The 115,343-nt window shown below is 38.3% G+C and carries 114 protein-coding genes, 1 pseudogene and 3 riboswitches (1 of these 118 running past the window's edge); of the genes and pseudogenes, 17 read left to right on the forward strand and 98 right to left on the reverse strand.

Annotated features, from left to right (window positions below; genetic code table 11):
* Window positions 1–298: 298 nt before the first annotated feature.
* Window positions 299–480, forward strand: a riboswitch (cobalamin riboswitch).
* A gap of 173 nt (window positions 481–653) precedes the next feature.
* The 5 genes from GJS40_RS09935 to GJS40_RS09955 are packed head-to-tail and all read left to right on the forward strand — an operon-like array spanning window position 654 to window position 3,858.
* Complete coding sequence (locus GJS40_RS09935; RefSeq protein WP_270897709.1) at window positions 654–1,211, forward strand: hypothetical protein; 558 nt, start codon at window positions 654–656, stop codon at window positions 1,209–1,211.
* Window positions 1,212–1,242: 31 nt separating this feature from the next.
* Complete coding sequence (gene cbiM, locus GJS40_RS09940) at window positions 1,243–1,857, forward strand: cobalt transporter CbiM (RefSeq protein WP_270897710.1); 615 nt, start codon at window positions 1,243–1,245, stop codon at window positions 1,855–1,857.
* 18 nt (window positions 1,858–1,875) lie between these two features.
* Window positions 1,876–2,631 carry an energy-coupling factor transporter transmembrane component T family protein gene (locus GJS40_RS09945; protein WP_270897711.1) on the forward strand — a complete coding sequence of 252 codons (756 nt, stop codon included), beginning with the start codon at window positions 1,876–1,878 and terminating at the stop codon, window positions 2,629–2,631.
* 1 nt (window position 2,632) lies between these two features.
* Window positions 2,633–3,445 (forward strand): energy-coupling factor ABC transporter ATP-binding protein, encoded by an 813-nt coding sequence (locus tag GJS40_RS09950; protein WP_270897712.1) that lies wholly within the window; start codon window positions 2,633–2,635, stop codon window positions 3,443–3,445.
* Window positions 3,442–3,858 (forward strand): Ig-like domain-containing protein, encoded by a 417-nt coding sequence (locus GJS40_RS09955; RefSeq protein ID WP_270897713.1) that lies wholly within the window; start codon window positions 3,442–3,444, stop codon window positions 3,856–3,858. The genes GJS40_RS09950 and GJS40_RS09955 overlap by 4 nt, the downstream gene beginning before the upstream one ends.
* Before the next feature lie 99 nt (window positions 3,859–3,957).
* Here the strand turns inward: GJS40_RS09955 and GJS40_RS09960 are convergent.
* Together GJS40_RS09960 and GJS40_RS09965 are read right to left on the reverse strand one after the other, a co-directional pair.
* Window positions 3,958–4,944: pseudogene (locus GJS40_RS09960) on the reverse strand (diaminopimelate dehydrogenase).
* Between the two features lie 65 nt (window positions 4,945–5,009).
* Window positions 5,010–5,561 carry a class I SAM-dependent methyltransferase gene (locus tag GJS40_RS09965; RefSeq protein WP_333723924.1) on the reverse strand — a complete coding sequence of 184 codons (552 nt, stop codon included), beginning with the start codon at window positions 5,559–5,561 and terminating at the stop codon, window positions 5,010–5,012.
* Between the two features lie 47 nt (window positions 5,562–5,608).
* On the opposite strand from GJS40_RS09965, the gene GJS40_RS09970 reads away from it, so the two are divergent.
* Window positions 5,609–6,731 (forward strand): IS3 family transposase gene (locus tag GJS40_RS09970; protein ID WP_456298387.1). Its coding sequence is split into 2 segments (ribosomal slippage): window positions 5,609–5,883 and window positions 5,882–6,731, totalling 1,125 coding nucleotides; the frame shifts between segments, so codons are not numbered across the junction.
* Between the two features lie 148 nt (window positions 6,732–6,879).
* Here GJS40_RS09970 and GJS40_RS09975 read toward each other — a convergent pair.
* Window positions 6,880–7,137, reverse strand: coding sequence for a hypothetical protein (locus tag GJS40_RS09975; protein ID WP_270897715.1), 258 nt, complete (start codon window positions 7,135–7,137; stop codon window positions 6,880–6,882).
* A gap of 683 nt (window positions 7,138–7,820) precedes the next feature.
* Here GJS40_RS09975 and GJS40_RS09980 point away from each other — a divergent pair.
* Entirely contained in the window at window positions 7,821–8,330 is a 510-nt protein-coding gene (locus GJS40_RS09980) for a type 1 glutamine amidotransferase domain-containing protein (protein WP_153834957.1), read from the forward strand.
* Between the two features lie 67 nt (window positions 8,331–8,397).
* Here GJS40_RS09980 and GJS40_RS09985 read toward each other — a convergent pair whose 3' ends face one another.
* The 15 genes from GJS40_RS09985 to GJS40_RS10055 all read right to left on the reverse strand — a co-directional run bounded on the left by GJS40_RS09985 (window position 8,398) and on the right by GJS40_RS10055 (window position 21,247).
* Window positions 8,398–8,778, reverse strand: coding sequence for a winged helix-turn-helix transcriptional regulator (locus GJS40_RS09985; protein ID WP_153729521.1), 381 nt, complete (start codon window positions 8,776–8,778; stop codon window positions 8,398–8,400).
* Between the two features lie 192 nt (window positions 8,779–8,970).
* Complete coding sequence (locus tag GJS40_RS09990; RefSeq protein WP_270897849.1) at window positions 8,971–10,014, reverse strand: putative bifunctional diguanylate cyclase/phosphodiesterase; 1,044 nt, start codon at window positions 10,012–10,014, stop codon at window positions 8,971–8,973.
* Window positions 10,015–10,976: 962 nt separating this feature from the next.
* Window positions 10,977–11,636, reverse strand: a complete 660-nt coding sequence (locus GJS40_RS09995; RefSeq protein WP_000802831.1) for a dihydrofolate reductase family protein — start codon at window positions 11,634–11,636, stop codon at window positions 10,977–10,979.
* Window positions 11,637–11,746: 110 nt separating this feature from the next.
* Window positions 11,747–12,103 carry a WYL domain-containing protein gene (locus GJS40_RS14605; RefSeq protein ID WP_000374054.1) on the reverse strand — a complete coding sequence of 119 codons (357 nt, stop codon included), beginning with the start codon at window positions 12,101–12,103 and terminating at the stop codon, window positions 11,747–11,749.
* Between the two features lie 23 nt (window positions 12,104–12,126).
* A complete protein-coding gene (locus tag GJS40_RS14610) occupies window positions 12,127–12,699 on the reverse strand; it encodes a helix-turn-helix transcriptional regulator (protein WP_001079938.1) in 573 nt (190 codons plus the stop codon).
* 275 nt (window positions 12,700–12,974) lie between these two features.
* On the reverse strand, window positions 12,975–13,769 hold the full coding sequence (aph(3')-IIIa, locus tag GJS40_RS10010) for an aminoglycoside O-phosphotransferase APH(3')-IIIa (protein ID WP_001096887.1): 795 nt from the start codon (window positions 13,767–13,769) through the stop codon (window positions 12,975–12,977).
* A 92-nt stretch (window positions 13,770–13,861) separates the two neighbouring features.
* The gene (gene sat4 / locus GJS40_RS10015) at window positions 13,862–14,404 is read right to left on the reverse strand and encodes a streptothricin N-acetyltransferase Sat4 (protein ID WP_000627290.1); all 543 of its coding nucleotides are present in this window, start codon (window positions 14,402–14,404) and stop codon (window positions 13,862–13,864) included.
* Window positions 14,401–15,309 (reverse strand): aminoglycoside nucleotidyltransferase ANT(6)-Ia, encoded by a 909-nt coding sequence (locus GJS40_RS10020; protein ID WP_001255864.1) that lies wholly within the window; start codon window positions 15,307–15,309, stop codon window positions 14,401–14,403. Before GJS40_RS10020 ends, sat4 begins: the two co-directional genes overlap by 4 nt.
* A gap of 32 nt (window positions 15,310–15,341) precedes the next feature.
* The gene (locus tag GJS40_RS10025) at window positions 15,342–16,076 is read right to left on the reverse strand and encodes a class I SAM-dependent methyltransferase (protein ID WP_000662263.1); all 735 of its coding nucleotides are present in this window, start codon (window positions 16,074–16,076) and stop codon (window positions 15,342–15,344) included.
* Entirely contained in the window at window positions 16,057–16,926 is an 870-nt protein-coding gene (locus GJS40_RS10030) for a nucleotidyltransferase domain-containing protein (RefSeq protein WP_000228166.1), read from the reverse strand. Before GJS40_RS10030 ends, GJS40_RS10025 begins: the two co-directional genes overlap by 20 nt.
* 102 nt (window positions 16,927–17,028) lie before the next feature.
* Complete coding sequence (locus GJS40_RS10035) at window positions 17,029–17,274, reverse strand: single-stranded DNA-binding protein (protein ID WP_000567889.1); 246 nt, start codon at window positions 17,272–17,274, stop codon at window positions 17,029–17,031.
* A 143-nt stretch (window positions 17,275–17,417) separates the two neighbouring features.
* A complete protein-coding gene (locus tag GJS40_RS10040) occupies window positions 17,418–18,986 on the reverse strand; it encodes a recombinase family protein (protein WP_270897747.1) in 1,569 nt (522 codons plus the stop codon).
* A 1-nt stretch (window position 18,987) separates the two neighbouring features.
* A complete protein-coding gene (locus tag GJS40_RS10045) occupies window positions 18,988–19,404 on the reverse strand; it encodes a serine integrase family protein (protein ID WP_270897748.1) in 417 nt (138 codons plus the stop codon).
* The gene (locus GJS40_RS10050; protein ID WP_270897749.1) at window positions 19,404–20,966 is read right to left on the reverse strand and encodes a recombinase family protein; all 1,563 of its coding nucleotides are present in this window, start codon (window positions 20,964–20,966) and stop codon (window positions 19,404–19,406) included. The genes GJS40_RS10045 and GJS40_RS10050 overlap by 1 nt, the downstream gene beginning before the upstream one ends.
* A 53-nt stretch (window positions 20,967–21,019) precedes the next feature.
* Entirely contained in the window at window positions 21,020–21,247 is a 228-nt protein-coding gene (locus GJS40_RS10055) for an SHOCT domain-containing protein (RefSeq protein ID WP_270897750.1), read from the reverse strand.
* A gap of 216 nt (window positions 21,248–21,463) precedes the next feature.
* On the opposite strand from GJS40_RS10055, the gene GJS40_RS10060 reads away from it, so the two are divergent.
* The gene (locus tag GJS40_RS10060) at window positions 21,464–21,898 is read left to right on the forward strand and encodes a Panacea domain-containing protein (protein WP_270897751.1); all 435 of its coding nucleotides are present in this window, start codon (window positions 21,464–21,466) and stop codon (window positions 21,896–21,898) included.
* The gene (locus GJS40_RS10065; RefSeq protein ID WP_270897752.1) at window positions 21,895–23,052 is read left to right on the forward strand and encodes a hypothetical protein; all 1,158 of its coding nucleotides are present in this window, start codon (window positions 21,895–21,897) and stop codon (window positions 23,050–23,052) included. Before GJS40_RS10060 ends, GJS40_RS10065 begins: the two co-directional genes overlap by 4 nt.
* A gap of 35 nt (window positions 23,053–23,087) precedes the next feature.
* Here GJS40_RS10065 and GJS40_RS10070 read toward each other — a convergent pair whose 3' ends face one another.
* The 20 genes from GJS40_RS10070 to GJS40_RS10165 all read right to left on the reverse strand — a co-directional run bounded on the left by GJS40_RS10070 (window position 23,088) and on the right by GJS40_RS10165 (window position 41,679).
* A complete protein-coding gene (locus GJS40_RS10070) occupies window positions 23,088–23,795 on the reverse strand; it encodes an N-acetylmuramoyl-L-alanine amidase (RefSeq protein ID WP_270897753.1) in 708 nt (235 codons plus the stop codon).
* Window positions 23,792–24,202, reverse strand: a complete 411-nt coding sequence (locus tag GJS40_RS10075) for a phage holin family protein (RefSeq protein WP_270897754.1) — start codon at window positions 24,200–24,202, stop codon at window positions 23,792–23,794. The genes GJS40_RS10070 and GJS40_RS10075 overlap by 4 nt, the downstream gene beginning before the upstream one ends.
* A gap of 76 nt (window positions 24,203–24,278) precedes the next feature.
* Window positions 24,279–26,750, reverse strand: coding sequence for a glycosyl hydrolase family 18 protein (locus GJS40_RS10080; RefSeq protein WP_270897755.1), 2,472 nt, complete (start codon window positions 26,748–26,750; stop codon window positions 24,279–24,281).
* The gene (locus GJS40_RS10085) at window positions 26,747–27,289 is read right to left on the reverse strand and encodes a hypothetical protein (RefSeq protein ID WP_270897756.1); all 543 of its coding nucleotides are present in this window, start codon (window positions 27,287–27,289) and stop codon (window positions 26,747–26,749) included. Before GJS40_RS10085 ends, GJS40_RS10080 begins: the two co-directional genes overlap by 4 nt.
* Before the next feature lie 48 nt (window positions 27,290–27,337).
* A complete protein-coding gene (locus tag GJS40_RS10090) occupies window positions 27,338–27,532 on the reverse strand; it encodes a hypothetical protein (RefSeq protein WP_270897757.1) in 195 nt (64 codons plus the stop codon).
* Between the two features lie 11 nt (window positions 27,533–27,543).
* A complete protein-coding gene (locus GJS40_RS10095; RefSeq protein WP_270897758.1) occupies window positions 27,544–30,063 on the reverse strand; it encodes a phage tail protein in 2,520 nt (839 codons plus the stop codon).
* Window positions 30,064–30,070: 7 nt separating this feature from the next.
* The gene (locus GJS40_RS10100) at window positions 30,071–30,844 is read right to left on the reverse strand and encodes a distal tail protein Dit (RefSeq protein ID WP_211651040.1); all 774 of its coding nucleotides are present in this window, start codon (window positions 30,842–30,844) and stop codon (window positions 30,071–30,073) included.
* Window positions 30,845–30,859: 15 nt separating this feature from the next.
* Entirely contained in the window at window positions 30,860–33,481 is a 2,622-nt protein-coding gene (locus GJS40_RS10105) for a phage tail tape measure protein (protein ID WP_270897759.1), read from the reverse strand.
* A 92-nt stretch (window positions 33,482–33,573) separates the two neighbouring features.
* The gene (locus tag GJS40_RS10110; RefSeq protein ID WP_270897760.1) at window positions 33,574–33,978 is read right to left on the reverse strand and encodes a hypothetical protein; all 405 of its coding nucleotides are present in this window, start codon (window positions 33,976–33,978) and stop codon (window positions 33,574–33,576) included.
* Between the two features lie 258 nt (window positions 33,979–34,236).
* The gene (locus GJS40_RS10115; RefSeq protein WP_205178010.1) at window positions 34,237–34,620 is read right to left on the reverse strand and encodes a hypothetical protein; all 384 of its coding nucleotides are present in this window, start codon (window positions 34,618–34,620) and stop codon (window positions 34,237–34,239) included.
* 15 nt (window positions 34,621–34,635) lie between these two features.
* Complete coding sequence (locus tag GJS40_RS10120) at window positions 34,636–35,232, reverse strand: major tail protein (RefSeq protein ID WP_205178012.1); 597 nt, start codon at window positions 35,230–35,232, stop codon at window positions 34,636–34,638.
* A 3-nt stretch (window positions 35,233–35,235) separates the two neighbouring features.
* A complete protein-coding gene (locus GJS40_RS10125; protein WP_078756227.1) occupies window positions 35,236–35,583 on the reverse strand; it encodes a hypothetical protein in 348 nt (115 codons plus the stop codon).
* On the reverse strand, window positions 35,580–36,011 hold the full coding sequence (locus tag GJS40_RS10130) for an HK97-gp10 family putative phage morphogenesis protein (protein ID WP_270897761.1): 432 nt from the start codon (window positions 36,009–36,011) through the stop codon (window positions 35,580–35,582). Before GJS40_RS10130 ends, GJS40_RS10125 begins: the two co-directional genes overlap by 4 nt.
* The gene (locus GJS40_RS10135; RefSeq protein ID WP_270897762.1) at window positions 36,004–36,339 is read right to left on the reverse strand and encodes a head-tail adaptor protein; all 336 of its coding nucleotides are present in this window, start codon (window positions 36,337–36,339) and stop codon (window positions 36,004–36,006) included. Before GJS40_RS10135 ends, GJS40_RS10130 begins: the two co-directional genes overlap by 8 nt.
* A 3-nt stretch (window positions 36,340–36,342) precedes the next feature.
* Window positions 36,343–36,651 (reverse strand): head-tail connector protein, encoded by a 309-nt coding sequence (locus GJS40_RS10140; protein WP_061114369.1) that lies wholly within the window; start codon window positions 36,649–36,651, stop codon window positions 36,343–36,345.
* Between the two features lie 14 nt (window positions 36,652–36,665).
* On the reverse strand, window positions 36,666–36,893 hold the full coding sequence (locus GJS40_RS10145; protein WP_270897763.1) for a Head fiber protein: 228 nt from the start codon (window positions 36,891–36,893) through the stop codon (window positions 36,666–36,668).
* Window positions 36,894–36,911: 18 nt separating this feature from the next.
* Window positions 36,912–38,108, reverse strand: a complete 1,197-nt coding sequence (locus GJS40_RS10150) for a phage major capsid protein (RefSeq protein WP_186088517.1) — start codon at window positions 38,106–38,108, stop codon at window positions 36,912–36,914.
* A gap of 12 nt (window positions 38,109–38,120) precedes the next feature.
* Window positions 38,121–38,807, reverse strand: coding sequence for a head maturation protease, ClpP-related (locus tag GJS40_RS10155; protein ID WP_211651034.1), 687 nt, complete (start codon window positions 38,805–38,807; stop codon window positions 38,121–38,123).
* Window positions 38,776–40,059 (reverse strand): phage portal protein, encoded by a 1,284-nt coding sequence (locus GJS40_RS10160; protein WP_270897764.1) that lies wholly within the window; start codon window positions 40,057–40,059, stop codon window positions 38,776–38,778. The genes GJS40_RS10155 and GJS40_RS10160 overlap by 32 nt, the downstream gene beginning before the upstream one ends.
* A gap of 21 nt (window positions 40,060–40,080) precedes the next feature.
* Window positions 40,081–41,679, reverse strand: coding sequence for a terminase large subunit (locus GJS40_RS10165; RefSeq protein WP_205178098.1), 1,599 nt, complete (start codon window positions 41,677–41,679; stop codon window positions 40,081–40,083).
* A gap of 281 nt (window positions 41,680–41,960) precedes the next feature.
* On the opposite strand from GJS40_RS10165, the gene ermCL reads away from it, so the two are divergent.
* Together ermCL and erm are read left to right on the forward strand one after the other, a co-directional pair.
* A complete protein-coding gene (gene ermCL, locus GJS40_RS10170; RefSeq protein ID WP_123317386.1) occupies window positions 41,961–42,020 on the forward strand; it encodes a 23S rRNA methylase leader peptide ErmCL in 60 nt (19 codons plus the stop codon).
* A gap of 94 nt (window positions 42,021–42,114) precedes the next feature.
* The gene (gene erm, locus GJS40_RS10175) at window positions 42,115–42,849 is read left to right on the forward strand and encodes a 23S ribosomal RNA methyltransferase Erm (RefSeq protein ID WP_070458552.1); all 735 of its coding nucleotides are present in this window, start codon (window positions 42,115–42,117) and stop codon (window positions 42,847–42,849) included.
* 115 nt (window positions 42,850–42,964) lie between these two features.
* On the opposite strand, the gene GJS40_RS10180 is transcribed toward erm, so the two are convergent.
* The 26 genes from GJS40_RS10180 to rlmD all read right to left on the reverse strand — a co-directional run bounded on the left by GJS40_RS10180 (window position 42,965) and on the right by rlmD (window position 69,868).
* On the reverse strand, window positions 42,965–43,447 hold the full coding sequence (locus GJS40_RS10180; protein WP_234982939.1) for a gamma-glutamylcyclotransferase family protein: 483 nt from the start codon (window positions 43,445–43,447) through the stop codon (window positions 42,965–42,967).
* 45 nt (window positions 43,448–43,492) lie between these two features.
* Window positions 43,493–44,392 carry an amidoligase family protein gene (locus tag GJS40_RS10185; RefSeq protein WP_205178025.1) on the reverse strand — a complete coding sequence of 300 codons (900 nt, stop codon included), beginning with the start codon at window positions 44,390–44,392 and terminating at the stop codon, window positions 43,493–43,495.
* A gap of 103 nt (window positions 44,393–44,495) precedes the next feature.
* Window positions 44,496–44,723, reverse strand: a complete 228-nt coding sequence (locus GJS40_RS10190; RefSeq protein WP_078756217.1) for a DUF4314 domain-containing protein — start codon at window positions 44,721–44,723, stop codon at window positions 44,496–44,498.
* Window positions 44,720–45,370, reverse strand: coding sequence for a virulence protein (locus GJS40_RS10195; protein WP_205178027.1), 651 nt, complete (start codon window positions 45,368–45,370; stop codon window positions 44,720–44,722). The genes GJS40_RS10190 and GJS40_RS10195 overlap by 4 nt, the downstream gene beginning before the upstream one ends.
* A 90-nt stretch (window positions 45,371–45,460) precedes the next feature.
* Window positions 45,461–46,960 carry a DNA cytosine methyltransferase gene (locus GJS40_RS10200; protein ID WP_205178029.1) on the reverse strand — a complete coding sequence of 500 codons (1,500 nt, stop codon included), beginning with the start codon at window positions 46,958–46,960 and terminating at the stop codon, window positions 45,461–45,463.
* Window positions 46,953–48,191: a site-specific DNA-methyltransferase gene (locus GJS40_RS10205; protein WP_270897765.1), complete on the reverse strand. Its 1,239-nt coding sequence runs from the start codon at window positions 48,189–48,191 to the stop codon at window positions 46,953–46,955. The genes GJS40_RS10200 and GJS40_RS10205 overlap by 8 nt, the downstream gene beginning before the upstream one ends.
* Window positions 48,172–49,347 carry a methionine adenosyltransferase gene (gene metK, locus GJS40_RS10210; RefSeq protein ID WP_270897766.1) on the reverse strand — a complete coding sequence of 392 codons (1,176 nt, stop codon included), beginning with the start codon at window positions 49,345–49,347 and terminating at the stop codon, window positions 48,172–48,174. The genes GJS40_RS10205 and metK overlap by 20 nt, the downstream gene beginning before the upstream one ends.
* Window positions 49,348–49,365: 18 nt before the next feature.
* The gene (locus tag GJS40_RS10215) at window positions 49,366–49,917 is read right to left on the reverse strand and encodes a P27 family phage terminase small subunit (protein WP_061114380.1); all 552 of its coding nucleotides are present in this window, start codon (window positions 49,915–49,917) and stop codon (window positions 49,366–49,368) included.
* Between the two features lie 105 nt (window positions 49,918–50,022).
* Entirely contained in the window at window positions 50,023–50,388 is a 366-nt protein-coding gene (locus GJS40_RS10220; protein ID WP_270897767.1) for an HNH endonuclease, read from the reverse strand.
* Window positions 50,389–50,601: 213 nt separating this feature from the next.
* The gene (locus tag GJS40_RS10225; RefSeq protein ID WP_270897768.1) at window positions 50,602–51,060 is read right to left on the reverse strand and encodes a hypothetical protein; all 459 of its coding nucleotides are present in this window, start codon (window positions 51,058–51,060) and stop codon (window positions 50,602–50,604) included.
* On the reverse strand, window positions 51,057–52,415 hold the full coding sequence (locus tag GJS40_RS10230; RefSeq protein WP_270897769.1) for a DEAD/DEAH box helicase: 1,359 nt from the start codon (window positions 52,413–52,415) through the stop codon (window positions 51,057–51,059). The genes GJS40_RS10225 and GJS40_RS10230 overlap by 4 nt, the downstream gene beginning before the upstream one ends.
* The gene (locus GJS40_RS10235) at window positions 52,396–52,677 is read right to left on the reverse strand and encodes a VRR-NUC domain-containing protein (protein WP_270897770.1); all 282 of its coding nucleotides are present in this window, start codon (window positions 52,675–52,677) and stop codon (window positions 52,396–52,398) included. Before GJS40_RS10235 ends, GJS40_RS10230 begins: the two co-directional genes overlap by 20 nt.
* Window positions 52,678–52,936: 259 nt before the next feature.
* Window positions 52,937–55,282, reverse strand: coding sequence for a virulence-associated E family protein (locus tag GJS40_RS10240; protein WP_270897771.1), 2,346 nt, complete (start codon window positions 55,280–55,282; stop codon window positions 52,937–52,939).
* Window positions 55,283–55,300: 18 nt separating this feature from the next.
* Window positions 55,301–56,077 (reverse strand): phage antirepressor, encoded by a 777-nt coding sequence (locus GJS40_RS10245; RefSeq protein WP_270897772.1) that lies wholly within the window; start codon window positions 56,075–56,077, stop codon window positions 55,301–55,303.
* A 92-nt stretch (window positions 56,078–56,169) separates the two neighbouring features.
* A complete protein-coding gene (locus GJS40_RS10250) occupies window positions 56,170–58,104 on the reverse strand; it encodes a DNA polymerase (RefSeq protein WP_270897773.1) in 1,935 nt (644 codons plus the stop codon).
* On the reverse strand, window positions 58,101–58,655 hold the full coding sequence (locus GJS40_RS10255) for a DUF2815 family protein (RefSeq protein WP_008357767.1): 555 nt from the start codon (window positions 58,653–58,655) through the stop codon (window positions 58,101–58,103). The genes GJS40_RS10250 and GJS40_RS10255 overlap by 4 nt, the downstream gene beginning before the upstream one ends.
* Before the next feature lie 2 nt (window positions 58,656–58,657).
* The gene (locus GJS40_RS10260; RefSeq protein ID WP_270897774.1) at window positions 58,658–59,788 is read right to left on the reverse strand and encodes a DUF2800 domain-containing protein; all 1,131 of its coding nucleotides are present in this window, start codon (window positions 59,786–59,788) and stop codon (window positions 58,658–58,660) included.
* Entirely contained in the window at window positions 59,785–60,102 is a 318-nt protein-coding gene (locus tag GJS40_RS10265) for a hypothetical protein (RefSeq protein ID WP_008357763.1), read from the reverse strand. The genes GJS40_RS10260 and GJS40_RS10265 overlap by 4 nt, the downstream gene beginning before the upstream one ends.
* 1 nt (window position 60,103) lies before the next feature.
* Window positions 60,104–60,307 (reverse strand): hypothetical protein, encoded by a 204-nt coding sequence (locus GJS40_RS10270; RefSeq protein WP_008357760.1) that lies wholly within the window; start codon window positions 60,305–60,307, stop codon window positions 60,104–60,106.
* Between the two features lie 103 nt (window positions 60,308–60,410).
* Complete coding sequence (locus GJS40_RS10275; protein WP_205178056.1) at window positions 60,411–60,914, reverse strand: sigma-70 family RNA polymerase sigma factor; 504 nt, start codon at window positions 60,912–60,914, stop codon at window positions 60,411–60,413.
* Window positions 60,915–61,282: 368 nt separating this feature from the next.
* On the reverse strand, window positions 61,283–63,166 hold the full coding sequence (locus GJS40_RS10280; protein WP_213088937.1) for a helix-turn-helix domain-containing protein: 1,884 nt from the start codon (window positions 63,164–63,166) through the stop codon (window positions 61,283–61,285).
* A 16-nt stretch (window positions 63,167–63,182) separates the two neighbouring features.
* Window positions 63,183–63,977, reverse strand: coding sequence for an abortive infection family protein (locus GJS40_RS10285; protein ID WP_205178058.1), 795 nt, complete (start codon window positions 63,975–63,977; stop codon window positions 63,183–63,185).
* A gap of 98 nt (window positions 63,978–64,075) precedes the next feature.
* Window positions 64,076–65,332: a 5-methylcytosine restriction system specificity protein McrC gene (locus GJS40_RS10290; RefSeq protein WP_205178060.1), complete on the reverse strand. Its 1,257-nt coding sequence runs from the start codon at window positions 65,330–65,332 to the stop codon at window positions 64,076–64,078.
* Between the two features lie 8 nt (window positions 65,333–65,340).
* Window positions 65,341–66,972: an McrB family protein gene (locus GJS40_RS10295; RefSeq protein WP_205178062.1), complete on the reverse strand. Its 1,632-nt coding sequence runs from the start codon at window positions 66,970–66,972 to the stop codon at window positions 65,341–65,343.
* Between the two features lie 24 nt (window positions 66,973–66,996).
* Window positions 66,997–68,235, reverse strand: coding sequence for a DNA (cytosine-5-)-methyltransferase (dcm, locus tag GJS40_RS10300; protein ID WP_205178064.1), 1,239 nt, complete (start codon window positions 68,233–68,235; stop codon window positions 66,997–66,999).
* Window positions 68,236–68,473: 238 nt separating this feature from the next.
* Window positions 68,474–69,868 carry a 23S rRNA (uracil(1939)-C(5))-methyltransferase RlmD gene (gene rlmD, locus GJS40_RS10305; RefSeq protein ID WP_270897775.1) on the reverse strand — a complete coding sequence of 465 codons (1,395 nt, stop codon included), beginning with the start codon at window positions 69,866–69,868 and terminating at the stop codon, window positions 68,474–68,476.
* Between the two features lie 207 nt (window positions 69,869–70,075).
* On the opposite strand from rlmD, the gene exaC reads away from it, so the two are divergent.
* Window positions 70,076–71,596 (forward strand): acetaldehyde dehydrogenase ExaC, encoded by a 1,521-nt coding sequence (gene exaC / locus GJS40_RS10310; protein WP_270897776.1) that lies wholly within the window; start codon window positions 70,076–70,078, stop codon window positions 71,594–71,596.
* Window positions 71,597–71,689: 93 nt separating this feature from the next.
* Window positions 71,690–72,058, forward strand: a complete 369-nt coding sequence (locus GJS40_RS10315; RefSeq protein ID WP_270897777.1) for a DUF779 domain-containing protein — start codon at window positions 71,690–71,692, stop codon at window positions 72,056–72,058.
* 1,955 nt (window positions 72,059–74,013) lie between these two features.
* Here the strand turns inward: GJS40_RS10315 and GJS40_RS10320 are convergent.
* The 11 genes from GJS40_RS10320 to GJS40_RS10370 all read right to left on the reverse strand — a co-directional run bounded on the left by GJS40_RS10320 (window position 74,014) and on the right by GJS40_RS10370 (window position 87,930).
* Complete coding sequence (locus tag GJS40_RS10320; RefSeq protein ID WP_270897778.1) at window positions 74,014–74,898, reverse strand: diacylglycerol kinase; 885 nt, start codon at window positions 74,896–74,898, stop codon at window positions 74,014–74,016.
* Between the two features lie 114 nt (window positions 74,899–75,012).
* On the reverse strand, window positions 75,013–76,446 hold the full coding sequence (gene gatB / locus GJS40_RS10325; protein WP_270897779.1) for an Asp-tRNA(Asn)/Glu-tRNA(Gln) amidotransferase subunit GatB: 1,434 nt from the start codon (window positions 76,444–76,446) through the stop codon (window positions 75,013–75,015).
* A 13-nt stretch (window positions 76,447–76,459) separates the two neighbouring features.
* Window positions 76,460–77,911, reverse strand: coding sequence for an Asp-tRNA(Asn)/Glu-tRNA(Gln) amidotransferase subunit GatA (gene gatA / locus GJS40_RS10330; RefSeq protein ID WP_270897780.1), 1,452 nt, complete (start codon window positions 77,909–77,911; stop codon window positions 76,460–76,462).
* Between the two features lie 17 nt (window positions 77,912–77,928).
* A complete protein-coding gene (gene gatC, locus GJS40_RS10335; RefSeq protein ID WP_270897781.1) occupies window positions 77,929–78,219 on the reverse strand; it encodes an Asp-tRNA(Asn)/Glu-tRNA(Gln) amidotransferase subunit GatC in 291 nt (96 codons plus the stop codon).
* A 152-nt stretch (window positions 78,220–78,371) separates the two neighbouring features.
* The gene (locus GJS40_RS10340; protein WP_270897782.1) at window positions 78,372–79,571 is read right to left on the reverse strand and encodes a CamS family sex pheromone protein; all 1,200 of its coding nucleotides are present in this window, start codon (window positions 79,569–79,571) and stop codon (window positions 78,372–78,374) included.
* Between the two features lie 26 nt (window positions 79,572–79,597).
* A complete protein-coding gene (gene ligA / locus GJS40_RS10345) occupies window positions 79,598–81,604 on the reverse strand; it encodes an NAD-dependent DNA ligase LigA (RefSeq protein ID WP_270897783.1) in 2,007 nt (668 codons plus the stop codon).
* A 17-nt stretch (window positions 81,605–81,621) separates the two neighbouring features.
* Window positions 81,622–83,802: a DNA helicase PcrA gene (gene pcrA, locus GJS40_RS10350; RefSeq protein WP_270897850.1), complete on the reverse strand. Its 2,181-nt coding sequence runs from the start codon at window positions 83,800–83,802 to the stop codon at window positions 81,622–81,624.
* Window positions 83,803–83,897: 95 nt separating this feature from the next.
* On the reverse strand, window positions 83,898–84,593 hold the full coding sequence (gene pcrB / locus GJS40_RS10355; protein ID WP_270897851.1) for a heptaprenylglyceryl phosphate synthase: 696 nt from the start codon (window positions 84,591–84,593) through the stop codon (window positions 83,898–83,900).
* Window positions 84,594–84,732: 139 nt separating this feature from the next.
* Complete coding sequence (locus tag GJS40_RS10360) at window positions 84,733–85,035, reverse strand: YerC/YecD family TrpR-related protein (protein ID WP_270897784.1); 303 nt, start codon at window positions 85,033–85,035, stop codon at window positions 84,733–84,735.
* A 24-nt stretch (window positions 85,036–85,059) separates the two neighbouring features.
* The gene (locus GJS40_RS10365; RefSeq protein ID WP_270897785.1) at window positions 85,060–86,145 is read right to left on the reverse strand and encodes a DUF3048 domain-containing protein; all 1,086 of its coding nucleotides are present in this window, start codon (window positions 86,143–86,145) and stop codon (window positions 85,060–85,062) included.
* A 42-nt stretch (window positions 86,146–86,187) separates the two neighbouring features.
* The gene (locus GJS40_RS10370; RefSeq protein WP_270897786.1) at window positions 86,188–87,930 is read right to left on the reverse strand and encodes an adenine deaminase C-terminal domain-containing protein; all 1,743 of its coding nucleotides are present in this window, start codon (window positions 87,928–87,930) and stop codon (window positions 86,188–86,190) included.
* Between the two features lie 939 nt (window positions 87,931–88,869).
* Between GJS40_RS10370 and GJS40_RS10375 the strand changes: the two genes are divergently transcribed.
* Entirely contained in the window at window positions 88,870–89,112 is a 243-nt protein-coding gene (locus GJS40_RS10375; protein WP_270897787.1) for a YgaP family membrane protein, read from the forward strand.
* Window positions 89,113–89,314: 202 nt separating this feature from the next.
* Here the strand turns inward: GJS40_RS10375 and purD are convergent, their stop codons facing one another.
* From purD to GJS40_RS10480, 21 genes are all read right to left on the reverse strand, one after another.
* Complete coding sequence (purD, locus tag GJS40_RS10380; RefSeq protein ID WP_270897788.1) at window positions 89,315–90,577, reverse strand: phosphoribosylamine--glycine ligase; 1,263 nt, start codon at window positions 90,575–90,577, stop codon at window positions 89,315–89,317.
* Between the two features lie 23 nt (window positions 90,578–90,600).
* Window positions 90,601–92,139: a bifunctional phosphoribosylaminoimidazolecarboxamide formyltransferase/IMP cyclohydrolase gene (purH, locus tag GJS40_RS10385; protein WP_270897789.1), complete on the reverse strand. Its 1,539-nt coding sequence runs from the start codon at window positions 92,137–92,139 to the stop codon at window positions 90,601–90,603.
* The gene (gene purN, locus GJS40_RS10390; protein ID WP_270897790.1) at window positions 92,140–92,727 is read right to left on the reverse strand and encodes a phosphoribosylglycinamide formyltransferase; all 588 of its coding nucleotides are present in this window, start codon (window positions 92,725–92,727) and stop codon (window positions 92,140–92,142) included.
* On the reverse strand, window positions 92,724–93,761 hold the full coding sequence (gene purM, locus GJS40_RS10395; RefSeq protein ID WP_270897791.1) for a phosphoribosylformylglycinamidine cyclo-ligase: 1,038 nt from the start codon (window positions 93,759–93,761) through the stop codon (window positions 92,724–92,726). Before purM ends, purN begins: the two co-directional genes overlap by 4 nt.
* A 23-nt stretch (window positions 93,762–93,784) precedes the next feature.
* Complete coding sequence (gene purF / locus GJS40_RS10400) at window positions 93,785–95,200, reverse strand: amidophosphoribosyltransferase (RefSeq protein ID WP_270897792.1); 1,416 nt, start codon at window positions 95,198–95,200, stop codon at window positions 93,785–93,787.
* Window positions 95,176–97,404 carry a phosphoribosylformylglycinamidine synthase subunit PurL gene (gene purL, locus GJS40_RS10405; RefSeq protein ID WP_270897793.1) on the reverse strand — a complete coding sequence of 743 codons (2,229 nt, stop codon included), beginning with the start codon at window positions 97,402–97,404 and terminating at the stop codon, window positions 95,176–95,178. Before purL ends, purF begins: the two co-directional genes overlap by 25 nt.
* Entirely contained in the window at window positions 97,388–98,071 is a 684-nt protein-coding gene (purQ, locus tag GJS40_RS10410; protein ID WP_270897794.1) for a phosphoribosylformylglycinamidine synthase subunit PurQ, read from the reverse strand. The genes purL and purQ overlap by 17 nt, the downstream gene beginning before the upstream one ends.
* A complete protein-coding gene (gene purS / locus GJS40_RS10415) occupies window positions 98,068–98,319 on the reverse strand; it encodes a phosphoribosylformylglycinamidine synthase subunit PurS (RefSeq protein ID WP_270897795.1) in 252 nt (83 codons plus the stop codon). Before purS ends, purQ begins: the two co-directional genes overlap by 4 nt.
* 30 nt (window positions 98,320–98,349) lie before the next feature.
* Window positions 98,350–99,648 carry an adenylosuccinate lyase gene (purB, locus tag GJS40_RS10420; protein ID WP_270897796.1) on the reverse strand — a complete coding sequence of 433 codons (1,299 nt, stop codon included), beginning with the start codon at window positions 99,646–99,648 and terminating at the stop codon, window positions 98,350–98,352.
* Between the two features lie 14 nt (window positions 99,649–99,662).
* Window positions 99,663–100,802: a 5-(carboxyamino)imidazole ribonucleotide synthase gene (gene purK / locus GJS40_RS10425; RefSeq protein WP_377902018.1), complete on the reverse strand. Its 1,140-nt coding sequence runs from the start codon at window positions 100,800–100,802 to the stop codon at window positions 99,663–99,665.
* Window positions 100,799–101,284, reverse strand: coding sequence for a 5-(carboxyamino)imidazole ribonucleotide mutase (gene purE / locus GJS40_RS10430; RefSeq protein ID WP_270897797.1), 486 nt, complete (start codon window positions 101,282–101,284; stop codon window positions 100,799–100,801). Before purE ends, purK begins: the two co-directional genes overlap by 4 nt.
* A 114-nt stretch (window positions 101,285–101,398) precedes the next feature.
* A riboswitch (purine riboswitch) is annotated at window positions 101,399–101,500 on the reverse strand.
* A gap of 89 nt (window positions 101,501–101,589) precedes the next feature.
* Complete coding sequence (locus GJS40_RS10435) at window positions 101,590–101,784, reverse strand: NETI motif-containing protein (protein ID WP_270897798.1); 195 nt, start codon at window positions 101,782–101,784, stop codon at window positions 101,590–101,592.
* A 12-nt stretch (window positions 101,785–101,796) separates the two neighbouring features.
* Complete coding sequence (locus GJS40_RS10440) at window positions 101,797–102,309, reverse strand: isoprenylcysteine carboxyl methyltransferase family protein (protein ID WP_270897799.1); 513 nt, start codon at window positions 102,307–102,309, stop codon at window positions 101,797–101,799.
* The gene (locus GJS40_RS10445; RefSeq protein ID WP_270897800.1) at window positions 102,306–103,376 is read right to left on the reverse strand and encodes a type III polyketide synthase; all 1,071 of its coding nucleotides are present in this window, start codon (window positions 103,374–103,376) and stop codon (window positions 102,306–102,308) included. Before GJS40_RS10445 ends, GJS40_RS10440 begins: the two co-directional genes overlap by 4 nt.
* A gap of 169 nt (window positions 103,377–103,545) precedes the next feature.
* Complete coding sequence (locus tag GJS40_RS10450) at window positions 103,546–104,856, reverse strand: NCS2 family permease (protein ID WP_270897853.1); 1,311 nt, start codon at window positions 104,854–104,856, stop codon at window positions 103,546–103,548.
* Between the two features lie 123 nt (window positions 104,857–104,979).
* Window positions 104,980–105,080, reverse strand: a riboswitch (purine riboswitch).
* Between the two features lie 101 nt (window positions 105,081–105,181).
* Window positions 105,182–106,732 carry a glutamine-hydrolyzing GMP synthase gene (gene guaA / locus GJS40_RS10455; protein ID WP_270897801.1) on the reverse strand — a complete coding sequence of 517 codons (1,551 nt, stop codon included), beginning with the start codon at window positions 106,730–106,732 and terminating at the stop codon, window positions 105,182–105,184.
* Between the two features lie 327 nt (window positions 106,733–107,059).
* Window positions 107,060–109,180, reverse strand: a complete 2,121-nt coding sequence (locus tag GJS40_RS10460; RefSeq protein WP_270897802.1) for a transglutaminase TgpA family protein — start codon at window positions 109,178–109,180, stop codon at window positions 107,060–107,062.
* A 15-nt stretch (window positions 109,181–109,195) separates the two neighbouring features.
* A complete protein-coding gene (locus tag GJS40_RS10465) occupies window positions 109,196–110,335 on the reverse strand; it encodes a DUF58 domain-containing protein (protein ID WP_270897803.1) in 1,140 nt (379 codons plus the stop codon).
* Window positions 110,332–111,294, reverse strand: a complete 963-nt coding sequence (locus GJS40_RS10470; RefSeq protein ID WP_270897804.1) for an AAA family ATPase — start codon at window positions 111,292–111,294, stop codon at window positions 110,332–110,334. The genes GJS40_RS10465 and GJS40_RS10470 overlap by 4 nt, the downstream gene beginning before the upstream one ends.
* A 404-nt stretch (window positions 111,295–111,698) precedes the next feature.
* The gene (locus tag GJS40_RS10475) at window positions 111,699–112,142 is read right to left on the reverse strand and encodes a hypothetical protein (RefSeq protein WP_270897805.1); all 444 of its coding nucleotides are present in this window, start codon (window positions 112,140–112,142) and stop codon (window positions 111,699–111,701) included.
* A 17-nt stretch (window positions 112,143–112,159) separates the two neighbouring features.
* On the reverse strand, window positions 112,160–112,993 hold the full coding sequence (locus GJS40_RS10480) for an alpha/beta hydrolase family protein (protein WP_270897806.1): 834 nt from the start codon (window positions 112,991–112,993) through the stop codon (window positions 112,160–112,162).
* A gap of 147 nt (window positions 112,994–113,140) precedes the next feature.
* On the opposite strand from GJS40_RS10480, the gene GJS40_RS10485 reads away from it, so the two are divergent.
* On the forward strand, window positions 113,141–113,824 hold the full coding sequence (locus tag GJS40_RS10485) for a phosphoribosylaminoimidazolesuccinocarboxamide synthase (protein ID WP_270897807.1): 684 nt from the start codon (window positions 113,141–113,143) through the stop codon (window positions 113,822–113,824).
* A gap of 62 nt (window positions 113,825–113,886) precedes the next feature.
* Here the strand turns inward: GJS40_RS10485 and GJS40_RS10490 are convergent, their stop codons facing one another.
* Window positions 113,887–114,213: a DUF4870 domain-containing protein gene (locus GJS40_RS10490; RefSeq protein ID WP_270897808.1), complete on the reverse strand. Its 327-nt coding sequence runs from the start codon at window positions 114,211–114,213 to the stop codon at window positions 113,887–113,889.
* A 294-nt stretch (window positions 114,214–114,507) separates the two neighbouring features.
* Here GJS40_RS10490 and GJS40_RS10495 point away from each other — a divergent pair, with 294 nt between their 5' ends.
* Window positions 114,508–114,873 carry a response regulator gene (locus GJS40_RS10495; protein ID WP_270897809.1) on the forward strand — a complete coding sequence of 122 codons (366 nt, stop codon included), beginning with the start codon at window positions 114,508–114,510 and terminating at the stop codon, window positions 114,871–114,873.
* On the opposite strand, the gene GJS40_RS10500 is transcribed toward GJS40_RS10495, so the two are convergent.
* A complete protein-coding gene (locus tag GJS40_RS10500) occupies window positions 114,864–115,151 on the reverse strand; it encodes a hypothetical protein (RefSeq protein WP_270897810.1) in 288 nt (95 codons plus the stop codon). The two genes, GJS40_RS10495 and GJS40_RS10500, sit on opposite strands and share 10 nt — an antisense overlap.
* A gap of 131 nt (window positions 115,152–115,282) precedes the next feature.
* On the opposite strand from GJS40_RS10500, the gene GJS40_RS10505 reads away from it, so the two are divergent.
* Window positions 115,283–115,343 carry the 5' end (the start) of a pirin family protein gene (locus GJS40_RS10505; RefSeq protein ID WP_270897811.1) on the forward strand. The gene runs 770 nt beyond the window's last position, so only the first 61 of its 831 coding nucleotides appear in the window; the start codon lies at window positions 115,283–115,285; its stop codon lies beyond the right edge, outside the window.

Below are 115,343 nucleotides of genomic sequence, written 5' to 3' on the forward strand. Positions count from 1 at the left end.
AGGACATTCGAACAAGAAGTTACATGAAAAAGATAGCTCGCACAATGAACGAAACGACAAGAGATAATTTAATGTATCTCAAAGGGAAAGCGAATATTCCTGTATATCAAGCGCTCAAAGGATTGAGGGGCTTTTAAAAAGAGATTAATAGCACTTCAAAGGAGTACCCAGCAAGAGTGAATCCGCTTACAATTATTGGGGTTCACAAAAAGTTGCCCACAAATGGTTGACTCAGACTAAGTTCGGACGTTTGTTGACAAACGATTATTTATCGTCTTTAATATAGATAAACAATTTCATAGATTTGATTCATTTTGGTGCCTTGTAAGGCTAATAGGGAATTTGGTGAAAATCCAAAACTGTCCCCGCAACTGTAAATGTGGACGAAATGATAACAACCACTGCATCGATTTCGATGTGGGAAGGATCAGAGTAGGATGAAGCATAAGTCAGGAGACCTGCCAAATTGAATCTAAGTTTCGAAACTTCCGGGGGGTGAGGTAATGAAACGTCGCAAGTCGTACTATGCTCATTTTTTGTGCATTCCTATAGGTGATTTGTGTCGGCTCAACTATTCGCGCTCTTAGAAGAGGGCGTTTTTTTATTGGCTTTTTTTGTATTTTTATAGTTTAAAACGAAAAGGAGAATGAGTAATGAAAAAAATTTATTTCGGATTTTTACCAAGTATGCTTTCTATAAGTTTAGTCGGTTGTAGTGAAGCAACCAATAACGATGAAGTAAAGCACGAAGAAGCAAGTGGGATTGATCATCACGATGAACTTCCTTATGAATGGGCTGCTACTTATGAGTTAGAAGAAGGAACGTATACGCTTCAGTTTAAAGAAAATGAAGCTGGTGATGAAAGTTTCAAGATCGCCTTCGTAATAGAAGATAGCAATATTGACGATCTTGAACACCACGTTGCGCACATTATGGAAGAAGACGTAGCGCTTGAAGAAACCGATCATTTTGAAGCAAAGCATGAATATGCGAATAACTTAAAACTTAATAAAGAAGGTGAAACCGTCTATACATTTACGATCTCAAAATCTGGTCATTATCGTATTTTTACCGAGCATCATCCTGATGAATTTGCAATGGAAATTTTAGCAGAAGCTGGCGTTGCTATTGATGGAGTAAATGCAAAAGAATACGAAGGACATGCACATGATCACGAACATGAGCATGACGAAGAAGAACATCATCTTTAAAAGCTACGATTTTAGAAAGTAGGTCGATGTTATGCATTTATCTGATGGCGTATTAACGATGCCAGTTGTAACGGTAACAACCGTTGTAGCTGGTAGTTTGATCGCTTATTCATTAAAAACGTTGAAACAAGAAGATATTCCGAAAATTAGTTTAATGACGGCAACATTTTTCGTCCTATCGTTAATTAGTATTCCGATTGGACCGAGTTCTGTTCATCCACTACTTTGTGGACTACTCGGCATTATGCTTGGATGGCAAAGTCCCGTCGCCATTTTTATTAGTTTGTTATTACAAGCATTACTATTTCAACACGGTGGACTAACTACACTCGGAGCAAACACGTTACTTGTAAGCGTCCCTGCGATTCTTTGTTATTATTTCTTTTTCCATTTCAATAAAAACAAAAAGATGAGTCAAACTGTGATCTCCGGTCTTAGTGGGTTGATTGGAGTACTATTAGCTGTACTCATTCTCATCGCAACTCTCTTTATCACAAGTTCTTACTTTTCCGAAGGTAGCTTGTCTGTTATTAAACTATTAGTTATCGGACATATTCCACTACTATTCATTGAAACATTGTTAACAGCATTCATTATTAACATACTTGTAAAAGTCCGTCCCGAACTCATATTACGGAAAATATAACAGAGGAGTTGGTGTAAGTTGGGGAAATCATTCATAAGTGAAATCAAAAATATCGACCCAAAACTAACTCCCTCCTCTTGGGGTGCAAGCTGGGAAGTTCGTTCAAAACTAATTACGTGTGTACTCATCTGTTTCGGCATTATTACTTTACAAACTCCACAAATCATTTTAACGAGCTTCATCTTATTTTTCGTACTCACTATATCAATGGGATTTCGTTTTATATTTATCATTTCTAAACTCATTTTACTCGTACCTTTTTTACTTTTCATGACTGTACCAATTTTATTTGCGAACGGACTAGCCATCGATCAAGAACGAATCAATTTCGTCATTAATTTAAATGGAAAAGTATTAACGAGCGCTCTTGTGATGATGATTTTGACATTAAGTCAACCACTTTCAAAATTGTTACAAGCTTTATCGCATCTGCGAATACCGAGTTCGATCGTAGCGATTTTAATGCTTGCGCTCCATTTTGTAAAAATATTTTTGCAAACGATTGCTTCTTATCAAAAGTCTCTACGTGCAAGAGGATTTCAACCTTCTGCCCGAACAAACTCATTGAAAGTTTATAGTGGGGTTATGGCAGGGTTATTGTTACGAAATATCGATAATGCAGATAAAGTTCATCTCGCTATGACTGCAAGAGGATTTAACGGAACGATCCCAACGTCACCAATACAAAAATTTACGAAAACTGATTTCATCAAATCGGCCTCCCTGCTCGTTTGTATGATGATTTTAATCCTAATTGAAAAGTGGTGGGTTTAACATGAACGTTTCAGTCAATCATTTAAGCTTTTCCTATCCAGATGGCACACGTGCACTACATAAGTTAACTTGTCAATTGACAAAAAATAAAGTGGCCATCTTAGGTTCCAATGGAAGTGGCAAATCAACTTTGCTCCAACATTTAAACGGCTTATATATTCCCCAATCAGGTACCGTTGAAATAAACGGGACAAGGATTACGAAAAAAAATTGTATGGACATTCGGAAAAAAGTCGGACTCGTATTTGATCATCCTGATCACCAAATTTTTGCACCTACTGTTTTTGACGATATTGCTTTCGGTCCGAGAAATAAAGGTGAATCAGAAAAAGATGTTGCGCGTCTTGTTTATGAAATGATGGACTGGTTAAATATCAGTCATTTACAAAATAAACCACCGTATCATTTAAGTTTAGGGCAAAAGAAAAAAGTTGCGATCGCTGGTGTATTAGCCATGGAGCCAGAAATTATTTTATTTGATGAACCATTCTCTGGACTTGATCCGTATTCACTTGATGATTTTATCGAAATATTAAATCGTTTAGCTAATTTAGGGCAGATGGTCATCATTACGACTCATGATGTCGATCTTGCTTATAGTTGGGCAGAGGAATGTTTAATTTTACAAAGAGGTAAAGCTTTATTACAAGGGGATGTACATATTTTAGAAAATGAAAAAGTTATGGCTGAAGCAAAACTTCGCTTACCGAGTTTATTTTCATTATTTAAAGAGACCAAATACCGTCCAACAAATATTCAACAAGCAAAAACACTACTTGAACAAATTGTACGAAAGGAGCCACTTATGAAATGAAACAACGAATTTTCACGCTTACTCTTATTACGATCTTTCTACTATTCCATGCTCTTCCTGTTTACGCGCATAAAATGATGATCGAACCTGTGGAAGATGGAAAAATTAAAGTGATTTATGCTGACGGTAGCTTTTCCAGTCGTACGGTCGTTACCGTTTATGATGAAAATGGAACAGAAGTTGCTCAAGGACCTTTAGATGAAGAAGGTTATTTTTCATATGATATAAGTACTGCTCATTCATTTGTTGCTGAGGATGGCTTAGGGCATCGCTCCGAATGGACAATCGGAGAAGAAGGACAAGCTAAATCTGATCCACATCAATGGATTACCGTCGGCATCGTTGTCCTCATTTTCGTCATTGTTGCGATCATCTTTTCAAAACGAGCGAAGAAAAAGAAACTTGCTGCTTAATCTATAAAAAAATTCGAGAGGAGAAATTTATTCCCTCTCGAATTTTTTTGGACATTGTTCGAAAAAATCAATAGCGAATCTTTTCGTCACCTTTGTTTTTTATAGTAAATCTCTTCTTAAATCTGCAATTGGTCTTGGTGAAATATAAGCAGGTGCAACGTCAAATACAGTTTTGGCACCAGCTTGTCCTTCTTTATTTAAACGATAAGTTGCACGTGCATAGGCAACGAGAACACTTGCTGTAAATTCAGGGTTGCTATCTAATTTTAATGAAAACTCGAGTATTTGATTGTGAACTTCTTCTGTTTTTGCACTATGAATAACAAATCCTCCGTGTGGAGCTTTCGAATGATCGCGTTTTAACTCTTCTTCTGTAATAAAATGAACTTCTGTATTGTAATCAGCAAAGTAGTTTGGCATCGTTACGATATCCTGTTTAATTTTTTCTTTGTCAGCCCCTTCTTCAGGAACGACATAACAAATGCGCTCATGTTTTTCTGCCGTTGATAACTCTGGATTTTCACCACTACGAACGCGATCCATTGCTTCTAATGAAGGAACCGTATATTGTACGCCAGCTTTCACACCTTCAACACGACGAATAGCATCAGAATGGCCTTGGCTTAACCCTTTCCCCCAAAACGTATATGTATTTCCTTGTGGCAAGATTGCCTCAAACATCATACGGTTAATTGAGAATAAGCCTGGATCCCAACCAACGGAAATGATACTCGTTTTGCCACTCGCTTTGGCACTCTCATCAACAAATTGGAAATATTTTGGAATTTTTGCATGTGTATCAAAACTATCGATCGTATTAAACATTTTTGTAATTTGTGGAGTTTGTTCAGGTAAATCCGTAGCTGATCCTCCACATAAAATCATTACATCAATTTTATCTTTATAGTCTTCCAAATCGTCCATATGAACAGCTTGTACATTTGGTTCATTAATATTTTAGCTTTCAGGAGGTCTTCTCGTGAAAATAGCAACAAGCTCCATATCTGGACAATGTTTAATCGCTGCAACTGCCCCTTTTCCTAAATTTCCGTAACCGACAATACCGATTTTAATCTTTTCTGTCATACTACACCCCTACCTTTATCAAATTCACTTTAATCATTTTAACGTTTTTTTACATCATACACAATTCATATCTTCTGCCATTTGGCAACAATATAGCCTGCATCTTGGTCGGAGCTTGTTTTAGTCCGATCTTTTTCTAACTCTCTAGCAGCTTCAATTGTCGTAAACTCATCCATCGCTACATATAGACCGTAGTTGAACTGTATAGGTGGGGTTTCATTCAGTTGCGCAATTTCATCTGTATTAAAAAATTTAGCGTGCGCAAAAACACTCGTAGGATCATTCTTTCCTTTTTCGTGGTACATTTTTCCCCACGTACTCTCTTTTCCGATGAAGCCAATGACTAACCGTCCACCTTTTTTTACGACCCTTAAAGCTTCTTTCACAATTACTTGTGGGTTATGAGTAAACTCCAACACAATATTACTTATTACTAGATCAAATGTTTCATTGGCAAAAGGAAGATTACTTATATCACCTTGAAGAAACGTAATGTTTTTCGTATCTTTCTTCTTTTTGGCGACATCTAACATGTTTTTCGATATATCTATACCGACAACATCTAATCCTTGTTCATATAACCAATACGAATAAATTCCCGTCCCACAACCTATAATGGACCCAAGATTTTAGACAGCTAGAAAGGATATGTTAAGGTAGGTTTATGAAACAAAAAAGGAAACGATATTCACCAGAATTTAAAGCACAAGTTGTATTGGAAATTCTTAAGGAAGAGAAGTCTTTAACTGAGCTATCCTCTGAATATGGGATTCATGTTAATCAGCTGCGGAAATGGAAAACACAATTTCTAGAACAAATGCCGCAACTGTTTCAAAAGCAGAACAAGGATCAAGAAAAGATGAAAGCTGATTATGAAGAACAAATTGAAAATCTATATACTGAAGTAGGCCGATTAACCACGCAATTGTCGTGGCTCAAAAAAAAATCTGGCATCTACTACAACTAGGCAAGAACGTGTGAATATGATCGAATGGCAAGACTCAGAATTATCCATTACAAAACAGGCAGAGCTATTAAGACTTAACCGTTCAAGCCTTTATTATAAACCAGTCGGGCCTTCAGCAGAAGATGTAGCCATCAAGCACCGTATCGATGAAATTTATACAAAATACCCATTTTATGGGTCTCGTAGGATAACAGCACTGCTAAACCAAGAAGGAGTGAATATCAATCGCAAAAGAGTACAACGTCACATGCGAGAAATGGGGATTCAAGCTGTCTATCCGGGTCCAAATTTAAGTAAACGGAATCTGCAACATCGAATTTATCCATATTTACTGAAAGGAGTGAACATTAACTATCCAAATCACGTTTGGAGCATTGACATTACCTACATTCGACTCCAACGAAGCTGGATGTACTTAGCAGCGGTTATTGACTGGTATTCCCGCTATGTCATTAGCTGGGAGCTGGATCAATCCCTAGAAATTGGATTTATCCTAGATGCCGTTCAAAGGGCCTTCTCTATAGCTAAACCCGTTATCTTTAATAGTGATCAAGGCGGCCATTTTACCACTCCTAAATATATCAATCTACTAAATTCTAAGGAAGTTCAAATCAGCATGGACAGTAAAGGACGTGCTTTGGACAATATTATCATAGAACGTTTTTGGCGCAACATAAAGTACGAAGAAGTATATCTAAAAGATTATGAAAGTCCAAGGGAGGCTAGAATAAATATAAGAGATTACATTGATTTTTATAATTACAATCGCCCTCATCAATCGCTAGATTATAAAACACCATCATCAGTTTATTTTAATTAAACAGGTTCGTCATTGCCCTTCCCATCTTTGAGAAATTATCTTTCATGCGACAGAACCTGTCAAGGGAGAATACGCCCTTGACAGAACCTGCCACATGAAAGGCATGGTTGGCAAGATGGGAAGGAGCAAAACTCAATGCACCTTAAATTTATAAAAAAGTTGTCTTGACGATGGGGTCCACTTTATTACGATCTTCGATTAACCAATCTGAAACGATGTCACCCCAATCTTCTTCATACATCATGCCTCGTTTCTTTACTTGTGTTTCTTGAGGGATGTCATCTTCATCAGCATATTTTTTAGCTGTTCTCCAATTAATACCAAGGGTATTAGCGATTGAATTAATAAACTTAGATTTTTGATTTCTTAAAAGTTTGATACAATTAACTTCAGACATTGCCAGCATTCCTTTCAACCTCCACTGTGATTTGATTAGACACCAATAACAGTAGAGTTATTTGATTGGGCTGGCAAGTCTTTTTTATTGCAACGTTGTGTACTTTTTCGTTGCAAAACTATGTATTTTTATTTTGCACTATACACATGACAAATGAAGATAAAGAAATAATTTATGAATTACTATTAAATAGTGTAAATTCCTCAAATAAACTTAAAAAGTACTGTGAAAAAAATAGTTGAATTTGAAAAGAATAATATTCTGTTTTTCATGGTAGTTTTCCCCCTGGTTTTATGTACTTTTAATTTTTGACTAAGACTAATCATTCGGCCATTTTATTTGTGTAAAACCTCCCTAGTTGATTCTTGTGATGTATTTACCTTTATGTAAGGTCCTCCCCTAAATAACACTTCAAACTTTACCAATTACTGTATTAGGGAAAGCTACTAAAATAAAAGTAATATTATATTAACATATTTTTACTTTTTACAACATAAAAATAATCCATTTATACTAAGACAAAAGTACGAATCGATAGACACCCTGTATTCTTCTAAATACTCGTTGTTTTGGTAACGGAAAATTACATCTAAGTTACCTCAAAGTAACCTCCGTACATAAAAGTGCGTTCTTCACAGATCAATGAATTTTCGATACCATTAATACAGAATTATAGAAAGGAGAAGATAAAAATGACAAAAAAAGTTGCAGTTATCGTTACAGATCTCGTGGAAGAAATAGAATTAACAGATCCTGTTAAAGCTTATGAAGATGCAGGTCATACAGTAGAAATTATTAGTGACGAAGCAGGAAAAATGATTAAAGGGAAAAACGGTGAAGAAATAAAAGCAGATAAAGGAATTGATGAAGTAAATGCGAATGACTATGATGCATTATTAGTTCCTGGTGGCTTCTCTCCAGACTTGCTCCGAATTAATCCGAAAAATGGAGCATTCGCAAAAGCGTTTATGGAAGAAGAAAAGCCAGTATTCGCAATCTGCCATGGTCCTCAATTCTTAGTAGAAACTGACTTATTAGAAGGGAAAGAATTAACAAGCTTCGTGTCAGTTAGAAAAGACTTAGAGAATGCAGGGGCTATTGTGAAGGATGAAGAGGTTGTTGTCGATAGTAACCTTGTTACAAGTAGAACACCTGATGACCTACCTGCTTTCAATCGTGAAGCATTAAAATTGCTAAAATAAGAATCTAATAAAATCACCAGTATGCTGTCTGTAACAGCATACTGGTGATTTTTGAATACAATAAAACTTAACTTCCTATTATTCCTTCTTCCTTCAATTGGGAAATTCGCTTTTTACCCCAATCGTACATCATCTCCACAATTGGCACTAATGTCTTTCCAAGCTCTGTTACATCGTACTCCACTTTAGGTGGCATTTCTGGATAAACCTTTCGACTTATAATCCCATCATCTATTAATTCTTTTAATTGATTAGATAATGTCTTATGAGATACATGATTAAAGAGGCGTTCTAAATCACTGAATCGATGAGGACCTTCTACACCAAGATGCCAAAGAATCACTACTTTGTACTTTCCACTAATAATCGATAATGTTAATTCCTTCTCACAATTATAATCACCATTTTCCAACTTCTGCTTTATATTTTCTCTTAACGTTTCACACATAACGTTCGTAATCTCCTCCTATGCCTAAATTTAATACTTTTTGCATAAATTATCTTGGATTGACGTAATACATATATAGAGATTATATTGGTCAATTGGGACACTTCTTATGATGATGCTAATGACTCTTTTAAAATATCTATATAACATGTTGTTCAATTATCTTACAAGTGAAAAGTAATATATATGTAATCATTCACTGGTTACGCCAAGCACCGCCCCATGTTTCTCCCAAACTTGTTGTAACCGACCTGCTGGCAGCGGCCGGCTATAGAAATAACCTTGTGCGATGACCTGATACTCTTTTAGAAATTCTTTTTGTTCCTTCGTTTCCACGCCTTCAATAATAACTTGAGTATTCAAATCCTTCCCTAAACGAATCATAGCAATCAACAAAGACATCATACGACCATTCTCCGAAACATCATTAATCATAGATTTATCCATTTTCAAAGTGTCAATTTCAACATTTTTCATGACGTTCAAGGATGAGTACCCCGTACCAAAATCGTCAATTGCCACTTTCACGCCCAATTCCTTCAACTCTTGGATCAGTTGTGATGCCCCCTCGACATCTAGCATCACACTTTCTGTAATCTCTATTTCAAGATCACATGGCTGAACCTTTTCTTCTTCGACAATGGCCTTTACTTTTGATGTGAACTGTTTATCTTTGAATTGCCTTGCCGATACATTGACAGATACCCTTACTTTCGGAAGTTCTTGTTTCTCCCACTTTTTAATTTGACGGCACGCCTCTCTTAATACCCATTCCCCAATTGGAAGAATCAGTCCTGTCTCTTCCGCAATAGGAATAAATTCATCAGGAGGTACAACACCAAAAGCTGGATTCCACCGAAGTAGGGCTTCCATACCCGTAATTTTATCCGTTACTACGTCCACTTGTGGTTGATAGACTAGTGAGAACTCATCCTGCACAATGGCATTGCGTAAAGCCCATTCAATTTGTTGTTTGCGTGTGATCTTCTCATGTAATTCCTTTGTGTAGAACTGATAGTTGTTTTTTCCTGTCTTTTTAGCTAACAGCATGGCTTGATTTGATTGCCTAATGAGGTCATCAACGCTACTTTCTCCTTCGTGCATCAAACTAACTCCAATACTAATTGTAACAATCACTTCATGTTCTTGTAGTATAACGGGCTGGTTCATTTCTTTTATAAACTGTTTCGCAAGCTGAGTCATTTCCTCTTCTTTTACATTCTGTGAAATTAGGATAAACTCATCGTACCTTTAAAAATACTTTTCCGATTTCATCCCCCTCCAACCCGCATTCCACCGTTTGAGTTATAATAAAGTTTTGGGAATGGATTGAAGAAAAATAATGGAAATAGAGATGAAGAACAAAGAGAAATTATTGGATAAGTATTGATTTGTTATTGAATTAGTATTGAATCGGATATTGGGCAAAGCTAGTAATATCAATGGGTTAGGAACATAACTGTATTGAAAAGTTATTGGAAAAAGACATGAAAAAACTCGGGCTCCTGGAAAGGAAAACCCGAATTTAAAATAAGTTTTATATTGAAAAAGCAAATGTTTATTATTACAGAATTGGTGGTGAAGTTAGCAAGAGTTTATTATCACAAGAAATTGTTTAATATTGATCTACAATCACTTCTCCAACCAAGCGACACTTTCTACATGCCTTGAGTGGGCAAAAAAGATGTCGCACCCCACTGGTATCCCCTTGGCGGAAGCCCATATTTCTGAAACAGTCGCCTGGATAGGCTATTTTTCATTGATTTGGTGCCTGCTTTTGCGTTACAATCCAAGTAATTGTAAGCAATAAAGCCTTCAAAAGCATGTTGTCCTCTTGAAGGCTTTATTCGGTACAACTTTAAAATTGGTTTACTTATCTTTATCTTCCTCTCTAAGATACTTAACTAGCCCCGGATAATTGCTTATCCTTACAGTTCGGATCAATTAGAATTAGCCGAAAACGGCGGCGAAGAAACGAACCACCGAGAAGCACCGCCGCATTGCCGAGCTTGATACCCTCATTGAACGACTGTATGCGGACCGGAAAAGGCGCGGTTGACCGCCTTGCCCTCAAAGGCTTAGGGGCATATCAACTATATATTGGGGCCGAGTGCCGTTACTTTAACACCGCCGCTAGCCATGAGCTTATGCTTCCTTTAGGACACTGTCCCAACAGACACTTTTTAAAGTATGCTGCACTAATCCTTATTTTTCACAGCATAGCGCAATGACAGACAGCCATGTTCTGCATTCTCTGTTCCCTGCAATTCCAAATTAACTTTTTCAGATAACAGAAGGTTATCAAATAGTTGTTTTTCTTTATTACCTACAAAACATGGTGATATCACAAGACTGATTTCATCAATAAGTCCGTTTTCTAATAATTTGTTGGTTAATCCACCGCCACTGTCTGTCCGCATGTATTTACACCCATATTGCTCATGCAGGATCTGAAAGGCTTTTTCATAGTCCACATGATCATTTCCTGACACAATATATGGGTAATGCCTTTCCTCCAAATAATTCAAATATTCCTTCGGAGTGGCAGTTGATACCAGAATGACAATTTCCTTCAGATATCCAAGATTTCTTAAGCAATGAAGACTTCTCAAGATACCTCTGCTGTCAGGTATGACTCCTATTGGTCTGGGGTCCTCCGGGCTTGTTATGATTTTCTCAAAATCAGCCTCTGTTTCAGCAGGATATTTTTCAAATGCAGTAAAAACAGTATTGGACCCAAACAGCACCGCATCCGAATGAATTCCCCCGGCAACCTGGTAGTAAACTTCCGGATTATCAAAGCCTTTAATGCGGCCATCAAGGCTAATTTGTGTGTGCATAATTATCTTTGGTTTCATATTTTTCAATCCTCCTTTTTGATAGTAGAATATCATAATACACTGACAGCTGTATGTCAGCAGGGGATATGAAACCTTACAAAAAATACATAACAGACCAATCGCTTTCTCTAAATCAAGTTTAGGCAGTGATTCGTAATTTGTGCCAGGTGTTTACGGGTTATGCATTTTAATTCATCAGGTTGGACTATTTCAATGCCTGATCCATATTCAATCAGCTGCTTGCTCAATATCTCAAAGGAATCTGTCTGGAATTCGATTTCCATTTTACTTCCCAAATCGGTTTCTTCAAGGAAGCCGAGAGAATACCTGTTCTTGATAGAATTGTATGTCTCCCCTTTTTCAGCTCTAAGAATTACATTATATAGTTTTTTATATGAAAGCATTTGTTTTAATATTTGTTCCAAAGAGCCATCATGGCTTTGACAGAGCTCTTCTTCTATGCAAATGCTTTTAATCCGATCCACACGAAAATTCCTATATTCATTTCTTAGCCTGCAAAACCGATTAAGTACCAGTTCTGTTCATAAAACCCCAGTGATATAGGCTCTATCATTCTGCTTTCCGGTTCTTGCCCTCCTGATGCAGGATATTGAATTGATATTACCCTTTTATTGCAGATTGCAGTCTGAATTGCTGCAATAACGTTATCCGCCAATGTATTTTTCTGTCCAGATGTGCTGTACACGTTAATACTGTTCTCCAACTCCTGTGCATAGTTTTTTTCACCATGCTTCAAAATAGATTTGATTTTATACATAGCTGAATCAAAATCCTTTATAAATGATTCATCTCCATGGCAATTTAAAAATTTCCCTGCTGTAATCAATGCACCCACTTCCGCCGCTGTAAACATTACCGGCGGAAGTAGGAAGCCCTCTACAAGAAAATATCCTTTTCCGGCCTCAGATCCAATTGGTATTCCGGCTTCTTCAAGTGTCCGGATATCTCTGTAAACTGTCCTTAAGCTTATATTAAATCGCTGTGCAATTTCTTTGGCAGGAATTATTTTTTTTGATTGCAGCTGAATAAGAATAGAGGTTACTCTGTTAATCCTGTTCAAATTTTATTCCTCCTCTGTGACTTCCATAAAAAGTATATCCTATGCGTTCTTAAGCTAGCTGCTGTTAGTGCTTCTCATTGCACCCTGGTTATAAAAGCCATACTCACAAACCTCTTCACCAAAACTCTTTACATCTCTAATATAGAACTCTATCTAGCGAACTTTTAGAAAAGATATAAAACATCAGAGTATGGACAGTTGCGGATGTACTTCAGAAAAGATTAGATGTCTAAAAAGCTTGTAGTTAAAGCTTTTTAGACATCTAAATCTAGGTACTAAAACAATTCATCCAGTAAAATATAATATTTTATTTTCTCCCAATCAGGCTTGATCCCCAGTAAGTCAAAAAATAGCTCGACATACTGTTCTTCCCCGATATCCTCCCTGATCGACCGGACGCAGAAGGCAATGTCATACCACTTGTCCGCCCTGCCGCTTCTCCCAAGATCAATAAAGCCACTTACTTTGCCATCTTTCACAAAGATGTTGCTGTCTCCCAGGTCGCCGTGGGAAAAGACAAGTTCCTCTTCGGGCTTTTCCGTCTTTAAAAAATCATACAGCTCGCGCGGATCTTTAAATGGAGTGTCTTCTTCCCAGTTTTCGCAATCCACATCGGCCAGATCGTTATTCAGTAAGTAATCCAATTCGGCTAAGCGGCTGTCTAAGCTATTCGTATAGGGACAATCCGATATGTCGATGGAGTGAAAGAGCCTGATGCACTCCGCATACAGCTCGATAATCTTTTCAGGGCTTTGTTCATCTTCATACTCTTCCGAGCAAAGGACGCCATCGGCCTCACTCATGAGCAGATTGCTCCAGCCATCATGCCGTTCAAAGTGCAGGACCTTTGGAACAGGCAGCTTTCCTTCCAGCCATAGCATCATGTCCTTTTCCCGTTCCACATCATAGGTGGTCCCTTTATACCGGCTGTCCGTCATTTTTAAATATAGGTTTTCATTTTCTCCCACCAGCTTATATACCTTAGCAGGAGACATTCCTTCCGTATCTTTTACGCAGCGGTATTTTTCGATCAGTTTTTTCAATTCCGGTGATATTCTCATTTTAGCCATTTATTATTTCCTTCCTCTTTTCTACAGTATTTAAAGATACCCCAAGAAGCTAATTATAACAAGACGAACTCCAATTCACTGTTCCTTGCATTCTAAAACCTTAAATACCAGAAAACAGCTTTTTCAAAGTTGTTTTCAAAGTTGGCGTATAACATAGTATCGACGGAGCCGATTTTGAAACCACAATTATGATAGAATTTACAAGCTATAAGGTTATTGTCCTGGGTTTCAAGCATTAGTCCATGCAAGTTTTTATGCTTTGCCCATTCTATAGATATATTGATAAGCGCGCTGCCTATGCCTTGCCCCCTGAAATCCTTACATACGGCGATATCTTCTATATAAGCGTACCGGTTCCAATTTTTTCGCAGTTTAACTTTTCCGACGCATTTATCGTCTTGGTAGTAAAGATATATTATCTTATCAGTATTGTCAATATATTCAAGGCAATCTGCCTCCTCATCCTCTTCATCCTCTTCGTCTTGGTAGCTTTTTAAATATGGCGCTTCATAGAGTAATTCTGTAAAGGTCCAATTCTCGTTTTCATACCTCGGTATAATCTTACCTATCACCTCAAATGGTTCGCTGGGTTTATCGATATCTTTCAGGTGCCCTGCTTTCATTTCTGTAATCACTGTTCCCGCCTCTCTTCTATATCAGCGGCATATGTGCTATCCAGGCAGCCGGTTTTACCAGTGTATTTTTTATACATGTCCCTGGTATATTTTGTTATATTCCTATCATACTCCGGATAGGCATAATGAAGCCTTTCCGCCACCTCACCGGATACCGCCCTGAACAATTGATGGCATAGAAATAATGCTTCCCATATGTTTTCATAGGAATCCATCCGGTAGGTGGACAAAAGTTTCTCCCACAAATCCTCGGATATATACCTTTCAATAAACTTATAGTTCTTGCCTACACTTAATTTAAAGCCTGTTTCGATGCCGACCTTCCATGATATCATTCTCAGCAGCTCATGGCGAACAATCTGATTAAAATGATCAATAGCAAATAAAATTTCCTTACGGCACAGTCCCTTAACCACATAGGTAGTGGTGTTCCAGAATTCATTGCAGCAGTCATCGTATTCCCGGGCACTGGGTTTTCTTATATGATAATCCATGTCGGTCGGAACTACAGCTTGCTGAATCCTTCCATCCTTATCCAGAATAATCTTTATCAATTTATCGTCATTCAGGTAGTTTCCCAACTCTTCCAGGGGCAATAAGGTAAGGTCTATTTTATTATAATCATCAAAAAGTATTATATAGGAGTAGCCTTTCTCTTCAGCCGGGAATAGTTCCATATCCTCCGGTTTTTGCATCATTATAATATTCCCAAATTGATTAAGCCAGTCATCATTAGATATAAACGGTTCTATATCACTTACAAAATATGTAATATCATAATCCTGAAATTCATCTTTAGGTATATTAATATTTGCGCGTGACCCCTCAAGGGTCACAATTCGAATACGTTCATCCTGTTCTGCTAAAGAAAGTACTAAATCCATCATTTCTTTTTCTGATCTCATTTACATACTCCTCGTTTATTTTTTCTATATTATTACATCTTCTTTTTTGCCGATACAATCAGCATCATTGGGCGTCGCATTTCATCCGCCATCCCCGGAATATCCATCATGTTCTCTGGCGGCTGTGGCTCCACAATCTGATTTATTATAAAACTATTTGAAAGCAGTGTATTTAGATATGTGGTCAGTGTTCTATGATATTTTGTAACCTTTTCTTCCAAAAACATAGCTGTCCGTTTGCCCTCATAATAATAATTGTCCACCGGGAAATGCAGTATTTCTCCTTTTTCGTTATAATACCAGTCTTGTGTTCCATGAGCAGTAAAAACAGGATGTTCAACTGTAAAAACTAAATTGCCACCAGCCTTCAGCATCCTATATATCTTTTTTATTAAATTCTCATAGTCTGCTACATAATGAAACGCAAGCGAACTTAGTATTACATCAAAGCTCTCCTCTGGGAAATCCACATCTTCTATGGCACAGCATTCATATTCAATCTGTGGAAAATGGGTTTTTCCTTTTGCTACTTCGAGCATTTTATGAGAAATATCAACACCTACTACAGAGGAAGCACCGTTTTCCATCGCATATATACAGTGCCATCCATAGCCGCATCCTAAATCAAGCACACGCTTACCCTTAAAATCAGGTAGCATCTTTTTCAAAGTCTCCCATTCTCCCGCACCAGCCAGTCCTTTCTGCGAGCGACTCATTTGACTGTATTTTTGAAAAAATATATTATCATCATATTTGTTTTCTTTCATCTGAACTCTCCTCGTTTAAAAAGTTATTTATCTCCGATACAATTTCATTCACTTCATTATAAAGCTTCTCGGTCATGTCGTAGCATTCAAAAAGTGAGATACCGAGTACTTCAAAAATATGATTTACCTTCTCGGTATATTTTTCAGGTTTATGTTCAAAAGTTTCAAGCAGTTTTATAGCTTTCTTTTCGTTGATACAATAAGCATTATTACATGCAAATAACACTTGATTTAAACATGAAACTATACGAAAAACATGACCCGCAATATAATATTTATCGTCTGTTCCCGAATTTGCTTTTACAAACATTAAAGAGAACCCTGCTTCAAACATAAAAAAGTTAACTAAACTTTTCTGCAAAGCATTGGGATAAGTTTCTGCCTGTTTTTTTAATTCGCATAAGCTTTCATTCTTAGCATATAGTATTTTGCTAATCGCTAATTCTCCTCGATACATTGCACTAATATAACCATGGGGATGCCCAGTCTGATAATTGGCAGTAACAATTCCGTGCTCTGTATCTTTCATTATTTGTTCCACACGTTTAATATCACGTAAAATTAAATCCACATGATACCCGTTTATGACTAACCATCCGCCGCCATTAATCCAATCACCCCATGCTCCGGGAGGTACAACAAGGTTATTTCTATGCTCATCATCCAGCTTTGTAGCGAATTGATTAATAGTATTTATGTCAAATGATTCTGAATTGTAATAGATGCCGATATCTATATCCGAATCCTCTGTATGGGTGCCCCTTGCACGTGAACCACCTAAAACAATACCTTCTATATAAGACAGAGAGGATAATTTCTCTGCTACTGATTTAATAATATTATCTACCATCAAGCATGCTCCTTTTATCGATTCACTGCTGTAAAAATTCCAAGCCAAATCTTTTGCTTCTACTCAACATATTTATAATTTTTTTAATTTCACAAAAGATAGTTAAAACTTATCAATTGTCTTTTTATACCTCTGCTGATTAGATGAAGTCTTTTCAATAGCCTTTAAATTACCATTCATTTTGCTAACATGGTTTAAAAATAACGTTCCAAGCAGAAGTCGATCCTTTCTGGGTATCCTATTCCACACATATCCCTTGAATAAATCTTTAACAAGAAAAACTTCGCCATCATTTAGATTTTCAGTTTCTCTAATAGCTTCTTCCAATAGCTCATTTACATCAATCATGTTGTCCACTCCTTATTAATAATAATATCAACAACATTGTTGATATTATTATACGTATATTCACAGTCAAAGTCAATCCGTAAATAAGAAAAGCCACCAATCAAGGAAGTAACACCTCTCAATTGGTCGCCATTTCTGATATCCTATATCTCAATATCTATTTCAACACCTGATTTAAATTCAACAGTGAGCTTATCATCAAATACCGTAACTTTTTCAATAAGCCGCCTTACTAATTGCTCATCATATTCCTCCAACTCGCAGGATTGTTCATTTAAGAAATCAGTCATTTCAGCGATTCGTTGCCTTTTTCCTTCACGCTCTGCATTCTCTGCAAGTGCATTTTGCTTCAATTCTCGAAGGCGGTAAATTTCATCAGCCACATCTTCATAGTCATTCTTGGACTTTGCTTGTATAAGAAGCTGTTGTTGTAATTCTTCCAATTTGCCATCAATATCATCGGTGGCATTATCATTTTCTTCATTAAATACAGTAGCTATGTTTTTCTGCAAGGTTGAGAGGAAGGGTTCTTTGTTAGCCAAAAGCTCGTTAATAGCCTTGACCACTGCTGTCTGCAATGTTTCCTCGTTTATGGTAGGAGCAGTGCATTCAGAGCCTTTTTCCTCTAAACGACTGACACATCTCCAAACAATGGACTTGTAGCCTCTGTTATTCCAATGTACCCGTCGGTAAATATCGCCGCAGTGTCCGCAGTAAACAATACTCGATAAAGCATACTTGCTGCTATAGACTCGCTTTTTACCGCCTTTGCGGCCACGAAGATTTGCTCTTCGAACCATCTCTTCTTGAACTTGCATAAAAAGCTCCCTTGGAATAATCGGCTCATGGCTGTTTTCTACATAATACTGGGGAACGATGCCGTTATTCTTGACCCGCTTTTTAGAAAGGAAATCAACCGTATATGTCTTTTGTAGAAGGGCATCACCGATGTACTTTTCATTCTGCAATATCTTTTTTAGTGTTTCTGGTCTCCATTTGGCTTTGCCTGCCGCTGTAAGAATACCGTCTGCTTCTAGTCCTCTTGATATTTGTAAAAGACTAGCTCCTTCAAGGTACTCTCTATAAATCCGTTTAACAACCTCTGCACCCTCGGGGTCGATGACTAGTTGCTTGTTTTCATCCTTGGTGTATCCAAGGAAACGCTTATGGTTGACCTGGACTTCACCTTGCTGATATCGGTATTGAATTCCAAGTTTTACGTTTTGACTAAGTGACTGACTTTCTTGTTGTGCTAGGGATGCCATGATGGTGAGCATAATTTCACCTTTGGCATCCATTGTATTGATATTTTCCTTTTCAAAAAACACAGGTATTTCTTTATCCTTAAGTTGTCTAATGTATTTCAAACAGTCAAGCGTGTTTCTCGCAAAACGACTGATGGATTTTGTAATGATCATGTCGATTTTTCCATTCATGCTATCCTCAATCATCTTATTAAACTGCTCACGCTTTTTGGTATTTGTCCCAGATATTCCATCGTCCGCATAAATGCCTGCCAACTCCCATTCAGGATTGTTCTGAATATAGGTAGTGTAGTGTTCCACTTGAACTTCATAACTAGTTGCTTGTTCTTCGCTATCTGTTGATACACGACAATAAGCTGCCACTTTTAATTTTTTCTTATCCTCTGCATCAACATTTCTCGTTCTTCTCCTAGCTGGGATAACTGTTACGCTTCTTGCTAAAACCATTTTAAGCCACCTCTTCTTTAATTAAGCTGTATACATATTCTGCTTGTTTAATTGGATTGTCGTATTTGTCTTCCACTTCTCCGATCGTAAATTCAAAACATGGTGTAAATGACTCTTCCTCTTTCGTTCTATTTAATCGTCCTAGTTTTTTCGCTCGTTTAAATCTTTCGTTTTTTAATTGTTCAAATTGTTCTTTTGAAATTAATCTCGGAAACAATTCATTTCCTAGATACCTTTCATCTGTTAATATTCTAGTAATTCCGCCATGTGACCGATTAATACCAGATTCCCTTGCTGCATTAGCTAAAGATTGGCCCGATAAGTATGATGCGATTAAAAGCTTTAATTGCTCAGCTTCTTTGGCATGAACTTCAATTTTTCCGTTTACTATTGCATATCCAAAAGGTGTATGTGCCATTAGCGATCAATCCTTTCTCTAAGTGTAATGCCACAATTCAAATGAAATCCTATCTCATTTGGTGAATATACGATTATCTTTTTTACAATGTCTTGAAAAGATTCTTCATCAAATGCATCTATGAATTTTCCTCGTTTAAAATATTTAATAAGACTCTTCACCTCATTTAGCTGATTTGAACCATCATTTAATGAATATAGTAACTGGTCTCTTTCTTCTTTTAGTCTCATATGCCGATGGGTCAATTCGATTTTCTGTTCATTAAAAATTGCTGGTTCTAAAAACCCTTTTGTCATTAATTGAATTAATGTATTCAGTTCGTCTTTTGTAACTTCGAGTTGTTCTTCTATTTCAGAAATCATTTGATAGTTTTCATCTTGATTTGTCGCTTCTAATTGTTTTATTAGCGGGATGAATACATATCTATAACCAAACTTTAGTTTATTCATCATCATTATAAATGCTTGATGAATACGTTCCTCTCTAATAAAAAGCATCGAACATTCATCTTTATTTTTGATATGTGTTGAACAGCACCAGGCAATATATTTTCTATGCGTAGATGTGTGAATTCTCCTTTTAAATGTATCGCCACATTCCGCACATTCAATCTTCCCTGAAAAAGGATAGCGGTTTAAATATTTTCTGCTTCCAGCAGCTACATTCTTTTGGCTTGCTTGATATTCTAACATTCGATTAGCCGCTTCAAATTTAGCATGTGTGATGATTGCTTCATGGTGATTTTCAATTAAGTATTGATCAAGTTCACCTTGATTTACTTTTCGATTAAAATGCTCATCGGTAAAAGTTTTTTGAAGCAGCACATCTCCCGTGTATTTTTCGTTCTTAACAATTCCACGTATCGTAGACCCTGTCCAATTGCCGTTTCGCTTTGTTGGAATTCCTTCTTCATTTAACTGCATGGCAATTCGTTCTGTTCCCATTCCTTTAAGCACACTATTAAATATCCGCTTGACTACTGGTGCTTGTTCTTCATTCACAACCACCATTTCATCGATATAATCGTAACCGTATGGCGGATATGACAATTTGTAAGTCCCACGTTTGAATCGTTGTCTAATCGACCATTTACTGTTTTCGGAAAGTGACACTGATTCATTTTCTGCAAGGCTACTTAAGATTGAAAGCATGAGTTCACTTTCCATAGAATTTGTATTGATGTTTTCTTTTTCAAAATAAATGTGCACACCTAAGTCCATCAATTTTCTAACCAGTTCCAGGCAGTCAATCGTGTTTCTCGCAAATCGACTAATTGATTTTGTTAAAATGAAGTCAATCTTTCCTTTTTCACAGTCAGATATTAATCGAAGCAATTCTGGGCGTCTATCCTTTTTGGTCCCTGTGATGCCTTCATCACTATAAATATCAATGAGCTGCCATTCATCATTATTTTCAATTAAAGTTTTGTAGTGTCGTCTTTGAGTTTCTAAGCTAATCAGCTGTTCTTCGGTTGATGTTGACACTCGTATATAGGCAGCGACCTTTTGTTTCGGTTTTACTGCTGAAGATGTTGCCACATCAAGTGTTGTTATCTTCCTCATCCACTCACCCCACTTTCTTGTATGTGACATATTAGCGTTAGAACACTGTTATATCAAGGTTTATCAAACATTAAAGGTCCTAATAAGGGATTGAATTTTTGACGATTTAATTTGCTTATTTGATTGAGTTCTTCATGGGAAATGAGTTCTTCTTCATGTAGTTTCATGAGCATTTTTTCAGCAAGATGAAAATGAAGTTCATTTTGAAGTTGTTCTTCAGTTGGTTTTGATTGTTTATGATTTGGTGTTTGATGATTAGGTGAGAGTTGTGTCATTCGCATATAGGTTTCCTCCTAAATAGTCTTCTACCTATATGCGAAAAAAAGTAGGAATTCGAACCCTCTTTTACATTAAAAACCTTTCGTGAATTATCTAAATAATAATTATCATCGTTTTTGTAATTTATATTTTCGGGCTAAAATACATAGCTTAAAATCAATAAAAGTCATATAATATATATAAGGAAACATTTCTAATATTTAAATGAGGTGAGGAAGATGATGGAGCTTGTCAATCATATATTATATATTGCCAAAAATAATAATAAAAAAATCACTCATTTACAAATTCATAAAATTGCTTATTTTATTTTGGGATATATGATACGGGAAAGTCATGAGGATATAGCTAAAGGACTATATAAAAATGAAAAGTTCCAAGCTTGGATGTATGGTCCCGTATTACCTAATGTGTATGATAGGTACAAAACGTTCAACAACATGCCAATTTTAGATAATGGTGAAAAATCCAACGAAATTGACCAATTACCTAACGTAAATGATGTTATCTTAAACCTTATTAATCATGATGTGTTCGATTTAGTGAGTGTTAGTCATAAGCATAATTTTTGGCAAAACAACAAAGACAAAATTGCTAATAACCTGAAGCCAGTCTACACATATGAAGTATTGAGGAGAGAGTTTTCTAAATGAACAAATTTAATTCACTAAATGAATTTAAAGAATCTCACAAGATATCTGACAATAAAGGGAGAGATATTTCTTTTATTTTCCGTGAGATTTTTGAAGAATATTCATATCAGAATTTTGAAAATCATAAAAAGAATATTAAATTAATAGATAGATTAATTGAGGAAGCTAAAGAAGTTAATACAAACTTAATTCCATACTCCGAAATTACAAATATTATTTTTTCGCATTATGACTATAATGGAAATGAATCTTCATTTACCGAACAATGGAAAAGCGAATTTGAAAAACATATAGTTAAGAGATTCAGTGAAAAGGATACTCAGACCACTGATAACACTCCTACCACAGAGGATCTTTTTAGCAAACCTAGTTCAAGTGAAATGACCAGTTTAAACATAGATGATAATTATCAAAATGCTCTTTTAGTTATTTATAAATTAATACAACATGCAGAACTAGCTATATCGCAAAAACAAAATTTATATCAAAGTTTAAAAGATGATGTTGATAATTTAACTGGCAATGTATATTCTGCTTCCGAAAAATACAATAATATGATGAGTAATTTCATCTCTATTTTAGGTATTTTCGCAGCTATCATGATGGCTACATTTGGAGCGATTCAAGGATTTACAGCTATTTTTTCTAATGAAAATAATTACAGTTTAACTGCTATTATTATTATAAGCTGTTTTGGACTATTTGGGCTCGTATCAATACTATTTATTTTGCTATATAGTATTGCAAGGCTCATGGATAAAGATCTTGCTGTTTATTCTCATCCAAATACGATTTTCACTAAATATCCTGTTTATTCACATACACTATTTTTCATTTTTAGTATTTCAATAGCAACTTTAACACACTATTTTAAATTAAACCCTCCACCGTATATGCCACATTTCTTAACCAAAAACTTGTGGAGTCTTTCAATATTAATAGGTTTATTTTTAATTATTTCTTACTTTCTACACTACTTAATTTCTCAAAGTGGTGGATACTACTATTTAAATAATCATGTTAATCATTACATAATGAAGTTGAAAAATAGGACAGGCTTACATAAGTTACTTAACTTTATATTAATTTCTGTTATTTTTATTACTATTTTAATTCTTATTCTTTTATTTTTTTATATTTTCAAACCCCTGTAGCCCTAGATTCATAGGGTTGCAGGGGTTTTTATAATTTATTCATACTTCACAAACGCATCTTTAAAGCCAGCTTTCTTTGCTTTTTCTAGTTGCTTATCTGCATTCTTTTTAACACTATACGCACCAATCTGAACCCGATATAATTTCTTACCGCCAGTTGATGGATTAGACGTTGAGGTACCTTTCGCTAATTCTTTCTTCACATCAGCTCTAAACGTATCCATTGACTTACCATGTTTTGAAAACCAATGACGAGGGTCGCCATGATTACTAGCAATTTTCTTCTGATAGCCCTCATAATGGCCGATGATATTTTTCTCCGTCAGTTTGTATTGCCTACAAAGATAAGCAGCAAGTTCCACCGCTTCTTTATAAACTTTATTAAAGTAAGTTTTGTCGGTTAAATTATCTTCACAGATTTCAAAACCAATATGTGTATTATTCGCATCACCGCCCGCATGCCATCCACGATGATTCCAAGGTAATGTTTGGTAAGTGGCAATCGAGCCGTCTTTTAACTTTCCGATAAAAGCATGAACACATACTTGTCTGCCATCTGGACGTGGCTGGTTCCAGTGATTGTTGTATTGATTCTTTCCTAACAATCCATCATCTGGACCAACGTAACGCTTTAAATTCGGATTGTTTGCCCCTGTGCTATGAACCATAATTCCTTTTGGAGTAATCTTTCTTCCCGCTTTATAGCATTCATTCTTCGTTAAATATAACTTTTTTAAATTCATGATTCATTTCCTCCTTTATTGTGTAACTGAGCAAGTACATTTTTCAACTTCTCAGGTATTGGTAAACCTAATTGTGAAGCATTTTCCAACATAGAAATACCTTCATTCGAGCAATAAAAAAAGATGACTGCTGTTCTTAGAACGCTGCCATCCCCTATCAAATGTGTGTCAATCATATGTCCGACACCTACCAATATAAAAATTAACACTTTTTTAAAGATTCCTCGATAACCAATCTCACTAGATAATTCCTTATCAACAATTGCACACATAACTCCAGTGATATAATCAGCAACAACCAATATGATCAATGCATACAAAAAGCCATCTAAACCTCCTAAAAACCAACCAATAAATCCACCTAGCGCTGTAACGATGATTTGTATCCAGTTCCATATATCCTTCATAGAAAGTTTCCCCCTTTAATTTTAAAAACATATATATAAAAAGGGTGTCCACATTTTGTAGACACCCTTGAATTGTTTATATTTGTTTTGGTAATGCATCCCATACTCGCATATCTTCTTGACCTAATGACCAAATAGCAACGCCTCGTAATTTCCACCTGTAAGCTGCCTCATTTGCCCAATAAACCAAACTATCGACATCTTGATAATAGAGAATCGAAAAACCATCTGCATCGCCTAGAAACAGTCGTGATATCCAAAGATTAATATCTTTTGGTTTTATTTTAACCGTATAGTCGTTTCCAGCAGTCAGTTGTAATTCGCGTGAGTGAAAAAAATCATAATCCATCGATATATCATCATTTCTCGTACTTATTTCTTCTACATCACTATTTACTTTAAAGACTTGAAACTCGTTATCCCAGGTAACACCTGTTCTTGAAATTCTTCCAAACTCAACTGTATCTCCATTGGGAAATGTTATATCAACACTTTCATATGGTTCGTATGTCCAAGCATCTCCTAAACGAAGTAAGTCAGAAATCATACGGTTATCAGAGCGAATACCCGCATACCCACCATTGAAATTATTTATATCTACTTTAAATCGAAATGTGTTTGCTGCTCCGGAATACACCCTGACAGAATTATTTCGTATTCGCATTTCAATCGTATAAAGATTAGGTGCGGTTCGTAAGTTGACATTTGGAGTGCGTCCTATTTGAACATTATAACTTCCTAGTAATGAACTACCTTTATACAGTTCCAAACGCTGGGTACTATAGTTTAAACAACAAAATAAATCACCACAGAATACTCCCGCTCGCCCGTTTCCGTTTTGTGGGAATCCAATTCTTGCTCTAATGTGTATATCTTTAAAATCTGAATATCTCCATGTCAATTCACCTTTTCCATCAAGCTGTGCATAAGGACGTGGATTGTTAAAATCATCTTTTTTCCATACTTCCCATTCACCGCTTAGGGTTGTCCAATAATTGCTAGGTAGCGGATTTTCATCCCTGAAGTCTTCGTACCAAATAAGGGCTGAGTCTGGTTTTCTTCTCAATACTTCGGTCGTTAATTTAAATGCCCGGTCAGGTTCTACCATTTGACCATTTACCCCTTTAAATTTTCGCGGGGCAAGTAAAAATTCTGCTTCACCCGCGCTAGATGATTGCCTGAAGTCTGAGCAAACTCTAAAACCATAAAACTGTACACCAGGTATTCCTGCTTTAACTTTGATGGTATGTGCACCTGCTGTTAAGGATATATTCTTCTTTAACGTTAACCAACAAGTTGTTCTCCAATAAGGCCACCATAGCCTACTCTCTTTAATAGTTGTTTCATCATTATCAATTGATATCTTAATAGAATTCTTATCCCAAAATGGAAAACCAATTCTTACTGCAATGTCATAAGTTCCACTAGATTGTAATGTGAAATTATATATCGTTTCACCGTTTTCACCGAGAGTAACCATCTGAGAAGAATCAGATACAATTCCCGCATGACTATCATAATTACTGCCTTGACGGTCAATATATATATTTCCAAACTCCGTCTTTTGTTGTTTACTATACGCTGTTAAAAAGCTTCTTCGGTTATAATCTTCTGCAATTAATGGATTGGTTCTCGTAACTGCATCTGGACCTTCCATGTAATCATAGACATGTGGCAATGCCCATGGGACTTTATCGTAATCATCCCAATAAGCAATGATAGGAATCATCGGTTGCGGTGGTGCATCATTTGTAAAGTTATAACCACCTGTCATCCAAAGTTGTGCAGCATAATAGGTGTTGGACGTACCACGATAAACCCTATTTAAATTCTGAGGAGTATCATCAATTCGCCAGTTCCAACCGTAACCTGGAAGACCTAAGAATATCTTCTTTGGAGACATGACGCTTGTTGCATAATTATAAATACCTTCCAACCAATCTCGCGGGGAAACAGGACCAGGAGCGGAACCCGCCCAAGCCATCCCATAACTCATAATCGCAGCCGTATCACAATAAGGATCTAAGTCTTCATAAACACACCAGTTTTCTCCACCAACAGAACCTTGAACCCCTGTCATTCCAGGTAAGCAGATATTGACTAGTTTTGATGAGTCATGTTGTTTGACAGTTTGATAGATATCTTTAAACAGGAGGTTCGCAGCATCTTTATTTTCATAACCACCACCACGTTCCAAATCAATATCAACACCATCACACCATGGATACTTATTCATGATTCGAACGATTTCAGATAAAAACTTATCCTTTGCACCATTTGTGTTATTTCTGATTGCTGTAAATATAGATGCCGTTCCATGATTCATGATTGTTAGCAGCCACTTTATATGCGGCCATTTATTAATATACGGCATCATGCTCGATATACTCGTCCCTGTTTCTTTAATAGTACCTGTAATATCTACCTCAAATGTAAATATACCGACCGTGTCAAGCCTATCCCCGTATTTGTTTAAAGCCTCATACATTCTTGCGTTTCCCATGAAACTCCACACCATTGTCTTTTTACCTTCGAGATATTGACTCATTGCTTGCCACTTCCTTCTTGCATTTCCTGGAATTCAAATAAAACTCGAGCTGCTTTTCCTTCTTCGAGTTCTACAATGTGCTTACTATCAGATGCTGCGGTATATTGATAAAACCCTTCTTTTTCTGTTTTGGTTTGATTTCGCAACGCTTGTCTACTTGAAGCCAATAATGAAAATGTGTCATCTGGATTTGCTACAGCTTTGAATTTCATATGGTGGGATCCATATCCTTGCGAAAGTTTAATACTTCCTGCTTTCATTGATTGAAGGGGTGTGATATGACAATCCAGTCCTGCAGATGTTGTTCCCAGATTAAATATGACAATCGTTTCTTTACTTCTAACCACTCCATTATAGAAACGAACTGGGAGAACCCCGCTTTCTTCTCTATATTTTTCAAGTGAGGTTTCTGTGTTTAAGACATATCCCGTTAGCTTATCGCCTTCTTGAAGTTGTATATCTGTATAATAAATCGTCCCCGTACAGTCTGTAACGAACAATTTCAAAGTTACATTTACGACTCTTTTATCTTCTTTCACACGTATCGTTTCACTAAATCGAGTAAATTGTATCGCCATTCAAATCACCTAACCATCAAGTGTCCACTTTATTTCTGATACATGCCCAACCCACCCAGTAGCGATTGAACCACCTTGCAATAGAATATCCGTAAAATATACAGCTCCAGTACAATCTCTTACAAATAAGCGAATTGTTATTTTTCTAATCTTTTCAGAACCTTTAGGATTTATTGCATGTGCAGTTTGAGTTAAAAACACCATTTCCAACACCTCTAATATAAATCTATGATTCTTTTTTCAATCGAACCATCTTCGTATTCAATTTCCACTTCAATCCCTACTTGCCCATTTGGCCCTTTCTCTAGATTTTCAGAACCAATTTGTGCGGATATAGTATAATTCTTTCGATTTGCTGGATATACGGTTTGATACATAGATTTCGTCATTCCCAAAACACCTTCTGCTTTAAAAGATGCATCACCGCTTGCACCATTATTCGTATCAACATTAAAACCAGAATTCACCCAGTAAGTAAATCCATCATCTGCTCTGGAGTTTCTTAAATGGTTAAACGGTACTAAATCTTTTATTTCCTGCCGATCAAGCACATCTGTGTCATGTAGCATATCTGCAGCCTTATCCCACTGGGCTGATGAATCACCTAATTCTTTTAATTTTGTCGATAATTCAATCACTGTTTTCCATGGTTCTTGCAAATTGTACTGCCTGCGTACGATACGAGTCTTCACTTGTAAATTTAATTCTTTATCGTTAACGGTAACAATATCTCCTAGATCCCACTCTTCATGTTCATAACCTGTTAGTACGGATAAGTCCATAGCAGTTAAAACATAAGACACTCTTGGCTTTGCGTATTGACCTAACCTCATATTTGCAAACTCTAACATTTGATAAGGATTGCTAAATGATGAGGCATCAAGTGTTGCAATTCGAACTTCCGATGTAAAACTATAATCTTCTACATATGCTTTGTTATTATTGATAGATGAAAATGTCATGCCATCTTTACCGTATGCGTATAATCTTGTCACTAAACTTCTTGTATCCACTGTTCTTTGAATACTTTTCATATTCTTTCTATAGCTAAATAACGCACCACTATCTTTACCGCCAAATGTCAGTAAATGAACTAAACGATTCGCACTATCAAAAATTAAATCTCCACCATGGATATTTTGCACTTCTCGTAATATAGATAATGCATTTTTCTCCTCTGATTCCCACGTCCGCTTTGTAGTTACATTCATATTTCCAACAGACCACCCCGTTCCTTCTAACGCATATTTCATCGGGACATCAGCAGTATCTGCATTAAATTCAATAGGCTGTTTGTCCGTACTAAAAGCTAAGTCATAAAAATCTGCTTCTGCATATACGTGAGTGATGATATTACCTTCTTGGCTTTTTTCATCCGTTATCGTTCGTATGCGATACACATCGTCTACGATTTGAATTTGTTTTTCGTTTTCAATACTTTCCCTTTTTAAATCATGAAAAGGAATCTTAAACTCTAAGATGTCAGCACCATTAATTTCACTTGTAACAATGACATCAAACGCATTTTCTAAAACTGCATCCCATGCTCCATTACTATCCAAAACGACAGGCCTAGCAAATCCAAGTTTTTCATAGACAGGTTTTGGGATATCATGCAATATAACTTCTATTAGTTTCGGTGTTTTCGTTTCATCTTCTGTCGTTAAAGTAATGCGATAGCGGATATAGGCTCTATTAGGTGAAATTAATTCACCTGTTGGTCCAATTGTTTGCCACGAAGTCCAATCCTCAAGGTCATCTGATGTGGATGTTTCAACTAAACTAATCGCAGTGGTCCCAGCAATATATTCACTAGTTACTGAAACTCTACCATTGCCACCTAAACCACACTTTTTAGGTACTGTATAGAGCACACCACTACTTGGATATTTGTTATCTTCTTGCTTTAAAATAACAGCACCTGGTTCCGTTAATGCATCGACTTGGGATGCACTATCTGCACCATTTGCTTGAATAGAAGATTTAAAGTATAAGTGTATATCTTCCATCGTTAACTTTGAATCTTTCTCAAAAAACCAATCATCAAAACCTCCAGCATAGTAATACGTATCTTGTAACATACCCATGACAATGTCAGCGGTACATTCTTCATTCAATACACCTGTATAATTTCTTACAAGTGATTGCCAAGTCGTCCCATTCGACCTATCACCGATAAAGTTTTGAATTGTTTTATTGTTTCTATTAATAATTGTTGTGATAAAATACCAGCCATTATTTACAAAGCTAATACTTGGTGTCTCGGATGTATCATAAATTAATGTCCCAGCATTGTTATAAAGCATTAATCGTAGTCTTCCTTGATATAACGACATATATAGGATTGGTTGTCCGGGTCCATTCCTTGTACTAAATATAGGAATAAATGTTTGACCAATTGAATAGGTTGTCGGATTTATCCAGCCACCAACTACAATTTTCTCCCCTAAATCAGTAAAAAAGCTACCATCATTGGTAGCGGTAAGATATGTCTTTTCACTTGTTGGATTGACAATATTCTGCCTGAAAAATCGCCCAAACCTTCCTGCTACTAAACTTGAAGATGTTCCAGACCAATTTGATATAGTAAAATGATGATTATTCGTACTGATGTCTTTTAACTGATTATCATTTGGCTGTGATTCATTAAAACGCCATAATGCAACTGTTTCATCATGAATCGGAAACTCACCAGTAAAATCTGTTTGAGATGTTACAACCGATTTAATCGCCATAATAAAATCACCTCCATCTACTTTGACTTAATATGTGAAGTTCCGTAAATGCTGCTCCTGTACTATTTACTTTTATTTCATTACTACCAGGATATAAAACTGGAAAATTTAACTCATCTAAAACAGATAAACCATTCCGAACCGTATTTCCACTTGTATCTGTTATTTTTGCAGTTAGTAATCCACTATCAACGATTAATATTTCATTTGATGATAATGGTCCATTAACTTTTAAACTTTCGCCATTTGTGGTAACCGTTAAAAATGTTGAACTTGAACTACTGATATTTCCTTTCATTCGATATATCGGGAAAGATTCTATATTGCCTAACTCCCTTTCAACTACATGGCTACCAGTAGAATTAATCGTAAATTGCTCATCTGTAATCGCATAACCATAAGGGTCTGGACAAACAAATGTAAGTTCAAAGGAACCTGCACTTCTTAATATTCGTTCACAATCCACTTCCTCTACTAAACGTGCTAAAAAATATCTGTTTGGAATATCGTCTAGCACTAATTGTTTTAATCCTAAATTAGGGTTCAACCATTCAGCTACATCATCCAATAGATGAATTACTTCGGTAAATGAATGCTGCGGAAAAATATTACAAATGACTTTGATATATTTTTCTGATGTATCTGAACCTAGATCGGCAATTCCCATTCGACCAGGTATAACTTCAAATGCGTTTCTAGGAGCGGGAGAAACTTGCCAACTAACAATTCTTGCGGTGATTTTCATGTTTTTTGAATGAACTCCATCAAACGTAAACCCCAATTATCCCACTCCTTTCTAACTTGGCACGAACCTTCCTTGTGCTCGAGACCCTGTTTGAATTAAGTTATATAATTCTTGTGAAACTTTTCTAATATCATCTTCACTTCTGACAATCATTTGTTGGATTGTAATTAAGGAACCATAGCCATCTTGACTCGTTGCGATACCATTTGCCCCAACATTCACGTTTGATTGAATGTCGAAGTCTGTCGGAACTGCATCTTGTATATCCTCAGATACTTGACTCATTGCCTTATCAAAACCAACCCCTAAACCTTGAGCCATATCATCACCAATACCAGCAAATACAGTTGATGGTGATTTAATACCAAGTAAACCTTTTACTCCACTTACAATTCCACCTACAAAATTACTGATTTTATCTTTGATCCAAGTAACCATAGAGGCAATTCCATCCCAAAGACCACGTACAATATTTCGACCGATATCGACAATTGCAATTGCTGCTTTTCCTATTCCCGTAATTAATGCCATCACAATTTGTGGTAAAGCAGCGACCAGGGAAGGTATAGCTTTAATTATGCCAACTACTAATTGCAAAATGATACGGATCCCCATATCGATAATCATCGGTAAGTTTGAGGTAATAAAGTTTATAATTGAATTTATTATTTGTGGTAAGGCAGCTATCAATCTAGGTAAAGCTGCAACAATACCTTCAGCTAAAGCCATAATAATTCGAAGAGCCGCATTTAATATTTGTCCTAAATTATTGATTAACGTATCTACAATTAAAATGATTGCATCTATAACCGCTGGAATTAGCTGTGGCAAGGCACCTGCTATCCCATTCGCTAATGCGATAACAATTTGGATGGCCGCTTCAATTAAAATAGGTAAATTTTCAATAATAAATTCCGCAACAGTTGTTACTAAATATACGACCATTTCAACTAACGGCTCGATATTCCCTACAATCGCCTCAATAATTCCTGTTAATAACGCAATCGCACCTTCTAATAAAGGTGGCAGTAAAGTAGGCAAAAGTTCTACCAATACATTCACCAGCTCTGTTAGCATTGTGGCTATCATATCAATGGCACCCGGGATATACTCTGTAATTCGATTAATTCCTTGAATTAAAAAAGATGATATTCTCTCGCCTATAGCGGTAATATCACCTTCTTGGAATCCATCATTTAATATTTCAGTTATATCTCGAACTAATTCTGTTACATCACCAACTGCTCCTTGGGCCATTTCTGCAAACTGTTCTCCAATAACAATTTGTAAACCTTCATAAGCTGACTTTAAGCTCCGAACTGAACCTGCTAAACCACTTTCCATGGTATCCGACATTTGTTGTGCGGCACCATCAGCATTTTCAAGTTCCTTATATAGATTATTCATCTCATCGCCAGTTCCAGATAGTAATGCATTAACGCCCGCTAGATCTTGTTTATTGAAAATATTACTTAATGCGTTCATTTTATCTGCTTCTGACAAACCATCTAGTTCTTTATTTAAATCAGTAAATATGTCGTTCATATCTCGAATATTCCCTGATGAATCAGTAACGCTTATACCTAGACTTTCTAATTCTTTTGCAGCAGCTGAAGTTGGAGACGTTAAAGACATAATGATGTTTCTTAGTTTCGTTCCACCTTCTGCCCCTTTTATCCCCCTGTTAGCAAGGACTCCCAACATCACATTCAAAGTATCTAAATCTTGCCCAGCATTTTTCATTGTCGCTCCCGCAACAAGTATTCCTTCACCTAATTGCTGTACATCTGTGTTGGACTTTTGTGATGTCTTTGCCATTTTGTCCATGTACATGTCCATATCAGCAATTTCAAGGCCTAAAGCCGCCATCGAGTCTGTTACTAAATCAGATGCTCTTGCTAAATCCATATCACCCGCGGCAGCAAGTGTAAGCACACCTGGAAGTGCTCCTATCGCCTGTTCTGTATCATATCCTGCTAAAGCTAGGTAATTTAATGCCTCAGCTGATTCCGATGCCGAGAAACGTGTACTTGCTCCCGCATCTTTTGCTGCTTGAGATAATTTATTGAAGGCTTCTTCCCCTTCTTCACCGGCTAGTCCCATCGTTGCCTGAACTTGCTTCATGGCATCTTCATATTCGCCATAAACATTTAAAGAGTCCTTTATAAACTTACCTGATGCGACTGCCCCAGTTCCGATTGCAGCCATTGCTGCGGCGGCTGCTTTTAAGCCTGCTACCAATACTTTACCCGCAATTTCACCCGCTGTTTTTAAACCATTCACAAGTTTTTCAACTTTTTCTCGGTTAAGCTTCTTTACTTCCTCTTGTGAGTCCTTCAGTTCACGTTCTAAATTATTTAATTCGGCATTCGCATTATTTAACTGAGTTTGCCATGACAATGTTCTTCTATCATTTTCTCCAAAGGATTCAGCAGCATTGGCAAGAGCCTTTTCTAGCGTTGATATTTTTTCCTTTTGTGCATCAATCTCTTTATTTAGTACTGTATTTCTCGCTGTTATTGCCTTAATTGACTTATCATTTCTATCGAATTCTGATGTCACTAGCTTCATTTCAGAGCCTAAGACTCTGAAACTTTGGTTAATTTCCCTTAGAGATTTCTTAAATTCTCGTTCCCCTTCAACACCAATTTTAAGCCCAAAATTATCCGCCATACTGCCACCTCCCTTTAAAAATGAACATAAAAAAAGAACAATCTATTGATTGTCCTTTACCTTGTTCATATAAATATTCTTGATGTATTTTTTTAATTACCTACCTTATCATTTAAAAAGTCCGTAAGTGATTCTATTTTATCTTCAATTTTTTTCATACGATCTGAAATTCCACTTTGTATAAGAGGAGAATTTTTCTTAATGTAGTCTAATTCTTTTATCTTTCGATTTTTTTTACTTTTTTCATTACCAATTAACCTAAATTCTAATGTTATTGATTCATCACATATCGTTTTATTAGTAAACCCAAAATATTCTGGACTCTTTTTCAATTCATACAAGTGTGATGCACATCTTACTAAAACAAATACCGATTCTCCTACATAAAGTACTTTAGAATCTCCATCCTTACTAATAACTATTTCATAGACCCCAGAACCTATTGCTTTGATTAAATCATTATTAAAAAAATTGATTTTAATTTTAATTATTATCACTTCTTTCTTCTAGTAGATAAGTATGTGTAGCATTTATATTATAGTCGAAGTACTACTAAATTGTAATTTATTAAATGCCATAAGGAATGATGTCATCAATGGATAGTTCATTTTTAGGTTTTGTAAGACCTGTGAATTGTTTGTGGATTTCCCATTGATCAAGTAAATGGCCAATAGGCATTAACCACACTTCTTCTTCAGTCCTTTTTAGCTGAGTGACTCCATAATAAATAAGTCGAGCAAACATTTCTTCATCGTTTACTCGACCACTTCGTTTTTTGTATCGGTTTCCTCCGACTCAATATATCGTTTTGTCCCTTTAAACATTGCTTCCATAATTGCATCTTTAAAAGTTGCCATTTCAACAGGTGATGTTAACAGTTCCACATCATCTTCCGTTAACAACTCTTTCTTTTCTTCATTTAATCGATTATGGATATAGATACTTTGATTGGCAAGCAGGGTAATTAACCAGACAATCTCGTCTAAAGCCATTTCAAAATTTTCAGCTTTCATTAACTTCTCACCTAAATCTTCAAGGCCACCATACCTTTTTGCAATTTCCTTTGTCGCTTTTGTTGTTAAGATTAATTCATAGTCCAAACCACCAATCGTAATCTTAGCACTTCTTTCATTCGTCATAATTGATCGCTCCTTTTATCCTTCAGTCCCCGCAGCAAATACTGGTTCATACACTTCGCTATACCAACCAGTAATTATTTCTTGATTCACACCATCGTCACCTTCACTTACTTCAGCTTTCCATGGATGCTTTCCTTGACCATCAAGTTTGTTTCTTCGTAAAACCGTACCCTCAATTGTTGGTGTAGAGAAAGTAATACTATCTCCTTTTGTTGCGAGGTTTGTTGCTGGGATACCAAACTTTACTCGGTATAGCCAAAAGTATCGGTATTTTCCATTTGCCTTTTTCGCTCTAAATCCAATTGCAACTGGATCTCCACCGTCTTCACTTGTAGATATCAGTACATGATTATCGTCAATTGTTGCTCCAGTTAAATCACTAGCTGCGGCCACACCGATATCATCAATACCAAGCGATAGTGTTCCGCTTTGAAATTCTTTAATCACTTCAGCCGCACCATCATCTGCATATAAAGTTGCCTCAGCTAATTCAACAGATAATTCAGCACTAATCGCCTTTGCTAAAGGAGTAGGAGTTTCATAGGTTTCATCACCGTTTTCTCCTTCTGTTATTGTTGCATAATAAAGCCGATCAAGACCAATAGTCGCCATAAATTATTCCTCCATTTCAAATTCATAATATTTTGCCACATCAATTGCTAAATGATGATATCCAGTATCATCTTCATGACCGATATATCTCCTATCTGTTATAACAAAGTCCGCACCCAAAAGAGTACGGACTAAGGTGTTTTTTATTGATGTATAATTCTTTTTTGAAAACAATGAAACTCTAACTTCTTGAACATCGTACTTCGGGAAATTGTCCGCATGTAATTCAAACATCTCAACAATTGGTGTAATGACAATATATAAATCAGGAGCAGTATCCGAAAAGATACCCGTTTCAACTGGAATACCACATTGTTCTGCAATTTGAGTCACTTCAGCTAGTACACTCATATACTTTCCACTTCTTCTTCCAATTTTTTAATCATGGCATCCATACATGGCTGTCTTGATGTTCTTCTTGCAGGTTTTAAAAATGGCTTCGCAGGTTGTCCAGATTTCCCATATTCAATGATGTTTCCTAATTTAGCATTGCTCACCCCGTCTTTACGCGGTTCATTAAACCCTACTTTAACATTATGGTTTCCCCTTCGGTCAACTAAGGCAGGTGATACTCCTAATGCAGATACCAACTCACCAGTTGATCTACTCGGAAGTTTTGTGTCCTTCCCAATAACCGAGCTTAAATTAGACTTCATTTTATCTAATACAATTTCTCCACCTGCTTCAAGAACTCTCGGAACAATTTCATCTGTCTTGTTGCCTAGCTTTGAAACCTTCATCAAAAACTCCTCTGGCATCTTTATATTTACTTTAGCCATCCGCTGCCACCACCTTCTTAGTTAAAACTTCAATATACATATTTCTATTTTTTACATTATCAACACTTACTACTTCATACCGTCCATCATCACATACGATAAACATTTTTGGTTTAATGGTTAAATCGGGAATGTTTCTAAAACGAAACAATGCATTCGCTTCAGAAAAGGCTGCCCTATTTGCCCAAGTCTTACTACCGAAGCGTTCTTCTTTATAAGCTGTCACAGATGCTAGGATTCTATCGGTTTCTTCACTGAAAGACTCTTCATCTTTTACAATTTCACGTGTGATAATGTCGATGAATGTACGCATTTTCCCAAAACTCATACACTACACCTTCCAATCTCTATCTAGCCTTAATAAAAGGTTGACTGTTTTCCAAACTTGCTCTCCAGCAAGTGCGCTATCTGCGAAAAATCCACCTGTACTGCCATCTCGACTTTCGTAAAAGTGTGATGCCAACATGATAACCGCTTGTTCCGTTGTCGCGGGCATATTCTCATCTAAATATGTGCCTTCTTTAATATGTTGATAACTCTCTGCATAAGAAATGGCGGCAGTGATGTACATTTCTATTAAAGCGTCATCTTTATCATGTTGGAGTATTAAATTAGCCTTTACTTTTTCTAGTAATGTCATCACTTTCGCCACCTTTATTCTTCTGACATATAACCAGAGGCTTTTAATTTCGATAGTAATGCATTAAAATCCGCAACTAAGTCTTCTATTGTTTCTGCTGTACTATCAGATTGATTTGCCATTTTTTCATTTGAAGAAGAAGGAAGGCCAGTGACCTTCGCCCCTTCTTCAATAACAAGTTCCCCGCCAATAACCGTTTTTTCTCCGCCTTGTTCCGTATAATTCTTAGCATTATACCCCATCACATTCTACTCCTTTATTTATTTTTGTTGTAAGACTTTAATTGCTTCTGGCAAGATCAACTTTCCATCGACACGTTGACTTGCTAGGAAACCAACTTGCCCTGTTGTTGCAAAAAGTTCGTTTAAACGCTTGAATGAACGACCTTGTCTATCTGCAATCCAATAATATCCGAAATCACCAAAGGCGATAGACTTTGCTTTCGTTTCAATAGTCGGTGCATAAGCTGAAGTGAATACTGGACGATTCAATAACGTATCTGGTGTACCGGCAGTTAGTGATGGTTGCCATAAGTACTGACCTTGACCATCTTTTAATTTTCGAATTGCTTTTATTGTTGCATCATTCATAATGAATACAGCATTTTTACGATATGGTGCTTTTAAAGAGTAAACTAAGTCAATAATTTCATCTGCAGTAATAGCTGTTGCTGATGTGGCAGTAACTCCTAATTCTGCACCACCAGTATCATGAAACACTCCAGTCGGCTTTCCTGCTCCATCACCGACAAGAAACGCTTCTTCTTCTTTTGCTCCAATTCTTCGAGCAAATTCAGTTGAAATGTAATTCTCTAAATTAAATACACTATCGTTCAATAATTCATCCGAAACTTTAATCATTGTACCTAACTTATAAGCACTGATTGAAGTCTGTCCAAACACTGAATCGCTTTCTTCAAATTCTTCTCCTTCATCCAACCATGCCGCTGAACCTTTAGTAGTGACAACTGGAATTTTACGATCGCCACTGGACGTTTTTACAATCTTAGCAAGTTTTCGGAATACGTTCTCTTCTTCTAATGACTGTACAAGTGTACGCTCGAATTCATCGGGAACTAAAAATCCTCCTTCTGAATCTGTTCCCACTGATAGTGAGTTCATAATTTCTTGTGTTGGATTTTTACTTCTCATCGCATTCCAGAATGCCTTTGTATAACCTTCAGAAGCTCGTCCACTCTTTGTTTCCATTCCTGGAACAGATGGATTTCCAATGATAGGTGTATTTATTGGACGATTTAATTCTGCATCTAAAGCCTCTTGCCGTTCTAATCGTTGAATTTCTTTGCCTAAATTCATAATATCCTCTTCCATACGATCATACATCTGTGCATCTTCAGCCGATACCAAACCATCACTTCCACGTTTAGTATCTAAAAAAGTTTTAGCAGCCTCCCATGCTTTTGCTCTTTTCTCACGTAATTCTAAAATTTTATTCATATTGGTTTCCTCCTAATATTTCAATAAATTAAGCCGCTCATAAAGCGGATCAACCGATTGACCTTTTTGTGGTTTTTGTATCTTGTTTATTAATGAATTTGTTACTGCTCGTCTACTAAAAACAAAGCTGTTCTCAGGTTGGTTTTCATCTTTACCATTTGCGAACATAATGGCATCCGCAAATCCGAGTTCAATTGCTTTATGTGCATTAAGCCACGTTTCAGCATCCATTAATTCGGATAGTTTATTTCTTGATAAACTTGTTTTAATTTCATATGCGTTAATAATGCTTTCTTTTACTTCGTCAAGCATATGCACCGTCTTTTTCATTTCTTCACTATCACCAATTGCGACAGTAAATGGATTATGAATCATCATTAGGGACGTTGGTGACATTTGAATTTCAGTGCCTGCCATCGCAATCACAGATGCTGCCGATGCGGCAATCCCATCAATTTTGACAGTGACATCACCTGGATATTCCATCAACATGTTGTAAATTTGCGCAGCTGCAATACAATCGCCCCCTGGCGAATTAATCCAAACTTCAATATCGCCTTTGCCTTGCACGAGTTCTTCCCTAAAGGCAGATGGTGTGACTTCATCATCAAACCAACTCTCTTCTGCTATTGCCCCATATAAATGAAGGGTTCGTTTATCAGTTTCATTATTCTTTGTCCAGTTCCAAAACTTCTTCATATTCGGTTTCCTCCTTTTCATATTTCTTTGCAAACACACCTGCGTCTTGGAGTTTCGTCATATTCCCATTGATTAAATATAAATCTCCCCCAAGTTCATCCGGTATCCGGTCTAAATTCTCAAGTTCACGAATGTCATTAGCACTCATCCAGCCATTTTGCCTTGCTGTTGCATAGCCACTCATTCGTGAAGCATAATCACCTCTAAGCAATCCATCCACATTAAATTTCACAAAGTACGCTTTCTTTTCACTTTTAGTAAATAGTGAACGACTAATTGCTTGTTCCCACCGAATAACCCATGGATCAAGTGTGTATTTAACGAATTCTAACGATTGTTGCTCTATATTAGAAAAACTCGACTTTTCCAAGTCACCTACCATGTGAGGTGGCACTCGGAAAATTCGAGCAATCTCGTTAATCTGAAATTTTCTTGTTTCAAGAAATTGTGCTTGATCGGGTGCAATTGCGATTTGTTGATACTTCATCCCTTCTTCTAATACAGCAACTCGATGGGCATTACTTGAACCTTGATAAGCTTTATTCCAACTATCCTTTACTCTTTGGGGGTCCTTGATAGTTCCCGGATGTTCTAAGACACCACCTGGTGCCGCTCCATTAGCAAAAAACTTTGCACCATATTCCTCAGTTGCCATTGCTAGACCCACTGCATTTTTAGCCATCGCAATTGGTGAATATCCAACTAAACCATCAAAACCAAGTCCGGGTATATGAAGTACATCTTCAGCTTTTAATGCAATAGTTGTCTTCTCTGACCCATTCATTTCCTCAAATGTTTTTGTGTATAAATAATACAGATTACCTCTCGCATCTCTTTCGACTGACATTTTATTTGGCATAAGTGGGTAAAGTGCAATAACCTCCCCTTTTCCATTGCGAATGATCTGAGCATACGCATTTCCCCATAATAAAAGATGAGTCATTAATGTTTCTCTAAACACAAATGAACTCATCTCAGGATTTGGTTCGTCATGAAGTAAAAAATATAAGGTATGGGATATTGCTTTTTCCTTCCCACCTGTATCTGTGTACTTATATAAGTGCAGTGGTAAACCAGCTACCGCTTCAGCTAATATGCGTACACACGAATATACTGCAGTCATTTGCATTGCTGTAAATTCATTAACGGATTTTCCACTACTAGAATTTCCAAAGATGAAACTATAATTGCTCCCAAATGAATAGTTTTGTGGTTTATCTCTTGCTTTAAATAAATTTGTAAACCACTGCATATGAACATCATCTCCTTAACTTTAGAACACAATCAATCCTCTATCATCATAGACGGAATCACTTGTTCCGCTTCTTCTAATTGCTCGGTCAAGTGCCATAATTGTTGCCACCGCACCATCAATCTTTTCCGTTGATTTTTCCTTGTCAGGTTTAATGTTTCCAGCTGGATCCGTTCGAACATGAATGTTATCCATCATCCAACGTAAAACTGGATGTCCGCCGTGAGCAAGTTTTTCTTCTAATGTTAATTTCATCAACTCTTTTGATGATGGGCTCATATCTTTAAAACCTTGTCCAAAAGGAACTACAGTAAAGCCTAATCCTTCGAGGTTTTGCGTCATCTGAACAGCTCCCCAACGGTCAAAGGCAATTTCCTTTATATTGTATTTCTTTCCTAATTCTTCGATGAACTTTTCAATATAAGCATAGTGAACAACGTTTCCTTCTGTTGTTTGCATGTGACCTTGTTGCTCCCACACATCGTAAGGTACTCTGTCCCTATCCACACGCTGTCTAATGTTTTCTTCAGGTATCCAAAAGTAAGGCAAAACAACATATTTATCATCTTCATATTCTGGTGGAAAGATTAAAACAAATGCTGTGATATCTGTTGTCGATGATAAGTCTAAACCCGCATAGCACTCTCTACCAATTAACCTTTTAGGGTCAACTGGCAAACCACATCTGTCCCACTTTTCCATTGGCATCCATCTGACAGATTGTTTTACCCATTGGTTCAATCGTAACTGCCTAAATAAGTTCTCCTCAGCAGGATTCTGTTTCGCACTTTCACATGCTTGTTCGACTTTCTCTATATCTACTGTAATTCCTAGTGATGGATTTGCCTTCTTCCAAACTTCAGGGTCTGTCCAATCATCATCTTCCTCTGCACCATAGATAACAGGATAAAAAGTAGGATCTATTTTTCTTCCCTCAAGTACATCTTTTGCTTTCTGATGTACTTCGTAACATATTGAATGCTGGTCATTTCCTGCAGTTGTGATTAAGAAATACAATGGTTGTTTCCTTGCGTCCCCTGAACCATGAGTCATAACATCGTATAGCCTTCGGTTCGGTTGTGCATGTAACTCATCAAAAACTACCCCATGGACGTTCAATCCATGTTTTGTATAAGCTTCCGCAGATAACACTTGATAGAAACTACCCAATGGTTTATAAATCAATCGTTTTTGTGAAAGGACGGGTTTAAATCGTGCCTTAAGTGCGGGTGATTGTTCCACCATATCAACTGCAACGTCAAATACAATCGATGCTTGTTGCCTATCCGCAGCACATCCATATACTTCTCCACCATGTTCAAAGTCACCACATGTTAAAAGTAAGGCAACCGCAGCGGCAAGTTCTGACTTTCCTTGTTTCTTAGCTATCTCAATATAGGCAGTATTAAACTGTCGATAGCCATTAGGCTTCATCGTCCCAAATACATCTCGAATAATCTGCTCCTGCCAATCTATCAAGTCAAAGTTTTTTCCAAACCATTCACCTTTTGTATGTTTTAAATAACTTATAAAGTTTACTGCCATATCAGCAGCATCCTTATCGTAGTAAGATTGTTCAGCTTTAAAGATTGTTGGTTTATAAATTTCTAGCTTTCTAATTATAACCACCCCCTTAGCAAATAAAAAAACTAAATGAATTTATAAAGTTTTGCACGACAAAAAAGCCCAGATTGCTATCTGAGCTTAAGACATCTATTTAATTGTTCCACAATCTGTACCCTTTTGCAGAACAATATTCACTGTTTAATTCACAATTTATGTGTTAAAATAACTTTAGGTTTAACAAGGAGGAATTTAAATGGGTAATTGTTCATTATTTGTAATTGACTTCTCCATTTTCGTCTAAGTTTTAACACTTAAAACGGAAGGAGAATTAGCACTTGGGTATTTTTAGCATTTTTGTAATAAATACAGTTCATTATCAACCAAATGAAAAATAATTGGTTATAATGAATTGTTAATATAGAAAAATAATTGGTTATAATGAATTGTTAATATAGAAAATTCATTATAACCACATTGGAGTGGGTTATAATGAACAAAAAAGAGATAAAATTTAGTCAAAACTTTATTACCTCGAAACGACATATAAATAAAATTATGAGTAATTTAGAATTAAATAGCGATGATAATGTTTTTGAAATTGGTTCAGGAAAAGGCCATTTCACACTAGAACTGGTTCAAAAATGTAATTATGTAACAGCTATCGAGATAGATTCAAATTTATGTATTCAAACACAAAATAAAGTTACAAATTACGATAATTTTCGAATTATAAATAAGGATATATTACAGTTCAAGTTCCCAAACAACAGAACATATAAAATCTATGGTAATATACCTTATTATATAAGTACGGATATAGTACGAAAAATTGTCTTTGAAAGTAATGCAACAGTTAGTTACTTAATAGTCGAGGAAGGATTTGCTAAAAGGCTACTCAATACAAATCGTTCTCTAGCGTTACTTTTAATGACTGAAGTAGATATATCCATATTAAGTAAAATCCCTAAAGAATACTTTCATCCAAAACCTAAAATTAATAGTTCTTTAATTATGTTAAAAAGACACCCATCAAAAATATCACACAAAGATAAAAAAATATATAATAATTTTGTTATGAAATGGGTTAACCAAGAATACAGAGAACTATTTACTAAAAACCAGTTTAATAAAGCCTTAAGTTATGCAAAAATAAAGGATTTAAGGAACATTAACTTCGAACAATTTTTATCAGTATTTAATAGCTATAAATTGTTTAATAACTAAGTGACAAATTCCTTAGCATTTAATAAAAAGGATTGCCATCTAGGCAGTCCTTTTTTGGTATTTTCCATTCACCTAGTGTGTTCAACTTTGCTTATATATTATCATATTATTCGGACTACACTAATTTCCCTCCATTAGATTCGTTTTCTAAAGTAACACCGTCTTTTTTATATGAATTCTCAACTGCTCTACGTAAATATTCGACATCAAATCCTGCGCTTTGATAACCTTCTAAAATGGTTGAGTAATAGTAACAACTCGGCTGCTCAAGTGGTCTGCCTTCATTCATAATATAGACCATCGCATTTACTGTCTTTTTATCTACTTTAACTTTCATCATTTCTTTTCTATACAGATGTGGCCATCCTTCATAACGATCAAGTGCCTTTTCGTCACTAGAGGTAATCTGCCACACAAGGACCGGAACGCTTTCTCCCTTGCATGGTTCAACCGTTGCAACTGCATGCGCGTGTGGCCCCCTAAAAACGAGTTTGTGCCCCTTTATTTCACTTGGTCCTACTACTTTTGCAGTCGGACATCTATTTGCCATTTGTTCTAGATTTAAATTTGATCCGTAAGCAATATATAATTTACCCATCATGTCAATCCTTTCACAATTTATTTTTGAATGATTCCGGGTAGCTTATCCAACCCGGAACCTCCACGCTGCTGAGCCTGACAAAGGCTTGGTTAAGTGTGCCCTACAGTTTGCGAACTCTTCTCCAATCAATCCGATTCGATTGAGGTATGTTCGCATGGCAAATTTTTCATTTTCAACTTGCGGTTTTTTCGATGAAGCGCTTTTCTGTGTTAATGCTTGATTGTTGATTGCTAGGGATAAAACTATGAAGCTTCTTATTTTCCCTGCGTGAAGGACACTGTTAAAGCCTCGTAACTCAACCGTTCGGTTTCTTCTAAAAAAGCTATGTAGATTTAAGAAATGGTATCGGCTATTATGATAGTGTCTACTTCTGCTTTCGCTGTATCCTTCATACCAAATGTCTTCAATTTCCCGCATTGTCTTTGGCTTTTTCCGATTCATCTTTTCTACTAAAATGTCATCCATCCGTTTGCAATAACGCATTCTCTCATTCTTGATTTCTAGTGCCTTGTAAAACAAATCGTTCCTACTTGCGATGATGTTTACAAAGTTTCGTATGCTCCTTGGTGTATGTGGGCTCCCATCTAAGTGAATGTGAATTCCACAAGATGAATTGGTAAAGGCTCCCGCTTTCCGTATCCTTCGAACAAGCTCCTGTAAAGTGTCAATGTCTTTTCGGTAGGTTAGAATTGGGCTTACAATCTCAACGCTATAATCTCTGTTTGCATTAACCCTTCTACCGTTTCGACTAACTTGCGTCCGAATACTTCCATCATAAACAAATTCCCATATCCGTCCGTCTGGAACTTTCACTTTCTTTACATCGTAGTATGTTCCACCTTCGATGTATTTCCCCTCAAGAAACTTTGCTGCTACCTTCGCTGCTTTTTCTCTTGTGATTCCTGTGAATTCAATTTCAATTCCAAACTTTGCGTTTAACATTTCATCATCCCCTTTTAGAGTGTATGTGTGTTTTTGTTACATACATATATCACTCTAAAAGCCTTATATATCAAGTGTTATCTACAGTTATTTGAATGTATTTTTATTGTTCGATGATTAGACACTTATCAACTCCAAATACAATTCCGAGTGAACTTCCTTTATCCCATTTTATGTGTATTGTTCCTATATCATCGACATAAGAAACAGTTCCTTCATCACCTGGGATAAGATTTGAATATGGATCATCCATTTCAATCAAACGTACTCTTGTTCCAGGCTGATATTGTTTTTTTAACTTGGTCAGCGATTCTTTCGTTATATTGTTCATGAAGCTTCCACCATTTTTTTCGTTCTTTTAAATGAAGAATCACCTGACAGTTTTGACATCAAGAGCTTTCTGTCGGATTTATATTCATCGCCTATAAAATTTAGCTTTAACAGGAAACATCGAAATGCATATTTTTCGTTTTCGACTTGTTTTTCAACTGCCGTCACTCGTTTTTGCTTTAGAGCTGTTTCGCATAATGCGACAATAAACTTTGTGTATGTTTCTAATTCCTCTGGTGTCAATTTTCTTTCAAACCAAGGGAATATGATACGGTCGTCTTCTAGTGCAATTTTAGTTGTTTCAATAGCTAGTGCCAGTTTAATTAATGTGGTTTTACTCTGAATCAGTTTTTCTAAATTCTCTATTGTTTGCTCATCGAAGGGGTCTCGGGGATATTCAATGGAAAGTATGAACGTTTCCTTTGACTCATCCCGATCCGCTCCAAAGTTATATTTACTTTCTAATGTATGGATTAACTCTTCATTAGTCGGGCCTTCCAAAGTTCCAACCCTATCAACTACATACTCTCCAATCTCGTAAGCAAAGCTTGGTGTTCCTTTATACTCAAAAGGAATATTCAAATGTTCGCTGATTGCTTCCACTAACTTTTTCCGTTCTTTTCCCTTCACATTAAATTTTACAATCATTTTTTATTCCACCTTTCAATTTTGGTACATACATATATCACTCTAAAAGGTGTTTATATCAAGTGTTTTGAACAGATTCCATCTGACTTCCTAATCTTTATTTAATTGTATGGCAATTCCAGTTAAAACATATATAACACAAGGAAGTGCGACTCCATTTCCCCACATTTTATATTCAGCAGTATCAGAATGTGGCTGGCTTAACCATTTGACGATTTGCTTTCGAGTTTTAGGTCGCTTATTTTTACTAATCAATTGTCGGTGCGTTTCCCACACTTTCTCCCAAAAGTTAATCTCTTCATCCGATGGGTTGTCTTCACTTAAGTTATCGCACCATCCATCTGGGAAACCTTGCAATCTACCACATTCAGTAGGGGTGAGCCTCCTCACAATTAAATCTTCAACATTTACAAGTGGGGGATCCTTATAATCAGTAGCAACAAGCGTACTAGCGAGTTCTTTTTCGGCACTTGTAAAATGTGAGTTTTTACTAGATGAATAGGTTGATTGTTTTCCTTTTCTTAATTCATCTTTACTACTCACAATTGCAATTCCGCCTTGATTACTGTTTGGTGAGTTACCAGATGTATCTATTGTTCTTGACACATCACTTTCATAAATATTTGCTCGAACGTTAACCGTTCCTTCAGATGTCAAACGAATATCAAAGGTTCTCGGTTTCTCTAAAACAAATGGCTGATTGTTTCCACCAGTTCCATATAAAGACACAACGGTCTGGGCAACATCAACCGGTCCTTTAATTCTTGCATCCCTTCCATGGTTATCGAATACAAGTGGAGGATGATTTGATTTTGCTCGTAAAGTTGCTGTTACCCCTTTGGTTACATCCATTCGGCTACCACCTTGGTCATTTAAGCAGATATTGCTTGTTTCTTTAGCACTTTTTGAAGTATCTCCGGTAGTTCCTTGCTCCGCTGTTTTGCTCTGCGTAAAATACCCTCGCAAGCTCTCTGACTCAAATAATATTTTGGATGCACTTCTTCCATTAAAATCTGCGACAAGAAAGATTCGTTTTCTTCGCTGGGGTACTCCCCAATATTGCGCATCAAGGACTCGCCAGGCAATTGAGTAGTTATCTCCCAACACTTCTCCTGCATTTTCCCATTTATCTGGTTTAGGGATATCAACTTTCTCGGCCTTGACCTTACAGAATTTCTCGATGACACTTTTGAAGTCTTCTCCTTTATTTGAGGAGAAGGCTCCACAGACATTTTCCCACACTGCATATCTTGGATATTCACCATTTGTTTTACACCTCATTTCCTTTATAATTCGCATCGCTTCATAAAATAAAGAGGACTGACTTCCGTCTAGTCCTGCACGTTTTCCTGCAATTGATAGATCAGTACATGGTGAACCAAAAGTGATAATATTAACTGGTTCAACCTCTGCACCGTTGATTGAACTAATGTCCCCTAAATGTTTCATTTGAGGAATTCGTTTTGATGTAACACGAATTGGAAATGGTTCAACTTCAGATGCCCACTTTGGTTCAATTCCGCAAATGATACCTGCAAGTGGAAATCCTCCAGAACCATCAAAAAGCGAACCTAAAGTAAGTTTACGCACTTTCACTCACCTCAAGTTCGCTATAAGCAATCTTTTTATTATTTCGAATAACATACACACCTTCATCTGTTCCAACTTGTTCAATGTATCTTTTCGCAATCACATCACAAAACTTTTCATCTAATTCAATCATATAACATATTCGGTCGGTTTGTTCCGATGCAATTAAAGTCGAACCAGAACCACCAAATGGATCGAGTACAATACTGTTTGTTAAACTTGAATTCATAATTGGATAGGCAATTAAGGCAATTGGTTTCATCGTTGGATGGTCGGCATTTCGTTTAGGTTTATCAAACTCCCAAATAGTCGATTGCTTTCTATCTGAATACCAGCGGTGTCTACCATTCTTTTTCCAGCCAAATAATATCGGTTCGTGTTTCCACTGATAAGGTGAACGGCCAAGTACAAGTGATTGTTTCTTCCATATACAAGTTCCAGATAAATAAAAACCAGCTTCTTCAAATGCTCTGCGGAAATTAAGACCTTCTGTATCCGCATGAAACACATAAATGCTGCCATCTTTCGCAAGCGCATCTTCTGTGTTCTTAAAAGCATCCAATAAAAACTGGTAAAATGTATCATTATTCATATTGTCGTTTTTAATTTTCCCCGCACTGCCTTCATAATCAACATTATAAGGTGGATCAGTGACAACCAAGTTTGCTTTTTTATCCTCCATTAACTTTTCAAAAGTTTCTTTTTTCGTACTGTCCCCGCATACGAGTCGATGTCTACCTAAAAGCCACACATCACCTTGCATCGTTATTGGTGGATTTTGAAGTTCTTCTTCGACATCAAAGTCATCATCTTCTACTCGATCTCGAAGTGTATCTTTAAACAAATCATCAATTTCAGCAGCGTCAAAACCTGTGAGTGAAACATCAAAGTCTGCTGCATCTAAATCTGTCATAAGTACAGCTAATTTTTCTTTATCCCAATCACCGCTAATTTTATTTAAAGCAACGTTTAATGCTTTCTCTTTTTCTTCATTTAATTCAACCACGACACACTCGACTTCAGTTCTTCCCATACTTGCCAAAACTTTCAACCGTTGATGCCCACCAACTACTCTGCCAGTTGTCTTGTTCCAAATGACTGGATCAACATATCCAAACTCCTCGAGTGAACGTTTTATTTTTTCATATTCGCTATCGCCTGGTTGTAAATCTTTTCTCGGATTATAATCAGCGGGAATAAGCTTTTTAACTTCAATCTTCTCTATTATCATATTTACTCACCGCCTGATTAAATTCTTTATACCTTTTCACGTCTTCCCATGGGAATAACCAACTATCGAAATGGCCATAAACTGCTGTATCGGCATACTGAACATCTCGCAACTGTAAGTATTCAATAATCGCTGCTGGTTTTAAGTTAAATACTGCTAGAGCTGCTTGTTCAAGTATTGAATCAGAAACTTTTCCCGTCCCAAATGTATTTATTGAAAATGCGACAGGATTCGCCTTTCCGATAGCATATGAAATACTTACCTCACATTTCTCTGCGTAATCGCACCACACGATGTGCTTGGCAATATGCCTTGCCATATAAGCACCACTTCTATCAACTTTGGTAGGATCCTTTCCTGAAAATGCCCCGCCACCATGCGCTGTAAAACCTCCGTAAGTGTCAACCATCAGTTTTCTTCCAGTTAATCCTGTATCAGCTGTTGGTCCTCCAACAACAAATCGCCCTGATGGATTGATTAAAATATCTGTATTTTCATCAAACGGGAAGTCTTCAAAAACCTGCCATAAGACATTTTCAATAATATCTCTTTCAATTTCTGTTTGTCTTTTATAAGCAAGATGTTGAACAGATACAACAATTGTTTTAACTCTGATTGGTTGATTATTTCTATATTCAATTGTGACCTGGGCTTTCCCATCTGGAAAATATCCTTTAATAATTTTTCCTTTGCGGACTTCATCTAATCGTTTTACAATTTTATGTGAAAGCACTAATGGTAATGGCAGCATTTCCTTTGTTTCATTTGTCGCATAACCATACATTGTTCCTTGGTCACCTGCGCCAATTGTTCCGTAAGGCTCTTTGATTCTCTGACGAGCTTCAAGTGCTGTATCTACCGCTTGTGCAATATCTGTACTTTGTTTCTGTACATATACAGATATTTTAAAATCTGTAGGTTTGTAACCCACATCAACTAATACACTTTTTACAACATCTTTAAGATTAAGTTTTTCGCTACAGGAGATTTCGCCCGCCACGATGATTCTTCCTTTTGTCGCAAGCACCTCACATGCCATACGTGAAGCTTTGTCTTTTGTTAAACAAGCATCCAAAATACTATCTGATATTAAATCACAAAGTTTATCCGGATGACCCGCACATACACTTTCAGCTGTTAAATATTTAATCGTCATCACATTACCTCGTTTCAGTTATTTGCCTTTACGCATCGTTAATAAACGCTCCATCATATCATCTTGTGGATTCGCACCAATGAATTCTGTTGCACTGTTTTCTCTTATAATTTGATAAATTTCTAACCAGAGTCGATTGGTTTGTGTCATGAAGTTTTGACTCATAGCAACATACGGGCTTTGCATAGCATTTCCCGTTGTTGGATGTTTTGCTAAAAAGCCAAACTCTGTCACAGCTGCCTCGCACTGCATCCATCTTGCTGCACTCATAGCATACCTTTCTAAAAGTTGCGGCATGATTAAATGAGCACAGTCCCTTTCATTTAACCAATTCCACGTTTCTTCATAAATTTCTGCCGCTTCAAGAGTTGAACCGTCCTTTTCAGTGGCAGATAGCATCTCTCTTGGCGGTGGCATTTCTTGTCCTTGAAGGTCAGGTGCATGTGTAAATTCGAGCACTTCTAATTTTCGTCTACCTGGATTTCCATCTTCTAATTTTTCGTATAATGGCTTTCTTTTACGTCCAGAACCAACCCGAGCACCGCCCCTATTTGTTCCATCCTTGGCCATTTCAACACCTCATTTCTGCTCGCCCCCTATATACCCTCTTTGAAATCGCGACTTTTTGCGTGACGTTCCCCGCCCGTTGTCCACATGATAAGCTGTAGAGATTGATTACCCCCTACTCCTTCGCCAACGATCGCCATCTCGTGCGGTAATCGATGAGTGACAGGGTGTGCAAACAGACATCAGATTGCTTTCGTCATGCGTTCCACCACGTGACAGCGGTAGGATGTGATGTACTTCTTGCACTGGAGTTAGCTTCCCGTTTCGCTTACACTCCTCGCAGAGCGGGTTCTTTGCAACATAACGGTCACGTATCCTTTTCCAGGCACGTCCGTATCGCTTTGCGGTGTTTGGATCACGTTGATACCTTTCATATCTTCTTGCCTCAGCCTTCCGGTGTTCATCACAAAAGCGTTCATGCGTTAACTCAGGACATCCTGGCTGTGAACAAGGTCGCTTTGGTTTTCTCGGCATAACTTTCACCTCCAAACAAAAAAGCCCCCGTAGGATTTCTCCCACGAAGGCTTGCGATATTTCGTCTATATTAATACCATAACATGCTCAAAGTCAAAAAGCGTCCGCAATATTACTCACTTGAAAATTCAAAGAGTATTTTGATTCACTTTGATACTTTTTCCATACTACCACTATAACCTGCGTAATATCTAAATGCATCCAAGATTTTACTCACTTGCCATAAAGCAGTAGTGTCAACCTATCCAACGCTCTATTCTTTTTGTTGTAGGCAGATGACCTCTCAATCTTAAAGTAATCACAAATTGTATGCACAGCTTCGGTTCGTCTTTGGTCTTCCACCATATAAAATTCATACAGAACAAACTGTTCATCTTCAGTTAACTCATCCCAAGCAGGCTGGAACCAATTCATATATTCGATGGCCTGTCTTAATCTTTCTTTCAGCACATCAATTTTATCTATGCTAAAGACAATCCGACTTTCATTGGCTTTAGGATTGTGTACGGAAGGCATGCCATCATTCACTGGTGCACTTGGGGACAACATTCCGTCATGAAGGATTGCAATGTCGTCATCGGTATTATCTATAATGTGTTTCATACTATTATAATCTTTTATCACATCAATCGTTGCTGCTCGTTTATCTAGGTAGTGCCATACAATATTCATACAGGAATTCCCCCTTTTAACGTTGCTTTCACCGCATCAATGAGTGCTGACTGAGTATTATTCTTTTTATTTAAAGCATCCATCACACGCTCGTCCATTGTTTCTTTAGCGATTAAATGATGGATAATCACTGTGTCTGTTTGTCCTTGCCTGTACAGCCTTGCATTTGTTTGTTGGTATAACTCCAAGCTCCAAGTTAGTCCAAACCATACGAGTGTTGAACCACCCGCTTGTAAATTTAAACCATGTCCTGCGGATGCGGGATGAATGGCTGCAATTTGAATCTTTCCCTCGTTCCATTTTTTAATGGAATCACTACTTGTTAAAACTTCTACCTTAAATCGGTTTTGTATGCGGAGCAGGTCGTGTTTAAACCAATAAGCAATTAATACAGGTTTACCGTTTGCCGCTTCAATGATATCTTCTAACTTTTCGAGTTTTCGATCATGTATTTGAGTGACAGAACCGTTATCATCGTAAACTGCACCATTTGCCATTTGAAGAAGTTTATTTGATAAAGCCGCTGCATTTGAAGCGGTTATGTCCTCACCTTTTATCGTTGTAATCAAATCACGTTTCATGACATCAAGCGTTTCTTTTTCTTTCTGATTTAACGAAACAGGCATTTCATTCATGACTAAATCGGGTAGTTTTAAATAGTCCGTCCCTTTCATACTGATAGTGATATCGCTTATTTTTTCATATATCGCTTCTTCTGCCCCTGGTTTTGGTTTATATGAGAAAATCATATGTTGATTTCTTTTGTCAGGATCGAAGTATGATTCTCTGAAACGTCCGATGAACTTCCCTAATCTTTCACCCATATCAAGTAATCGGTACTCCGCCCATAAGTCCATTAAGCCATTCGATGAAGGTGTTCCTGTTAAACCAACTATTCTTTTAATGTTAGGTCTCACTTTCATTAAACTTTTAAAGCGTTTTGATTGATGAGATTTAAACGATGATAATTCATCAATAACAACCATATCAAAATTAAAATCGATACCGCTTCTAGCAATCAACCATTCTACATTTTCTCGGTTAATGATATAAATGTGCGCGTCTGAATATAATGCTTCTAAGCGCTCTTTTTCTGTTCCAACAGCAACTGCATAAGTTAATCCTTTCAAGTGACTCCATTTTTCAATTTCTTCTGGCCACGTATTTCTAGCAACCCTGAGTGGTGCGATTACTAAAACCCTATCAACTTCAAATCGTTCTAACATCAATTCATAAATAGCAGTCAGTGTAATCACACTTTTACCGAGACCCATTTCAAGAAATATTGCCGTTATAGGATTTTCTATAATAAAATTTGTTGCAAACTCCTGATATTTATGTGGCTTGAATTTCATCCAACATCCCTCCAATACTTTCAGGATCATCTAGACAAAAGACTATAAAACCTAGTGATTCTAACTGCTGTTTTCTTTTCTGCTGAAGCGGTCTGAGTTTATTTCCTGGGGCTTTCACTTCAATAAAGCCAATTTTCCCGTTTGGTAGTAACACTAACCGATCGGGCAATCCATCAAAACCTGGTGATGTTAGTTTAATAGATAAACCCTTCATATTTTTGACCGCTTCGCTTAATTTTAACTCGATAGATTTTTCTCGCATTCCAAACTCTCCTGTTCCAAACGTTTTTAAACTTTCTTACGCGCGTATATGCGTATTTGCGTGATTTCATCCTATATTCTTATATTTTCCTAATATCATATTTTTCTTGGAACATTGGAACATGTTTTTTACAAACCCTTATACGACATAGGTTGATTGCTGTTCCTAACTATGTGACGAACTTCTTTTATTTTGTTCCAGGAACATAATATTCTGTTCCAATGTGATGTTTTTGTTCCAAACTCGATTTTTTGGAACGTCACTTTTTTAATTCATACACCCACTGCGTTCCGTAAATGGGAAGTCTCTTTTTCTTTGATAAACCTGTCCAGCCACCAATGCTGGCCATAATGGTTGATATTTCGTTACCATCTATCCGTCTTAAATTGGAACGTTCCTTTTGGAAACATTCACACCAAATCTCCATATTAGAAACATGCTCCCGTTTCCAAACACCTTGTTTTGGACTATCACCAAATTCAGTGCCATTGATAAATGCTCTACGTTCAAATAAGTCCATATCGTCCCAATCGTCAGGAAGTAGCGTTTCTAAATATTCACGAACCAACCCTTCTCGCTCGTCCGATTCCATCGCCATTCGCTGTTCTTCTTTTGCTAACTGATCAATATCATGTTCAAGGTACAGCTTTTCACCCTGCTTCACGTATTCGAGTGTTTCTGCCCATATTTGCAGCACTTCTTCTTCAGTTACTTCCCACGATTTCTTTACTCCATCGCCTGGAGTTTTCACAGGCCAAAATCGTCTGTTACCTGTCGTATCCCTTAAATAACCTTTTTCAGCATTAGTTGTTCCAAAGAATACACATTGCCTTAAATGTGGTGTAACTCTTTTTGCAAAACTCGCTCGATAAATGTCGTTTTGTCGTGAAAGGAAACTCCTCAGTGTTTCTACTTCTGCTTTTTTAAGTCCAGCAAGTTCTCCGATTTCAATGATCCAGTAACCTTGTAATTTCTCAGCAGCTGTCTTATCTTTTGTGTCCGATAAACTTAAGCTGTCCGAAAACCATTCACCACCAAGCCTTGCAATAAGCGTACTTTTACCGACTCCTTGCGGACCATTTAAAACGAGCATTGAATCAAATTTAATGCCAGGTGTGAGAACTCTAGATATTGCCGCACATAATGTTTTCCTTGTTACAGCACGAACGTATGGATTATCATCCGCTCCTAAATAATCAATTAATAACGTATCGATTCGTGGCACTTTATCCCACTCAGGCAATTCATCAAGGTAATCTCGAATCGGATGATACGACCTATCATCAGCTACTTTCGCAATTGCAATATCATAATTTCTAGCTGAAAATGTTCCATAGTGCGTATCGATATAACTAACCAACTGAGCATCATCCGCATCCCGCCAATATTTAGATGGATGCGACCAAGGAACAGGACTAACAATCTCCAAGTTGTCTGATAGCTCATTAAAAACAATACCTTGAAGGTTTTCATCATGTTCCAAGATTAAAGTAAGGTTTCTAAGTGTATTTTTTACTGCACCTGTTTTATCAAGTTCAAGTTGTCCTTCCCAGTCATCTTCTGTAAACTCAATTTCCGCTTGTTCTTTACGTTCTTCTGCGAACTGCACTTTCACTAGCTCATCCTTTAAAGCAAGCTCGGTCATAGCCTTAAAGGATGGAAGTTTTGTTATTGTGGTTGAATAAGAAGCTTTATCGTCCAAATCCTGAAACAAATGTAATCGAACTAGGTCAAATGCATTCAATAAGTTTCCTGAAGCAGGATCTGTTGCATGATGGCTATAAGCAAATTTTCCATTATATACAACGACCCCCGCAGACGAATCAGCTGGAATGTAATCAAATCTTCCTTCCATCAAACTTGGTTCATACACATGCGACAAAAAACTATCAATAGCTTCTTCGATAGAATAAGCTCTACAAAAAGCGCCAATAATGCCATCCTTCTCTAATGGATCAGCTTGTTTTTTAATATTTCGTTGTACAACTTCGGATTGTCTTGATGAAACAGGCCATGTTGTCGTATCTCGCCAATCGTCATATTTCGACAAATACAAATCAGGATCTAATAACTCACCATCTTTTTGTTCAAAAAAGAACTCACCGTTTGAAGGTGTCGATGGCCAGTACATTAATCTTGAGGGTTCATATGTTGTATCATCAAAATAATCAATACCGATTTCTTTTGCGACCATTCTTGCGACCGCTGGATATTCATCTTCCGAAACATCACGTTTAAACGGAATAATTAAACGTAGCCTTGGTTTTTCAGGAGTGTGTTTATGTGTTGAATATACGCAGCATTTAAAATCATAAAGAAGTTCAATTTGATCCCAAATACCAGGTACTGCGTAGTCCATATCTAGAGTAAGAAGTGAACGAGACAAAACATGTCCGTTCCTTCTTTTCCCCTGCTTTAAAGCACCACCAACAAAGCCGCCAACATCCTTTGTTGCATCTTGTTTTGCACGATTCATTTTCCTATATTCATCTACCGTTTCAGTTGTACGGATTGTCTGATTTACAAGATTAATAAACTCGTCCCACGTTACATCTTTGTTCTTCCACTTTCTGTCCATTCGACTATTTCCGACAGCTATTTTCATACTGATTACCTCCAATGCTTAACTGTCCATTTCAATTTTAGGTAAGATTCCTTTTGCTTTTAGTAAGTCATAAATAAACAATCGACCTTTTTGCGTCCAGTACGTATGAACTTTTGAACGATCATACCCATTGCTATCTTTATATGTGTGAGTTTTTGTTGTCGTATAACCAAACTCCGCATGATTTTGATATAGCAACCAAATCTTCCCTTGTTTATATTGAACACCTTGTTCGTGTAAATATTTATTTAACCAACGGGCAGACTTTCCATAATCTTTTGCAATCACCGAGATCGCAACTGCATCCTTACAATTTAAAACAACATCGTAATAACTTGCTTTGGGTTTCATCTCAACGATTTGCTGTTCCTGGACTTTCACTGTTTCTGATAATTGATTGTTTTTTAACCTCTCTGCTTTTAATTCTTCTAACGCTTTAATCAAAATATCTGGATTAGCTAATACTTCATCCACTGCGTACAATCCATGTTTTCGAATTGACGGAAGGACGTCATGTGTAACCCATCTTCTGAATTTTTTTGCTTCTGGTTTTCTTGAGAGTAATATAATATTGTATAACCCACTCTCGTTTATAACGGAAACTTCCTGTTGTCCGCCAAGGGTGTCGATAGTATCTACACCCTTTTCATCTGTATCTAATCGAGCGATAACATCACGATTATTTTTAATTCCTAAGACATCGCACACATCTTTTGCAACCCACCAAACGTTACCATCTTTAAAAGATGTTCTTACTTCATTTCCTTCGAAGTTAAAAATTTTAATATTGTTCATTATATAAATGAACCTCCTACAAATAGTTGTAGAGTAAATAAATTTACCCTCACCTATATGCGAAGAAAAAGGGGTATTCGAACCCCTCTAAATTAATCTTTTTTATAGAAGTTTGTATCAAACCCATCCGCACGTAATTCTAGCGTTTCTGCCCAAGGTGGAGATAGACTCATTAAATCACTGATATATTCGACCGTTACATCGTTTGGTGCTTCAATCACTATTTCATCATGCACATGCATGACAATACGAAATCCTTCATTGTGAACACGTTGCAAAGCAAAACATAATAAATCCCTTGATATTGCTTGGACAATATTCTCGACAAACTTCGGACCATAACTAAATATTCGCTCCCATTTCTTTGTTGATCCAATACCTTCATAAGAAACAGATTCATTTCCAAAACTATTTATCCCTATTCTTGGCTTTACATATGAAAGCCATCTACCTGAAGGTAAACCAATCAGCAACATTCCGCTTTGATATTCAAACTTAATTCCATGGGTCATATGTGCTTTTCGTTGTCTCACAGTTTCTTTTGCTGCACGATCAATATCCCACCAAAATTTCACTATTTTTGAATTTGACTGCCGCCACACATCGACAAGTGGTTTTAATTCATGTTCTTCAAGTCCCATACTAAGAGCACCCATTGATTTCAACGCACCAACAGAACCTCCATAACCAAGCGCAAGTTCTGCAATTTTTCCTTTTTGTCTTAATGGACTGTCTTTTGAAATTTCATCCAAGGGAACTTTAAACATCTGCGCAGCCGATGCTTCATAGATTTTCCCGTGTGATGCAAACACTTCATTCCGCCATTTTTCACCTGCAATCCAGGCAATCACACGTGCTTCAATTGCACTAAAGTCAACGATTATGAAGCGATTGTTCTGAATAGGAACAAATGCGGTCCTTATAAGCTGAGAAAGTACACTCGGAACTGAATCATATAAAATTTGCAAGGCTTCAAAGTTCCCTTGTTTCAATAAAGCACGTGCTTCATCTAAATCAGATATATGGTTTTGTGGTAGGTTTTGAACTTGAATTAATCTTCCTGCAAATCTCCCCGTACGATTTGCACCGTAAAACTGAATCAATCCCCTCGCTCGTCCATCACGACAAACGACATTTTCCATGGCTACGTATTTTTTCACGCTTGATTTTGCGAGTTGTTTTCTCAGTTGAAGCACTTCTTTTATTTCACCTTCAGTGGTTTCAATTAGATGCGTTACAGCTGCTTTATTTAAACTATCTGTTTCAACACCTTTTGTTTGTAACCACTCACGCATTTGTTTGACAGAGTTAGGGTTTTCTAGCTTAGTAATTTCCTTCATACGACTGATTAACTCGCTGCGAATTAAGTCATCACACTTAATAGCCTGAGCAACTAACTCCAAATCTAGCTTTATTCCCCTATCATTTATTAACTGATCCAAGAGGTAGTTATCCCACTCTGCTTCGGGCATTGGAAATTTAGATAGTTTATCTTGTATCGCAATTTCTGTTTCTACATCACGTTTGTTATATGCTTTAAAATTGTCCCATCGATTTGGATCATGTTCTTTTAAATTCCTTGTCCGACCATCATTTGTTTTTGTTGGTCTACAAGGAATAGAGAAAAACCGAATTAAATCTTTACCTTCCGACATTTTTTGCTTATCCGCTCCTGTTACCATCGCAGCACCTTCTAAAGAAAGTGGTAAACCTAAATAAGCAGACCACACCATTGTGCAGCGCCAGCCGTCAGGTGAAAGATGTTTATTGAAATGTCTACTTAAACAGATCCGTTCGAACTGAGCATTGAATGCCCATTTTGTAACATCTTCATTAAATATCGCCTGTTCAATTTCAGTTGGAATGGGCTCACCATTTGCCAAATCGATAACATGAACAGGCCCACCGTCCACACTGTAGGCAAATAGCATTACTTCAAAATCATCTGCCTCCACATAGCGATAGACCCCGCTTTTAGCGAGGTCCACACTACTATACGTTTCAATATCAATATTTAATGTTTTCATGATAAGAAGTCATCATCCACATCAGTAGCAAAATCTACCGATGCATCTGTTCGACCACCTAATGGCTCCCCATCACGAATCTTTTGAATGTTACCTAGGCCACAGGCAATCCCTCGGTTACCATTTGAATTAAATGCATAAAAGTTAATACTTACACGAGCATACACTCCTGAATAAACCTCTGAGCGCTCTAAAATTGGATTAATATCAGCATCTACAATCTGTGGTGGTGTAATGCTGTTTGCATTAACAAAGAAACTATCCGCATAAGCTTCATCATCTGAACGGTCAATATCTCCATCACGAAGCGGTAATTTTAACGACTGCTTGTTTGGAATCTTTCCACCAAACTTTCCACGACCTTCTTCAATTGCAGCATCTACTGCATTTTCAATCGCTTCTAATGTTTTTGTATCACTTTTTGGAATAATCACACTCACACTATATTTTTCTTTTCCACCATTGATTGACTTTGGCTCCCACACGTTGGCATAAGATAAACGCACTACCCCTGTAATTACTTTTGTTGGATTTTTTACTGTTTTCGACATAATTATTTCTCCTCCATAAATTCATTTTTTGCTGTTGAAATATTTATTTCTGGACGCTTATCCGATACCGGAACAAGTGTCGGCTTTCCGCTTGGCTTAATAATAAAATCACCAAGCACTTCATTAAATTTCTTTTTACCCATCAGCTTTTCCATGTTGGTTATCGTTAACAAGCTTTTCTTGTAAATATCTTCATAGCCTGCCTTCTTTGCGGCTTCAGCTACCGCTTCTTCATCTGCATATTTACGATTAGACCTACCTTCTACAACTTTAAAACCTGCCCACTGTTTTCCTTGTTGAACAGCGGCATTCGTTGCATAAGCAAATATTTCATTTGCCCATTTAGTAAGGTCATTTACATGAAGTAAAATTTCAGCAATTTCAACATCTGTTAATAAGGGTGGCTTTTTAAACTCAAATTTTGCTACCTTCAAATTTTCTTCCGCCCTTGCCCTGCACTCCACAGATGCCCTACAAAACCTACACCAATCACCAGGCTTATATTCGCCATCACCTTTGAACGCTAATTCTGCTTTTGGTTTAAGTGTATTTTCCGCCCAATCTATAAGATTCGTTTTGGGTATTTCAAAGGTTGAGATGTTTTCACGTCTCGGTTGATAAATGGTCATTTTTACTGCACTGATATCATAAATCGCATCAAATAGATTAAGTGCCCCAAGTGCATAAAGCATCATTTGCGGATTATTTTCCGCCTCAACTAAAACACCTTGTCCATATTTAAAATCAATAACATGAGCTACATCGTCTGCAACAATCACACAGTCCCCTGTTCCAAACCCTTCTGGTACATAATTTGAAAAGTCCAATCGCTGTTCAATCAGAAGAAGTGGATCTTTCGTTATTTGTTTTACTGCCGCTAGTTCTTCCAAGATAAACTGGACATACTCATCGGTATAACGTTCCATCTCTTCAGAATCATAAATGGATGTTGGTTTCTTCGTTGGAATCTTTAACGCTTCTCTAAGCTTATGTTCCCCCAGTTCATGAGCGGCTGTTCCTTCCTTAGCCGCTTCACCACTAGAATCATCAAACTCTAATTCAAGACGTGCCGATGGAGTACAATTCATCCATCGATGTGCTCCTGACGCAGATAAAATGGCATGTTTCGTCATTTCAATTCCTCCGCATCTTTCATCAATGCTTCATAGTCTTTTTCTTCAATTTCGCTTAACTTAGTTGCACCATATTTTTCAAGTAACTTTTTAATATCAGATGTAAAACCCGCTTGGCTCTTTTGTGCAAGTAGTGTACGAACTTCTTCAAGTGATATTTTTTGCTTTTCCGGCTTCGCTTTTTTAACTGGTGCTTTTTCTTCCGTTCGTGGTGATTCTTCATTACTCGCCAACACTCCAGCAATCGTCTGAAGTGAGCCAGCTAAATTTTGCAAATCAGTGACTACATCAAGAAGTAATTTTGTTCTGCTCATATTAAGCCTCACCGCCTTTCCGAGTTTCTTTTATTTCCACTGTTTCTACTGAGTCACCAGGTGTGATAACAAGCAGATTTACTTTTTTACCAAACAATAAATCTAGCATTCGGCTACGTACAGTTTTACGTTTACCTTCAACTACTCTTGTTTTCTCACCATTTTCATCTTTAACATTGATGATTACCTTGTGTTTTAGACTCATCTGGAAACACTCCTTTCTAAGGGTTTTATTTCGTCCCTTACTAGTAAGCGAAAAATCATGCCCTTTCGAACCCCTTTTTTAAAATAAAATTTAAAAGGCTCAATTAAGAGCCCTTTCTTATCAGTTTTTCTAATCTTCTGTATATTTTATTTAAACGATTTCTGATAGCCGCTTCGGTCACACCCTCTTCGGCAGCAATCTCAACATTTGTTTTTTGGTCGTAAAACTTCTTTTGTATCGTTCTAAATTGTTTATCTGTTAACTGATCCATTGCTTTATGCAATTGTTCGATTAACTTTTGTTTCTCTTCATAGTTCTCCATTTCCAAAATTTCATTAAACGGATCTGCATCCCAATCTGCTAAATGTTTGTTATGTTCAGCTTTTGAATCTCCGTTTTCATCTACATAAGATTCTAAATTACAAGCAATTCGGTAATCATAGCGGCGACCTTCGTCCACTTCCTGATCATCTTCAGAATGTAAATATTCAATATCAACCTCTGTTACACCATTTTCTCCTGGTACGATGGTTGCTATCTTTTTACCTCCTGAATAGTAAATATAAGATTCTCTGTTCTTTTGGCTTGTTTTGTACTTTTTTGTCATTGTTTGGCATCCTCTCCGCCAATTTGCGGAGGGCAAAGGATGCAAACAATGAAGAGCTTGTCCTTTAGTAACCTGACCTTTACTTAAAAAAGTGCGCAACAAGGTAAGGGTACTAATATTGAGACACTACAATCCTGGTATGGATTGCGTACTTCAATATGTATCCTTTGCCCTTATTGCAAATCAGGCATTTGATATTTTTTTAATCTATCTAAAGTGTATAATGAAATTCTGCATTGCGGTCGGACATGGTTATGCCCGTTTTGAGCATAAAAAATAGGCTAATACTACTTCATTTATAAAAATGAAGTAGTATTAGCCCGCATAAAATCAACAAAACAAAAACGGACATGAGCATGTCCGCTTTTTCATAAAGTTACATCATATTTTTTTAAAAAATCTCTTGTTTCATCTACTGATTTCCCTTGAAAATACATTAAAACATATCGATACCATTGATGACTAGTTACTCTTGTTGATAATCGATGTGCGGATTGATCTATAATGTGAAAACTAATTTCAGGTGGTAAGTATAAAGCTATACATATCGCCACTAAAGTTTCCAAGCTACCATTAGATTCACCATTGAAAATCCTTCGTACTTGACGATCATCCATAGGGATTTTTGCTGCTATTTCTTTATAGGTTAACCCGCGCCAATCTTTAACTTTAGCTAAGCAATCACAAAAATCATTACTCATCTTTCCGTACATTTCCATATTCTCCATGATAACTTTTTCCAAAAATAATTCTTGTTTTTCTGGTGTTGAATTTTCGTAGCCTTGATGAAAACTAATATCAAATTCAAATGGGGAGTTCTCATCTCGATTCAGCACACATTCACTATGATAATTTGCACCTATTCTGTCACTCGAGCGTACTGTAATTGTAAAAACCAAACAACATTCATTCATGTTGTGCCTTGCATAATTTGTTAATGTTAAATTACCAAATAAATCTTTTTCAACATATTTAGGAGTGTTTAATACAAAATGCGAATCTATATAAACATAGCGACCGCTAGATGTAAGCTTTGCAAAATCAGCATCAGTGAATGATAATATTCCCGCATCGACTGCTCCAATTGAAAAAGTTTGATTTCTTTCTAATGTTCCTTTTTTAAAACTATGTGTAGGTATATACCTACCATCGATGAAGTTAAATGCACCAATAGCTTCCTCATAACCCACATCAATCATTCTGATTTTCGCAGCCAATCGAGAAACACCAAAAAACTCAGCTAATTTATCGATAGTCTCTTCTATTATAACTAACAAATCATTGGTGCCTTTTTCTTTCATTAAATCCTGAATTATAGAATATGCTTCTTGTTTAAACATATTCAGTGGCATCAATATCTTAGGAGCTAAGCTATTAGCCTGCCATTCCATCCAATCAATATATTCCTTTTTATTACCTTTAACTCCACCTGATACCTTACAATTAATTTTTGTTATATCTTCATCAAACAAATTTTTAAGCATAAATGCTTTTTTATGTAAATGCCAGTGAACACATTCATGAACAATAGTATTATTATATGAACCTAAGTTTCTAAGAAAAAAACAATTAGGGTCTACAAAAATGCTACCTTTTTCAACCTTTTTCTCTATTGTTTTATCATGCGTTTCATCGTAAAATGTACTTACAGTATCCTTAAAATAAATTTGCCCAAAGATACTATTATCTTTTGAAATTCTAGTCATATGAACAGTTAAACCCATCTGTCTTGCTAATAATTCTGGATCTATTTTGATTGGAGTAATTAAAGCTTCTGGATAATGTTCTTTTAAAAAATTAGTTGCCACATTATCTAAATCTTCCTTGTAAATAATGGGTACAAAATATTCAGATAATCCATTTTTGATTTTTTTTCGATTTTTTCTCTGGTTATATATATCGATGTGTTTAATTACAAAATTTTTAAAATGGGTATCCAAATTAATAGTACATTCATAGTGAAACCATTGATAACATATTTCTTGTTCATCAACTAACCGTTTATTTATATCACTAACCTCAATGTGAGCTTCTAATAAAATATCGAAATCGATTTTTGTTCCAGGTAAATCTTCTATGTAAATTTGTTTTATTTCTATATCTGATAAGTTTACTTCATCAATTTCTTCAACAACATTTAGGCGTAGTTCTAAATTTTCTACTTGGTCTGTTATGAAGTCCTGAAGGGCTTCAAACAACTCATTATAATATTTCTCTTTCACATAATTAGTAAATGAATGTTCTAGCCCCATACGCAAGACTCCCTTTCTATTTATATTTACCAATATGCATTTTATACGTGTCCCAGGTAAAGTGTACGATAGTTAATGATGCGTTCATTGCTAATTTAGCGTATCGCACAGGTAATTCTGTATAATTCTTTCCTTTACCATGCCCATCACCTTTATCATTTCTAAGAGAATTTAAACCATCAACTACCTGAATGAAACTACTTAGTATTTTCTTAACATCATTATTATTTTTAGCTGAGACATTTTCTTTCGGATCTAGATTTAATTTTAAAAACACTTGTTTTCTTAATTGTACTACAGTGGATGATGGAGAATATTCCTCGTCAAATTCATCTAAAATGTGTTTGAAACAGGACTCTAATAGTTCTTTAGATTTCCCTATCACATCCGAAGGTGATTCTTCAACTAATGACATCATTATGCTGAGTTGACTAGCTATATAGACATCATTAAACTTTTCTTTGACATCAGTAACCAATGTACTGCTAAATGTTTGATTAGTTGAAAACTTTGACATAAGCGCTTTCAATTTCGGATAAAGATTTCTCTTTTCAACCGTAAGTAAATCTTCAATGTTTTGATATTCTATATATTCAATTAAATCAGTAACTAATTTTATAATTTCACCATCGTCAGCTTGATTTATAAACTCAACAAAGGATTTTCCTTTTGATAACTTATATTGCGTTTGGAGTGGTATTCCAACAGAATTCAGCGTAAAATCATCAAATTCTGAATTACTAAAATTCAAAACATACCCACCATCATTAAAAAAAGTACTAATGAAATTTTTATCATTAAAGCTAAGCAAACCCTTACACACCTCGCAGTCTTACTACATGTTTTAAGGATAACATCGACTCTTTATGCATCAAACGATATGCATAAAGAGTCATAACACTATAATTACTAATCAATCTTTATATCTAGTAATGTCTTTTCAACTGTATCCACAAATAGATTAATAGATTTCAGGAAATCTTTTCCTGATTTATCAGCAATATTTATAAAACAAGCCGTTATTACATAAGGATTAAATATATCTGAATTTAAAGTGAGCGTCTCCGGTCTTTTGTTTAAAAAAGAAGGATACAGTAGAATTACTTTTTTACTATTTAATAATCTTGCATATGTAACAATTTGATAAATATCGCTATTATTAAAGACATTATAAGCTTTATTTTTAACATCTAAAACTCCATAAGCAGAAGGTAAATAGTCATAACTTTCATCTTCTACAAGATAACGATAAACGATATCCGGTTGATATTCTCTACTATCATAACAATTATCACTTTTTAGAATATCTGCAAATTTCTTGGAATTTTCCCATGTGAAAAACTCCCTTTTATCTGGAGTTTCTTTTAATATTTTAATAACAAAATCCTCAAATAACCTATCGAAATTTATAATAAAACTTTCTGTTCCAATTGTGTTTCCCACATCTTCATAATCTAATTGATCTATTATCATTGATGCGTAAATCAATGTATTTCGATACCTTGAAGTATTGGAATTAAAATTTATATTCTTTAATAATTCGCTACCATTTTTAACATTTGGAGATACATTTTCAAAATACATTAAAAGTTTTGTAGCAGTTGAAGTATATTTCTTTACATTTTTTAGTTTCATTAAAGCAGTAGCAATAAGTCTATTAATATCATTATTTAATGAGAGTCTTGATACCTTTGTGTCGACATATTTCTTTTTGTTTAAAAGATAATTCTTGTAGGTGCTGGGATAATGGACATTACCTTTAATAGTTCCAAGCTTTTCATTCGATATTCGATAGGACTGTATAATACCCAACTGAATATTTTTTTGAAGGTTTTCCAAAAAAAGCTCCGCAACATCTACCTCATTTTGGGCTTCTGAGATATCTAATACAGACGAACTATCAGAAGTCCTATACCCATAAACATATAAGTACATTCGAAAAATATGCTCGAATCCTATTTCATTATACTTTGGTTCCAAATTTATTTTGCGAACAGGTGTTACAAGATACCCAACATAGGATTGGCTTATAGTTAAAATAGAGTTGTTCTTTTCTTCTCTCGCCCATCTTATATTGTTCTTATGTACAAATTGTTCAAAATAACTAAATTCTTCATCCAATACATTTATAATTGTTTGTCCAGCAGTCTCAATTTTATTAAACATTCACTCACCTACACTTGAAACTCTGCTTGAAAAGCTATTTTAAATTCATCTATATCTTGAATACCATCTGCAAGGTTTTCACCAACTATAGTATTTATTGCATTAATATCATTAAAACTATATTCCACCAAAGTTGGTAATAGCACAAAATTAAATTGATTTTTAAACTCTTCAAAGTTCCAAATAAAGTCATCACCTGTTTTGTTTGGAATGAAATAAGATTGCCCTAAAATCAATTCGGAATCACCTAACGTTTCTAAAATTCTTTGATTTATAATTTTTAATATGTTACCTAGGTCAAAATCTTCAAGAATGACCTTTTCTGATAAAAAGTCGTAATTTGGTAATAAATTTATAAAAGCAAAACGCCTTCTGATTGCTAAATCTAAAAATGCTATGTTTCTATCACTAGTATTCATCGTTCCTACAATATATAAATTATCGGGAATGTTTAATTCTTTAATTCCTTTAATTGGACGTGAAAGTTTTACCGAATATCCTCTATCTAAAGTAAGGATTGTCTCACCAAATATTTCTGCAATATTACCTCGATTTAATTCATCGATTACAAATAGGTATTTATTATTTTTATCCTGCTTTGCTTTTTCTACAAAGTCTAAAAACAAGCCTTTTTGAGTTGAAACAATCGTTGCATTTTGGTCATTTACCGTCAACGTCTCAGATCCTATAAAATCTTCATAAGAATAGTTAGCGTGAAATTGAACCATTTCTGTTTCTGCAAACTCTCCACTATTTTTTAATAGATTGGTGTATCTAGATTTCCCAACTCCAGGAACCCCCGTCAATACAATTTGCTTTTTATAAAGTAGCGTATCTAGTATTTCCTTATCTGAGGGATTATCACCACTTAAAGCTAAATATTGTGTCGTTTCTTCTTTGGTCAATAGATTTTGTTGGTACTCCTCTGAAGTACTGATTGATTCAACCTCAGGTTGTTTTTTAGTATCAAACTCAAACTTATCTCTTATTTCCGAACCTTTGATAATAGTTTTAGAAGGTGCAATTCTATTAAAAGATATATCATCATCAAAAAGCCATAAAAAATCCTTTTTATTTATTTTAAATAACTTTTTAATCACTTTTTCTAATACACGTGTAAATTCTTTTTCATTCGGTTCATGTTCAAATTCAAATCTTGTAAAACGAAGCACCCATGCAGTAAAATGCGATAATGATATCCTATTCCCTTTAAGATAATATTCTTCTAATATTTCTTGATAGTTATGTTTTAATGTTAAATTTGAATTATTATCCTCATAGATAGGGATATTGAAATTTTTCTTTTCTATTGTGTCCTTAATTCTACCAATAATTCTAGTAAATTCTGTAGCTGGTTGATATAACTCAAGTTTTCTAAAACCGTTCGGGAACATCAACACTTTACTTTTAGGTTTCTCAGTTGAATCAAATAATCCACCTAACATCCACAATGACTTTAAGTAATCAGTTTTTTGCTCTTCAGAAAGACTTCCACTTTTGTATGTTACCGGAAACGAGTGGGAAATCCCAATTCTTTTAGACAATAGAAAAAGAAACAATGAAGAGTCAGGATCCACTTGAAGATTTTCAAAATAATCTATTGAGTTTAAAACATTTTCTTTTGAAATATAATAATTCAATTTATCTCACTCCATATAATAAATTTAATATCCCGCTTCAATTAGCTGCTGTACTATAGATTTACCAATAATCTCTCCTAATTTGGGTGGAACAGCATTTCCTATAATTGTATATTTAGCTGATACTGAATCTCCGACAAAAATGTAATTATCGGGAAATGATTGAATTCTAGCAATCTCCCTGACAGAATATCTTCTATCCTCCAAAGGATGTAAAATCCCACTATTTTCAGGGGTACTAGCAGCTGTGATTGTTCCATTAATCTCATTTCTAGCAAACCTTCTATAGAAATTAGGAGAACGATATTTTTTCATATTATCCCTAATCTTTTTTAATCTCTCAGGTAAATGTTCGTATGGGATGTCTTTCCATGAACCTCCCTCAGGAATGAATGGGACTAGTTTCTTGCTCTGAGGAGACAACTCCCACACCTCATTTTGATTAGGTAATCCTTCAACACCTTTTAATACATATCCTACAGTTAACTTTTCAGGATCATAATCAATTGGTTCTGGAAATTCATAATCAATGTTTATATCGCTTCTAATGCCGATAATTATAACTCGAAATCTATTTTGTGGCACTCCATAGTTGCTAGCTTTTAAAAGTTTATATTTAACTTTATAACCAGGCTCTGTGTTTTCTAATAGAGTAACAATAGAATCCATTAATTTGGAGCCATCTTTATTTTTCATAGATAATAAGCCACGAACATTTTCCATGATAACAACTTTTGGCTTTTTGGCATTTATAACCTTTAATACTTCCAAATATAAATTTCCTCTGTCATCTTTTGTACCTAATCTGTTACCTGCACTTGAAAATGGTTGACAGGGAAAACCAGCTACAACTACATCAGCATTCGGCATATCGTTAGCATTAATTTTTGTGATATCTTCTTCAGTTATCTCTCCGATATTAGCACGATAATTTTCAATTGCTGGTTTTAGAATATCATTAGCAAACACTATGTTAAATCCAGAATTAATTAAACCTAGATCTAACCCTCCTGCTCCACTAAATAATGAAATAGTATCTAGTGACATTGATAAATCTTTTTTTTCATTTACATACTCAACAATATCTTCTAATCTACAATCTAATGTTTTACAAATACGACCTAATATTTCCATACTTACATTTTGATTTTTACTTAGACGTGATAGTGTTTGATTAGTTATTTTTGCTCTATCTCTCAATTGAGTTTTATTAATATTTTTCTCTAATATTAACTTCCATAATGGTTTATAAGAAAATGCCAATTCACTCACTCTTTCTAGAATAAAATTCTCTATTAATAGAATATCACATTTGGATATCAATTCAAAATGAAAACATCTGTTCTGTCAACTCCCCCCACCCAAAAGTCATCCTATCAACTCAACCCTACCTTTACTGAAAACTACTCTTCCTTTTCAGCAAAATAAAAATAAGATTCCCCAGCTTGGACATTCTCCAAAACCACTGGAAAACCTTATTCTATCAACACTTCAACTCTTCTTATTCATCCACCCTAGACATCAATGCTACCAACTCCACATGCTTCGTTCTTGGAAACATATCGACTGGCTGAATTTCTTTTACTTCATATCCACCTTCCGATAATATTTTTAAGTCCCGAGCGAGAGTAGATGGATTGCAAGAAACGTAGACGATTCGTTTTGGGGCAATGTCGATCATCGTTTCAAGCAGTGTCTCGGCACAACCTTTTCTTGGCGGGTCCACGACGATAACGTCTGGTTGAATGCCAAGCACATGATACCACCACGGAATAATTTTTTCCGCTTCTCCAACGACAAAATCGACGACATCTTCTAAATGATTTAGTTTTGCGTTTCGTTTTGCATCGGCAATTGCTTCAGGAACGATTTCCACTCCGTACACGTGTTTTGCTTTCTGTGCTAAAAAGAGGGAGATGGTGCCGATTCCACAATAGGCGTCAATGACTATTTCTTTTCCAGTGAGAGCAGCGTATTCAAGCGCTTTTTCATATAAAACTTTCGTTTGTGTTGGATTCACTTGGTAAAATGACCGGGCTGAAATCGCAAAGGTAATGTTTCCGATGGTGTCGTAAATATATTCTTCTCCCCAAAGAACTCGTGTTTCTTCACCAAAAATAACGTTCGTTTTTTTCGGATTGATATTTTGAATGATGGACGTAATGTTGGGGATTTGTTTGCGAATGTTTTCAATCAGTTTTTTCCTATGGGGTAGTTCTTTTCCTTTCGTAATAAGGACGATCATCAATTCATCTTTCTTTTTCCCGAATCGTACGACGATATGACGTAAAACTCCGCGGTGATTCTTTTCGTCATATGCGGGAATACCGTATTTGTCTGCAATATTTTTTACAATTTGAACAGCGTCATCATTTCCTTTTTCTTGAATGAGGCATGATTCCATATCAATGATGCGATGCGTACGCTGTTGATAAAACCCTGCTTTTAAGCGCCCATCTTCTTTAGTTCCGACTGGCACTTGCGCTTTGTTTCGGTACCGCCACGGGTCTTCCATTCCAATCACTGGGTGAATGGGAACGTCATCCAGTCCACCGATTTTTTTTATCGCATCTGCGACAAGTTGATGTTTAAATTGCAACTCTTTCTCATACGTCATATGTTGTAACTGACAACCACCACATTGTTTATAGATAGGACAAAGCGGTTCGATTCGTTCAGGGCTTTCTTCTTTTATTTCCATTAACCGACCAAAACCATAATTTTTCTTCGTTTTCACCACTTTTACTTTGCCCGTTTCCCCTGGAATTCCATACGGGACGAATAAAGGATACCCATTGATTTTCGCCACACCTGCCCCGTCATGAGTGAAATCTTCAAAGGTAACTTCCACCATGTCGTTTTTCTGCACAGGTGCGTATTTATTACGTTTTTTCATCTGTATGATCCTTTCTCTGTACGTACTTTGCTACATGCATTTTAACACCTTTCCTAACAGAAGAAAAAATCTATCATGGAAATATTTGATATTTTCTTGTCAAATGATAGAATAGTATATGTAAGCGATTACAATTGGCATGTTTTTATTTTTGCATCATAGAATGACATCGTTGCAATCTTCTAATAAAAGAAAGGGGATAGACGAATGCGCTACAATGCACCAAACACTTCTGGAAGTCTCGTTCAATTTCAAGATCGCTACGATAACTTTATTGGTGGTGAATACCGCCCGCCGATGAATGGTGAGTATTTTGATAATGTCACACCGGTTACTGGAGAGGTTTTCTGCCAAGTGGCACGGTCCACAAAAGAAGACGTTGATCTTGCCGTAGAAGCTTCTCAAAACGCAAAAGACGCTTGGGGAAAAACGTCACCTGCAGAACGAGCACTTATTTTAAACCGAATTGCAGATCGCATGGAAGAAAATAAAGAAAAGTTAGCTGTAGCCGAAACATGGGACAATGGAAAAGCGATTCGTGAGCCGCTAAATGCTGATATTCCCTTAGCAATTGATCATTTCCGTTATTTCGCAGGAGTGATTCGTGCGGAAGAAGGTACGATTAGCCAAATTGATGATGATACGGTTGCCTACCATTTCCAAGAACCTCTTGGCGTCGTTGGACAAATTATTCCCTGGAACTTTCCACTTTTAATGGCGACGTGGAAAATTGCTCCGGCTCTCGCTGCGGGAAACTGTATTGTCATTAAACCAGCGGAACAAACACCAGCGTCCATTTTCGTTTGGTTAGAACTTGTGAAAGACCTTCTCCCACCAGGAGTGTTAAACATTGTGAATGGATTTGGTGTAGAAGCAGGAAAACCCCTTGCCTCTCATCCTGATATTGCCAAAGTGGCTTTTACTGGTGAGACAACGACTGGACGTCTCATTATGCAATACGCTTCGGAAAATATTATTCCAGTAACATTAGAGCTTGGTGGTAAATCCCCGAATATCTTTTTTGAAGATGTGATGGAAAAAGATGATGCATTTTTAAATAAAGCAGTGGAAGGCTTTGTCATGTTTGCTTTAAATCAAGGAGAAGTATGTACTTGTCCTTCCCGAGCCCTCGTTCATGAATCCATTTATGATGATTTTATTGAACGGGCTTTAGAACGCGCCAAAAATATTAAAACAGGAGATCCACTCGACACCGAAACGATGATGGGAGCACAAGCATCCCAAGAACAAATGGAAAAAATTATGTCGTATTTAGACATCGGAAAACAAGAAGGCGCAGAAGTATTACTTGGCGGAGAACGTAATCAATTAGATGGAGAGCTTGCAAACGGCTACTACGTCAAGCCGACAATTTTTAAAGGAAATAACAGCATGCGCATTTTCCAAGAAGAAATCTTCGGTCCAGTCCTTGCACTTACTACTTTCTCCACCGAAGAAGAAGCACTGTCCATTGCTAACGATACGTTGTATGGCCTCGGTGCCGGGGTATGGACGAGAAACATTAACCGTGCGTATCGCTTCGGTCGTAATATCCAAGCGGGACGCGTCTGGACAAACTGTTACCACGACTATCCTGCTCATGCGGCCTTCGGTGGTTATAAAAAATCAGGCATTGGACGAGAAAATCATAAAATGATGCTTTCCCACTATCAACAAACGAAAAACTTACTCGTAAGCTATAGCGAAGATGCACTCGGGTTTTTCTAAACAATAATAGATGATGCCACGGATCATTTTCCGTGGCATTGTTACCCTTTATAAATAGAGTATTCTAGTCTAAATGGAAAGGAGGGTTAAACGATGGCAGTGGAAAAAGTAGTTGCAACAGATAGTGCGATTGAACTCATCGAAAAGTTAAAAAAGCGTCACGGGCCACTGATGTTTCACCAATCTGGAGGATGTTGTGACGGAAGTTCTCCGATGTGTTTTCCAGAAGGCGAATTCCGTGTGGGCGATAGCGATGTCTATCTTGGAGAAATTGGTGGCGCCCCTTTCTACATGGCCAAAGACCAATATGAATATTGGAAGCATACGCAGTTAATCATTGACGTAGTAGATGGTCGTGGCGGCATGTTTTCCCTAGAAGGGCCAGAAGGAAAAAGATTTCTTACTCGCTCTCGGGTATATTCGGAAGAAGAAAGAAAAGAACTTCAAAAAGAAGGGCTTTAAGATGGAGAAAATAGGGAGAAATCCCTATTTTCTTTTTTAACGCGAAATACAATGGAGGTTTTTCATAAGTTACAACAAATGTCACATTCCTTTACGTTTTTCACGCATATCCATTGACTTTTGTGGTAAAATGAAAGAAAAAGTGACGTTCAGAATGAAGAAAGGAGCACAGAATGATGCATTGGTTTATTATCTTCACGATTGTTCTTGCCATTGCTACTGGCTTATGGTCTCTTTACAACATGAACAGAGGTTACTAATGAGTGTACATAGGATAAAGGCGAAGCACGTCGTAAAAGAGGGTGATCACTTCTTTTGTGACGTGCTTTTTTATGTTAGACACTGGAATAATGAACGTCTTCAAGAAACACCTTGAAGCGTTATCAGGAATTTTTAACTCATCATAGTGTGCCATAAACGCTTTATGGCATGTTTCCAAAGAAACGATGCATTTGAAGGAATGTCATAAACCGCGTATGGCAAGTTTCCAAAAGATAAACGAGCTCAAAAGAGTGCCATAAACCATTCATGAGAAGGGTTCATAAAAGAAATGAATCTTGAAAAGTGTCATAGATCATTCATGGGATAAATTCATAGAGGAAATGGACCTGAAAGTTCTTTCTGTCTTATTGAGAGGAATGTAATTTGGGAACTTGCTATTCAAAGTGCCGTACGACTGATTCGATTTCGAATTTGACAAAAGTGTTGCAGAACCGTTTTGGGAACATTTACGTGAAGGAGTAAATGGAAAAGTTGGGTGATTGATGCTTAAGGTTTCGGTTCATACGAACAATCTTTACTCGGAAAGGAGAAATAGACGTCGTATGACCCTTTCATGGAACCTCTTCTCTCAAATAAATTCTTTTAATGTGTCGTATGAAAGTAAAAATGGAAATAATTAGGTGGTACAAAGGCGAAATATCGCTTCATACGACCCATTATTAAAAAAAAGAAAATTGAATCGTCGCATGAGCGTTTCATAGGACGGTTTATTTACATCAACATCCTGAAAAGTGTTGTATAGCGAGTAAAAGTTGAAATAAATAGGGGAAAAATGCTCATTTTCCGTTTCATACGACTTGTTACTCTCAAGAAAAGAAAAATAAGTTGCATGACCGCTTCATACAACCACTTTTTCCTTGTAATACGTCAATAGTGGTCGTATGGACCTTTTACTTGTAACGGACATCCCCTTCCACCGCCCCCGCGCCTCGCCTAGTCGGTTGCCTCCGCTTTTCTTGTTGTCTAGCATCAGCAACCAGGCGCTTGTGCGCTTCAGGCCGAGGCAGAAGTCCAAGTTCGGACTTCTGTCCCCGTCTTTCCACCGCCTACGCGCCTAATCGTTCGCCTCGCTTTTCTTTGTCTAGCTGCGGCTCCTAGGTGCTCGGATTCTTCAGGTCAGATAAAGAAAGCAAAAAACGCTTTCTTTCCTGCCCTTCCAGAATCTATCGCACCTGTTCAGTCGCCTCCGCTTTTCTTTGTCCTAGCTGCGGCTCCTAGGTGCTCGGATTCTTCAGGTCAGATAAAGAAAGCAAAAAACGCTTTCTTTCCTGCCCTTCCAGAATCTATCGCACCTGTTCAGTCGCCTCCGCTTTTCTTTGTCTAGCTGCGGCTCCTAGGTGCTCGGATTCTTCAGGTCAGATAAAGAAAGCAAAAAACGCTTTCTTTCCTGCCCTTCCAGAATCTATCGTACCTGTTCAGTCGCCTCGCTTTTCTTTGTCTAGCTCCGGCTCCTAGGTGCTCGGATTCTTCAGGTCAGATAAAGAAAGCAAAAAACGCTTTCTTTCCTGCCCTTCCAGAATCTATCGCACCTGTTCAGTCGCCTCGCTTTTCTTTGTCTAGCTCCGGCTCCTACTCGCTCGAGCACTTCAGGCCATCTCGGAAGCCGTTAACCGGCTTCTGTCGATGTCCCTCCAGTGCTTTTCACTCGTAAGCAGTCGCCTCCGCTTTTCTTGTTACGGGCAGATCATTTGGAGGTGGTGGTGGAGGTTGACGAATTCGGCAGGGAGTTGGCCACCGTATTCTCCGTCTAAGTTGAGTTGCATTTCTCCTTCAACGTCAATTTTTACACGGTTTGCTTGGGTGTAGATGACTTTATCACTTTGGAGATGGTCTCCATTTAAAGCGAGAGTTCCTATTCGAACTAGTTCTGGTAAACTCGTTTTTTTAACGAGAATCATGTCGAACATGCCGTCGTTGAATTTGGCATCTGGCATGAGTTTTTCAAAGCCACCGACTGAGTTCGTGTTGGATAATAAAAACATCATGATTTCGCCTTCAAAAAGCTTCCCATCATATTCCACACGAACTTGGCGTGGATGAAAGGAGCGGAGCATTTCGAAACCTTTTACGTAATAAGCGAGTTGTCCCATCATTGTTTTTAGCTTACTCGGTGTGTCGTACGTTAATTCTGTTAATTTTCCTCCAGCGGCGATATTGAGAAAGTATTTGTCGCCTACTTTTCCGATATCAATAGGGGTTGTTTGTCCTTTCGTTAATATGTCACATACTTTTTCCATGCTGTCCCAGCGTATACCGAGAGCGCGGGCGACATCGTTGGTGGTGCCTGTAGGAATAATACCAAGGGTCGGTCTTTTATCGAGCACAGCAAGCCCGTTTACCACTTCAAAAATTGTCCCATCTCCACCAGCGGCAATCACGAGATCAAACCCTGCTTCTCCTGCTCTTTTTGCTTCATCAATCGCATCTCCTTCTTTTTTCGTTCGATAAGCAGATGTTTCATATCCGACGTTTTCTAACCGATCTAAAATATATGGTAAGTTCTTTTGTATTTGTTGTCTTCCTGCGGTTGGATTATAAATTACTCTAGCCTTTTTCATTTTTACTCCTCATCTCTTCTTTTCTATATATCGTACATGATATGTAGCGGTTGAGCGAGAAAAAATGTTTCTCTAAAAAAACTGCCCCATCCGGTAAAGGGCAGTTTTTTATGATTAGCGGGTTTCGATGCCTTCTTTAATTAATTTATTGACAAGTTGAGGGTTTGCTTTCCCTTTTGTTTCTTTCATTACTTGTCCAACGAGGAATCCGAGAGCTTTGTCTTTTCCGTTCTTATAGTCTTCAATAGATTGCGTGTTGTTTTCCAACACATTGTCGACAATTTTCTTTAGTTCGCCTTCGTCAGAAATTTGAACGAGACCTTTTTCTTTGACGATTTGCTCTGGATCTCCACCTTTTTCAATGAGTTCTGCAAAGACTTTTTTCGCAATTTTACTGGAGATCGTTCCTTTTTCAATCAATTGAATAAGCTTACGAAGAGCTGTTGGCGTAAGAGCGATATCTTTCATTTCTAGTAAATGAGCATTTAAGTAAGCATTTACTTCCCCCATTAACCAGTTAGACGTTTGTTTCGGGTCAGCGCCTTCGTCTACTGCTGCTTGGAAAAAGTCGGACATATCTTTAGATTGTGTAATCACCCCGGCATCATATGCAGGTAAATCATATTCCTCTATATAACGTCTTTTTCTTTCATCGGGGAGTTCTGGTATCTCACTTTTCACTTGCTCTATCCATGCTTCATCGATAACGACGGTACCGAGATCCGGGTCTGGGAAGTAACGATAATCTTCTTCTCCTTCTTTTACACGCATGAGGATTGTTTCTTTTTTCGCATCATCCCAGCGACGGGTTTCTTGTAAAATCTCTCGTCCTGCTAGTAATTCTTTTTCTTGACGTTTCTCCTCGTATTCAAGTCCTTTTTGAACGTTCGCAAAAGAGTTCAAGTTCTTCAGTTCCGTTTTCGTTCCAAATTCTTTTTGACCCGCTGGTTTTAACGAAAGGTTTGCGTCACAACGTAGAGATCCCTGTTCCATTTTACAGTCAGATACTTCTGTATACTGAAGGATTGCTTTTAATTTTTCCAAATAAGCATATGCTTCTGCTGGTGACTCGATATCAGGCTCAGAAACGATTTCAATAAGTGGTGTTCCGGCACGGTTAAAGTCAACAAGAGAATATTCTCCGTATTCGTCGTGGATAAGTTTCCCTGCATCCTCTTCCATATGAATGCGGGTAATCCCGATTTTCTTTTTCTTTCCTTCTACCTCAATTTCAATCCAGCCATTTTGTCCGATTGGCTTGTCTAATTGCGTGATTTGATAAGCCTTTGGATTGTCTGGGTAGAAGTAGTTTTTCCGGTCAAAAGTCATCTCTTCAGCAATTTCACAATTTAATGCGAGACATGCTTTCATTGCATAGTCAATCGCTTCTTTATTTAAAATTGGAAGTCTTCCTGGATAAGCTAAACAGCTTGGGCACGTATTTGTGTTAGGAGGTGCGCCAAACTCTGTAGAACATTGACAAAAAAGTTTTGTATCTGTTTTTAACTCGACGTGAACTTCAAGTCCAATTACTGTATCAAATTTCAACGTGTTTCCCCCCTTACAGTTCCGGCGTTCTCTTATGATAGTCCGTTTCTTGTTCAAAAGCGTGGGCCGTGCGATAAATCGTGTCTTCCGCAAATGGTTTTGCGATAATTTGTAATCCAATTGGTAAGCCGTTCGAAAACCCGCACGGTACGGACATCGACGGTACTCCTGCTAAGCTAACCGGGATGGTCAAAATGTCATTCGCATACATGGTCATCGGATCGTCCACTTTTTCGCCCACCTTAAATGCAGTCGTTGGTGTGGTCGGGCCGATAATGACATCATAGCTTTCCCATAAATCATCGAAATCCTTTTTAATTAACGTGCGAACTTGTTGGGCTTTTTTGTAATACATATCGTAATAACCAGTACTTAAAGCAAAGGTTCCAAATAAAATCCGACGTTTTACTTCATCGCCAAAACCTTCGCTGCGAGTCTTATCATACAAATCTTGTAGATTGGTCGCATTCGCTCGATAACCATAGCGTACGCCATCAAAACGGGCAAGACTCGCGGAAGCTTCCCCTGAAGCAAGAACGTAGTAAGCGGACACTGCATATTCAGCATGGGGAAGAGAAACTTCTTCAATCGAGGCCCCGAGCTTTTCAAACAATTGCAATGCTTCTTTCACGCTAGCTTTTACGTCATCAGCGACACCTTCTCCGAGAAATTCTTTCGGAACAGCAATGCGTAGTCCTTTCACATCTCCAGTTAAGGCAGAAAGATAGTCAGGTACTGGTTCAGCTGCTGTCATTGGATCCCGTTGACATTGTCCGGCAATTTCCCCAAGAACGAGGGCATTATCTTCTACTGTACGAGTAATCGGTCCAATTTGATCTAACGAAGAGGCAAATGCAATCAGACCGTCACGAGACACACGACCATACGTCGGTTTCATACCGACAACTCCACAATAAGCGGCCGGTTGACGGATAGAACCTCCTGTGTCTGTTCCGAGAGCAAAAGAAACTTCCCCCGCTGCGACTGCTGCAGCTGAACCTCCGCTGGACCCACCAGGAACGTAATCGGTGTTCCAAGGGTTGTAGGTTGGATGAAAATAAGAAGTCTCGTTGGAAGAGCCCATCGCAAATTCATCCATATTTAATTTTCCCATCATGACAGCTTCGGCTTTTGCTAACTTGTGCACTACCGCAGCACTGTAGGTTGGCACAAAGTTTTCAAGCATGCGACTTCCACTTGTTGTCTTCATTCCTTCTGTCATCAAGTTATCTTTTAAACCGACAGGCAGACCAAACAACAAACCTCTTGTTTCATTTTTGTCCAGCGCTTCGTCTAATTTTTTAGCGTGTTCCCGTGCTTCTTCATTTACTGTCACAAAAGCCTTTATTTTATCATCTACTTCTTGAATACGTGCAAAAGAAGCTTCAACTATATCGGATACTTTTAACTCTTTATTGTGAAGTTTTTTATGTATCGATGAAAAGCTTTCTTCCAAAATAGACATGAACAATTCTCCCTCCTCTACTCTAAAACAGACGGTACTTTAAATTGACCATCTTGATGTTCCGGTGCATTTTTTAACGCTTTGTCGAGATCCGGTGATGGACGTCTCTTATCCTCACGCAAAACATTTTGTACATGTAATACGTGGGATGTTGGTTTTACGCCTTCTGTGTCTACTTCATTCAATTTTTTTGCAAGGTCAATCAATTCATTCAATTCTTTTTGGTATTTTTCCGTTTCTTCTTCTGTCATCGCTAAGCGAGCGAGATGAGCAACGTGCTGTACTTCTTCCTTTGTTAAATGTTCCATTTTCGGTCACCCCCGCATGTTTCGTTCATTTAACAATAATAAGATTCTACCAAATTCACTATTTTCAAGCAACGTCCAACCTTGTGTCATGCGGTGTCTAACAAATACATTTCTTAAAATAACAGGGCATTTCGCTTCTTCTTTTTTAAACTTTAGTACACGTACACGAAAGGATCTCTTCCTGGTTCTTTTAAAATTAACGCTTCCTGTCCTTTCGCCGATGAGACTTCTACTTCAATTTTTACTTCTTCGGGAAATCGTTGTTGTACACGGTCTGCTACATGTTGTGTTAGTGCGATCACTTCCGTCTTGCTGTAAAAAGTTATTGGAATACTAATTTTCATTTTTTGTAAACGGTCATTTTGGTAGTATCCTTCTCCGACGACTCCGACAAAATTTTCGAAAAAGCGATTAATATCATTTTTAAATTGATTAAATATTTCACTATCTTCCCGCTGTGCTTCATTTGCCTCCGCAGAAGGGAATAAATAATACCGTTCGTTGATCGTTGTCCAATCGCCAATTTCTTTCCCTGGAGGAGCGGTTGCGGTAGCAAGAAAATGTCCCGGAATAAGTGATTCCCTTGGCATTTCGCGGTAAATCGCGAATATAATCGGAACGTTTTCTAATGCGCCATTTTCTCTCTCTTGACTGCGCAACCGTTCTAAAACAATGGATGCAATCCGCTGTCCCTCTTCTAAACTTGTTTCAATCGGAACGTTTTCTTCTAATGTTGGACCGTAACGACCATCTTCAAACCGTTCTCGGAAATAATAAACACTATTCATCGATAACCCGATGACAATTCCTCCGATTTGCAATTGGCCATTGTCATTTTCAATCATATAATTATGTTCTAAAATACTTGACAAAACTCTCGGATTGGAACGCTCACGTTGTTCAAAACTGTCTCCTTCTCCCAGTGGAGGATTTAATCCAAGTGGATTCCCTTCGTCATCGCTGGTTGGCTCACGGTAACGGAGTAACCATTGATTGAGCTCTCCGCGTTGAATAAATTGTCCTTCCCGAAAAAAGTAATCCTCTTGATTAAATTGTTGAGATGCGATTTCCTGAAGACCGACTTCTAGTCTTTCCAAGTCTACCCTGTTGTAGACAATATCCGTATGGTAACCTCTCGTCTCCCCATGTACATATTCTCCATCTTGTAGCACACTGCGATAATAATGGTCGAGGCTTGGAATTTCAGGACTTACTTCCATTTCCACTTCTTCATCTGTCTCCTCTTCCTCCATGCCAACTCCTTCTTCTTCATCATCGTTGCTTATGCCCGGAAGACACCCTGACAAAACAAGAAGCATAGACAGTGCGATGAATGCTACTTTTTTGCTCATAATCTTTCACCTATTCCCCACAAGTTTCACGCTTTTTCTATTTCTTCTAAAAAGCGCGCTTCGTCCCACACTTCAATACCTAACTCTGATGCTTTCGTCAATTTAGATCCCGCTTTCTCTCCCGCGATGACAAGATCCGTATTTTTACTCACACTTCCGGTCACTTTTCCTCCTCTTTGTTCGATATAATTCTTCGCTTCGTTTCTAGTCATTTCCTGTAACGTTCCCGTGAGCACAATCGTTTTATTAGCAAACGAACTATCGGACATGTTTTCAGAACGTTTCGGTCCTTTGTATGTCATATTGACGCCTAATTTTTTCAAGCGATCAATTAATCGCAGAACTTCTTCTTTCTCAAAATAAGTCGTAACAGAGTCTGCAATTTTTTCTCCTATTTCAGGAATAGAAAGAAGCTCTTCTTTCGTTGCACGTCGTAATCGATCCATCGTCTCAAATTCTTCGGCTAATATTTGGGCTGCCTTGGAACCGACAAAACGTATCCCAAGACCAAAAATCAGCCTTTCTAATGAGTTTTCTTTTGAGGCTTCAATCGCTTCTAATAAATTGCTGACAGATTTTTCACCCATTCGTTCTAATTGTAACAACTCTTCTCTTTTTAGTTGATATAAATCATCAATGCTTGTAATGAGCGAATGATTAAATAATTGCTCAATCACTTTTTCACCAAGCCCATCAATGTTCATCGCATTCCGAGACACAAAATGGATAAATCCTTCTTTTAACTGGGCTGGGCATTTTGGATTGACACAACGTAACGCCACTTCTCCATCTAATCGAACAAGTTCACTTTCACAAGCAGGACATTCCGTGGGCATGTGAAAAGATTCTTCCTCACCCGTCCGGAAATGTTCAAGTACACGAACCACTTCGGGAATAATGTCTCCTGCTTTTCTCACGACAACTTTGTCACCAATTTTAATATCTTTCTCCCGAATGAGATCTTCGTTATGTAACGAAGCCCGTTGCACGACCGTTCCTGCAATCTGTACGGGTTCTAATTGTGCTGTTGGAGTAACGACCCCCGTCCTCCCTACAGTTAATGTTATACCAGTAAGTGTCGTCATTTTTTCTTCGGCAGGAAATTTATAAGCAATCGCCCAGCGGGGACTTTTGGCTGTATACCCTAGTACTTGTTGTGATTGTAAGTTGTTTACTTTTACTACAATTCCGTCAATATCATAAGAAAGATCGTTTCGCTTTTCTGTCGCTTCACGAACAAACGTAATCACTTCTTCTATGCTTTCACACTTTTTCGTTTCGTCATTTGTTTTAAATCCAAGTTTTTTAATATACTGGAGCGCTTCATAATGGGTGTTTAAACCCATTCCTTTGTCATCTCCAATCGCATAGACAAAAATATCTAAGTGCCTTTTCGCAGCAATTTTCGGGTCGAGTTGACGTAGAGATCCTGCCGCTGCATTGCGAGGATTGGCAAACAGAGTCTCACCGGCCTTCTCTTTTTCTTCATTTAAGCGGAGAAAAGATTGTTTTGGCATAAATACTTCGCCACGAACTTCAATATCTACCTTTTCTTTTAAGCGGAGCGGAATGGATCGAACAGTTTTCAAATTGTTAGTAATATCTTCTCCCGTTGTTCCGTCTCCACGCGTCGCACCTCGAACAAATTCACCATTTTCATAAGTTAATGAGACCGCCAGCCCGTCAATTTTCAATTCACAAATATATTCCACTTCATCCCCGATCACTTGACGAACACGACGGTCAAAATCGTACAAGTCTTGCTCATTAAAAGCGTTTCCTAGGCTTAGCATCGGGATTTCGTGTTCTACTTTGACGAACGCCTCAAGCGTTGGACCACCGACGCGAACAGTAGGAGAGTGAGGGCTTTTGAGCTCTGGATATTTTTCTTCTAATTCCACTAATTGTTGCATTTTTTCATCATAGACGGAGTCTGGAACGATAGGGTCATCCAATACGTAATAGTGATACCCGTATTCTTCTAATTCTTTCCGTAGCGATTGAATTCGCTCCTCCACTTCCTTTCCTGCCATTCGCTTCCCTTCCTTTCTTACTCTTTTGTAATTGGGGCAAACTTCGCATATAAACGTTTAATTCCTTCTGTTGGAAAAGCTACATCTAATTCTATCTCTTCTCCTTCCCCTTTCACACGGACAACAGTCCCTACTCCCCATTTCTTATGATTCGCTTTATCGCCTACTTTCCAGTCCAACTCACTAGCACCGGGCTGGACTGAAGGAGAAATTCGTCTTCGGGCAACTGCTTGTTCCTTTTTTCTTTCTCGAAAAGTCATTCTACTCGTTTTCATCCAGTCTGGTGTGTCTTCGTCTTCTGGTCGGTCCAAAAGGTCTTCTGGAATTTCATCGATAAAGCGAGACATTGGATTGACGTTCGTACGACCAAACAATTGCCTCATCCGCGCATGAATTAAATGAAGCTCTTTTTCTGCCCGAGTAATACCGACGTAGGCAAGCCTTCTTTCTTCTTCCATCTCTTCTTTTTCAAACAAAGCGCGACTATGCGGGAACACCCCTTCTTCCATGCCGACAATAAACACAACGGGAAATTCCAACCCTTTCGCAGCATGTAACGTCATCATCACAACGGCACTTTCTTCTTCCTCTTCCTCTTGGATATCCGACACAAGAGCTAAATCCGTCAGAAAAGCAATGAGGGATTTGTCATCATTTCTTTCTTCAAAGTCTTTCGTCACAGACAGGAACTCTTCTAAGTTTTCGATGCGACTTTGTGCTTCCAATGATTTATCTTCTTTTAACGCAGCAATATAACCGGTTTTTTCCAGTAATTGTTCTACCAGTTCTGTTACAGACAAATATTCTTGCATCTCTATCCATTGTTTCATTTGATCCGCAAAGGTTGTCAACTTTTTCGTCGGACCGGGACTGAGACCAACGTGATGCGCTTCTTCAACCGCTTCAAACAAAGATATCCCTTGACTTCTACTGTAATTTCTCACTTTATCCATTGTGGCCACACCGATGCCCCGTTTCGGCACATTAATGATTCTTTCTAAGCTCAAGTCATCCGCAGGATTCGCAATGATACGTAAGTAGGCAAGAATATCTTTAATTTCTTTTCGGTCATAGAACTTCGTGCCACCAATCATTCGGTACGGAATGTTCGCTTTTAAAAAAGTTTCCTCCATCATCCGGGATTGCGCATTCGTCCGATACAACACTGCCATATCATCATACGTGACGTTCGGTTCTTTTAATTTTTCTTTGATTTTTTCAGCGACATACATCGCTTCATCCCGTTCATCATGGGCTTGATAGTAATAAATTGGCGTTCCTTCTTCATTTTCCGTCCATAAATTTTTCGGTTTCCGACCGGAATTATTTTGAATGACCGCATTGGCTGCTGCTAAAATATTTTTCGTTGAACGATAATTTTGCTCTAACAAAATCACTTTTGCGTCTGGATAGTCTTCTTCAAAGGAAAGGATATTTTGAATATCCGCTCCCCGCCATTTGTAAATACTTTGATCTGCATCTCCTACCACACATAAATTGCGATATTTCGAAGCAAGCAATTGAATGAGCACGTATTGGGATTTGTTCGTATCTTGATACTCATCCACAAGAATATGTTGGAATTTTCGTTGGTAAAAATGAAGGACTTCCGGTACTTCTTGAAAAAGCTGGATTGTTTTCATAATTAAATCATCAAAATCGAGGGCATGGTTTGTCTGCAAACGTCGCTGATACACGCTATAGACATCCGCTGCTACTTCTTCTAACGGTCCTTCTGCTTTTTCTTGAAATTCTTTCGGTGTCACTAGTTCATTTTTACAAGAGGAAATAATATTTAAAATTTGACGAGGTTCAAACTTTTTCGCATCGATATTCTCATCTTTTAAAATTTGTTTAATCACGGACAATTGATCGGTCGCATCTAGGATAGAAAAGTTGCGATTGTATCCCATTCGGTCGATATCTCTTCGTAAAATTCGTACACACATCGAGTGAAAAGTCGATATCCAAATATCATCAGACAAACCTCCGACAATATTGGTCACTCTTTCTTTCATTTCCCGCGCAGCTTTATTTGTAAATGTAATGGCTAAAACGGAATAAGGAGGGACGCCTCTTTCCTCAATTAAGTATGCAATACGATGGGTTAATACCCTCGTTTTTCCACTGCCGGCTCCTGCCAGTATTAAAAGCGGACCTTCTTTATGCAAAATCGCTTCTTTTTGTTCCTTATTCATTTGTGTTAATAATTGTTCTGTCACTTTTCGACTCAATCTATACACCACCCATAAAGAACAAACGTTCTATATTACTCTCATCATACTATATTTACCTACTGTTGGCTAGTTTCTTTTACCACTTGCACGGTACGTAGCGCTGATTGCAAATCTTCATATATGATGTTTCCGACAACGACCGTGTCCGCGATCGCTGCCATTTCTTCCGCTTCCTGTTTCGTACGAATGCCGCCCCCATAAAAAAGACGGGAATGTTTTAATACTGTTTTCGCTCGTTTCACTACTTCTGCATTCCCATAAGTACCACTGTATTCAAGATAAAAGATCGGTAAGCGAAATAATTGATCAGCAAGCCGGGCATATGCCGCTACATCTTCCCCTGTTAACGCGGTGTTCGCACCGGTTAATAACGCTACTTTAGCATCCTTATTTAAGACACAATATCCTTCTGCAATGACTTCTTCTGTTTCTAATAAAGGACCGAACTCTTTCAATGCTTCTTGGTGTATGCCAGTAATCCAACGACCATCATTTGTATTTAAAATTGTTGGAACAAAATAATAATCAAAACCAGGTGTAAGTGCTGGAATTGTTGAAACTTCCAACCCGCACGTCACTGCATAACGCCGAACTCGAGATAAAAGCGCCAACGTATTATCTAAGGTCACGCCATCGGTACCACCAACAATGATAGCATCCGTTCCTGATTCACAAATTTGTTCCAACGCTTCATCATCTATTTCTTTTGCCGGATCTAATTTAAAAACATGTCTCCATTCCTCATACGAAATCATTGTCCTCCTCCAAACTTGTTTCAATAATCATCATTCCAACCGTTAATTATAGCAAATAACACTTTATTGACTCAAAATTATCTTTCTAAAGCGAAAAGAAACCAGTCATCGGGTTTTGCGATGACTGGTTGTATATTCATTTCGCTTTTTTGTTTTTAATCCGCGCAAGTGCCATTTGATAAGAGTCATTACCATAATTTAGACAACGTTTCACACGGGAAATTGTCGCTGTGGACGCTCCTGTTTCCATTTCAATTTTTTGATACGTATATCCTTCCTCCAACATCCGTGCTACTTCCAGTCGCTGGGACAGAGATTGAATTTCGTTCACTGTACACAAGTCATCAAAAAACTGATAGCATTCTTCTATCGTTTCTAAAGAAAGGATCGCTTGAAATAACTGATCTGTTTCACGACCTCTTAATTTATCAATTTGCAAGCACCTCACCTCATTTCCAAAACGCTAGTATCCGTTTCCTTCTTCGGATGACATTTCACCGTTTTCTAGACCAGAGACGTATTGAGCGATACCTGGTGAAGATGGGATGACATTAATCCACGTCTGTCCTGGAAGAAAAGGTACCACACTGCCATCTTTCATAGGTACAATTCTTCCCTGTTCATTCATCCATTCTACCCTTAATGCTTTACCGTTTTGAAGTAAAATGCCTTGTCCCCCGTCATTAAAATAAATTTGCCGTCTACCTTCGTCATCTACGACGCGGTGAGGAGCTTCAATAATGAAAACATTTTGAAGCGATATCCGTTCTTGATTCGCAAAGTCTATGGTCGGCTCACCGTTACTAAACCGCTCATAGGCGTCCATTTCCTCGTTGTAAATATATTGAACAGTATACGGATTGCGATAATGAACGGTTACTTCTGATGAAAGGATATCATCTTCATAAGATATTCTTTCTTCTTCAAAATGGTTGGCCGATACCTCACGTTCGACCTCCACACTTGCTTGTCGGAAACCTTCTAATACTCGCTCATAAGTCACGTAAGAATTATGAGGAGCTCTTCTTTCTGGATTGCGCTGAAAAATCGTTCCATCATACGTCAAACCATTTAAATATGGCGTGGCGCTACTTCGTAATTGCCTTTCTGCCGCAGGACTCCATCCGTGTGTGACAAAAAGCGCATCATAACCATCAGCTAAATCTATAAAATACGGGCGCGCACTACGAATTGGTCCAATCTCTTCTGGCGGATTGCTTTTAAAAATGGCGAGCCAGCGCGTAATGTCGCCTTCTGTCAATACTTCATAGACGATATCCGCCTGACTCACCCCGCTTTGTGGACGAGCAGCTGGATGATTATTGACCATCACCGCCATTGGACGGTACGGCGATACTTCTTCAACTCCTACACCTGTTAACGGCTCTGTTTCTGTATATACTACTTCTTCCTCCGGCTGTTTCTCATCGTCTGGTTGTTTCTCCATTTCCTCATGTTCTTGTAACTTCTCCTCTCCCTCATCGTTACTGCCGCAAGCAGCAATGAATAGGAGTCCAAAGCATATAGATACCACCGCTACTTTTCTCATATTATCCCCTATCTCTTCACAAAATGTTCTCTCTTTTATAGTTTAACGCATAACAGCAGGGAAGAGAACCTTCTTTTTAAACACGTCAAAAATTCCGCGTTCAGTTATGCGTACATATGGAAGGTGGGTTGAAGAGAAGAACAACAAGCTGTACGCTGGATCTTCATGAGGATATCCCCGTTCTTTTAAGGCGTTTTCTAACTTTGCATGCTCTTCCATTAATTCATCCATCGATTTGAGTGACATCGAGCCATACAATTTCAATGGAACACTTGCGATAAGTTCCTCATTCTCCACAAGAAACATACCACCATCATGATGTTTCAGCTCTTGGAATGCTTTCCACATATCTTTTTTCTCCGTTCCAATGAGGATAATATCCCCCGTATTAGAGAAAGTCGAAGCAAATCCTCCTATATTTGTACCAAAACCCTTAATGACGGTGTTTATTCGCCATTTCCCATAACGATCGAGCATGACAAAGAAACATTCATTATGACTTTCAGACAATATGTCATTGGTAACGTCCACTTCAATTTGATACGGCTTTAAAATCACCGAATTTGTCAGTTCAAGTCCCATTGGCATCGAGAAATGGAGATCGTCTTCCTCTAAATCCCAATCAATCATAAACGGACGAACACCGTATTCTTCCCACGAGAAATGACGAGCCGGATAATAAGATTTCCCGTCTTTAAAGACCCATTGTCCTTTCGCAAGAACCCGTTCCGGAACAGGGTTGTCTTTTGCTTCTAATATATTAATGTGAGCAATACGACCAGGCGCAATCATTCCGAGCTGATCATCGAGTCCGTAATAACGAGCAACATTGTAGCTTCCCATTTCATATGCATCAATTATTGGAACCCCTTTTTCAATTGCAATGGCAATCATTTTGTCAATGATTCCTTCTTTATAAAAAGAAGGCATAGACCCATCAGTAGTAAAAATCATTCGACTAAAGTCGGTAACGCCGGCCTCTTTTAACTCGTCTAAAATTCGCGGCAAATCAGGACGAATCGATGAATAACGAAGAGAAGCAACCATCCCTGTGTCTAACCGGCGAAGCACTTCATCAGCGGTCATCGCTTCATGATCAGCACTGACCCCGAGCAACGCCAATTGAGTGAGAGTGCGCTCCGAAGCCCCTGGAAGATGTCCTTCAATCGGTTTATTTAATTCTTTTGTATGTTGCATCCAATGAAGAATCGTATCATTTCCAGTAAGCACACGAGGCCAAGCAGTCAGCTCCCCCCCTTGTAAAACGAGCGGATGCTCTAGCCAATCTTTCATTTTGGATGGAGAGAAAATATCATCTTCTTCCTTTAATTCGGTCTGGGAATCATAACGTGCCCACCAATACATCGATGTCGGTAATTCATCTAATTTCTCAATGAGAGAAAGCGCTTTCTTTTTTTCAATGTGCAAAAAGAAAAGCATGTTGTCATTAATAAGTGTTGTCGTCCCTCTCGTGGATGCATACTCTGCAAAGCTGTGGGGATTATATAACTGAAACGGATGAGCATGGGGTTCAATATATCCGGGAACGATATATTTCCCTTCACAATCCACAATTTCCGTACCTTCCGTTTCTTTTGGCTCTTGCTCTCCGACATAAACAATTCGATCGCCATGTATCCAAACATGACCTTTACGCCATGTTTTACGCGCACTGCTTAAGTACGTTGCATTTTTTAACAAAATACTAGGCGCAATTTCTCCGCGTATGACGGATAGCTGCCTTCTTAAGTTTTGTTTATTCCAACGAAATAATTGTGTAGTCATTAACCGCCACCTGCTTTCTTAGCACCTTTTTTATCTTTTTATCGTGCTTTATAAGCATAACACATTTTCTTCCGTTACTCCACGAAAGGAAGTGACAATTATAAGAAAAGCGGAGGCGACTGCTTACGAGTGAAAAGCACTGCGTCGCACATGACGTGCTAGCATCGCCGATCCTCACAAAATCTGGACTGCAATACTTCTTTGTTTTCTTTTGCGTCGAGTAACCGCAGGCGCAGGACGTGAGGGGTTTTAGGCGATGACCCTTTTTTAGCTTCTTCACTGATCCGAAGCGCTCGAACGGCTGGCTTTCGAAACTGTCGCTCAGACACAGGTGCGGTGAAAGCGTATGTCCGTTACAAGTAAAAGGTCATAAGAAACTTATTTTTCTTTTCTTGAGAGTAACAAAGTCGTATGAAACGGAAAATGAGCATTTTTCCCCTATTTATTTCGACTTTTACTCGCTATACGACACTTTTCTGGATGTTGATGTAAATAAACCGTCCTATGAAGCGCTCATGCGACGATTCAATTTTCTTTTTTGCTAATAATGGGTCGTATGAAGCGATATTTCGCCTTTGTACCACCTAATTATTTCCATTTTTACTTTCATACGACACATTAAAAGAATTTATTTGAGAGAAGAGGTTCCATGAAAGGGTCATACGACGTCTATTTCTCCTTTCCGAATTAAGATTGGTCGTATGAATCGAAACCTTAATCAACCTTTTCGTTCATACGAAGCTTATTGAAATGTTGATACCAATTAAGGTTTCATAAACGATTTATAGGACACTTTTTAGAAATTGAAATTAGTCGTAAAGCACTTTAAATAGCGAGTTCCAGAGTAATTGTCGCTACACTTGTTATCTAGTCAGACGTAGGACGGAGGTATACCTCTTTTTCCAAGTCTCATTCATTTTGAAGAAAGGAGAGAAAAATATGAAACCGAACATTGGGATTGTTAATGCTTTGATTCGTATCACGTGTGGGTTAACGATGGTAACTTGGGCCGGCGCAGAACTTACACGTCGTCGTTCCAATGGATGGCATTTGTTTTGCGTCCTCATGGGAGCAATGAAAGTCGGAGAAGGGATCACTCGCTTTTGTCCGGTGGTCGAATTCATGGCGCAAAACGAAAGCGATGAAGAAAAGTACCGCAACAAAACACTCTATGAAGCGTAGCAACAGAAATGAACAGGGGCTGTCTAATAAGTCCTGAAAAACAGATCGAGAGGAGAAAAATGTGTCTTTTTTCTCCTCTCGATTTTGTATATTTTTGGTTTTTCGCTGAAAGTGGCTTGCGGAGGCTTGCTACTTTCAGGAGGTTGTGGGCGATTGCCACTATTCCGAATTCGACGTGTACTTTGTCGAGTCCCCGTTCATTTTAAGATAAAGAACTCCGATAAATTGCTTTATCCCCGATATCTTTCCGATAAAATAAATGCTCATCGTCGAGGGACTGCAATTTTTCGTACACTTTTTCTTTCGCTTCTTTTAATGTGGGTGCTTTTTCAGAAATAAGTAAGACCCGGCCACCGGATGTGACGAGTTGACCGTCAATTTGATCTATCCCTGCAAAAAAGAGATAATCTGATTCTGGGACAGAGCGGATTGGTTGATGTTTTTCATAAGCGCCTGGATATCCTTTCGAAGCTGCGACGACACCAAGCACCGCGTCTTCCGACCATTCTAATTCTGGTTTCTTTCCGTCTAATAAGTCCATAATGACGGTAAATAAGTCTGATTCTAAACGCGGAAGAATAATTTGAGCCTCTGGGTCTCCGAAACGAGCATTAAATTCTATCACTTTCGCTCCGGCTCCGGTCATCATGAGCCCTGCGTACAAAATTCCTGAGAAAAACCGTCCTTCTGCTTTTAATCCAGAAGCAGCTGGCTGTAGTATGTCTCGAACGGCACTGTCGATATCTTCCTGGCTAAATTGTGGAACCGGGCTATATGCTCCCATCCCCCCTGTATTTGGACCTTCATCGTTATCGTAAGCACGTTTATGGTCTTGAGCACCGACCATAGGAATGACGGTGTCCCCATGGACAAATGCCATGAGGGATAGCTCTTCCCCTTCTAAATATTCTTCGATGACGACTTGTGCTCCCGCTTCGCCAAATTTTCCTTCTTTTAATACTTCAGTAAGGGCATTGATTGCTTCTTCTTCCGTAAAAGCAACTGTAACCCCTTTTCCAGCAGCTAGTCCATCTGCTTTAATTACTATTGGTATGCCCTCTTTTTTTACATATTCCACTGCTTCCTCATAATCAGAAGTAACAAAATAAGAGCCGGTTGGAATGTTGTGACGTTCCATTAATTCTTTCGCAAAAGATTTACTTCCTTCAATGAAAGCAGCGTCTTTTGTCGGGCCAAACACACGCAAACCTTCCGCTTCAAAACGATCGACAATCCCTTTTAGTAACGGTGCTTCTGGACCTACAACCGTTAACGCAATCTCTTGTTCTTTCGCAAACTGAACGAGCCCGTCATGGTCATCTTCGTTCATATCTACGCATTCTGCAACGTTTTCCATTCCTTTATTTCCAGGTGCGACATACACCTTCGTTACGTGCTTACTTTTAGAAAACTTCCACGCCAGGGCGTGCTCTCTTCCTCCGCCCCCAATGATTAGAACTTTCATTTTATCCCACCTTCATCGTGTGATTAATGTTTGAAATGACGCATTCCTGTGAAGACCATGGCAATTCCTAGTTCATTTGCTTTTTCGATGGATTCCTCATCACGAATCGAACCGCCTGGCTGAATGATCGCAGTGACTCCCGCTTTTCCTGCTTCCTCCACCGTATCTTTCATCGGGAAAAAGGCATCCGAACCAAGGGCACTTCCTTTTGCCTTTTCTCCTGCTTGTTCAATCGCAATTTTTGCGGCACCAACACGGTTCATTTGTCCTGCACCGACACCAACTGTTTTATCCTCTTTTGCAAGAACGATAGCGTTTGATTTCACATGTTTGACGACTTTCCAAGCGAGCTTTAAGTCTTCCCATTCTTGTTCTGTCGGTTCCCTCTTTGTCACTACGCGAATGTCTGCGTCTAAAAATCCTTTCCGGTCTTCTTCTTGTACTAATGCACCGCCGTGGATAGACGTGATTTTAGAACGGAATGAGTCTTCTTCTGAAAAAGAAACTGTAAGCAAGCGAAGATTTTTCTTCTCCATTAACAAGTCTAAAGCTTCTTGACTAAACGAAGGTGCAATAATAATTTCTAAGAAAATCTCTTTCATTTTTTCTGCTGTTTGTTGATCTACTTCTCTGTTTAAAGCAACAATTCCACCAAAGATAGAAACAGGGTCTGCTTCATATGCTTTTTCATATGCTTCCAAAAGCGTTTCTCCTGTTCCTACTCCACACGGATTTGTATGTTTTACCGCCACTGCAGCTGGTGCTTGGAATTCTTTCACAATAGAAAGAGCAGATTCGGCATCGTTAATGTTGTTATAAGAAAGCTCTTTTCCGTGCAGTTGCATCGCATTGGCGATAGAACTAATAGGGCCAATTGGTTCCCGATAAAAGGCTGCTTTTTGATGTGGATTTTCTCCATAACGAAGGTCTTGTTTTTTCTCATAAGTAATCGTATATGTTTCCGGATATTCTTCCCCTACTTGATCTGTTAAGTACTGTGCCACGAGAGCATCGTAAGCCGCAGTGTGACGGAAAACTTTCGCCGCAAGACGTCGTCTCGTTTCCGTTTGTACTTCTCCCTTGGCGTCTATCTCTTGTAAAATCAGCTCATAATCATTCGGATCAGTAACGACAGTGACGTAAGCGTGGTTTTTCGCTGCAGCCCGTAACATACTAGGTCCGCCAATATCAATGTTTTCAATCGCATCTTGAAAATCTGTATCCGGCTTTTCAATCGTTTCTTTAAACGGATATAAGTTCACGACAACGAGATCAATCGGTTGGATGGCTTGTTTTTCCAATTCACTCATATGACTTTCATTGTCCCGAATGGCAAGCAGTCCACCGTGAATATTCGGATGCAGTGTTTTTACCCGTCCATCTAATATTTCCGGAAAACCAGTAACTTCTGAAATTCCAGTTACCCGTACTCCGTTGTCTGCTAACATCTGACTTGTTCCACCAGTGGAAATAATTTCAATTCCACGAGCTTCTAATTCCTTTGCAAATACGACGATTCCTTCTTTATTTGACACACTAATTAATGCTCGTTTCATGGTCATTTATGTCCGTACTCCCTTCTGTTTGTACTTTGCAATGATAGCTGCCAGCGTATCTGGATATAAACGATGTTCCACAGCTTGGATTGCTTTCGTTAGTGAGGAGAGGGAATCGGTTTCTTTTACCGTCACCGCTTCTTGGGCAATGATTGGACCGGTGTCCATTCCCTCATCGACAAAATGGACAGTGACACCGGTGACTTTCACTTTCGCCTTCCACGCTTGTCCAATCGCATCTTTCCCTGGAAATGCAGGTAAAAGCGATGGATGAATATTGACAATGCGATTTTCATAGGCGTGAAGTAACGTCGGTCCGATGAGTCTCATATATCCTGCCAGGACAATAAACTCCACTCCGGCATTCTTTAACGCTGCTACAATCTCTTTTTCAAAAGCTGCTTTATTTTCATACGTTTTCGGTTGAAAAGAAAAAACTGGAATTCCGTATTTTTCCGCCCGTTTTATTGCATAAGCTTCTGGATTGTCGCTGACGAGTAACACAATTTTAGCCGAAAGTCTTCCTTCTACAATCGCTTCTTGAATCGCTTCAAAATTCGATCCATTTCCCGACGCAAACAGTGCTAATTTCATGAAGTGGTGCCTCCTTTGAGGTCTACTTCTCCACTGTCAGTGACAATGCCGATTTCATACGCTGTTTCACCAGCTTGTTGGAGTGCTTCGAGCGCTTGATTTTTCTCATCCTTTGCGACTGCTACGATTAATCCAATCCCCATATTAAAGGTGCCGAACATGTCTTGATCCGATACATTCCCATGTTTTTGGATAAAAGGAAAAATAGGAGGTGTGTCCCAACTGGAAAGGGTAATCTCTGCCCCGAATCCATCTGGTAACATCCGCGGAATATTTTCATAAAAACCACCGCCGGTAATGTGGGCCATACCTTTAATGGAAATTGCTTTTTTTAATTGTTGAATGGCGTGGACATAAATACGAGTTGGAGTGAGTAACACTTCCCCTAGAGACACATCAAAAGGTTCGTACGTCTCTTTTAAATCGAGATTCGCATCGGCAATGACTTTCCTAACGAGGGAAAAACCGTTACTATGAACACCGGAAGAAGCAAGCCCAATCAATACGTCCCCGGCTGCTATCGCCTTCCCTGTAATAATGTCACTTTTCTCGACAATTCCAACGGTAAAACCAGCGACGTCGTATTCGTCTTCCTCGTACATTCCCGGCATTTCTGCAGTCTCACCGCCGATTAAAGCGCAACCCGCTTCTTCACAGCCGTCCGCAATCCCTTTTACAATTGCCTCAATTTTCTCAGGAACCGACTTCCCACATGCGATATAGTCTAAAAAATAGAGCGGTTCTGCACCTTGGACGGCAACATCATTGACGCACATTGCCACGGCATCTTTTCCAATCGTATCGTGCTTATCCATTTGAAAAGCGAGCATTAATTTCGTTCCGACTCCATCGGTTCCGGAAATGAGCACCGGTTCTTTATACGGCAGAGAAGAAAGGTCAAACATCGCTCCAAACCCTCCTAATCCTCCCATTACTTCTGGGCGGAGCGTTCGATCGGTATGTTTTTTCATACGCTTCACTGCTTCATAGCCAGCTTCCACATCGACGCCGGCTTTCTTATATGCTTCAGACATCCAATGATCCTCCTTATTCACTCTTACCTTTTATCGTGGGGATGCAATGTATCAGGATAAATTTCCGTTGGATAGTTTCCCGTGAAACACGCGAGACATTGCCCTCCATTCGGTTCATCCGTGTCACGCCCAATTCCTTTGATTAACCCTTCGATACTTAAAAAACGAAGAGAGTCCGCTCCCATCATTTCACGCATCTCTTCAATGGAATGATTGGCAGCAATTAACTCTTCTTTTGTAGAAGTATCAATGCCGTAATAACACGGATGGGTAATCGGAGGAGAACTAATGCGAACGTGCACTTCTTTTGCACCGACATCTTTTAACAGACGAACAATCCGCTTGCTCGTTGTTCCCCGCACGATGGAGTCATCGACCATGACGACCCTTTTTCCTTCCACGACGCCTCGAACAGCGGAGAGCTTCATTTTCACTCCTTGTTCCCGTAACTCCTGCGACGGCTTAATAAATGTGCGACCGACATAGCGATTTTTAATTAAACCGAGTTCATACGGCAGCCCCGCTTCTTCCGCATACCCAATTGCCGCAGAAATGGAAGAGTCAGGAACTCCTGTTACGACATCCGCATCGACTGGCGCTTCTTTGGCAAGCTCTTTTCCTAGTCGTTTCCGAGCAGAATGTACGTTGATTTGGTCTAAGTTCGAATCCGGCCGCGCCAAATAAATATACTCCATACTACAGAGAACCCGGGAAGTTGCGTTCGTGAAATATTCGGAATGCATACCTTCCTCATCAAAAATAACAATCTCCCCTGGTTCTACTTCTCGTAAATATTCCGCTCCTACCGCATCAAAAGCGCACGTTTCCGAAGAGACAATGTATGCTTCCCCGAGGCGCCCAATAGAAAATGGACGCATTCCGTTCGGGTCTTGTGCGACCATCAATTGATTGTCCGTGAGTACCGCAAAAGCGTAAGCCCCTTTAATCATTGTTAATGCATTTTTTAACTTATCCTCTATGCGAGGGTATACGCTTCTTTTAATTAAATGAGCCAACACTTCTGTATCAGAACGGGTTTGAAAAATACTTCCTTGACTTTCCAACTGATGTCTTAAACCATTTGCGTTCACTAGATTTCCATTGTGAGCAATGGCCATACTATCCGTCTCGGAGCGGATAAGGAGCGGTTGCCAATCCGCAAAACCATTGTCAGACCCGGATGCCGGGTAGCGAACGTGACCTAAAGAAGCTTCTCCGCGTAACCGTTCAAATTCTCCTTTTTTAAACACTTCAGAAACAAGTCCCGGTCCTTTATGCACCTGCATTTTTTCTCCGTTACTTGCTACAATCCCGGCCCCTTCTTGGCCACGATGTTGAAGGCTGTGTAAGCCGTAGTACGTGAGCTGCGGAGCATCTTTATGTCCCCATACCGCAAATACACCGCATTCTTCATTTATGCCTTTAATTTCACCAAGCATGGAATAGCTCCTTTCCAGGCGCTTTCTAATTCTTTTACTTCCGCATCCATGAGCGTTTCACCGGAAGCAGCACGAATTGTTAAACGACCGTCTCCAGTCACTCGACCGATTTCCTTGGCGGATGGAATCATCTCTTTCAATGCTTCTTTTTTCTCCGCGGGTACGGTTAACACATAGCGAGATTGCGTTTCGGAGAATAATTCCGTCGCAGCCTCTCCTGCTATCGTTATTTCTGCCCCAACGTTCGTGTCAAACAAACATTTCGCTACTGCCACGAGAAAGCCACCTTCTGAAATATCATGGGCAGAAGCAATCACGCCTGATTGAATTGCTTGGAGGACAGCTGTTTGTCTTTCTTTTTCTACTTTTAAATCAAGAGCAGGAGGCCTTCCAGAGATATCGCCTTCTCGTAATTTTTGCAATTCGCTCCCACCGAATTCCGGTTGCGCTTCTCCTAAAACGTAAACCAAGTCTCCTTCATTTTTAAACGACTGTGTGGTAATATGGGCTACATCTTCAATCAAACCGACAACACCAACGATCGGAGTCGGATAAATGGCACTATCACCTTTTTCGTTATAAAGAGAGACGTTCCCACCAATGACAGGAGTGTTTAACGTACGACATGCTTCACTCATTCCTTCAATTGCTCGATCCAGTTGCCAATAAATCTCTGGGTTTTCGGGACTACCAAAGTTTAAACAATCGGTCAGACCAAGAGGCTTTCCACCGGAACAAATAATGTTTCTTGTAGCTTCGGCGACGGTAATTTTCCCGCCGACTTCCGGATCGAGATACAAATAGCGGGCATTACAATCCGTTGTCATCGCAAGGGCTTTATTTGTCCCGCGAATACGGATGATTCCAGCATCGGAACCAGGAGAGACAACAGTATTCGCTTGCGCAAGATAATCGTATTGAGAATAGACCCATTCTTTGCTTGCAATTGTCGGCTGCTGTAATAGTTCAACAAGTGTTTCTTTTACGTTTTCTACCTTGTAATGGACCGGTTCTTTTGCTTGTTGTTCTCGATAAAAAGCTGGTTCTTTCGTCGGCAAGTCATATTCTGGCACATCTTCAGCGAGTGCATCAACCGGTACTTCTGCCACCACTTTTCCTTTGTGTAAAAGACGAAGATTTTTGTCTTCGGTGACGTGACCGATTTCACTATACATCACACCCCAACGTTCACAAATATCTTTTATTTCTTTTTCTCGGCCTTTTTTGACGACAAGAAGCATTCGTTCTTGGGATTCAGAGAGCATCATTTCATACGGAGTCATTCCTTCTTCCCGTTGGGGCACGAGATCTAAGTTCATTTCAATGCCGTACCCTGCTTTACTTGCCATTTCCGCAGAAGAAGAAGTGAGACCCGCTGCTCCCATATCTTGAATTCCAATCAGTGCATCCGATTGAACGATTTCAAGGCACGCTTCCATCACAATTTTTTCCATAAATGGGTCTCCTGCTTGAATGGAAGGGCGTTCGCTCGGATCTTCATCACTTAATGATTCGGAGGAAAAAGTGGCTCCGTGAATACCATCCCGTCCCGTTGGTGGTCCAATGTAAATGACGGTATTGCCAACCCCACTTGCTTGTCCTTTTTTCATATCTTTATGATCTAAAAGACCAACACACATGGCGTTTACGAGAGGATTCTTTTCATAGGAAGGATCAAATTTTACTTCCCCACCTACTGTTGGTACACCGACACGGTTTCCGTATCCGGCAATCCCGGCTACCGCTTCTTCAAACAAATAACGCACGCGGGGAGTGGTTAATTCTCCAAAACGAAGGGAGTTTAATAAAGCGATAGGACGTGCACCCATGGAAAAGACGTCACGCATAATGCCTCCAACACCCGTGGCTGCACCTTCGTAAGGTTCCACTGCAGAAGGGCTATTATGACTTTCGATTTTAAAGACAGCAGCTTGCTCATCTCCAATATCAACAATGCCCGCTCCTTCTCCTGGTCCTTGAAGCACTTGTTTTCCCTCTGTAGGAAATTTTCTCAAGAGTGCTTTTGAACTTTTGTAGCTGCAATGTTCTGACCACATGACCGAAAATAACCCTGTTTCGGTATAGTTCGGCAAGCGGCCTAACAATTTCACCGCATAGTCATATTCCTCTTCTTTCATTCCCATTTCTTTATATATCTTTTCTTCTTTAATTTGCTCTGGGGTCGGTTCATGAAGTCCGGTCATGCTCTTCCCTCCAATGGTGAATAATAGATTGAAATAACGCTAAACCGTCTGTACTACCGATAATACTTTCTGACGCGCGCTCCGGATGAGGCATAAGCCCTAGCACTCGTTTGTCTTCACTAACGATACCAGCAATATGGTCCATGGAACCGTTCAAATCATCATAGTATTGAAAAACAATTTGATTATTTTCCTCGAGCTGTTGCCGTATTTCTTTGTCACAGACGTAATTGCCATATTGATGCGCAACGGGGATGTTCACTTCCTGCTGTTGTTCGTATTGATTCGTAAAAGGAGTATTGTTATTTTTTACAATAAGTTTCGACTTGGCACAAATAAATTTCAGCAGTCTATTTCTTCGAATAGCACCCGGTAAGAAACCTGCCTCTAATAAAATTTGAAAACCATTTCCAATCCCACAAATCAGTTTTCCTTTCTTTCTTTCTTCTTTTAACGCTTGAATCGCTGGTGTAATACTTGCAATTGCACCGCTTCGTAAATAGTCCCCGAAAGAGGCGCCGCTTGGTAGAATGATGACATCATATGCGGATAAATCGGTGTCTTTATACCAAACGCCTTCCGCTTCTTCGTTTAATAACGAACGGAGCACATGCAAAATATCTTCTGTTCCGCTAGACCCTGGAAAATCAATAACGGCCCATTTCATGCTTTGTTTTCCTCCTCCACCGTATAGGAATAATCTTCAATGACCGTGTTTACAAGCAGTTGTTCACACATCTCTTTCACTTTGGTATCTAAAGATTCTGTTGACTCCATTTCTAGTTCGATCGTTTTGCCGGTGGTGACACTTTTCACTTCATCAAAAGAAAGTTCCGCTAACGCGCGCTCAAGGGCACTCGCTTCGGGATTAATGACACCTTCTTTCACTTTCACATGCACTGTTACTTTTACCATAGAGACCCCTCCGTTTTTCATATTCATGGATTATTCGATAATTCCAACGCGCTTAAACAGCGTATCAATATGTTTCGTATGGTATTCCGGGTCAAAACAAGCGCGAATCTCTTCTTGGGTCAACACTTTCGAAATCGTTGGATCTTCTTCAATCAACTGTTGAAAAGAGATTCCTTTCTCCCAAGCTTCCATTGCTTTCGGCTGCACGGTGTCGTACGCTTCTTCCCGAACCATCCCTTTATTAATGAGAGTAAGTAGTACTTGTTGCGAATAAATAAGACCGTATGTTTTGTCCATATTTTTTTTCATATTTTCTGGATACACTGTCAGTTGCTTGATAATGTTACCAAATCGGTTCAGCATATAATTCAATGCGATGGTTGCATCTGGTAAAATGATTCGTTCTGCAGACGAGTGTGAAATATCCCGTTCATGCCATAAAGCGACATTTTCATAAGCGGTTGTCATATACCCTCTCACGACACGAGCCATTCCTGTCATATTTTCAGAACCAACAGGATTGCGCTTATGAGGCATGGCGGAAGACCCTTTTTGTCCTTTCGCAAAAAATTCCTCCACTTCGCGCGTTTCGCTTTTTTGGAGATTTCTAATTTCTACTGCCATTTTCTCAATGGAGGTAGCAATCAATGCAAGAACGCTTATGTAATGAGCGTGACGGTCCCGTTGGAGCGTTTGGGTCGAAATCGGCGCGCATTTAAGCCCCAGTTTTTCACACACGTATGCTTCAATCGACGGAGGGATATTCGCAAAAGTACCTACCGCTCCGGATAGTTTACCAACTCGCACTGTCTCCGCGGCTTCTATAAACCGCTTATAATTTCGTTTCATTTCGTCATACCAAAGCGCTAATTTTAATCCAAATGTTGTCGGTTCCGCATGCACCCCATGGGTTCTTCCCATCATGATCGTATATTTATGTTCCAATGCTTTTTCTTTTAATATGCTTAAAAAACGTTCTAAATCTTTTTTTAAAATTTCATTTGCTTGTTTCAACAAATAAGATAACGCAGTGTCAACGACGTCTGTGGAAGTGAGACCGTAATGCACCCATTTTTTTTCATCCCCTAACGTTTCCGACACAGCTCTTGTAAAGGCGACGACGTCATGTCGTGTTTCCGCTTCAATTTCTTGAATACGATTTACGTCAAAGCTTGCCTTTTCGCGAATTTTCTTTACATCTTCTTTCGGAATTCGTCCAATTTCTGCCCAAGCTTCACAAGCTAAAATTTCCACCTCTAACCACGCTTGGTAACGATTTTCATCCGTCCAAATTGCACCCATTTCGGGACGAGTATAACGCTCAATCATTCGATTTCTCTCCTTTATTCTGAATCGTTCACATCCGCCCATACTTCTTCTGTTCGTTCGATCGCTTCTTTCAGAGTAGGCGCTAAAACCGTCCAATGCCCCATTTTCCGTCCGTATTTCGCTTCTTTTTTTCCGTAAAAATGAACATGACCGACCTTGATGAAACGGTCGTACTGTTGCTGTACGGACTGTACGTGTTGACCGAGAATATTCGTCATCACAACCGGTTTGAACAGAGTGGTTGAACCCAAAGGAAGACCAGCAATGGCACGAATATGTTGGGCAAATTGAGAAGTTTCACACGCTTCAATCGTATAATGACCGGAATTGTGAGGTCGGGGAGCTAATTCATTGACATAAATATCGCCATTCTCAAGCACAAACATTTCCACCGCAAGGGTTCCGACCAGCTCTAGGTGCTTAGCGATTTGTATCGCCATTTCTTCCGATTTTTGTTCGATCTCTTTTGGAATGCGGGCAGGGACTATTGTCTGGTGCAAAATGTTGTTGACGTGAATATTTTCTCCAACCGGGAAGGTAGCAACTTCTCCTGTTGTACTTCTTGTCACAATGACAGAGATCTCTTTTTCAAAAGGAATCCATGCTTCTAACACGAAAGACGAGGCTCCTGTTTCACTTAGTGAACGAAAGGCGTCTTTTCCATCTACTTCCTTATGTATTACCACTTGTCCTTTCCCGTCATATCCCCCTTGGCACGTTTTTAAAACCGCTGGACACCCTAGCTGCTTTAATCCTTCCTTGACATCTTCAAGAGACTCCACCCCATAATAAGGCGCAACAGAGACGCCGGCTCTTTCAATTGCTCTTTTTTCCCGCAAGCGATGTTGGGTTGTATATAATAATTGACTTCCTTGTGGCAAATATAACTCTTTCTCTAAAAATGAAGCAGTATTTGCGTCAATATTTTCAAATTCATAGGTTAATACGTCGCAATGCTCCTTTAGCTTTAGAGCACCGTTTTGGTCGTCATAAGCGGATTTCACTTCCACATCTGCCACTTGACAAGCGGGTGAGTCTAACGAGGGCTCTAACACAGCAATGCGATATCCCATTTCTTTTGCTGCTAAAGCCATCATGCGACCGAGTTGTCCACCACCTAAAATACCGATCGTTTGTCCCGGAGAAATTCTCACGATAAATCCCCCGTTTCCATCACTTTTTTACGAAGATTTTCTCGTCGCACTTCTAAACGTTCGGCTATTTTTTCATCAAATGCCGATAACATTTGTGCTGCCAATAAACCTGCATTGGTCGCGCCAGCTTTTCCTATGGCGACCGTTGCTACCGGTACGCCCCCTGGCATTTGTACAATGGATAATAAGGAATCCATCCCATTTAATGCTTTCGATTGGATAGGTACACCAATGACAGGCAAAGTCGTTTTCGCAGCGACCATTCCCGGCAAATGCGCGGCTCCCCCGGCTCCGGCAATGATGACTTTTAATCCTCTTTTTCGTGCAGTTTCTGCATATTCAAACATGAAGTCAGGGGTTCGATGTGCTGAGACGACTTTTTTCTCGTAAGGAATCTCCAGCTCTTTTAATACTTGACAAGCGTGCTCCATCGTCTCCCAATCAGAAGTACTCCCCATAATGACTCCCACTATTGGCTTCATCATACCCACCCTTTTCATTTTTTTCATTAAAAAAACCCGGTACTTTGCTTTCTGAAATTTATCCATTCATGAGAAAGCTTCCAAGCCCCGGGGTCAAAACAACAAGAAATAGTATAATTGAAGTATCGTCCCCATAGTCCGACAATTTACGGTTGTCGGGTAGAAACTTCCAGGCCATATTCCTGGCATTATATGAGGTGCTGGTGCTTATTCATCCCATTACTTACACGTATAGCTTATCAACCTTTGCTGAAGTTTGTCAATTAAAAATCGAACATTAAAACTATTAATAAGTTTAATGTTCGTTATTCTCGCACTCCTTCAAATATAATTTGTTGGCAGATTGGGATTTTTTCTATCTTTCCGTTTTTATTTACTTCTTGAAACACCGGTTTTTCTACCCGTCGTACCGGTCGATACCCTGCTTCTTTCATGCGACGAAGACAATCTTCAATCGCTTCATTTTCTTCCACTTGAAATTTTCTTTTTCTTTCTCCCATCTTCTCCTCCCTTTAAACCAGTAATTGTTGCAATGCTTTTTCTTCTAATGGAATCCGAATAAAATAAATGAGCACCACATGACCGATAACGAAGAGAAAAGATGTAAACACTGCTTCAAAAATAAGGGGCAGGGAAAATAGTTCGATTGCTACGATTAGATAGTTAGGATGTTTTAACCAACGATAGGGTCCTTTTCTTACTCGTTTTTCCCCGGGCAATACAATGATTTTTGTATTCCAATATTTTCCTAGTGTCAACAATGTCCAAAAACGACCAAGTTGTGCGAATAGAAAAAGAGCAAAAAAGACGAACCAATACTTTCCCAGCTCTCCTCCTTTCCAAATTACTTCGACTGTGAGCGAAATAAAAAAGAAAACATGGAGCAACACAATCCACTTATAATGGTCTGCACCAACTTCGATCGCACCATTTCTTTTCATTTTCTTTTCATTGTGACGTGCGTAAACAATTTCTACCAATCGCTCCATCATCATAAGTGAAATGAAGATGATAAAAAATATCATTTTAATTCCCTCCATTCCACCCAAACCATTTCTGCACAAAAACCTGGTCCTAACGCTGTCAACAACCCGTTTTCATTGATTTTAGGATGATAGTGATCGATGATATTTTTTAATACGTACAACACGGTTGGAGCGGACATATTCCCTTGTTTCCGTAACACTTCCCGTGATGGATTCGTTTTCTGTCGAGGAAGAGATAGTGATTTTTCGTAGGCATCAAGCACTTTTTTTCCACCTGGATGAGCGATAAAATAATTTACGTTGTGCCATGATTGATTCATTTTTTTCAAAAACTCATCGACGTTTGGTTTTAGCCATTTTTCGATGAGCGTTGGAATGTCTCGCGAAAACACAACGTGCAAACCGTTGTCTTTCACTTTCCATCCCATGACGTCTTCCGAATCTTTCAACCAAACAGAATGGGTATCTTTTGTCAGTAAAATGATTCCGTTTTGTTTTACTTTTTCTCCTGTCATTAACACACAAGCAGCGCCATCTGCAAACAATGATGTTCCGATAAAGTTACTTTTTGATATATCTTTCTGTTGAAAAGTTAAACTGCATAATTCGATACATAAAACGAGTACTTTGTCTGTTGGAAATGCTTGTAAGTATTCATGGGCACGGCTAATCCCTGCCGCTCCTCCTGCGCATCCTAAACCCCATATCGGGATACGTTTCACATGAGATGGAAAAGATAGTTCATTCATAATGCGAATATCAATGGTAGGTGTCGAAAGGCCCGAACTAGAAATAAAGAAAAAGGCATCTATTTCTTCTTTGTCTGTACTAGTGGATTGCAAACATTGTTCTACTGCCTTTTTTCCCATCTCGACACATTGTTCGATATATACATCATTCTTTTCTTGAAAGCTTCTCTCTTCTTTTAACCATTCTAGCGGGGCAGCAAAATGTCGGCGCTCTATCTCTCCATTATCAAAAACTTTTAATAGCCTGTGAATATTTGGAAAATGAGGAGCAAACAATTGACGAACAATTTCTACTGTTTCTTCTTGGGTTACCGGATAAGGAGCATTGACTGTCTCCACATGCGCAATTACAGGCATATTTCCACATCCAATCATGCTTGATCATCAATATTTAACAAAATATTGATTTCCTTGATTGATCTTACTATTCCCGTTCATGACTACAATCATGCAGGAATTTCCTTCTTCATTCATAGACAAAAAGTCAACATTTCGCCAAATCTCGAAAATGTTGACTTTCATTTCCTTATCCTAAAAACACAAAATATGCGATAAAGACGAAAAACAATACGTACATGACGGGATGAATATCGCGTCCTTTTCCTTTGATTAACATTGTAATTGGATAAAAGACAAACCCCATCGCAATCCCTGTCGCAATACTGTAAGTTAACGGCATCGCTGCAACCGTTAAAAAGGCAGGAATGGCAATTTCGATTTTATTCCATTCAATTAAACGAAGAGAAGATGCCATCAGAACCCCTACTAAAATTAACGCCGGTGCAGTTACTGACTCTGTTACTACGACGAGAAGAGGAGAGAAGAACAACGACACTAAAAATAACAATCCGGTCACAACAGATACAAATCCTGTTCGACCACCTGCCGCTACCCCGGAAGACGATTCGACAAAAGCTGTCGTTGTCGAAGTTCCTAAAACCGCACCAATCGATGTCGCAGAAGAGTCTGAGAGTAACGCCCGAGTCGCACGAGGCAGTTTATTATTTTTTACATATCCTGCTTGATTTGCCACCGCAAACAATGTGCCGGCTGTATCAAAGAAGTCAACGAATAAAAAGGTCAAGACGATAATCACCATTTGGATTACAAGGTCAGAGGTCCATTCAATTTCCCCTAACACAGTAAAAGCTGCTCCGAATGTAGATGAAAGACTAGGAATCGAACCGACAACGGCTGTTGGTACTTGAATAATTCCTACAATCATTCCAGCAACGGCCGTAATAACCATTCCATAGAATATTCCGCCATGCACGCCGCGAACGATTAAAATGGCAGTGACAAACAAACCAAACGCCGCCAGGGCTGTTCCGGGATTTGTCATGTTTCCTAACGACACAGCAGTCGCTTCATCCGGAACGATAAATTCTGCGTTTTGCAATCCAACAAAAGCAATAAACAAACCAATTCCGGAAGCTACTGCATATTTTAATTGTTCCGGGATCGCATTAATAATTTTTTCTCGGACCCCTATGACGGTAATAAGAATAAAAATAATACCAGAAAGAAAAACACCAAATAAAGCCACTTGCCATGGGATTCCCATGCCTAACACAACCGTGTATGTAAAGAAAGCATTTAATCCCATTCCTGGTGCCAAAGCGATCGGGTACTTCGCAAATAGCCCCATGATAAGCGTCCCAATGGCTGCAGCAAGTGCTGTCGCAGTGAAGACGGCTCCTTGCTCCATCCCTGCATCTCCTAAAATCAATGGATTCACAAATAAGATGTACGCCATGGATAAAAAAGTTGTTAAACCCGCTACACTCTCCTGCCGATAATTGGTACCCCATTTTTCAAATTCAAAATAACGATTCACCATCGCTCCTCCATTCTTTTGAAAAAAATCTTGCGGAAAAACGAAAAAGTTCCAAGCAGCAATCACTACCTGGAACCTCGACTCTTCCAACGAAAGCCTCGCCGATGACATGACAGAACATCGGAAAGAACATTCCGTTTTCGTAGTCAAGCTATTTACGGCAGCTTGTAGAGACTCGCGAGCCATATTCTCGCGATTATACGAAAACGCTATATAAAGATATATGTGAACTTGATTGCCTATTAGTTTATCAGCGGATAAAAGAAAAGTCAACTAAAAAACCGAACATTCATGTATTCATATGCATGAATGTTCGTATGTGATGCTATTCCCACTCAATCGTTGCTGGTGGCTTCGAAGTGATGTCGTAAACCACTCGATTCACGTGTGGGACTTCCGTTACTATTCTGGTAGAAATCGTCTCTAATACATCGTAAGGGATTCGCGCCCAATCAGAAGTCATCCCGTCCACAGAATGAACAGCACGTATGCCAACGGTGTAATCATACGTACGAGCGTCATCTTTCACGCCAACGCTTCTCATATTCGGCAAGGTCGTAAAATATTGCCAAATTTCTTTTTCCAATCCGGCATTTTTAATTTCTTCTCGCAAAATTGCATCTGATTCACGAACGATTTCCAGTTTCTCTTCGGTAATTTCTCCTAGGACGCGAATACCTAAGCCCGGGCCTGGAAAAGGCTGACGCCAAACGATTTCATCAGGCACCCCTAATTCAGTACCTAACGCTCTCACTTCATCTTTAAACAACGTTTTCAACGGCTCAATTAGCGTAAAGTTCATCTCTTCTGGTAATCCACCTACGTTATGATGAGATTTGATTGTTTTTGACGTTTCTGTTCCGCTTTCGATGACATCCGTATATAACGTTCCTTGGGCAAGAAAGTCCATATCTGTTAATTTTCCTGCTTCTTCTTCAAATAAGTAAATAAACTCATTTCCAATAATTTTTCGTTTCTGTTCTGGGTCAGATACCCCTTTTAATTTCTTTAAAAAGCGTTCTTTTGCATCAATCTTAATGACGTTCATGTGAAATTCGCCTTCAAACGTTTTCATCACGCTCTCTGCTTCACCTTTACGAAGCAAACCGTGATCAATGAACATACATGTCAGTTGGTTTCCAATCGCTTTATGAATAAGAGCCGCAACGACCGAAGAATCAACACCGCCACTTAGTGCACATAACACATGTTTATCCCCTACTTCTTCTCGGATAAGTTGAATTTGCTCTTCAGAAAATTTTTTCATCGACCAATCCCCGCGACATTGACAAACTTCAAACAAAAAGTTTTTCACAATCTCCATTCCATGAGGGGTTTGTTCTACTTCCGGTTGAAATTGAATGCCATACAATTGCCGTTTTTTATCACTTATCGCTAAAATCGGCATGTTGTTCGATCTTGCATCCACTGTAAATGATGCTGGTGTGGAAGTAACTTGATTTTCTTTATGAACCCACACAGGTTGTGCTGACGGGATATTTCTCCAAAGTTTTCCTTGATTTTTTACTTGCATTGTTTCAACACCGTATGTATTTGCATCTTGTTCATGAGAAGGGGTTTCTACTTGTCCACCAAGCTGATAAACCATCCATTGCATTCCATAAGAGATACCGAGAACCGGAATACCAAGATCCAAAATTTGAGGATCATAGGTCGGGGCGTTCTCGGCATGAATACTTTGAGATCCCCCTGTTAATACAATACCGGTCGGTTCTAATGCCTTTAGTTTTTCAATATTGATCGTATACGGATAAAGTTCACTGTAAACACCGGCGTCTCGTATTTTTCTCGTGATCAACTGGCTGTATGGACCACCAAAGTCAAGTACAACAATTAACTCATTCTTTTTCCCCATCGTTCGAACCCCACCTTTATATTGTATTTTAGTTAGGTAAACTTAGCTTCTTGTCCCGATCCTCCATCGCCTTCGCGCCTAACCAGTTGCTTCCGCTTTTCTTTGTCTAGCTCCAGCAACCAGGCATTTGGCCTAAGGAACTTCTGCTAAAATCATGCCCGTCCTAGGCATAACGCAGAAGTCAGCACGTCCTATGCAAGTCAGATCATGTCAGAAGTCAAAAAACGACTTCTGTCCGTGCTCTTCCAACGCTTTTCGTGGCTCAACGGCTTTCTCCGCTTTTCTTAAAAATATGCATTTTATTGTATCAATGGAAAACGAAATGGGTCAAGATTTTATCCGTTTTATGATGTTTTCCCATGATTTTTGGATTTCTTCTGAAAGAGGACTTGGACGCTTGTTTCCGTAATATATTTGTTCATATTGTTCAGTGATAAGTGACATATCATTTGTTTCATATTCTTGATCCATTCGTTTAGCAAATTCACGAAATGTTTCGCTTTTTCTACGATTGTGTCCTGCCATTTTAAATAGCGTCATGAGCGCTAAATACGCTTTCACAAACTTCATATCGTCATCTATTCGGTTGTATCGGTATTGGAGATACTTTTTATAAATCGGTATACGATACTTGTAAAGAATTCCAATAAGAAGGAGCGGCATGATGAAAAGAAGAAGTTGCACCCATGATGTTACTTTTTGGGAAGATTGATTATCTCTTCCTTCTGTTTCTTCTTCTACCATCTCTTCTATTTCATCTTCTTGCTTTTCTTCCTCTTCTTTTTCCTCCGTTTCTATCGATGGATAACTTTCTGGAGAAAATCCTTTTGTCGGTTCAAAAGGTACCCAACCAACAGAAGGAAAATAAACTTCTACCCAAGAATGAGCATTTCCATTCGTGACTTCATACACAATCCTTCCTTCTTCAGAACCTACTTTTTCTCCACTCGTAAATCCTTTCACCCAACGTGCAGGAATGTCGATGGAACGAAGCAGAACGACCATGCTCGTGGAGAAATTATCACAATACCCTCTCATCGTATCGAACAAAAATTGTTCAACGTAATCTTCATCTTCTTCAGGAACAGGTACATTTTCCGTTTCATACGTAAATATTGGGCTATGAAAATACGATTCAATGGCTCGGACTTTATCGTAACGCGTCTCCTCATTTTCTGTTAACGATTGAGCGAGAGCTTCCACCTCAGGCGAAAGATGTTCGGGTAGTTGTAAAAAATACTCTTCAATATGTGCCGGATCTACTTCACTACTCTCCCGCAGTTCTTCTTCAAATAAAACAGGACTTGCGCTCACTGTTTCATAGTAATGAGCAATAAACGGTTCTCCATTGCGATGCTTGTACGCTTTCCCGGTATAATTGTCAATAGAAACTTCTGCCTTCTCATCCGGAACACGGAATTGTTCTAAAGAGCCATCATAAAAAACGAAATCATAACGCATTTCTTTTTCTACGTACATGTCTACTTCATTACGCTTCGCTTCAACATGCGATTGATAAAGATTACTTTCTTGTACCAGTTCTAACGGAGTATTTGTCTCCCATCCTTGACCGGTATATACGTTTTTCGACTCACCCCGCCAATACCGCACCTCTCTATCTGCGACTGCGGTAAACACAAGACGATCATCCTGTTCGAACCCTCCCCCTAACTGCGTATCGTCATCTCCATAGCCGACGCGACGCACTTCATTATTCTTAAGAAATCGATGGGGGTCTTCTATCCCTAAAAATTCTTGCACATACGGCACAGGATCCTCCCAAGTAGGTCCTGATTTTGGTAAAAGGGAGGCAACAAATATCGCTGTGCCTAAAATCGCCACGGAAACTACAAGCCAGCGAGTCAATGCCTTTTTTTGATCAAACACAGGAAAATAAGAGGTGAGACGACTCCATTGTAAGAGCAATAATAGGAGAAATCCGATGATCGTCACACGGATCATGGCCCAGCTTCCATCGTAATCAAAAAAAGTGTCCAGTACGCCAATAAATATTACTGTACAAATAAAGAAAAATAAAATCCGTTTCGCATAAACTATCCAAAAATAAAGTAAATAGCTCATCATCGCAAGAAGAAGTAAAAATATCAAACTTTGAAAGGAGTGACTCGTCTCCTGCCATGTACCGGTAATCATATGACCTAAGTGATGAAAAATATCTTCGAAAAATACTTGCCACCAAGGAAGGCTTAAAAATGTTTCCTCATAAAAGAGAAGATGTAAGATAAGAAGAATGATTCCACCAATAGTTGGTAACGTTATCCACGCTGGAAAATCGAGAAAGACGATAAGGAAGAAAAATCCAGTCACAGCGATAAAAAGAGAAATGTAGCCGGTACTGGAAACTTCCGGGAGCGGAAGTAGCCACTCGATGAGCAACAAATATCCGCACATATAGGTGAAAAATGATAGGAGGCTCCGTTCTATCACACTTTCTCTCCTCTCCTAGCTAAGATGCTTATATACGCTGGCACCTAACTTTCGCAACTGTTGAAAGGAAGCGTCTACTCCTTGGTCGTCCTGTTCCAAAAAATAATGAATGGCAACATGTTCCCCTCTCTCTAACAACATCTTCCATTCTTCCACAATCGGTCGATTGAATTGTGAGGTCACATACATAAACAATCGTACAGAAGACGAAGGTAAAAAAGCAGGGACTTGTGTCTTTAGAGGAAAACTTTCTATGTTTTGAATCACTGCTAACTGAAGCAAAATTTCTTTTTCATTTCTTTTTGCTTGTGAGCGATCTTCTTCCCCACTACATTGAAAATGAATCGAACTTTTTTTCCGAAAACATTCATGTACAAAGGAAGCAGTGAATGACACCATCATTTCGAATAGCTTTTCTTGCTGACCGACATTGTCTAATATGAGAACGCAACCTTGTCCTTCCTCCGCTTCAAATTCTTTCGTCACTAACTGGCGTGTTCTCGCAGTCACTTTCCAATCAACACTCGTTAATTTATCCCCAGGAACATATTCTCTAAGCGACCGAATCGAATGTGACGGTTCTCCTTCATTCTTTAAAGAAGAAGTGGTTTGTTCTTCTTGAAAACGCGTTTGATACCAAGTAGTCAGTGGATATAGAGGTGGCAAGACCGTTACCGTATCCTGATAGGAAAGATTTGCTTTTTTTTGAAAAAAACCGAATAAATCATACATTTCTATGATGATTTCCGTAAAATGATATTCCCCTCTCTGTATCGTGTGAACATCATAGGAAAAAGAAAATTCTTTTGCCATGGAAAAGAACATCATTGTTCCCGGGTTTGTTTTCGACCATCCTCGTGGTACACGGTCTCTCACGTACAAAAAAAGAAACGGAAAAGTAGTTTTTCGTTTGAGTTTGACAGTAATAGTCACCGTTTCATCCGTATGAAGAATCCTTTTGGGAAGTTGACGAGTAACAGAAAAAGCACGAAGCGGATAAATCATGAGAAGCCCATTGAATAAAAGCAAAAGAGTGACACTATAAAATAAAAACCAACTTACAAATCCGCCTTGAAACATCGCATATGCATATAAAGCGGCAAAAATCATCAGTGCAAAAATCACTTTCCCTATATTAATGGCGTGCTGTTTCATCCCCGCTTCACCATTTTACTGGAGGATACCGGAACTTTCGTTGCACTTAAAATATCATCGATTATTTTTTCTTGAGAGTGATCTTGCAACTCTACATGGGGATGCAAATGAATACGGTGCGTCAATACGTAAGGTGCCAAATATTTCACATCATCCGGAATGATATAATCTCTTCCCTTTAAAAAGCTGTGCGCTTGAGCAGCTCTCATTAACGCGATGGATCCACGTGGACTGACTCCCACATAGACATCTTTGTGATTTCTTGTCGCAGTGACAATATCCACAATATACTGCTTTAAGGAATCGTCTATATATACCTCTCTTACTTGTTGTTGCATCGTTAAAATTTCTTCTATCGTTAATACTTCCTCTACATGTTCAATTGGATGATTCATTCTCACCCGTTCCAATACTTCTAATTCTTCCTCATACGATGGATAACCTAATTTTAACTTCATTAAGAAACGATCTAATTGGGCTTCCGGTAAGGGATACGTTCCTCCATATTCAATTGGATTTTGCGTCGCCATGACAAAAAAGAAAGACTGGAGTGGTCTCGTCTCACCATCAATCGTCACGTTTCCTTCTTCCAGCGCTTCCAAGAGTGCAGACTGGGTTTTCGGGGAGGTACGGTTAATTTCGTCGGCTAGTACTACATTGCTCATCACCGGACCAGGACGAAATTCAAATTGTTCCGTTTTTTGATTGTATATCGAGACTCCTGTCACATCGGAAGGTAATAAATCTGGCGTAAATTGAATTCGTTTAAACTCGGCACCAATGGAACGGGCAATGGCTCGGACCATCATCGTTTTTCCAACTCCCGGAACGTCTTCTAAAAGCACATGACCTTTTGCTAATAAAGCGGTAAAACTTAATTCTATGGCCTCTCTTTTTCCTACCACTACTTGTTCTACTTGTTTAATGGCATTTTTCAATGAGGTGGATGTATGAAACATGTTTTCTCCCCCAATATAATCAACGAATCGGATTCACACTTGTCTTATCATATCATAACTATCCTGTTATTCCCTTTTATAAGCAAATTCCCAAGTACGTTCATTTAAACAAAGAAAAAAGGTTTGGAGAAAATACGAGCACATTCTTGAGACTCGTATGAAATAGTACGTGGAAGTGTGCTTACATAAACAATGTTCAAAAACTGAAGGTGTGTTCCTAGTCGTATTCAGGGCGTGATTGCACAACTCATGGATGGAAAATCATTCCTCTTACTTTTCCAAGCATGAACCATTTTTCATCAAGTTTATTACTTTTCTATAGCATATCCTATAAAAATGCTCAATAACAGCAAATACCCCTTCTCCACTTCAAGCAATAAGAGAAGGAGTGCGAAAGATCATCATTACGAATTTTTCATTTCATCAAGAATCGGATACACCGATTCAATCCCATCTTCAGCGATTTGACAAGCAATCCCAAGCGGGGTTTTCCAAAAAGAGTCCGGGATGATGGGTACTTTCCGTCCTGCTGGAACAAATAACGTTTCATAAATGCGTGTTACATGTTTTTTTGTCTCGATAGGATTGTTATCTTTTTCACCTCGAGCGATATTAAAGAGATGTTGCATCGACCAAAACAACGTATCTCCGGGCATCGACGCATATTCTTTAAAACGAGCCAAACGTTTCTCATATGGTTCTATCGCTTCTTCGATGGATAGCGTACGAAGCAACTGTTTCATTTTGTTTTGGGCTAGTTGAAATACGTGGCGCTTTTCTTGTTGCATCAGTTCATCAGTGTAAATCTCTTGCAGAAAAGCGTATGCTTTTTCCGGCGTCCACTCCATCACATTTCTTCCTTTCCTCATTTTAGTGACTCTGTGAAAAAGCGCGTCGTTTCATTTAACGCTTCTTCCAATTCTTCCGGTATGGTCATAAGCGGATGGCTAGCATTAAAAGTATGACCTGCACCTTTTATCATCATCAGTTGACTGTGAGGTGCTTTTTCATGCATTTTTTTCGCCCCTTCGACCAGCCGTTCCAGATCTGCATCTCCTTGCACAATCAGTATAGGTACTTTAATATTTGAAATTTTCCCCAATATGTCAAATCGTTCTTTATTCTTTTCTATATCATCAAACACATTGCGTTTAATCGGCATTTGAATGTTTGTCCGTTTGTTCTCCACGTAGCCGACTCCCTCTGTAAACACTTGCTTTCGAAAATCATCGCCCCAAATATCTACTTGCGAAATTCCATTCCATGTCACCACCGCTTGTATCCGCTTACTTTCTGAAGCGAATAAAACGCTGTCTCCCCCACCACGACTATGACCGAGTATCCCAACACGTTCCAAATCAAAAAATTCTGCATAAGGAAGCTCTCTTTGTTCCATTTTTTCCATTAACACGTGCAAATCATTTAACTCTCTTGAATACGTATTTTCAGCAAATTTTTCCAGTTCATCAAAGTCATCTCCTTTCACACCATTCATCGAAAAGTTAAAGCGAATGGCATAAAAACCGTGCTTTGCTAACGTTGTCGCTGTGTAAGGGAAGAAGTTCCAATCTTTATATCCTTTAAAACCATGACAAATAATCACTACCGGTGCCTTTTCTCTGTTACTTGGTGCATGTACTTCCCCTCGTATAAATAAATCATCTTCTAAAGAAAGTACGAAAGATTGCTCTTCACTCATCTGTATCAACCTCCTAAACCCCATCGTACCACAGGTATCACTTTTTCTGACAACTCATTTTATTTTTGTAGGAGTTGATTTATCCATCGAAAAACATTCATAATAAGCATAGGCTTCTTTTATCTATGCGGAGAAAGGATTGGAAATATGAAACTAAAGTATAAAGGAAAAACGAAAGACGTATATGAACGAGAAGATGGGAACTACGTCCTACAATTTAAAGACGACGTCACCGGTGAAGATGGTGTTTTTGATCCCGGAGCAAATACAGTCGGGTTATCCATGGAAGGGGCAGGGAAAGCAGGACTACGACTCACCACATTCTTTTTTGAAAAATTACAAGAAAAAAATATCCCGACCCATTACATAGATGCGAATATGGACAAACAGACAATGACGGTAAAGCCGGCGTCTGTTTTTGGAGAAGGTCTGGAAGTCATTTGCCGTTACCGAGCTGTCGGTAGTTTTCTGCGTCGTTATGGAAAATATGCGGAGGAAGGTCAACCACTTGATGGTTTCATCGAGATGACGCTAAAAGATGATGAACGAGGAGATCCTCCCATTAGTAAAGAAGCCCTTGTCATGCTTCGTATTTTAACCGAAAAAGAATATGACACATTAAAACAATTAACGAAACAAATTAGCGATATCGTGAAAGAGGAACTTTTGAAAAAAAATATTGAGCTCTATGATATTAAGCTGGAATTTGGACGATCATCCGACGGAGACATTATATTAATTGATGAAATTTCAGGCGGAAACATGCGTGCCTATAAAAATGGCGAACCGGTGCAACCCCTTGAACTCGAACGACTCGTACTAGAAGCGTAATCTTCCTCATCTTTTTGCCACATAAATAGCAGAAAGGAGCATCCTTTCTGCTTCATTTTTCCTTACTTAATTAAACGAAAAATGAAAGGGAAACGGTACATATCACCTTGATAAGCTTTCACTGCCGCAATAATTGTAAGTATAAATGCAACAATCCCAACGATCGGTGCTAACAGAAGTCCTATTAATACAAAAATTAACAACCCAGCAATGATTCCATAAATAGTAAAAGAAATAAGAAAATTAAAGTATTCTTTCCCGTGATAATCAATAAAATCTGAATCATCTCTTTTAATAAGCCAAATAATTAACGGACCTAATACCGGAAAAAATAAACTAATAACGTATATGAGCATCGAAAACAAACGATCATCACTTGTTGCCTCCATTTCTCATCCTCCCTTCTGAATACCTCTCGTTCCGGTCTACCATATTGTTTCATATATCCGACAAAAGTTGAAGGGAATTTTCGCGGGGTTATTTTATCGTAATGCAGAAAATCCTCTCCAAAAAAATAAGCGGTAATAGTCAAACATTCCCAAAACCTTATCGAAAAATAGTAAAATAGTAATACACCATTTACATTCATTGATGAAATGCCGACATATATTTTGTGTGGGTTAGCATTTCCTTGTCTGCGTGTCGATACGATATCAAACCAATGAAAAAAGAAGGTAGTAACGATGAAAACAATATTGATCGCTGATGATTCTGTCTTTATGCAAAAGTTCCTTACAAATGTTATTGAACAACAAAACAATTACAAAGTGAGTTTGCTTGCTAATAATGGACAAGACGCCATTGAACAATATAAGAAAGAAAAACCGGATATCGTGCTTCTTGATATCGTGATGCCTGTAAAAGATGGGCTGTCTGCTTTAAAAGAAATACTATCCTACGACGAAGAAGCAAAAGTCATTATGTGTTCTGCACTCGGTACGAAAAATCATATGATCGAAGCAATCAATTTAGGTGCAAAAGACTTTATCGTAAAACCATTTTTTCATCACTTAATTGAAACGTTAAATAAAGTGAATGCTTATGAGTGAAATGGATGTTCATAAAACACGTCGATGAATTCCTTAGGCGAAGACAACACATAGTATGAATAGACTCCTTTTAACGTGTGTAAATAAAGCAATCCTCCACTTTTTCCAATGGGGCGATAAGACATATCAAGAACATCCGCTATCGGAAACTCTCGATATTTCGTTTTGATGCGATCGTCGTATAGTTGGAGCTCTCTGAGTTCTTCCTCTTCCGTTTGATCAATGCTAGACACGACACGACGAACTTGAACGTATGGTTGAACTGCAAGCAACTTCATCCAATCCCTCCGCGGAAAATCATGTAAATCCTTGTTTCATTATACATGCTTTTCCCCAAAAAAATATAGTTGTCCCTTCTGTTCATGATACACTGATAGATAAGAATATGGAAAAAGGTTGAGGTGATGGAATGAAAAGGGAAATTTCGAAACAGTGGAAGGTCACCCACACTCAAAATAGTCCGTCGCACA

The organism is Aliibacillus thermotolerans (assembly GCF_027853235.1).
GTDB lineage: Bacteria > Bacillota > Bacilli > Bacillales > Marinococcaceae > Aliibacillus > Aliibacillus thermotolerans.

Coding starts and splice junctions, on each gene's coding strand:
- GJS40_RS09935 (WP_270897709.1), top strand. CDS start 654: ATGAAAAAAATTTATTTCGGATTTTTACCAAGTATGCTTTCTATAAGT.
- cbiM (WP_270897710.1), top strand. CDS start 1,243: ATGCATTTATCTGATGGCGTATTAACGATGCCAGTTGTAACGGTAACA.
- GJS40_RS09950 (WP_270897712.1), top strand. CDS start 2,633: ATGAACGTTTCAGTCAATCATTTAAGCTTTTCCTATCCAGATGGCACA.
- GJS40_RS09955 (WP_270897713.1), top strand. CDS start 3,442: ATGAAACAACGAATTTTCACGCTTACTCTTATTACGATCTTTCTACTA.
- GJS40_RS09975 (WP_270897715.1), bottom strand. CDS start 7,137: ATGCTGGCAATGTCTGAAGTTAATTGTATCAAACTTTTAAGAAATCAA.
- GJS40_RS09980 (WP_153834957.1), top strand. CDS start 7,821: ATGACAAAAAAAGTTGCAGTTATCGTTACAGATCTCGTGGAAGAAATA.
- GJS40_RS09985 (WP_153729521.1), bottom strand. CDS start 8,778: ATGTGTGAAACGTTAAGAGAAAATATAAAGCAGAAGTTGGAAAATGGT.
- GJS40_RS09995 (WP_000802831.1), bottom strand. CDS start 11,636: ATGAAACCAAAGATAATTATGCACACACAAATTAGCCTTGATGGCCGC.
- GJS40_RS10020 (WP_001255864.1), bottom strand. CDS start 15,309: ATGAGATCAGAAAAAGAAATGATGGATTTAGTACTTTCTTTAGCAGAA.
- GJS40_RS10025 (WP_000662263.1), bottom strand. CDS start 16,076: ATGAAAGAAAACAAATATGATGATAATATATTTTTTCAAAAATACAGT.
- GJS40_RS10030 (WP_000228166.1), bottom strand. CDS start 16,926: ATGGTAGATAATATTATTAAATCAGTAGCAGAGAAATTATCCTCTCTG.
- GJS40_RS10035 (WP_000567889.1), bottom strand. CDS start 17,274: ATGATTGATGTAAATGAGCTATTGGAAGAAGCTATTAGAGAAACTGAA.
- GJS40_RS10040 (WP_270897747.1), bottom strand. CDS start 18,986: ATGGTTTTAGCAAGAAGCGTAACAGTTATCCCAGCTAGGAGAAGAACG.
- GJS40_RS10045 (WP_270897748.1), bottom strand. CDS start 19,404: ATGGCACATACACCTTTTGGATATGCAATAGTAAACGGAAAAATTGAA.
- GJS40_RS10050 (WP_270897749.1), bottom strand. CDS start 20,966: ATGAGGAAGATAACAACACTTGATGTGGCAACATCTTCAGCAGTAAAA.
- GJS40_RS10055 (WP_270897750.1), bottom strand. CDS start 21,247: ATGCGAATGACACAACTCTCACCTAATCATCAAACACCAAATCATAAA.
- GJS40_RS10060 (WP_270897751.1), top strand. CDS start 21,464: ATGATGGAGCTTGTCAATCATATATTATATATTGCCAAAAATAATAAT.
- GJS40_RS10065 (WP_270897752.1), top strand. CDS start 21,895: ATGAACAAATTTAATTCACTAAATGAATTTAAAGAATCTCACAAGATA.
- GJS40_RS10070 (WP_270897753.1), bottom strand. CDS start 23,795: ATGAATTTAAAAAAGTTATATTTAACGAAGAATGAATGCTATAAAGCG.
- GJS40_RS10075 (WP_270897754.1), bottom strand. CDS start 24,202: ATGAAGGATATATGGAACTGGATACAAATCATCGTTACAGCGCTAGGT.
- GJS40_RS10080 (WP_270897755.1), bottom strand. CDS start 26,750: ATGAGTCAATATCTCGAAGGTAAAAAGACAATGGTGTGGAGTTTCATG.
- GJS40_RS10090 (WP_270897757.1), bottom strand. CDS start 27,532: ATGGTGTTTTTAACTCAAACTGCACATGCAATAAATCCTAAAGGTTCT.
- GJS40_RS10095 (WP_270897758.1), bottom strand. CDS start 30,063: ATGGCGATTAAATCGGTTGTAACATCTCAAACAGATTTTACTGGTGAG.
- GJS40_RS10105 (WP_270897759.1), bottom strand. CDS start 33,481: ATGGCGGATAATTTTGGGCTTAAAATTGGTGTTGAAGGGGAACGAGAA.
- GJS40_RS10115 (WP_205178010.1), bottom strand. CDS start 34,620: ATGACGAATGAAAGAAGTGCTAAGATTACGATTGGTGGTTTGGACTAT.
- GJS40_RS10120 (WP_205178012.1), bottom strand. CDS start 35,232: ATGGCGACTATTGGTCTTGATCGGCTTTATTATGCAACAATAACAGAA.
- GJS40_RS10125 (WP_078756227.1), bottom strand. CDS start 35,583: ATGAGTGTACTAGCTGAAGTGACTCAAATTGCAGAACAATGTGGTATT.
- GJS40_RS10130 (WP_270897761.1), bottom strand. CDS start 36,011: ATGGCTAAAGTAAATATAAAGATGCCAGAGGAGTTTTTGATGAAGGTT.
- GJS40_RS10135 (WP_270897762.1), bottom strand. CDS start 36,339: ATGAGTTTTGGGAAAATGCGTACATTCATCGACATTATCACACGTGAA.
- GJS40_RS10140 (WP_061114369.1), bottom strand. CDS start 36,651: ATGACATTACTAGAAAAAGTAAAGGCTAATTTAATACTCCAACATGAT.
- GJS40_RS10145 (WP_270897763.1), bottom strand. CDS start 36,893: ATGGGGTATAATGCTAAGAATTATACGGAACAAGGCGGAGAAAAAACG.
- GJS40_RS10150 (WP_186088517.1), bottom strand. CDS start 38,108: ATGAATAAAATTTTAGAATTACGTGAGAAAAGAGCAAAAGCATGGGAG.
- GJS40_RS10155 (WP_211651034.1), bottom strand. CDS start 38,807: ATGAAGAAGTTTTGGAACTGGACAAAGAATAATGAAACTGATAAACGA.
- GJS40_RS10160 (WP_270897764.1), bottom strand. CDS start 40,059: ATGCAGTGGTTTACAAATTTATTTAAAGCAAGAGATAAACCACAAAAC.
- erm (WP_070458552.1), top strand. CDS start 42,115: ATGAACAAAAAAGAGATAAAATTTAGTCAAAACTTTATTACCTCGAAA.
- GJS40_RS10180 (WP_234982939.1), bottom strand. CDS start 43,447: ATGGGTAAATTATATATTGCTTACGGATCAAATTTAAATCTAGAACAA.
- GJS40_RS10185 (WP_205178025.1), bottom strand. CDS start 44,392: ATGTTAAACGCAAAGTTTGGAATTGAAATTGAATTCACAGGAATCACA.
- GJS40_RS10190 (WP_078756217.1), bottom strand. CDS start 44,723: ATGAACAATATAACGAAAGAATCGCTGACCAAGTTAAAAAAACAATAT.
- GJS40_RS10195 (WP_205178027.1), bottom strand. CDS start 45,370: ATGATTGTAAAATTTAATGTGAAGGGAAAAGAACGGAAAAAGTTAGTG.
- GJS40_RS10205 (WP_270897765.1), bottom strand. CDS start 48,191: ATGATAATAGAGAAGATTGAAGTTAAAAAGCTTATTCCCGCTGATTAT.
- metK (WP_270897766.1), bottom strand. CDS start 49,347: ATGACGATTAAATATTTAACAGCTGAAAGTGTATGTGCGGGTCATCCG.
- GJS40_RS10215 (WP_061114380.1), bottom strand. CDS start 49,917: ATGGCCAAGGATGGAACAAATAGGGGCGGTGCTCGGGTTGGTTCTGGA.
- GJS40_RS10220 (WP_270897767.1), bottom strand. CDS start 50,388: ATGCCGAGAAAACCAAAGCGACCTTGTTCACAGCCAGGATGTCCTGAG.
- GJS40_RS10225 (WP_270897768.1), bottom strand. CDS start 51,060: ATGAATATTGTATGGCACTACCTAGATAAACGAGCAGCAACGATTGAT.
- GJS40_RS10230 (WP_270897769.1), bottom strand. CDS start 52,415: ATGAAATTCAAGCCACATAAATATCAGGAGTTTGCAACAAATTTTATT.
- GJS40_RS10235 (WP_270897770.1), bottom strand. CDS start 52,677: ATGCGAGAAAAATCTATCGAGTTAAAATTAAGCGAAGCGGTCAAAAAT.
- GJS40_RS10240 (WP_270897771.1), bottom strand. CDS start 55,282: ATGAAAATAGCTGTCGGAAATAGTCGAATGGACAGAAAGTGGAAGAAC.
- GJS40_RS10245 (WP_270897772.1), bottom strand. CDS start 56,077: ATGAACAATATTAAAATTTTTAACTTCGAAGGAAATGAAGTAAGAACA.
- GJS40_RS10250 (WP_270897773.1), bottom strand. CDS start 58,104: ATGAAAACATTAAATATTGATATTGAAACGTATAGTAGTGTGGACCTC.
- GJS40_RS10255 (WP_008357767.1), bottom strand. CDS start 58,655: ATGTCGAAAACAGTAAAAAATCCAACAAAAGTAATTACAGGGGTAGTG.
- GJS40_RS10260 (WP_270897774.1), bottom strand. CDS start 59,788: ATGACGAAACATGCCATTTTATCTGCGTCAGGAGCACATCGATGGATG.
- GJS40_RS10265 (WP_008357763.1), bottom strand. CDS start 60,102: ATGAGCAGAACAAAATTACTTCTTGATGTAGTCACTGATTTGCAAAAT.
- GJS40_RS10270 (WP_008357760.1), bottom strand. CDS start 60,307: ATGAGTCTAAAACACAAGGTAATCATCAATGTTAAAGATGAAAATGGT.
- GJS40_RS10275 (WP_205178056.1), bottom strand. CDS start 60,914: ATGACAAAAAAGTACAAAACAAGCCAAAAGAACAGAGAATCTTATATT.
- GJS40_RS10280 (WP_213088937.1), bottom strand. CDS start 63,166: ATGGGGCTAGAACATTCATTTACTAATTATGTGAAAGAGAAATATTAT.
- GJS40_RS10290 (WP_205178060.1), bottom strand. CDS start 65,332: ATGTTTAATAAAATTGAGACTGCTGGACAAACAATTATAAATGTATTG.
- rlmD (WP_270897775.1), bottom strand. CDS start 69,868: ATGAAAAAACGTAATAAATACGCACCTGTGCAGAAAAACGACATGGTG.
- exaC (WP_270897776.1), top strand. CDS start 70,076: ATGCGCTACAATGCACCAAACACTTCTGGAAGTCTCGTTCAATTTCAA.
- GJS40_RS10315 (WP_270897777.1), top strand. CDS start 71,690: ATGGCAGTGGAAAAAGTAGTTGCAACAGATAGTGCGATTGAACTCATC.
- GJS40_RS10320 (WP_270897778.1), bottom strand. CDS start 74,898: ATGAAAAAGGCTAGAGTAATTTATAATCCAACCGCAGGAAGACAACAA.
- gatA (WP_270897780.1), bottom strand. CDS start 77,911: ATGTCTATTTTGGAAGAAAGCTTTTCATCGATACATAAAAAACTTCAC.
- gatC (WP_270897781.1), bottom strand. CDS start 78,219: ATGGAACATTTAACAAAGGAAGAAGTACAGCACGTTGCTCATCTCGCT.
- GJS40_RS10340 (WP_270897782.1), bottom strand. CDS start 79,571: ATGAGCAAAAAAGTAGCATTCATCGCACTGTCTATGCTTCTTGTTTTG.
- ligA (WP_270897783.1), bottom strand. CDS start 81,604: ATGGCAGGAAAGGAAGTGGAGGAGCGAATTCAATCGCTACGGAAAGAA.
- pcrA (WP_270897850.1), bottom strand. CDS start 83,802: ATGAATAAGGAACAAAAAGAAGCGATTTTGCATAAAGAAGGTCCGCTT.
- GJS40_RS10365 (WP_270897785.1), bottom strand. CDS start 86,145: ATGAGAAAAGTAGCGGTGGTATCTATATGCTTTGGACTCCTATTCATT.
- GJS40_RS10370 (WP_270897786.1), bottom strand. CDS start 87,930: ATGACTACACAATTATTTCGTTGGAATAAACAAAACTTAAGAAGGCAG.
- GJS40_RS10375 (WP_270897787.1), top strand. CDS start 88,870: ATGAAACCGAACATTGGGATTGTTAATGCTTTGATTCGTATCACGTGT.
- purD (WP_270897788.1), bottom strand. CDS start 90,577: ATGAAAGTTCTAATCATTGGGGGCGGAGGAAGAGAGCACGCCCTGGCG.
- purH (WP_270897789.1), bottom strand. CDS start 92,139: ATGACCATGAAACGAGCATTAATTAGTGTGTCAAATAAAGAAGGAATC.
- purN (WP_270897790.1), bottom strand. CDS start 92,727: ATGAAATTAGCACTGTTTGCGTCGGGAAATGGATCGAATTTTGAAGCG.
- purM (WP_270897791.1), bottom strand. CDS start 93,761: ATGTCTGAAGCATATAAGAAAGCCGGCGTCGATGTGGAAGCTGGCTAT.
- purF (WP_270897792.1), bottom strand. CDS start 95,200: ATGCTTGGTGAAATTAAAGGCATAAATGAAGAATGCGGTGTATTTGCG.
- purL (WP_270897793.1), bottom strand. CDS start 97,404: ATGACCGGACTTCATGAACCGACCCCAGAGCAAATTAAAGAAGAAAAG.
- purQ (WP_270897794.1), bottom strand. CDS start 98,071: ATGAAATGGGCCGTTATTGATTTTCCAGGGTCTAGCGGAACAGAAGAT.
- purS (WP_270897795.1), bottom strand. CDS start 98,319: ATGGTAAAAGTAACAGTGCATGTGAAAGTGAAAGAAGGTGTCATTAAT.
- purB (WP_270897796.1), bottom strand. CDS start 99,648: ATGATTGAGCGTTATACTCGTCCCGAAATGGGTGCAATTTGGACGGAT.
- purE (WP_270897797.1), bottom strand. CDS start 101,284: ATGAAGCCAATAGTGGGAGTCATTATGGGGAGTACTTCTGATTGGGAG.
- GJS40_RS10435 (WP_270897798.1), bottom strand. CDS start 101,784: ATGGGAGAAAGAAAAAGAAAATTTCAAGTGGAAGAAAATGAAGCGATT.
- GJS40_RS10440 (WP_270897799.1), bottom strand. CDS start 102,309: ATGATATTTTTTATCATCTTCATTTCACTTATGATGATGGAGCGATTG.
- GJS40_RS10445 (WP_270897800.1), bottom strand. CDS start 103,376: ATGCCTGTAATTGCGCATGTGGAGACAGTCAATGCTCCTTATCCGGTA.
- guaA (WP_270897801.1), bottom strand. CDS start 106,732: ATGGGGAAAAAGAATGAGTTAATTGTTGTACTTGACTTTGGTGGTCCA.
- GJS40_RS10465 (WP_270897803.1), bottom strand. CDS start 110,335: ATGAAACAGCACGCCATTAATATAGGGAAAGTGATTTTTGCACTGATG.
- GJS40_RS10470 (WP_270897804.1), bottom strand. CDS start 111,294: ATGTTTCATACATCCACCTCATTGAAAAATGCCATTAAACAAGTAGAA.
- GJS40_RS10475 (WP_270897805.1), bottom strand. CDS start 112,142: ATGGAGTGGACGCCGGAAAAAGCATACGCTTTTCTGCAAGAGATTTAC.
- GJS40_RS10480 (WP_270897806.1), bottom strand. CDS start 112,993: ATGAGTGAAGAGCAATCTTTCGTACTTTCTTTAGAAGATGATTTATTT.
- GJS40_RS10485 (WP_270897807.1), top strand. CDS start 113,141: ATGAAACTAAAGTATAAAGGAAAAACGAAAGACGTATATGAACGAGAA.
- GJS40_RS10490 (WP_270897808.1), bottom strand. CDS start 114,213: ATGGAGGCAACAAGTGATGATCGTTTGTTTTCGATGCTCATATACGTT.
- GJS40_RS10495 (WP_270897809.1), top strand. CDS start 114,508: ATGAAAACAATATTGATCGCTGATGATTCTGTCTTTATGCAAAAGTTC.
- GJS40_RS10500 (WP_270897810.1), bottom strand. CDS start 115,151: ATGAAGTTGCTTGCAGTTCAACCATACGTTCAAGTTCGTCGTGTCGTG.